This is a genomic window from Mesorhizobium sp. WSM4842 (assembly GCF_055901575.1).
Genome location: NZ_CM148372.1, coordinates 6,983,673 through 7,099,015, shown reverse-complemented (window position 1 = coordinate 7,099,015; position 115,343 = coordinate 6,983,673). Strand labels below are relative to the sequence as shown.

Below are 115,343 nucleotides of genomic sequence, written 5' to 3'. Positions count from 1 at the left end.
CGTCGAGCATATTGCCGGTCTGCCACGCGCCCGGCTTGAAGATGTCGTGATCGCCGAAAAGGTCGATCAGACAATTGCCTTCCTGCATCTTGAGGCCGTTGCCGATCGTCTGGTCGCCACGCTGCCCTACGGCCTGCAGAAGCGAGTCGAGCTGGCACGAGCGCTGGTTGCCGAGCCCAAGATCCTGCTGCTCGACGAGCCGATGGCCGGCATGACGGCGACCGAGAAAGCTGAGATGGCCGGGTTTGTGCGCGCCGCGCGCGACCGAGACGGCGTCACCATCATCCTGATCGAGCACGATATCGGCGTGGTCATGGGGCTCTCCGACCGGGTCGCGGTGCTCGACTACGGCCGCAAGATCGCAGACGGGACGCCGGCCGAGGTCAGGGCCGATCCGGCAGTGATCCGGGCCTATATCGGCACCGCCGAGGGCGAGAATGGCGAGGACATCCGATGAGCTACTATGATTTCCTCTTCGTCATCGAAGTGCTGGTCGGCGGCCTGCTCTCTGGTGTCATGTATTCGCTTGTCGCGATCGGTTTCGTGCTGATCTACAAGACGTCGGGCGTGCTGAACTTCGCGCAAGGGTCGATGGTGCTGTTCGCAGCGCTCACCTTTGTCAGCCTCGTCGAACGCGGCATCCCGTTCGCGCTTTCGCTGCTCATCACCTTCGCGGTCATGGTCGCGCTGGGCTTCACCATCGAGCGGACTGTGCTCAGGCCGCTGGTCAATCGCTCGCCGATGACCCTGTTCATGGCCACGCTCGGCCTGTCCTACATCATCGAGGGCGCTGCCCAGCTGATGTGGGGCACCCAGGTGCACGGGCTCGAGCTCGGCATAGACGACACGCCCTTTGAGGTCGGCGGCATCCTGATCTCGTCGTTCGACCTTCTCGCCGCGGGCATTGCCGCGGCGATGGTGGCGGGCTTGAGCGCATTTTTCTACTGGACCCGGATCGGGCTGGCGTTTCGCGCCGTCGCCGACGACCAGTTTGCAGCACTTGCCGTCGGGCTGCGGCTGCCCCGGATATGGGGAACGGTGTGGACGGCCGCGGGGTTCGTGGCGCTGGTCGCGGGGCTGCTGTGGGGCGCACGTCTCGGTGTCCAGTTCTCGCTGTCACTGATCGTTTTGAAGGCGCTGCCGGTGCTGGTGCTTGGCGGCTTCGATTCCATCCTCGGCGCAATCGTCGGCGGCCTCATCATCGGCGCCAGCGAGAAGCTCGCTGAGGTCTATCTCGGCCCCTTCGTTGGCGGCGGCATCGAAGGCTGGTTCGCCTATGCGCTGGCGCTGGTGGTTCTGCTGGTGCGCCCCTCCGGCCTGTTCGGCCATAAAACCATCGAAAGGGTCTGACCGATGGCCGTGCAAGCGCTCGATGCCGAAAGGCCTCCAATCGACTGGCGGAGATTAGCTCTGCCGGCCGTGCTGATCGTCGTCGGCTACGGCCTGATCCCCGCCTATGCGTCGAGCTATCTCGTTGAGGCAATCCTGCTGCCTTTTCTGGCGCTCAGCCTGGCAGCGGTCGGTCTTAACCTGCTCACCGGCTATTGCGGGCAGCTTTCGCTCGGCTCTTCCGCCTTCATGGCGGTCGGTGCTTTTGCCGCCTACAATTTCAACCTGCGGATCGAAGGACTGCCGCTGCCAGCGACCATGATCTTGGCCGGGATTTCGGCCGCCGGAATCGGCGTCGTGTTCGGCTTGCCCAGTCTCAGGCTCCGCGGCTTCTATCTCGCCGTCTCGACGCTCGCCGCCCAGTTCTTCGTGCAATGGGCGCTGACCAAGTTCGGCTGGTTCTCCAACGACAACCCATCGGGCGTGATTTCGGCGCCGCATCTCATCGTCGCTGGGTTCCCGCTCGACGGCGCCACCGGCCGCTACCTGCTTTCGGTCACTACGGTCATCGTGCTGACCGCCGTCGTCTGGCGTCTCGTCAACAGCGCCACCGGCCGCAACTTTATTGCCGTGCGTGACAACGAAACCGCGGCGCGCGTCATCGGTGTTCCCGTGCTGCGAACCAAGCTGCTGGCCTTCGCCATCTCGTCCTTCATTATCGGCGTCGCCGGTGTGCTGTGGGCCTTCACCTATTTGCGCACAGTTGAACCGGCCGGATTCAATCTCGACCGCTCGTTCCAGATCTTGTTCATCATCATAATCGGCGGGCTGGCCTCGATACGCGGCGCGTTTCTCGGCGCGGCCTTCATCGTCGTCTTCCCGCTCGTTCTGTCCCGGCTCGGCGCCTTCCTGTTCGGCGGCCTGTTCGATTCAGGCGTGCTCGACATGAGCCAGCGCATCGTACTCGGCGCCCTCATCATCATCTTCCTCATCGCGGAACCGAACGGCCTGTCGGCCCTCCTGGTCCGCCTCAAACGACGGATCGGCTCAAGGTCCAGCTGAGTGCCGCTCGACATTCTCCCTCACGGACCACAACCTCAGGAGACGCAACCCATGACCTTCTTCAGTCACCTACGGAAGGCGGCGATCGCCACCGCCTTCGTGCTCTGCGCGACGGCTGTCCACGCCGACGAACAGTATTTCCCCCTGCAGAGCTATCGCGTCGGCCCCTATGCCGCCGGCGGCACCGGCTTCTTCGGCGGCTTCATCGACTACCTCAACCTGATCAACATCCGCGACGGTGGCGTCAACGGCGTCAAGCTGACCTGGAGCGAAGGCGAGACCCAGTATGAGGTCGAGAAGGGCGTCGAGGTCTACGAACGGCTGAAGAGCAATCCGGATATTGCCGCCTGGAACCCGCTTTCGGTCGGCATCGCCTACGCCATGATCGACCGCATCACTGACGACAAGGTGCCGCTGATAACCATCAACCACGGCCGCACCGACACCACGGACGGGCGCGTGTTCCCTTACGTCTTCCCGCTGCTGCTCAATCCCTACAGCGAGACTTCCGGGATCGTGAACTACATCGCCTCCAAGGAAGGCGGCCTGGACAAGCTCAAGGGCAAGAAGATCGTGGTGCTCTATCACGGCTCGCCCTACGGCAAGGAGACGATCCCGATCTACGAGCTTTTGGCGCAGAAATACGGCTTCGAACTGTCGCAGATCGAGGTTCCGCATCCGGGCAACGAGCAGCAGGCACAATGGTTGACGATCCGTCGCGAGCATCCCGACTATGTGGTGCTGCGCGGCTGGGGCGTGATGAACCCTGTAGCGTTGAAGACTGCGCAGAAGACCGGTTTCCCAGCCGATCACATTGTCGGCAATGTCTGGTCGAATTCGGAAGAGGACGTCATCCCCGCTGGCGATGCCGCCAAGGGCTATACGGCCATCACCACCCAGGCCTCGGGCGAGCAGTATCCAGTGGTCCAGGAGATCGTGAAAACGGTCTACGGCGACGGCAAGGGCAATCTCGAGGACAAGAGCCGCATCGGCTCGGTCTACCACAATCTCGGCATCGTCAACGGCATCCTCAATGTCGAGGCGGTCCGCATCGCACAGGCCAGGTTCGGCAACCGCACGCTGACCGGCGACGAAGTGCGCTGGGGCTTCGAGCATCTCAAGCTCGATCCGGCGCGCGTCGAGGCGCTCGGCGCCAAGGACCAGTTCCACTCGATCAATGTCTCTTGGGACAATCACGAGGGTGACGGCTACGTGACCTTCCAGCAGTGGGACGGCAAGAAGTGGAACGTCGTGTCCGACTGGATCGCGCCCGACTGGAAGCTGCTGCGCCCGATCATCGAGAAGTCGTCCGAGGCTTATGCCACCGAGAAGGGCATCAAGATCCGCACGGCCGAGGACGCCGACGCATTGGTCAGCAACTGAGTTTGCCATGGCGTGGCCGACAAACTGGCCGGTCGCGCTATCCAGCTTCCCAGCGGAGTCATCGATGTCCAGCCCCCATTATCCAATACTGTCAGTCAGCAGCGTGGAAGCTGTCTACAACGGCGCCATTGCCGCCCTGCACGGCGTCGACCTGTCGGTCGGCAAAGGCGAGATCGTCGCCTTGCTCGGCTCCAACGGCGCCGGCAAGACCACACTGCTGCGCGCCGTATCCAATCTCCTCCCGGCCGAGCGCGGCGCCATTACCGCCGGTCGGATCACCTTCGATGGCGAGGATGTTTCAAGGACAAGCCCCTCGCAGCTCGTCCGCAGCGGCCTCGTCCAGGTCCTCGAGGGCAGGCATTGCTTCCGTTCGCTGACGGTCGAAGAGAACCTCTTCACCGGCGCGCTCGGGCGCTCGTCCTCTCGCACCGGCGTCAAGGCCGACCTCGACCGTGTCTATTCACTTTTCCCAAGGCTCGCCGAAAAGCGGCGAACCCGGTCCGGCCTCACTTCCGGGGGCGAGCAGCAGATGACGGCAATCGGCCGGGGCCTGATGTCGCGGCCGAAGCTCTTTGTTCTGGACGAGCCGTCGATGGGGCTCGCGCCGCTGATCGTCGACGAGATCTTCAGCGCCCTGAAACGGCTAAACCGCGACGAGGGCCTTTCGATCCTCGTTGCCGAACAGAATTCGGCGGTTGCGCTGAAATACGCCGACCGCGCCACCGTGCTCGAGAACGGCGTCAGCGTCCTCGAAGGATCGGCTGCCGACCTGCGCCAGCGCGCCGATATCAAGACCTACTATCTCGGCGGCTCGCCGCTTCCATCCGACCATTTCCCCAAGGAGACCGCAGCATGACCATCCAATCGAAGCAGCCGTCCGCTATCCGCGGCGCCGTGCCACCGGTCGAGCGTCCGTCAGCCAGGGCGCATGTCATCAGGACCGACGCCGAGGCGATCGCTGTCGCCGAAAAACTGGCCGCGGAATTCGCCAAGGATGCCTCCAAACGGGACCGTGAACGCCTCTGGCCGAAGCGAGAGCTCGATGCGTTTTCGCAGAGCGGCCTGTGGTCGATCAACGTGCCGAAAGCCTATGGCGGGCCGGAGCTCTCCTATGTGACGCTGTCGAAAGTGATCACCATCATCTCGGCCGCCGATCCGTCGCTGGGCCAGATTCCGCAGAACCATCTCGGCGTCGTCGCCGCAATTCGCACCGTCTCCGACGAGGCCCAGAAGAAGCTGCTTTTCGCCGAGGTGTTGTCCGGCACTCGCTTCGGCAACGCGTTCTCCGAGTTCGGCTCCAAGCGGGCGGCCGACTTCGAAACCAAGTTCGCCGACGCCGGTGACCATGTCGTCGTCAACGGCCAGAAATTCTATTCGAGCGGCGCGCTGCTCGCGCATCTGGTCCCGATCGTGGCGCTCGATGACGAGGGCCGCGCCTGGTATGCCATCGCCGGTCGCGGCGCGCCCGGGCTGACGGTCATCGACGACTGGTCGAGCTTCGGCCAGAAGACGACGTTGTCCGGCACGGTCTTGCTCGACAATGTGAAGGTGCCGAAGACGCATCTGGTTCCCGGCTATAAGGGCTACGACCGGCCGACGGCCGACGGAGCCATCTTCCAGATCATCCAGGCCGCGGTCGATCTTGGCATCGCCAAGGCGGCGATCGACGAGACGGTCGATTTCGTGCGCACCAAGTCGCGCGCCTGGATCGACAGCGACGTCGATCATGCCTGGCAGGATCCCTATACGATCCAGGCGATCGGCGACCTTCGTCTGCGCGCCAATGCGGCAGAGGCGGTTCTGGAAAAGGCCGGGCTTGCGGTCGATCGCGCCGTCGCCGACCCGAACGAGAAGACCGTCGCGGAAGCGCAGATCGCTGTGGCGGAATCCAAGATCCTCACCACCGAGATCGCCATCAATGCCACCAACAAGCTATTTGAGCTCGCCGGCACGCGCTCGACGCTGGCCGAGCACAATCTCGACCGGCATTGGCGCAACGCCCGCACCCACACGCTGCACGATCCGGTGCGCTGGAAATACGCGATCCTCGGCAACTACTACCTCAACGATGTCAATCCGCCGCTCCATGCCTGGAGCTGAGCGAGGTGCGTCAAGTCACAGAGGACCACTCATGAGCGTTGCCACACCCGACAGGATCAAGGTCCTGTGGTTTCTTCCGACCCATGGCGACAGCCGCTATCTCGGCACCTCCGAGGCGGGCAGGGCGGTCGATCTGCCCTACCTCACCCAGGTCGCCAAGGCTGCCGATGCGATCGGCTACTATGGCGCGCTGCTGCCGACCGGACGCAGTTGCGAGGACAGCTGGGTCGTGGCGTCGGCGCTGACGCCGCTGACGCAGCGGCTTCGCTTTCTTGTCGCCGTCCGGCCGGGCCTGCAATCGCCGACGCTCGCCGCGCGCATGACCTCGACGCTAGACCGCATTTCGGGCGGACGCCTGCTCATCAATGTTGTCACCGGCGGCGACCCGGTCGAGAACAAGGGCGACGGCATCTTCCTCAGCCATGACGAGCGCTATGAGGTGACGCGGGAATTCCTCGACATCTACAAGGCCGTGCTGCGTGGCGAGACCGTTGCCTTCGCAGGCAAGCACTTCCGTATCGAGGACGGCCGGCTGCTGTTTCCGCCCGTGCAGACGCCGCATCCGCCGCTCTATTTCGGCGGCTCGTCAGAGGCGGCCAACGCGGTCGCCGCCGAACAGATCGACAAATATCTGACCTGGGGCGAACCGCCCGCAGACGTTGCAGCCAAGGTCGATCATGTGCGCGGTCTTGCTGAAAAAGCCGGGCGCCAGGTAACCTTCGGCATCAGGCTGCATGTCATCGTCCGCGAAACCAATGACGAGGCATGGGCCGATGCCGACCGGCTGATCAGCCGCCTCGACGACAAGACCATCGCCGAGGCGCAGAAGGTTTTCGCGCGCATGGATTCTGTCGGCCAGTCGCGCATGAGCCGGCTGCACGGCGGCCATCGCGACAAGCTCGAAATCAGTCCGAACCTGTGGGCCGGCGTCGGCCTGGTTCGCGGCGGCGCCGGCACCGCCCTGGTCGGCGATGCGGCCACGGTGGCGGAACGGATCGACGAATACCGGCGTATCGGCATCGATACCTTCATCCTCTCCGGTTATCCGCATCTGGAGGAAGCGTATCGTTTTGGCGAACTGGTACTGCCGCTATTGCCGCTCGATCATGAAATCTCGACGCGACCGACGGCCGTGAACATGGGACCTTTTGGCGAAACGGTGGCCGGCGATCATCGGCCATCGGCGCTCCGCGCGAGTCAGTCTTGAGCACCAGAGAATCGGGCAGAGGGCCGGTCCTAGCCATCATCGGCGGCGGCTTTTCAGGTGCGGCGACCGCGTTTCATCTTGCACGGCTTCTGCCCGCCGGAGCTGCCGATATCGTGGTCGTCGAGCCCCGAGAGGGGCTCGGCTATGGTCTGGCCTATTCGACGCCCGATCCTTCACACCGCATCAATGTGCCGGCGTCGAGGATGACGCTGATCTCCGGCCAGGACAGCCACTTTGCCGACTGGCTGGAGCAGACCGGCGCCATTGCGGACGATCCCGAGGCCATTGCCGCCAATGGAGCGCTCTACCCGCAGCGTCGCGTTTTCGGGCGCTACGTGGAATCCCATCTCCAGCCTTGGCTGAACAGCAAAACGATCCGTCATGTCAGATCCGCGGTCGCATCAGTCGAGCTCAATGGCGAGGGTTGCCGCCTGATCCTCGCTGATGGAGGAACGCTCGCAGCGGACGCCCTGGTGATTGCGACAACGCATCCGCCACCGACTTTGCCATTGTCCCTGCAGTCCGTGGCTGGTGCAGCCGGGCTGGTAGCCAATCCCTATGATCTGGAAAGGCTGGAAGCGATCGGACGCTACGACCATGTGCTCGTCGTCGGCACTGGACTGACGTCGGCGGATGTCATCGCAACGCTCGACCGCAATGGCCATCGCGGTCGCATCACAGCACTTTCGCGCCATGGCTACCGGTCGCGAGGCCATGCGGCTATGCATGCCGATCCGATCGGCGACTTCACCGGCCTGCCGTCACGCAGCGCCACCGTGCTGCTCAGGCGTATCCGGTCGACCATCGCAACCGCCGCGCAGCAGGGCGAAGGCTGGCACCCCGTGCTCGACGCAGTCCGGCGACAAGGGCAAATCATCTGGCAGGCCCTGCCGCTCGCTGAGCAACGCCGCGTCGTGCGCCATTTGCGCGCGCTGTGGGATGTGCATCGCTTCCGCATAGCGCCACAGGTCGCGTCCGTGCTTGATCGCCGGGTTGCCGAGGGCATGCTCGACTACCACGCTGCATCGATTGTCGATGCCGAGCAGGTCGACGGCCGCATCCGCGTCACGCTCCGGCCAAGGCGCCAACGCACCCAGACCACCGAGACGTTCAATAAAGTGGTCGTCACGACAGGGCCGGCGCATGCCGATATTTTCCGGACCAACGCGGCGATTGCGGCGCTCGCACGGATGGGATTGGTGCGGCTCGACCCGATTGGCCTTGGCCTGAAAACTGACAGCCAAGGCCGTGCAATCGGGACATCCGGGCGGCCGACTGGCAGCATTTTCGTCAGCGGGCCATTGGCGCGCGGCAGCGTTGGCGAACTGATGGGAATTCCCGAAGTCACCGCGCATGCCGAGCGCATCGCCGCCGAAATTCACGATTGGCTTGGATACGAGACGGCGTTGCGTCGCAAGGCGTCGTGAGCTGCAAGCGGTGAGGCTATCCAGATGACACTGACGGAACGCATTACGAAGGTGGAAGCGCATTCGAGTTGACAAATAGGCCACTGGTCGCGTGCCGCTCCTGGCGCTTTCTGCATTGTCGCCTGGTACGACGAGCTTTACGTTTGTGACGGCTGCGGCGGGTCAGCTTAAAACTCCGTCCAGATCCTCTCGACCTTTGAGGTGCCGATATCCACCAGACTTCGCCCCGGCTGTCCGCCTTGACGCCAGCCGCAATGATGACAGCGACCCGAGACGATCAGCCCGCCACGGCGGAGCTTCAGGTAAGTGGGTCGAGAAAAAATTGGGCGGGAATACGCCTACAACGAGGCTGCTGGCCTTGTGCCGCAGGAGGTAAAGAATCTGCCGCCGCAGCCCGGTGCGGGTCGTCGGACGTCGGATAATCTGAGAGCACCCTTAGGCGGCGAGCTTGGCTGCGCGTGCCTTCACTACTGTCGGCGTTTATCAACTCCAATCTGATCTCAGGGTGAGTGACGCGCTTGAAAAAATTTGCCCAATAAGCCTGCGTCCGGAATTTTGGCGATGATCCTCACCAATGCGATGAGCTGAAATTTCTAGCTAGCAACGGCCGCCCTAGGGGCGGGCCTCCAGCACCAAGTTGAACGGCGTCTCCGCGGCGCGACGGAATCGCTTGAAGCCGCCGGCGGTCACCACCTTGCGCAACCTCGCCTCGCCGGCCTGGGCGCCAAGCCCAAGTCCGACTTCCTGCGACAGCGAAGCGGGCGTGCACACGAATGTGGAAGCGGCATAATAGACGCGTCCGACGGGATTGGGATTCGCCGCTAGATGGTCATGCGCCAACGGCTCGACGATCATCCAGGTGCCATCCGGCTTGAGCGACCCGCGGACATGGGCGGCGGCGCCCTCTGGATCGCCCATGTCGTGAAGGCAATCAAAGAAAAGCGACGAGGTCATACGTGCCGGGATAGGTCTTGGCGGCCGCGACCTCGAACCGCGTGTTGGCGCCAACGCCGGCTTCGTCGGCGGCCTTTCGGGCACGCTCGATCGAAGCGGAGTGATAATCGAAGCCGACGAAGCGCGAATTGGGGAAAGCACGCGCCATGAGCACGGTCGATGCGCCGTGACCGCATCCGACATCCCCGACCTCCGCGCCGCGTTCGAGCTTCTCGACTACGCCCTCCAGCGCCGGTAGCCAGGAGTCGATCAGATTGGCATTGTAGCCTGGACGGAAGAACCGCTCCGTGCCGCGAAACAGACACGCGCTATGATCGTGCCACGCGACGCCCTTGCCGGACTGGAATGCCTGCCTCACTTTTTCTTCATCGAGCCACAGCGCGGACAGGAACTCGAATGCGCCAGCCATGAAGGCCGGGCTATCTTCATCGGCGAACACCGACTCCTGCTCGGCGTTTAGATAAAACTCGTCGTTGGATTCATCGTAGTTGACGTAGCCCGCCGCCGCTTGCCCGGAAAGCCATTCCCTTACAAGGCGTTCCTGGGTGCCGGTGCGTGTCGAAAGTTCGGCCGCCGTCGTTTTGCCGCCTTCACGCAATGCCTTGAACAGGCCGAGTCTGTCGCCCAGCAAGACCCCCGCGCCCGTAGCGATCGCACCGAGATCGCCGACCATTTTCCTCAAGAATACGTCCAACTTTTCCTGACTGGCTTCAGATATCGGAATCTCCTTGTGGGCGCGATGTTGCCGACCTTGCACCCTACCCTATGGGCGACGATCGGCGCAGGTGATGGGGGATGACGACCACCTCCATGCCGTCGTCAGCAGGAAATCCGTTACTTTTCCTCGTCGGTAACGGGCGGAGCCGGAGCGGTCGTAGGGCAAGCGCGGTCGCAGCAGGTATCCTGGGCAGCCCGTAAGACATCGATGGCTCGGGTTGTGGTGACGGGCGATAAGCAAGTTCGCGGCGAAGTGATTTGTTCCGCGGCGGCTGTATGTTTTGGTGAGGTGATCATGCGATTTCTTGTTGGTCGGTCGTGCTTGCGGATGACGTGCATGTACTGTGCCGAATGAGAAAACGATTTAAACGCAATCCAGTAGATCTGACTTTGTATCCGACATTGTCGGAAATTGGACACCGCCGAACGCGAAGCGCTCGGGGCTTGTTACGATACTCGCGCGTGCTGATTCGGAGGAGGATATAATGCGCCTCGAACCGGCCGCGAGGCCTTCCTGCCATTTAAGGCGCCAGATCAATTGAACGCCCATACCAGTCAGCCGTCCCGTCGCTTAGTCCAACACGTTTTTAGCTTAGCGTCGCGGTCCACCTCACCGCGCTGACGCCATTCACCTTCTGCGCGCCCCAAGCTAAACACGCTCTGCGATGATTAGGATACCGAATACACCTGGTCCCGGCCGGTCTTGCTGCCCGCGAAACTTGAGGCGTTCGTCGATCGGATAGAGGCTTCGATTCAGGAGACCTGCTTCGTAATGCGGCCATGATAGGCCGGTCCCTCACCGACTGCCGCGCGCTCGGAAGAGATCGTCAGCATCGCCGGCTGGTTGGTGGCGTATGATCGGAGGGCGACCGGTGTCCCTACCTTTCGGCGCGGCTCCAGCTTGCGAGCAGTCGCTCGAGATTCGAGAAACTACCCGTGTAGCCGCGCTGTTTGATACCGTGGAACAGCTTGCTCTAGCACTGGCTGAGAAACCCCTCGAATGTAAGGTGACGTCGTGTTCAACGCCGTCCTGCGTCGGTCGGGTGGGTGTCGAAAATCAGCCATTTAGGATGCTTCGCCAACCATAGCCGGTATGACCGGCGTCGGCACAGGACAAGCCCATCCTTCCGCAGGGCATGAACATTTCGAATACCATCTACCGCGATTGTCGATAGCGAGGCGCACCTGGCGTCTGTGCCTTACCTCAATATGCGGACCATCCTGAAAACAGATTGACTTGCGACGAATGTTACCAAACGATTTGGCGGGGAAGAGCTGGCGTCATCCAGTCGCCAGGACCGACTTCTGCCGCCAGGCTATTACCGCCATCTGCACCGTCCGCAGGCTTTTGTTCGTGAACCGTGTCTGATCGACCGCGCATGAAAACGTGCGAACTTTCATGGTGGCGCACCACAAAACGCTATTGCAGAGCCAACAGAGCCCGGCCGGCGACGTCAGCAAGGGGCTCTCCTATAAGACAAGCCGGGGTCCGGATTTCTCCCAGATCATCTACGATTTAAATCAAATTGGTCTGTGGATATTGACGATTGCGCGACCCTCACCTCGTAGATGGCCAGCGCGGGCGGCAACTGAGAGGGTCATATGACAAGCGATTTTTCCGCCGCGCGAGTGCATCTAGATCGAGCGTATCATTACCTCCGAGGCGATGACCCGATGAGCCGGAGGGGGCGCGAAGCCTTGGATTTGCTGATCGAGGCGGTTGCTGTCGAAGAGTTCAAGCAGCCGCGCCAAAACGCGGAGGTGCTAACGTTTCCGATTGAGCGCCGCTTCTGAGGCGATCTCCATTGTGGCAACCATGAACATGGTGTGCAAACACCCTCAGAACACTGCCCGTCCGGCTGGAGCCGAGCCTGTCCTCACAACCATCCGAATTGAGCTGCCGTTAGTGTAGGTTCCATCATCGATGTCGGCGGCAGCTATTCCGGAATGGCCGCCGCCCTGCAGTTCCGCCGCGCCCGCGCCAGGTTCTAGTGATCGACGCCGGGCTGCGGCGGACGCTTTTTGACAGTCATTCGCCTGCTTTCCTGCCCCAGGACGACGTCGATCCGGCCAAAATTCGCGAAGGGTCGCCTGAGCAGCTTTCGCGCTGCGAGACGCTCGCCTGGTACGACGGAACGGCCGAACGGGTGAGCGGAGCCGCGACTCTTTCGGCTCCCGACTCGCCGAGGGGCCCTCGGCTGAGGGCCGTTGTAATGGACGCCCATGTTTGCAAGCTGCAAAGGCTGCAGAGAACTCTGCCCTGGAGCAGGCGGACCCTTCGCGGACTGTCCCGGCGCGGCGCTGCATTCCATAAGCTTTGTTCGTTGGTGGCGACACGCTGGTTGGCCTTGAGCCGCTCCAGTCGATATAAGCCGGATGCAGGTCGGCATGACTAACCGCCACTCGGCCATATTAATCACTTTGATCTCCGAGACGGCGCCGCCCGGCCGGGGCCGACCACGCGTTCGACCGTAGAAGAAGGCGCCGCCATATCTCGGCTATGCAGGACCTGGAGGGCCGTGCTGTTGCGGCGCCCACATGCGTTCGCTGCGGTTCCTGCGCAGTCGTCGCGGGAACAGGATGCCGTTGTCGAGTGTCACCTGCCGCTGACGAGCCTCTCGCCGCTCGGTGTCACCCAGCACTCCCAGCGATAGCGCATCACCCCGGCCGACAAAACCAGATCGCGCACCGGGATCGTCTTGTATCCCTTGAAGCGTGAGCCCGCAGGAGCGCTCTCCGCAACCGTCACCTCGCGGCTCACGCGACCGCCGTCGCGCTTGGCGCCGCGACGGCGTCACTTTCCCTCCGGCTGCGTTGCCCATTCCGACGGCTTGGTCGGCTTGTCCGGAGGGCGATCCTTGAGGGTCTGGATCTCGGCGCGCAGCGCCTGGTTCTCGATCTCAAGGCTCTCGACCCGGCCTTGAAGACCGCGCACTAAGCGCGCTCGCCGCAAACCCCCTCCGCCGGAAAATCGGATCCGGTTACGGCTCTCGACGTGACCCAGAGAGCTGGGAGAAGCCTCTGCGAGACTACAAGTGTAACACCATATTGGTTTAGCAGATCAAGCTTCGCTGGTAACCTACATGGGGTAGAGAAACGACTTTGGAAGCTGAGCAATGGATCGCGATAGCAAACAGACACGTGCAGCTGGAAGTTTACCCCGCGACGGGTGGGAGGGCTGGCCGAGGAACGCCGTAACCACCTTGACCTTCCAGACGGGCCATTGACCAATGTTACCGAACGGTTAGTAACCGCTAACCCGCGCGATACAGCACGCGATCTTGAGAGCTTCAAACCCGCGGAGAGGACTGCTTGGCGCGAGCCCCCGAAAAAGCCTTTGTCGAAGGAACCATAATGTCCGCTTGCATTGCCCCGCAACCATTTAATCAGCGGAAGAGACTTGTGGTCGTCCGGGCCTTGAGCATGGCGGCGATAGGCTCGCTGCTATTCTCTCGCCCCGGTTGGGATGAAGCATCTAGTCTTCACGAGGTCGTCGAGATGATCGGTTTTGTTCTGATCCTCGTCTGCATATTCGGGAGGTTGTGGAGCATCCTCTATATCGGGGGGCGGAAGAACAGCGAGTTGGCAGTCAGCGGGCCGTACTCGATCACTCGCAATCCCCTATATCTGTTTTCGACGATCGGAGCATTCGGCATCGGCCTCATGTTCGGATCGCTCATCGTTGCATCCGCTCTGGGGGTGAGCACTTATGCGGTTTTCGGGACGACTGCCCGAAAGGAAGAGACGTTTCTTCGTGACAAATTTGGTTCGGAGTTCGAAGCATATGTGGCAAGGACGCCACGGTTCTGGCCCAAGCCGTGGCTGCATCAGGACAAGCATCAGCACACGTTCTCCACGAGCGCATTAAGAAGCACATTCTTCGATGCCCTCTATTTTCTGGCGATCTTTCCAGCCACCGAAGGCATGGAATACCTCCAGGTAGCTGGCTACCTGCCCACCTTTTTTTGGCTGTTCTGATCCTAAAGACGGAGCAATAAGCCGCCGCGAATAGCCCTCCTGTTTGCCTTTGTAGCGTACCAGAACCGCGCCTGTTGCGATCAAGGCAACCCCTGCCCAGTTCGACGATGACAAGTGTTCCTTGAGGAATGTCACTCCGAACACCGCCACAAGCACCAGGCTCAGTTTGTCGACAGGGGCAACGCGTGCCGCGCCTCCCAAACTGGAGCGCGCGAAAGTAGCAGATCCACGATTCAGTCGTCCGTGAAGAACGCGGAACGCTTTGATTTAATTTAAGATTTTCGCCTGAATTTGGGTTTCGTTTTGCCGGAAATCGTGGCTTTGGGCGGCGATTTCCGGCAAAATGTTTGCATCTGCGTTGCGTGATTCGATGGCGTTTCGACCGGAGAGGGGAAGCAAGCGATGCGGCCGAAGGAACGGCGAGACAGTGGCCAGGCGGACCTGTTGCGGTCCCGGCTCGACCAGATCCTGAACATGGAACATGCACTGGTGAAGCTGGCGACGGCGATCGACTGGCGCTGCCTGGAAGAGAAGCTCGGCGAGGTCTACGACGATGGCCCCGGCCGGCCGCCGCTGCCGACGCGGCTGATGGCGGGGCTGGCGATCCTGAAGTCGATGCACAACCTGTCCGATGAAGGGCTGTGCGAGCGCTGGCTGGAAAACCCCTATTATCAGCTGTTCTGCGGCGAGGAGTTCTTCCAGCACCGCCTGGTCTTCGACCGCACCTCGCTGACGCGCTGGCGCCTGCGCATGGGCGAGGAGCGGCTGACGGCGCTGCTGCAGGAGAGCCTGGCGGCGGCGACCCGGCTGGGGGCGGCCAAGCCGGCCGACTTCCGCGCGGTGATCGTCGACACCACCGTGCAGGAGAAGGCGATCACCTTTCCGACCGACGCCAAGCTGATGCATCGCGCCCGCGAGCGGCTGGTCAAGCTGGCCGGGAAGCACGGCATCCGCCTGCGCCAGTCCTATGCGCGGGTCGGCAAGATCGCGCTGATCAAGCATCAGCGTTATGCCCACGCCAAGCAGTTCAGGCGGGCCAACCGGCAGCTCAAGCGGCTGCGCACCATGCTGGGCGCGGTGATCCGCGACATCACCCGCAAGATCGCCGGGCGGCCGGAGCTGATGGCGCCCTTCGGTCTGCCGCTGTCGCTGGCCCGCCGCGTCAGGGACCAGCGCCAGCGTGAACGCGGCAGGAAGGTCTACTCCCTGCACGCTCCCGAGGTCGAATGCATCGGCAAGGGCAAGGCCCACAAGCCCTATGAATTCGGCGTCAAGGTCTCGGTCGCCACGCCGCTCTATCGCAGCCGCGGCGGCCAGTTCGTCGCCCATATCAAGGCGATGCCCGGCAATCCCTATGACGGCCACACGCTGGCCACCGTCATCCCCGCGATCGAGACCTCGATCGGAGCCAACCTCACCAAGATCGTCGCCGATGCCGGCTACCGCGGCCACAACGCCCCGAAGGACAAGACGTTCAAGGTCCATGTCGCCGGCTACAAGCGCGGCCTCACCAAGGCCGTCAAACGGGCGCTGCGACGCCGGGCCGCCGTCGAACCCGTCATCGGCCATCTCAAGAACGACCACCGCATGGGGCGCAACTTCCTGGCCTTCTCCGAAGGCGACGCCAACAACGCCGTGCTCGCCGCCGTCGGCTACAACTTCAGCCTCCTGCTCAACTGGCTGAGGCTTTTGTGTGCCTTCTTCCTGACGCTGCTCGCAGCCACCGCAAAGCCGCCACTGCGGCCCCGATCAGCCTGAACTCCGCCCCTCAGTTGGGACAAAGCGCTCCAACGCAGATCACTTTCAAGGTTGACGCGAAAATCGCTTTCTTCACGGACGACGATTCACCCCGTCGCCTCCACGGATTGTCCTGCGTCACGTAATCGTCCAGGCACTCGGGAAGCAGTGCCGCTTGCCGGCGATCCTCGCCCTCGACAAACCGCTTCAGCCTGACCCACCTCGCTGATCGGGAATCACGTTATCACATCAATCACGTTCCAAGACAGGCTGGACCCGTTCCGGCCATTGCCGTTGCGAGCCACGAACTTGATTGTTAAGGTCCTCACACCTCTTGGCGATCACCGGAGCAGACCTGGCATTCCTAAGACGTTGTGGCACGGTGGCTTTATTAGCGCGCCGGTATGGTGGGTGTGGTCCTGGACGGAGGCGCGTCGCTCGGGTTTGGCAGGCGATGCACACCCAACCGGCCGAGTGCCAGCGTGCCGTTGTCAAGAACACTTGGAATGCGACCTGAAATATCGCGCCAGTGCGAGGCATATTGATAGACGGCTACGGTATTTCGACCGCGTTGTGGTCGACGGCGCTTTCAGGTTGCACCTCCTCACCCTTCATCTGGACGATTTGCTTCTTGGGCTCAAGGATCGTCGTGCGGCCATGCAGGATCATGGCCACCTTCTGGTAGTTGGAGATGTAGACCGGCCGCTCCGGTTCGTCCGCTTCGATCAGGTCGTCGCCGAAAAAGCGGCTGCGATAGCTAGCCTGCAGCAGGGCAAGCAGCGACGGCGCAATATCCACCTGGCTCGCCAGCCGGTTGATCCGGCGGGGCTCGACAAAGCCCTGCGACCAGATGATGCACGGTATGTGGTATTTGTTCATGTCGAGCTCGACCTTGCCTGCGACGCTCGCCGTATGATCGGCGACAAAGACAAAAACGGTGTCCCTGAACCACGGTTTCGCCGATGCCTTCTTGACCAGTTCCCCGATCGCGTAGTCGGAATATTTGACCGCCCCGTCGCGCCCGCCCGGCGATGGGATGTCTATGGCGCCAGCTGGATAGGTAAAGGGCCGGTGGTTTGACGTGTTCATGACGAAGCTGAAGAAGTTCTTGCCGGCTTTCGCCGAGGCGTCGGCTTGGCGGATCACCTCGTCATAGAGGTCCACATCGCTAACGCCCCACGCATTGGCGAAATGCACATCGCCTGCCGCCATCGTGGCGCGGTCGACGATACCGAAGCCGTTACCGGAAAAGAACGCGTTCATGTTGTCGAAATAGCCGTAGCCGCCATAGAGGAAGCGCGTATCGTAGCCCGAATCCTGGAACACCGAGCCAATGGTGAAGAGATTGTCGTTGCCGGGGCGACGCAGGATCGATTGCCCCGGGGTCGGCGGGACTGAAAGCGCGATCGCTTCAAGCCCGCGCACGGTGCGCGTGCCGGTCGCCCGCATTTCCGTGAAAAGCAGGCCTTCAGACGCCAGCCGGTCAAGGTTCGGTGTCAGTCTTTTCGGATTGCCGAATGTGCCCATGAACTCCGCACTCATGCTTTCCATACCGACCAGGATGACGTTCTTGCGCAGCATCGGCCCCTCGGCTCGAATGTCACGCGTGATGTCGTTTAAATCGGTGCTTTCGAACGGCTCGTGATCTTCCGCTAAAAGGTCGCGTGTCCGTTCGGCCGCCTGTTTCTCGGGTATGGTCCGATAGAAATTCGCGAAATCGATCTCATTCGAGAAGAAGGCGCTAACCAAACCATAGAGTCCGTTGCCCCCGAGTTCGCGGGCGATCGCGCTCGGCATCGGCCGTGTGATCGAATCGGGCGTCACCAACACGCCGGCGGCGGCCATTCCCGTTATTGTCGCAAAGACCGCCAGCCGCTTCATGAACGGCGGATGCGGCGCGAAGCCTGCCTTCACCTGGCGGCGGAGCAGATAGGTCCCGCCGACCGCCAACAGGCCGATGCCGGCAAGCAGCGGCACGACCGGATAGCTCTCCATGATGTTCTGGATCACTTCCTGCGTGTACACGAGGTAGTCGACCGCGATGAAATTGAAGCGCGTCGTGAATTCGTCCCAGAAGAAATACTCGCAGACCCCCTGCACGACCATCAGAAACAGGAAGATTGCGAAGCCCGAGAGCCCAACTGCGCGGTCAAACCGCTTTCCGGCCCACGAAACTGGCACGAGCAGCGGGAAGAGGAGAAAGACCACGAGGATTGGAAGCAGCGTGACGATATCGAACCAGAAGCCAGTGAAGAAAGGAACCAGCCAGTCGGCCGGATGGAAAGACAGGTCTTTGGCCGAAACCAGCGACAGCGCCAGCCTGACCAGGAACTGCGTCAACAGGAAAAGCAGGATGAATGGCTTCAGCCGACGAAAGAACGCACCGACCGATTGAGCAAAAGTCATAGCAAGCCTCCGAAGCAGCTGGATGTCTGGGCAATATGCCTCGTTATCAACTTTGGCAACCGTCGGGACGAGATCGATCGCATGGTCTGCGATGCCGATCCCCGATTCGGCCCGCGCGAGTCCGAAGCTTCATCGACGGTGGTGGTGGCGAGACAATGTGAAAGGTTCGCGGCGAAGGTGATTTGTTCCTCACTTTGAAGGCGCTGCATCCCAGTCTCCCCTGTGGGAGAAGGTGGATGGGCACGAAACGCCGAGCCTGATGAGCAACCGTCCTCATGTTGCCGGGCCTCACTCGAGCATCACCCGAGGATGCATCCGAGAGACCCGCGGCGGCGGCAGCTTTCGGCGAGATCATGGAACGATTTCTCAATAGTCTGTGACGTGTCTGCAGATCACCGCGCATGTACCATGACAAGTGAGAAGAACCGTTCAAACGCAAGGTGATGGATTCGCCTCTGCTACGTTGCCTTCCCGGCATTGTCGGACATTGGACAGGGCCGAACGCGAAGCGCTTGCGGCGCAAGCAAACACGATCTGTCCCATCTTCATTCCTTGGCAAATTCGTCAGCCGCCATCATAACCGCGCCCTTCAGGGTCGCGGGACACGCTTCGCGCCTCGTATCCTGGCGTATCGAGGGCGAGGTCGAGTGCATCGGGCTGCGTTGGAGCCGCATTCAGAATACGTTCGTGGCCGCTCATACTGAACAGTTCATCGCCGAAAAAGTCGCGCAGCCGGGCGACGGCCGCACTCATGGCCGGCTGACTGAGGTTGATGCGGCGTGCCGCCGCCGAGAGATTGCGCGCTCGGCCAGCAGCGCGTCCAGCACGAAGAGAAGGTTCAGATCAAGCCCTTTGAAACGCATGGTTTTAACATCCATAGCGTGGATGCTCGCGATCTAAACAATCAATTTTACCAATCTGGGGGGGGGTCGTTCATAGACCCCCCCACATGACATGCACCGCCGTTGCTCTACCGCGTGAGGTGCACAAAAGAACCCGAAAAAGAGGAAGTCTTCGCATGCGCTCTGCCGTGCAGTGGAGGTTATGCTGGGAAAATGACCTGCAATTGGCCGACCACGTCGAACTGTCCGAGTTCTTCCGAAGCACCTATGGACGCACTGGCGCCTTCAACGCAAAGCCATTCGAAGGCGGCCGCAGTTGGGCTGGCGCGAGGCCGGAACTCCGCTTCATCGCCAGCGACGCGCATGGTGTAGCGGCACACATCGGCATACTACGCCGCTTCATCAAGGTTGGCGAGGTCGATCTCTTAGTGGCGGAGCTAGGGTTGTACGGCGTTCGTCTGGATCTTGAGAAGCTCGGAATCAGCTTTTTAATGCGCACTGTGCATCCAGTGCTGCAGAAGCTGGCGGTTCCATTTGCTTTCGGCACGGTTCGGCACGCAATGCGTAACCATGTGGAGAGGCTCTTCTGCAGAGAGGGCGTGGCGACCGTAGTGTCGGGCGTTCGCGTACGGTCGAGCCGCCCAGATGCGCATCCCGACGTGCCGCCCACACGCTTGGAGGAGGTGCTCGTCTTGGTCTCGCCGATTGGACGCTCAATGGACGAGTGGCCCTCCGGCACCCTGATCGACCGTAACGGTCCGGAGCTATGAAACTCCGGGACTCCATGTCTGTCCCGAGTGGCTGCGTGGGCGGCACGGAAGAGCGCAGCGTCTCTGGCTTTGACAACGGTCCGATCCACTTTGCACGCCTCAGATCCTCGATTTATAGGCGCAACATCAGGTGCCGGCGACGTTCCTCATCATCGGGGCCTACGCCGCATTCATCCGGCTCTCATGAGCATTGGGCTTTGTCAGTTGCACAAGCTTAATCGCTATTTTCGCGACGCTGCGCGACTCAGGAGTTGAGCCGCGTCCAGGTCAAACAAGCTGAAATGGAAAGGAACAGAAATGTCTGATCAACTCACAACAGAAGTCATTGCCATAATCAAGAAACGCATCGAATCGGAGAGCGGCCAGGGAACGACTGCACCACCCGTCGGTGAATTAACGGCTGCGACAGAACTGTCTGGGCTCGGGATAGATTCACTGGGACTTGCAGATGTGCTCTGGGATCTTGAGCAGGCCTACGGCATCAAGATCGAAATGAACACGGCCGAGGCGTGGTCCGATCTCCAAAGTGTCGGCGACATGGCGGAAGCCATCCGCGGCTTGCTCAATAAGGCGGCTTGATGGATCGGCGCGTCGTCATCACCGGACTGGGCGGGCTGTGCGGACTGGGCAGCGATGCCGCCTCCATCTGGAGAGGGATGCGCGAAGGGCGCTCCGCCATCGGCCCGATTGTCAGATCAGAGCTTCATGGGCTGGAAGGCACGATCGGCGCCGAGATCAAGACGCTGCCTGAGCACGACGTCGACCGCCGGCAGCTCCTCTCCATGGACCGCTTCAGCCTGCTTGCCGTGCTTGCAGCGCGCGAAGTCATGCGACAGGCCGGACTCTCCTGCGCTGAAGGCAATGCCCATCGCTTCGGCGCGTCAGTGGGCGTCGGCTTCGGCGGCTACGATGCGACTGAAAAAGCCTACCGCGCCCTCCTTTTGGGCGGAGCGTCCCGCACTGATTTGTTCACCGGAGTAAAGGCGATGCCGAGCGCGGCTGCGTGCCAAGTCAGCATGAGCCTCGGCCTGCGCGGGCCGGTCTTCGGCGTCACCTCCGCCTGTGCATCGGGCAATCATGCGATCGCCTCGGCCGTAGACCAGATCAGGTACGGCCGGGCCGACGTGATGCTTGCGGGAGGCAGCGACGCGCCGTTCGTGTTTATCGTGGTGAAGGCATGGGAAGCAATGCGCGTGCTCGCTCCGGATACTTGCCGGCCCTTCTCCGCCGACCGGAAGGGCTTGGTGCTGGGCGAGGGTGCGGGCATGGCTGTACTGGAAAGCTATGAGCATGCTACCGCCCGCGGTGCAACGATTCTTGCCGAGGTCGCCGGCATCGGCCTGTCTGCCGATGCCTCCCACATCGCCGCGCCGGCAATTCACGGGCCGGAGGACGCGATGCGCGCCTGCCTTGCCGATGCGGCACTGAATCCCGAGGACGTGGAATACCTGAACGCGCATGGCACCGGCACCAAGGCCAACGACGAAATTGAAACGGCGGCGATCAGGCGCGTCTTCGGTGACCACGCTAATTCGCTGTCGGTTTCTTCCACCAAGTCCACCCACGGACATTGCCTAGGCGGAGCGAGCGCGGTTGAAATGATCGCCTGTGTGATGGCGATCCAAGAGGGTGTTGTGCCGCCGACGGCCAATTATCGCGAGCCGGATCCCCATTGCGATCTCGACGTCACGCCCAATGTTGCGCGCGAGCGTAAGGTGCGTGTGGCCATGAGCAACGCGTTTGCCATGGGCGGCATGAACGCAGTTCTAGCATTCAAACAGGTGTAATAACCCTCCGACATGTCTGCTGCAAAGCGCTTCCGGACGCGGCCGCTTTGTAGGCTGAAGGCGCAATGCATTACCAGTCAGCTCCAGGTGGTCAGGTCGCTCGAGCCGCGCCTGATGTTGCGGCCGAGGCCGCTGCGGCCAATTGGTGCGCGAACTCACCCAACGCCGTTTGGGCTGCATAGACGATTATACCTCGCAGCAGAGGTCCTGGCGCGGATCAGGAGCGGCGAGGAAGCCACCCATCGAAGCCGAGACTTCTGGCTCGGCGACACTCAAAGGTGACCGAATTCACCGGCCTGAAAAATGTGAGAAAAGGACAAAAGATGTTTGAATTGACCGGCCGTAAGGCGCTCGTCACCGGCGCATCGGGGGGCATTGGCGAGGCGATCGCCCGCGTGCTGCATGCGCAGGGCGCCATTGTCGGCCTGCACGGCACCCGCATCGAGAAGCTGGAGACCCTGGCGGGCGAACTCGGCGATCGGGTAAAACTGTTTCCAGCCAATCTGTCGAACCGCGACGAGGTCAAGGTGCTTGGCCAGAAGGCGGAGGCCGAGCTAGAAGGCGTGGACATCCTGGTCAACAACGCCGGCATCACCAAGGACGGCCTGTTCGTGCGCATGTCGGATGCCGACTGGGATACGGTCATGGAGGTCAACCTGACCGCCGTGTTCAGGCTGACCCGGGAACTGACCCATCCGATGATGCGGCGCCGCCATGGTCGCATCATCAATATCACTTCAGTTTCGGGTATCACCGGTAATGCGGGCCAGACCAACTACTCAGCATCGAAAGCCGGTATGATCGGCTTCTCCAAATCGCTGGCGCAGGAGATCGCCACCCGCAACATCACCGTCAACTGCGTCGCCCCGGGCTTCATCGAATCGGCCATGACCGAGAAGCTCAACGACAAGCAGAAGGAAGCGATCATGACGGCGATCCCGACGCGCCGCATGGGCACCAGCGCCGAAGTTGCGTCCGCGGTAGCCTATCTTGCCTCCAACGAAGCAGCCTACGTCACCGGCCAGACCATTCATGTAAATGGCGGCATGGCAATGATTTGAGCACGGGGTGACCAGAGCCTACCTTGTTGTAGGCATCACGCGACAGGTCTCACCGCCGCGGCTTGCGGGGGCAAGTGCTGCTGCAATGCGGATCAAACCTCCGCGGCGCTTGTCGTAAATGGTTCATCCCGCAGCCGGGCCACGACTGCACTCATGGCCGGCCGAATGAATTCAACCAATATACGTCATCCATCGCTCCAGCGTTGGCACAACTTAAGTACCTCCTTTCTGGAGGCGAGGCCAGTGACGTTCCCTCATTTTTGAGATTGCTGAGAGAAGAAGGTCCTGTACGCCTCATTCACTGCTACGGTCCGACCGAGACGACGACTTTCGCGACAGTCTGCGAGATCACCGTGATTGATGAGACATTCCGCCGTATCCCGATCGGGCGCCCGATTGCGAACACGCGGGTGTATCTGCTGGACGGGCATGGTGCTCCCGTGCCGTTCGGGGCGGTGGGTGAGCTCTATATCGGCGGGGCGGGGGTTGCGCGTGGCTACCTGAACCGCCCCGAGCTGACGGCGGAGCGGTTTTTGGCCGATCCGTTCAGCGACGAGGCAGGCGCCCGGATGTACCGGACCGGCGACCTGGGGCGTTATCTGCCGGATGGCAATCTGGAGTTCCTGGGCCGCAACGACGACCAGGTGAAGATCCGCGGCTTCCGCATCGAGCCGGGCGAGATCGCGGCGCGGCTTTGCGAGCATGCCTGGGTGCGTGAGGCGGTGGTGGTGGCGCGCCCGGACCGCGCCGGCGACAAGCATCTTGTCGCCTATTCGTGTGCGCGCCCGAGGCCGGAGCGGAGGAGGACGATGGCGGCGGGCTTGCCGGCGCCTTGCGCGCGCATCTGGGCGGGCGTTTGCCGGACTACATGGTGCCATCGGCATTCGTGCGGCTCAAGGCCTTGCCGCTGACGGTGAACGGCAAGCTCGACCGCAAGGCACTGCCGGCGCCGGACGACGACGCCTATGCGCGGGCGGCCTATGCGGCGCCGCAGGGCGCGATCGAGACGGCGCTGGCAGAGATCTGGGCGGAGCTTCTCGGGGTCGAGCGCATCGGGCGCCACGACAACTTCTTCGAACTCGGCGGCCACTCGCTCCTGGCGGTGCAGCTCTTGAGCCGGCTGTCGCGGGCTGTTGGGGTCGAACTGCCGCTGACGAGGCTGTTCGCCAGGCCGGTGCTTTCCGATCTGGCCGAAAGCATCGTCGAGGTGTTGAGCCGCTCCGGTCCGCAAGACCTGCCGGCGATTGCGACGGTGTCGCGCAATGAGCCGCTTGTGCTGTCGTTTGCGCAGCAGCGGCTATGGTTTTTGGCGCAGCTGGACGAGGGCAACACCAACTATCAGATTCCGCTGGCCTTGCGGCTGCGCGGCATGCTCGACCGCAGCGCCTGGCAGCGCAGCCTCGACCGTTTGTTTGCCCGCCATGAGGCGCTGCGCAGTGTCTTTGTCGCGTCGGAGGGCAAGCCGCGGGTTGAGGTTCTGCCGCCGGAGGCAGGGCTGCCGGTGCTGGAGCACGATCTGCGGGACAGGCGGGACGCGGAAGCGGCGCTTTTGGATCTGTGCCATGAAGAGGCGCGCACGCCGTTCGATCTTGCGCGCGGGCCGCTGATGCGCGGGCGTCTGATCCGGATGTCGGATGAGCAACACGTCTTCCTGCTGACCCAGCATCACATCGTCTCGGACGGCTGGTCGATGGGCGTGCTGGTGCGTGAACTCAGTCAGCTTTACCGGGCGTTCGCAGCTGGACAGGACGATCCTTTGCCGCCGCTGGCGATCCAGTACCCGGATTATGCGGCCTGGCAACGGCAGTGGCTGTCGGGGGAACGGCTACAGAGCCAGGCGCAGTATTGGCGCAACGCCATGTCAGGCGCCCCGGCCCGTCTTGCGCTGCCGCCGGACCGGCCGCGGTCGGCCCAGCAGTCGTTTGCCGGCGCCAGTGTGCCGATCGTCATCGATGCGGATCTGACGCGGGGTCTGAGGCGGCTGAGCCGACGGCATGGCACGACGTTGTTCATGACGGTGCTGGCGGCCTGGGCGGCGGTACTGTCGCGTCTGTCGGGGCAGGACGACCTTGTGATCGGTGTTCCGAGCGCCAATCGAGGCCGGCGCGAGATCGAAGAATTGATCGGCTTCTTCGTCAACACCCTGGCGCTTCGGCTGGACCTGTCCGGCGAGCCGAGCGTGTCGGAGCTTCTGGAGCGGACGCGGCGCACGGCGCTGGCAGCGCAGGAGCATCAGGACCTGCCGTTCGAGCAGGTCGTCGAGAAAAACCGATTGTTTCGATGAGCGCATCTACGGTATGAATGCGGGCCGTCGAAGCCGATTTAAAGAACCGAACCCAGACTCCATACAAATCGCGCAACGCGCCTGCACCCGACCCTCAACCTGCTTAAGAGTAACTGGACGGCCGGCGATGCGATCGCCCCATCGGAATTGCCCGACGAGGCAGGGGCGAGATGAGCCGATTGTCCGGAAGAGATCAGGTCGGGCTTGAGAGCTTGCTGGCCTGGGTGGCTGCTGCTCCAGATGGTTCCATTCGGCAGCGTGCTCGTTCTGATCTGGCGGCCCAGCTGCGCTTGTAAAGTTCGTCTGCTCGGCGGGCACGCAGCAATGCCGATCGACATCAAGGACGCGGTCAAAGCGGATCTTCCGCACATCGCCATAGGTTGCACAAGGGCGGCGGCAGGATGGTGAACAACGGCCACACCATCCAAGTCAACCTGCCGCAAGGCAGCACCCTCGCCCGCGGGGATCGTGTTTATGAGCTGCTACAGTTTCATTTCCATGCGCCAAGCGAGCACCACGTCGCGGGCAAGAGCTTCCCGATGAAAGCGCATTTTGTCCATAAGGACCGCAACAGCGATACTCTGGGTCTGCTGGGCCTGTTTCTGGCGCCAGGCGCGACAAATGCCAGCTTCGCCAGCCTTGCCGCAGCATTTTCCGTAATCCCAGGTGAGGAAACAGCGGTCGACGAGGCCGACCCCAACGCGCTTCTACCGGCTTCGCTTGGCTACTGGACATATGAGGGATCATTGACGACGCCGCCATGCACCGAAAACGTCGAGTGGATGGTCGCGACGGAACCGGTTGAGGTCGACCCAGCGGACATCGAGCGATTTACCTCACTCTATCCTTTGAACGCGGCCTATCCGCCGCACCACTGCGCCCAACCACGCAGCGGTGGCCGGTGACAAGATGCGGTTGCCCTCCAGCGAAACCACTGCCTGTCAGTTTGATCGAGCGTGATTCCGCGTTGCGCGATTTTGCATGGGGCTGGTTCGGTTCTTAATCGCATTTGATGGTCCGCATTCATACCGTAGATCCACTCATCGAAACGATCGATTTTACGAAGAGTAACGAACATGAAAAAGGCGTTGCTCAGGACGTTTTGAGGACGATCAGCGGCATGAAGTACAGAGCGGACATCAGCGGTCTACGGGCCGTCGCCGTTGTTCCTGTTGTCCTGTATCATGCTGGCTTTTCAGCGGTCAGCGGCGGGTTCGTTGGGGTCGACATCTTCTTTGTGATCTCCGGCTTCCTGATAACGTCCGACATCATCGAGCGGACAGAGAGAGGCGAATTCTCGCTGCTGGACTTCTATCACCGCCGCGTTCGACGGATTTTCCCCGCCCTCTCCGCGATGCTCGCCGCCTGTTTTGCGATGGCGTGGTTTGTGTTGCCGCCGGGAGAGTTCATTGGGTTCGGCAACAGCGCCATCGCCGCTGCGATTTCCTTCAGCAACTTCTTTTTTTACCGCAACACCAACTATTTCACTGAAGCCGCGAACTCGCTCCCGCTCCTGCACACATGGTCGCTGGCTGTCGAGGAGCAGTTTTACTTGCTGTGGCCTTTGGCAGTCATACTCATGATGCGATGGCTGAGACCGTGGGCGTCGTCAATCATCGTCGCAGCGCTATTCGTCATGTCCATCTACGCCGCTGAGCACTGGCTCCAGAGCGACCCGCCCTTTGTATTCTACATGCTTCCGACGCGCGCTTGGGAACTGCTCGCGGGCGGGCTGATCGCGCTGCCCGTGGCCAAGGCAATGAAGCCAAACCAAACGATTGCGGAACTCCTCGCTGCCTCGGGTCTGGCGCTCATCACCGCTTCACTTTTCCTGATCGATCAAGATACGCCATTTCGTGGCCTCCACGCGCTTGCTCCCTGCATTGGAGCGGCGCTCATCATCGCCGCCGGCTTTCACCGCGAAACAATGGTCTCAAAAGCGCTGTCGATCGGCCCTGCCGGCTTCATCGGCCTGACTTCCTACTCGCTCTACCTCTGGCACTGGCCGTTGCTGGTCTTTGCTGGCATCTATCAAAATCGCGAGTTGCTCGTCTCTGAACGTGTCGCTGTCGTAATGGCCGCGCTGCTCGTCTCAGCTCTCTCATGGCGCTTTGTCGAGCGCCCGTTCCGCCGGAGAGCTACAGGTTGGACGTGGCTGGTACCGACCGCCGGCGCAACAGCTGCGGTGTGCTGTCTATCCCTGGCTATCATCAACAGCTCCGGCTTCCCCAGTCGGGGCCCTGATGGCGGCCCGTCTGTTCAAGCACTCAGAGCGGAGAGGGCCAAGTTCGAAGCATCTTCCTGCCTCGAGCGTGGCGGGCTCATCCCCAAAACGGGCGAATGCCTCCTCGGCTCCGGCAATATCGCTCCGACGATCGTTTTGTGGGGCGATTCTCAGGCTGCCCATCTTGCCCCTTCTTTAAGCGAGGCCGCCCGGACCACAGGCGTGCGCGTCAGACAGATTACAAAAGCGGGGTGCGCTCCTTTCCCCAACATGACGATGCTTCCCGCCAGTCCATTGACAGCGGATTGCCCGGCCTTCAATTCGTCCGCGCTCCAATCGGTGCTTGCCGATCGCAACGTCACACTCGTGATCCTAGCAGGCCGCTGGAACACCTACTCGGGGCGTGGAGGCAGCTTCCTTTCGAAGGATGGAAGCTGGCCTTCGCGGGAGGCTTCCAAAGCGAACTTCACGTCCGCCATTAAAGAGACCGCGGCCGCACTGGCGACCCGTGGCATCAAGACCGCCGTGGTTGGACCAGCCCCAGAACCGCCCACCGATGTGCTGACTTGCCTTATCCGTGCGGACTTCATGAATGGCGATGCGCCGTGCTCCACCATGCCGGCCGAGAGGTCTTGGCAGAACAATCAAATCCTCGCGGATCTGCTGCCACGAACTGTACAATTCGTTCCGATAGTCCAAGCTTTGTGTGGGCAGGAAAAGTGCCCGTTGAAATCAGGTGAAGACGTCTTCTACCTCGACGCGATCCACCTTTCGCGGGCGAGCCGGCATATCCTCGCCCCCATTTTCGCTAAGGTCATCTCTTCGCCGGCCATGGATCTGGAGTAAGTCAGGCTTCTCCGGGGGAAAGGATCGCGCGCATGGCCGCGGTGCAGCGCGGGCTAACCCTCAGCAAGGACTCCCGTCAGTGCTCTGCTGCAGCCACGACCTTGAGCCTGATTGATTGGGGTCCAACGGCAGAGTTATGCGGCTCGACAGCACCGTCACCGCCGCACCCATCCATGCCCAATTACCAGCAGCATTCTGTGGACGCAGTGCGGGTATGGTTCGCTCCTCCCGTGCGAGCGCAGAAAGAGGGCGCGGACGACAATGCCGCCCCAAACTGGCCGAGTCCACCTTCAGCAGCTCGAACTCACCCGCATTGGGCTATGTGGAGCACGCAGCGGCGCTATTGCCCCTGACAACTGGGCCAGCCATGGAACAGTGGCAGGGCATGGTCCGCCACGGCGGGTGCTGGCCGGCGGCAACGGCTCCGAACTCGGGCTGCCGAGCTGACACGCCTCTCTTTCTCGACTTACGCCACCTACGAAGCCGTGCTTTGATTGCGTCGAGCAGCGTCCCTGCGGGCCCTTGATCTCCGTGCCGAATCATCTCCCGCGAGCAGAACCCCAGCACTGAAGAAGTGGGGCATATTCCCGGCCGCGCCGCGTGCAGATTGGCTCCGAGGAGCTTTGCGCCATCGCGATGTTTCTCCCGATGGCATCAGGTCACCCAGGGGAGTAAAGCTTTGAACGGCATTGCTCAGGTGCCTGGTCAATCGGTGCGGGCAATGCGATGGGCTTGCTTTCGTTTTGAGTAACAGTGGGCTGTGCAGTTACTGCAGCCTGGGGTTCATTTAGGATTTCGACGGTAATGCTTTGCTTGATTGACGGGGGCAGCGATTCCCTGGTCGGAAAAAATCCAACGGCTAAGATGGCGATCAGGTGCAGCGTCACCGAAATTGCAAGGCTCGGTGCTATTGCGTTAGGAACATGCCGGCCATTTCTTCCCTGCATCGGCAAAGCTATAGCTCTGATGGCCGTGGGCCTGGACCAAACCCAAATCGACTAAAATGCTCTTTGCCGCTTCCGAATAAAACCGAGAAGATGGGCCTCCGATGCATCACGCTCGCGTTCACCATCAGCCTATTCCACAACATGTAGCGACTGTTCTGTCGCCCGATATCGTTGCACGACGTCTGCGACGATGTTCTTGCTGATACCAAGGTCGCGGGCTATCCAGCGGTAGCTCCTTCCTTCATCAATAAGTGCCAGGACCTTGGGCGCGAGTCGGTCGGATTTAGGTCGGACTCCGACCTGTCTTCCCAATTTCCTCCCCCGCGCCTTTGCTGCGGCGAGACCCGATTTGACCCGTTCACTGATGAGATCACGCTCGAATTCGGCAATGCCGGAGAGCAATGTCGCCATCATTCGGCCATGTGGGGACGACAAATCGAAGGCCATACCGTCATGGCGATGACGGAAACTTTTCAGCTTTCCAGTTCGCGCAGCGTGTTGAGGAGGTCGATCGTCGAGCGACCCATCGAGAAAGCTCGGTCACGAGGATGGCATCGATTTGCCTCGACTGCGCCAGCGCCATGACCTTTTTGCGTTCGGCCCGATCGAGCTTCGCGCCGGAACCTGTCTCTTTGAATAACGCACATCCCGTTCGCAGTTAATGATCGTAGTCAAGATGGGCAGAGTTATTTCGAGGTCGAGCTCAACGCGGCAAAAGCGACCCCAAACAGCAAGGTCTTAAGCGAAGGAGAGCAGCGCGCGCTCGCCCTGGCCTGCTTCTTAGCCGAGGTCGGAGGAGACACATCGCGTCAAGGCATGATCATCGACGACCCCGTGTCATCTCTTGACCATGTTCGGATCAGGCGGGTCTGATCGCGTGCTAACACCCGAGGAGGCCAGTGCAGAGGTCATCAAGACTCTGGTGTGGCCCGTCGTGATCTTCCGGAAATGGAAATCGAGGGTGCGGTTATCACCATTCCAGCGGCATTCAACCAGATGCAATCAGAGGCCACGATGAGGGCCGCAAGGATGGCAGGGCTCAATCGGATATCGCTGCAGCAGGAGCCGATCGCGGCGGCGATGGCCGCCAAGCCCGCCTCGAAAGGCGGCTTGTACCTTCGTGCCTGAGATCGTGGAAATGCAGTTCTTCGATTTTCAAGTCGCGGCAGGCTCGTCGGAAGGCGGTTCCGGCTGATCTCCCGTTGTAAGGCGTTGTAAGGGAACACGGCGCTTGCACCACTCACGGACGCCGCTCCTCCGGAATCGAGCGTGCGTCGTAGCCGCTGACGTTGAGCAGCGGGATACGCATGTGATTCCTCTTTTTTGTGGCGGGCCTTTGCGGCCTCGGAGGAACCCGCCTGGCCGTAGCGACTTGTAGAGCGAGATTATTCATGGGACACTGTCTAGCCGCGGGCCGACGCCCATAATGGCGGGCTCGGCCGAAAGCAGCTTCTTCGCCGCTGCCCTGACCTGGTCGAGCGTCACCTGCTCGATGAGGGCCGGGCGGCGCTGGATGTAGTCTATTCCGCGCTTGTCGAGCTGCAACCCGACAAGCGTCGCTGAAATCGACCTGGAGGAACCCAGATTGTCGATAGCATAGGCGCCGATCAGATACTTCTTGCTCGCTTCGAGTTCGGCCGCTGTTGGCCCTGTGTCCACCAGCTCCTTGATTACTCGTCTTATCAGGTTGAGCGTCTCGGCCGCCCTGTCGGCGCGCGTCGACGTGGCCACGACAAGCGTGTTGGAATGCTGATAGCCTTCCAAGCTAGAGGAGACACCGTAGGCAAGGCCGCGCTTTTCGCGCACTTCCTGGAACAGACGGGAGGTAAATGGCGAGCCTCCGAGTATATCGTTTATCAGCTGCGCGGCATAGAATTCCGGGTCGCTTCGTCCGATGCCAGGAAAAGCCAGCTGGAGCGAAGTCTGGGGCAGGGCATATGCGACCGACGTCCACCAGCCGAGCTTCGGGGTGACATCAGGTACTGGGGCGAGCGCCTGCTTCTGAGGCAAATCGCCGAACAACTGGTCGAGCCTTGCACTCAGGGCTTTGGCATCTATGTCGCCGACGACCGCCACGTGCAGCCCGTCGCGGGCGAAAGCGGCCTTGTGGAAGGCGCTTAGATCGGCGGGCGTTATGCGGGCCAGGCTTTCCTTGGTGCCCTCGGGCGGCCTCGAATACGGATGCGTGCCGTAGATCCTGCGCCGCCATGCAAGCTCGGCTATCGCGTGAGGTTCGCGCTCGTTGGCGATGATGCCGGAGAGAAGCTGGGCGCGGATGCGGTCGACCGGCTCCTGATCGAAGCGAGGCCTGTTCACTGCTAGCCCGACCAGATCGAAAGCGGCGTCCTGGCGCTTGGAAAGCAGGCGTATCGAGCCATGGATGCCGTCGCGCCACGCGTCCAAGCTCATTTCGGCGCCGGCGTCGTCCAGCTTTATCTGGAAGGGCTCGCTGTCGAGATTGCCGGCGCCCTCGTCGAACAAGCCGGTCATCAAATTGGCAAGCCCCTCTTTACCGGCCGGGTCCTGGCTGGTGCCGCCGTCGAAGACAAAGTGGAGCGTGACGATCGGCAGCGTGTGGTCTTCCACCAGCCAGGCGGTAATGCCCTTTGACGAGGTCACCTCCTGGACGCTCATGGCCGCACGAGCGGAAAGCGCCGGCAGAACGAGGAAGAAAATAGCAAGGGAAAGGACGGCCAGCAAGGTGACGAGGCGCACGGCCCTCCCTTCTCTAACGGGAGAGGGCAATGCTTGTGCAATGGCGCTGCGGAGTTGGTTTGTCATCGGGTCAATTGTCCTTGGGCAAGAGATAACCAGTGGTCGAATGGTCGGACACGAGATAGCGGGCGGCAACGGCCTTAACCTGATCGGCGGTGACCTTGCGGATGCGATCGGGCCATTCCTCGACGTCTTTCACACTGCCGCCGGTGGCAAGCGTGGAGCCATACATGTCGGCGATGGAACTCTGCTCGTCGTGGGCGAAAATTACCGAGCGGACGAAACGATCCTTGGCCTTCTCCAGCTCGCCTGATGTGACGCCGTCCTTGGCGATTCGGGCGACCTCGGCCTCGATCGCCGCCTGGACATCGGCCAGCTTGGCGTCGCCGCGCGGCGCGCCATAGACGGTGAAGTTGGTGGCATCGAGCATAGTGCCCTGGAAGAAGGCGCCAGCCTCGGCGGCAATACCCTGCTTGACGACAAGCTGCTGGTGGAGCCGGCTGCGGCTACCGCCGCCGAGGATCTCCGCCAGGAGGTCCAGCGCTTCGGCTTCCCCCGGCTTTGCAGTGTGATAGGAGGGAACCACCCATTGCGTCGAAAAGTTCGGCACGCTGACACGCGCGTCAGTGAGCGTCACCGTGCGCCTGGTGTTCTGCTCGGGTTCGACCGGACGGATGCGCGGCGGCAGGTCCGGACCACGCGCAATCTTGCCATAGGTCTTTTCGGCCAGCGCCTTGACAACCTGCGGCTCGACATCGCCGGCCACCACCAGCACGGCGTTGTTGGGCGTGTAATACTTGTCGTAGAAAGCCGTGGCGTCGGCGCGGTTCAGCTTCTCCATCTCCTGCATCCAGCCGATCACCGGAATGCGATAGGGCTGGTTCTGCCAGAGCGTGGCGTCGACCTCCTCGCCGAGTACTGCCTGCGGATTGTTGTCGATGCGCGAGCGGCGTTCCTCGAGGATGACGTCGCGCTCGGTGGCGATGACGTCGTCGTTGAGGATGAGGTTGCGCATGCGATCGGCCTCGAAATCCATCATCTGCTCGAGCGCCTGCGGCACCACCGTCTCGTAAAAAGCAGTGTAGTCATAAGAGGTGAAAGCGTTGTTCGAACCGCCGATGGCGGAGACGGCGCGGTCGAACGCGCCGGCCGCGTGGTTGGTCGTCGCCTTGAACATCAGATGTTCGAAGAAATGGGCGATGCCGGACTTGCCCGGCGGCTCATCCGCGCTGCCGATCTTGTACCACACCATATGAGTGACGATCGGCGCGCGGTGATCGGGGATGACGACGACCTCCATGCCGTTGTCGAGCAGGAAATTTGTCGCCTTGATGTCATCGGTGGCCGCCAGAACCGGAGCGGCGGGGATCACAAACGACAGCGCGGTCGCAAAAAGTGTCCCGCGCAGCCAGTTTATCGATGGCTTCGGATGTGATGACCGGGCGATGGGCAAGGTTCCAGGTGAAGTGAGTTGTCCCTCATTTTGAAGGTGCTGCTTCCTCGTCGCCCTCACTGGGAGAAAGTGGATCGGTGGGCAGCGCCGGGCCAGATGAGCCCTCAGCATGCTGCCAAGCCCGACTCGAGCGTTATCTTTGAGTGCGTCGTGGAAAGGTGGGGCGGCATTTTTTGGTGGGGGATCATGGGACGACTCTCCTGGCCTCGTATGTGTTTGCGATGACCACGCACGCACCGTGCCAAATGAGAAAACCGTTTCGGCAATGTGATTAATCGGACTCTGTGTGTTGCGTATCCGACATTGTCGGACAAGCCCCTGTCCCAGAAGCGCTTCGCCTGCTCGTCACGGATCTGGCCGGCAAGATCGATCGACTGGAGTCAAGAGGTCGAGCGGCTGCGCCTCAACAACAGCGGTACTGTCAAGTTTGGCCGAGGCGGCGATCTGTGGCACCGTCTTGCTCATGAGCACGACGTCGCGCGGAACGCCACATGAGGCGGTTCAAATCAGCCGGACATGCGCGGCAGTTCCTCGCCACTCACACTCCGATCCACAACCACTTCCAGCTCTGCCGTCATCGTCTCTCAGCCAGTGAGTACCGAGCTGCTCGTGATCGCGCCTTCCTCACCTGGCGGGATGCGACAGGTGTTGCCCTCGTGGGCTGATGTGTACTCGCTTGACGGCTGCGCATCTTGCGATCTGTGAACTAGTTTAATGAGGACTTGCCTTTGTAAAACCAGCTCGCCGGGTAAACTACGCTGGCGTTGTCGACGGAGTTCGCGCCAAAATCGTCCCTGTAGTACCCCACCGTATGAAAGATGAAGGCATCGCGTTCGGTATCGACGAGAGCGACGATGTGCGGCTTCCACCCTAACCTCGGGTCGAAGCCGCACGTCGGATCCTGGAAACGTGAGTCAACGCCCGCGGTCAGGTAATCCTTGCTGCCTCCATAGAGGACTTTTTCGCCGAATCCGCAGAGCTTGTCATGGTCCTCCCCAAAAACATGCGGTTTGTCGCGTTTTCTGTCACCGGAGAGTTCGTCCCATGCCTTACCGCCGTAGGATTGGTGATCGCCCTCGCGGGCCAAAGATCGATAGTCGCCTCGACAAGCGTCGATTCTGTCACTGCCATTAGGACCCAAGCTCGCATCGTGCCGCTCGTCGTCGATTGCTTCGGGAGTTGGTTGACCTCTAAAAAACTGTTTTAGCTGCAGGATAAGCTTTCTCATCGCAATCTCGACGAAGCCCCTTCGTATACCGCTCGTCGAGTCATTGCGGTAATCGTTTGCCGTTATGAATGCATGTACGGGATGGATGTCTTCACGTGCTCTTCGCCTTGCTGCCTTAGCAGTGGCGGCGGGACTGCGGCGGCCCGCAGTCCTAGCGACATTCGACACGCGAAACCGCTGGACGAGGATGTTGGCGATAACAGTTCTTATGGAGAACGAATCAAGCAGCTGAGCTGCCGCGCAGGACTGCCAGCTTGTAGCCAAAGGGCCGTTGGGCCGATGCGGTGACCAACTGGCCAGCACGGCTCTCTACGAGGCGGCTTATTCGCTGCTCGTGCTCAGCAAGAAATGGTCGGGCCTCAGAGCGTGGGGCATGAACATCGCCAAACGGCGCGGTATGGCTCCAGCCCGAGTTGCTGTTGGCCGCAAGCTCGCCGTCATTCTGCGTCGCATGAGAGGCCGGTGTCGTCGATGAACACGAGCTTCGCCGGATCGAGATCGAGCTGGCCGTCGAACCACTCCCGGCGCGCTAACAGGACGTCGGGGCGATAGCTGTGGCCGCGAAGCCAGACGCTCAAGGCGCCCACCACGAGAACGGTGCCTCTGTCGCCCTCGCGTTGACTAAGCTACTAACCGAGTGGGCAGACCTGAGCGCGGTGGCACACTCAACTTTCCGCAATACCTGCCAGGGCGCCGCATCCCGTTCCTAAACCGTCAACTCCTTTTCCATGCAGCTAACATCCAATTTTTCCCATCGACGTGAAAACATCGGAACATAATTCCTTATGTCTATAAAGTTAGGAGAATATCGTCCGACCTGATTTGGTGCCGGCCTGAGGCGCATGCAAGGTGTGGGAGATTGATGACTTGGCACAGCTATCGGTCCTTGGAATATCCGGCGGTGTAGGCACGCCGTCGCGCACCACCGCCGTAGTGAACGCGCTGGTCAATGCAGTCGCGCTGCGCGTCCCTGCAGACACAGGCCTGATTGAGATCACGGAGGCAGCACCCTCGCTTTTCGCCGGATTATCCCGCGGCGCACTTGGCGCATCTGGCGAAGCGATCATCCAGCGTGTCGAGAAGGCCGATTTGCTCGTGGTCGGAACGCCTGTCTATAGGGCTTCCTACACTGGCGCTCTCAAGCACCTGTTCGACCTGGTCGACTATCGCGCCTTGACGGGCAAGACCGTGCTTCTCGCGGCGACCGGCGGGAGCCCATACCATGGCTTGGTGCTCGAACATCAGCTCCGGCCATTGTTCGGCTTTTTCGGTGCCGTCACCGTCCCGACCGGCGTCTACGGCGCCCCCGACGATTTCATCGAAGGCGAGATCGCCGGTGCAGCCATCATCGAGCGCATTTCAAGGGCCGCCACCGAAGCGGTCTCTTTGCTTAACTCCAGTCATGCAAACGATGCCGTCGCCACGCGCGTCGGCTGAATCAATCAAAAAAGGGAACGACGACATGGCCTCGCATTCCGACAGCCTCAAATTCGCCTACTGGGTCCCGAATGTCTCCGGCGGACTGGTCATTTCCAACATCGAGCAGCGGACGGGTTGGGACATCGAGTACAACCGGAAGCTCGCCCAGATCGCCGAGGCCAATGGCTTCGACTATGCGCTGAGCCAGATCCGTTTCACAGCCGGCTATGGGGCCGACAACCAGCACGAATCCGTCTCGTTCAGCCATGCCCTGCTTGCCGCGACCACAACGCTGAAGGTCATCGCAGCGATCCTGCCCGGCCCCTGGAACCCTGCTCTGGCGGCCAAGCAGATCGCTACCATCAACCACCTGACCAATGGCCGCATCGCCGTCAATGTCGTCAGCGGCTGGTTCCGCGGCGAGTTCGCCGCCATTGGCGAACTCTGGCTCGACCATGACGAGCGCTATCGCCGGTCGGAGGAATTTATCCGTGCGCTGCGGGGCATCTGGACGGAGGACAGTTTCACGCTGAAGGGCGACTTCTACCGCTTCACCAACTATTCGATGAAGCCCAAGCCGATCGAGCCCTTGCCCGAGATCTTCCAGGGCGGCTCGTCGCGCGCCGCGCGCGACATGGCGTCGCGGGTCTCCGACTGGTATTTTACCAACGGCAACACGCCGGAAGAGATCCGGAAGCAGGTCGACGACATCCGCGCCAAGGCGAAAGCCAATGGCCACAAGGTGAAGATCGGCGTCAATGCCTTCGCCATCGCCCGAGACAGCGAGCAGGAAGCACGCGCAGTGCTCGACGAGATCATCGCCAAGGCCAATCCCGAGGCAGTCCAGGGTTTTGCCGATCAGGTCAAGAATGCCGGCAAGGCCTCGCCGGAAGGCGAAGGCAATTGGGCGAAATCCTCATTCGAGGATCTCGTGCAATACAATGACGGCTTCCGCAGCAATCTCATCGGCACGCCGGAAAAGATCGCTGAACGCATCGTCACGTTGAAGGACGCCGGCGCCGACCTGATCCTGCTCGGCTTCCTGCATTTCCAGGAAGAGGTCGAGTTTTTCGGCAAGCGCGTCATCCCACTGGTGCGCAAACTGGAAGCGGCTCGCGACAGGGAGCTTGTCGCCGCGGAATAGACAGGCGCGGCCTCGGACCGCGCCCGGACTCCTTCAAAAAATCAGGGACGTTTCATGATTGGTGCTTCGCTGGGAGCCGCCGCATACGAGCGCGCGCCCGAAATTTCCGCCATCCTCGCGGTGACTAACCCCGTCGGCGACAGGCGTCCGGCATGCCTCTCGTCACGGCCGGATGCGGTTCTCGCGTTGAGCGGGATCGGCATTTCCTTTGGCGGCGTCAAGGCGCTGAGCGACATTGATCTCGAGGTCAAAGGCGGTGAGATCCGCGCGGTGATCGGCCCCAACGGCGCCGGCAAATCCTCGCTGATCAACATCATCAGCGGTCTCTATCATGCCGACCACGGCACAATTGCGATCGACAGCCAGTCCTTCTCCCGGGTGCCGGCGAGCCGCCTGGCTCACCTCGGTGTCGCCCGCACCTTCCAGAACCTGGCGCTGTTTTCCGGTCTTTCGGTTCGCGACAACATCGCTTCGGGCCGCGTCCACACCAGACGCGCCAGTTTCGTCGAGCATATTGCCGGTCTGCCACGCGCCCGGCTTGAAGATGTCGTGATCGCCGAAAAGGTCGACCAGGTAATCGCGTTCCTGCATCTTGAGGCCGTTGCCGATCGTCTGGTCGCCACGCTGCCCTACGGCCTGCAGAAGCGAGTCGAACTGGCAAGAGCGCTGGTTGCAGAGCCCAAGATCCTGCTGCTCGACGAACCGATGGCCGGCATGACGGCGACCGAGAAAGCCGAGATGGCCGGGTTTGTGCGCGCCGCGCGCGACCGACACGGCGTCACCATCATTCTGATCGAGCACGATATCGGCGTGGTCATGGGACTCTCCGACCGGGTCGCCGTGCTCGACTACGGCCGCAAGATCGCAGACGGGACGCCGGCCGAGGTCAGGGCCGATCCGGCAGTGATCCGGGCCTATATCGGCACCGCCGATGGCGGGAATGGCGAGGACAACTGATGAGCTACTATGATTTCCTCTTCGTCATCGAGGTGCTGGTCGGCGGCCTGCTCTCAGGCGTCATGTATTCGCTTGTCGCCATCGGTTTCGTGCTGATCTACAAGACGTCGGGCGTGCTGAACTTCGCGCAAGGGTCGATGGTGCTGTTCGCAGCGCTCACCTTTGTCAGCCTCGTCGAACGCGGCATCCCCTTCGCGCTTTCGCTGCTCATCACCTTCGCGGTCATGGTCGCGCTGGGCTTCACCATCGAGCGGACTGTGCTCAGGCCGCTGGTCAATCGCTCGCCGATGACGGACCGCGGAAAGCTTTTTGCGAAGAGTGATAAATTGAACAAATAGATTGTTTGGATCGATGCATCCAAATGATGGATACAACTGCTCCCTGCCTGATAACCATTGACCAGACATTCGCACGCAAAAAGGACGGGCCCCGGATCAAGCTCATTCGATTGCGACCCCAGCGACCGTCATCTCGTTTCGAGATTGACAGCGGCACCTCGCCGGGCATCAGTTCGGGAGCGATTTGAGAGTTTCGACGTAGCGTTCGGAGATGGCGGCGTTCATCGGCGCGTTGATGATCAACGGTGCGACAAGACCGTGGCATCGCAGCCCAGCGATGAAGGTCTGCGTCTGCCATTAGCCGAATGGCGGCGCATGCGTCCTGAAGCGCTCGCCCTTCGCTACCCAGCCGGTGTCTTTGGTCAGCTTGGTATTGGTCGACGTCTCATCGAGGAAGATCAGGCGTGCTAAAACCTTGTTGGCGAAGGCAGCGTCTCCTTGCTGACCGCCAGCTGATGCCGTTCGATCAGCTTCTCGCGGGCAAGCGTCGGACCGAAGTCGATGTGGTGTTCGCGGATCAGCTCTAGCACGAAGTCGCGAACACCATCGACAATGCGATTGTTGGAACGCCGGCCACGCGCCTTGTGCCGGAGAGCCCCAGCGCCATCCGCCTGGAACGTCTTCAACAGCCGCTGGATCTGACGAACTGAAACGCCGAGCAAACTTGCCGCCGCAACGCTCGTCATTCGCCGCTCAACAATCTTCGACAAAACCTCGATACGCCGCAGCTCGCGTTCGCTCATCAGAACCAGTCCCAATCTGCAATCTCCCGCGCTCTCGAATGCGGGCAGATTGGCAAGGCAGGAGCGACATTCCTACTTTGCCAGATCCGGACATTTTAACTTAGCTGCTACAGGTCAAAGTCGCATAATTGGCACAGCGGAACGGGAGCTGAGCAGTTCCTGAACCGCCCGGCGCCTCAAGCGGCGATAATAATTCAGATGTTCGCAGATGGGTCGCTCCACTTCCCGACCGGCGAACACCAGCAAGGATATGCCCAGGATACCGCATGGTCTTCGGCGTATACGGCTAGGTGAAGAAACGCACTCTCACAATTAATGGCCAGCGACGGCCGTTCGGCAGCGGGCTTCGTCGCTGGCGAGGACGAGGGTGTCGGGTCTACGACGAAATGTCGGAGGTCGGACATGGAAGGCAGCTTACCATTTGGGTCGTTGAAAGCTTTATTCATTTGGCACGATTAGTGCAACGGATAATCCGCAAACGTTGCACGGAACCGATACGATGTGAGGGAAGCGTCATTCAGATGTTTGCGTTGACCGTCCCCTTAGTCTTCACCCAGTGGCAGCCGCGCAGGCGCTGGCGTCGCCGGCCAGCCCGATAGCTCATCGATCCAGTCGGCGGAGACAGTAGATAGAGTGGGAGAGACACCAGTATGAACTGCGAATGTGATAGGGTTGCTTGGGTAAGTGCCATCGCCTTGCTGTGGACGGCCACTGCTGCATCGGCGAACGAAGGCATGTGGATGCCGGCCCAGAGTGCAGAAGTCGGCGCGGCCATGCGCGCGGATGGGCTCCAGATCGATCCCGCGCAGCTGAGCCGTCTGGACGCTGCTCCGCTTAACGCGATCGTTTCACTGGGCGGATGCTCCGCCTCATTCGTCAGTCCGCAAGGACTGGTCGCCACCAACCATCACTGCGTGCTGGAATCCATCCAGTACAACAGCAAGGAGAGCCAAGACTATCTCACCAACGGGTTTCTGGCGAAGAGCCTGGGTGAAGAATTGCCTGCGGCGCCCGGCAGCCGCATCTATGTGATCGAGGATATGCGGGATGTGACCGCTGACATGCTCAAGGGCGTCTCGGACAAGCTGAACGGCTTTGCCCGCTATGAGCGGCTCGAAGCGAACCGCAAGGCGCTGATCGCCGCGTGTGAAGAACAGCCCAATCGCCGCTGCGACGTGATGCCCTATTATGGCGGCGCCTCCTACCATCTCCAGCAGAAGCTCGAAATTGAGGACGTGCGCCTCGTCTACGCGCCCGCGCCCGGCATCAGTAACTTCGGCGGCGAAACGGACAATTGGATGTGGCCGCGCCACACAGGCGATTTCGGCTTCTATCGCGCCTATGTCGCTCCTGATGGTTCCTCCCGGCCCTATGCGCGTGACAATGTGCCTTACCGGCCAAAGAGTTGGCTGCCCATAGCCCGTGAAGGCGTCCAAGAAGGCGATTTCGTGATGGTCGCCGGCTTTCCCGGCGCAACCCAGCGGTTCCTCACCGCCGATGAAGTCCGGTTCAACTTCGCCGACTACGAACCACTGTCCCAGCGTTTGCTCTCGGATTATGCCGCTCAGATCAACCAAGCCACGGCAGGCAATCGCGAAGCGCAGATCCGCTACGCCTCCATCCTACAAGGCGTGGAAAACTACAAGAAGAAGCTGGCGGGCGATCTAGCCGGCGCCGACGCGATCGGCCTCGACGCGCGCAAGGCTACCGAGGAGGAAGCTTTTCGCGCCTGGGTCGCTGAGTATCCCGTGCGGCAGACGCGCTTTGACGCAGCAATCCGCGAACTGGACGCGATGGTGGGCGAGAATAGCCGGGCTTCGCTGGCGAGGCTGCGCCAGGCGTTGCTCAATCGCGCGCAACTACTGTCATCGGCACGCACTCTCTATCGCTGGACAAAGGAGCACGAGAAGCCCGATGAAGACCGTGAAAGCGGCTTTCAGGATCGTGACCGTAAAGAAATCTCGGATCAGCTGACGCAGATCGAACGCCGCTATTTGCCAGACATCGATCGAAAGCTTTTCGAGGCCGCACTCGACGAATATCGCCGGCTGGACGCAAAGGATCGCGATACTGCTTTCGAAAGCGCTTTGGGCCAAATTGGCCTTGACCGACTCTATGCAGACACCAAACTCGCAGACACGGCAATGCGGCTCGGCTGGCTTGACAAGCCCGCTGCTGCCTTCGAGGCGTCGGAGGACCCTTTCATTAAGCTGGCGCTCGCTCTTTACCCCGGCGACTTAGCTGCGGAGCACGCTGCGAAGGACCGCGCTGGACGCAGCCAGGCGGCTCGCGCCATCTACATGCACGGCCAGCGTGCCTATCGGCAGGCAATCGGCCGGCCGATGTATCCCGACGCGAATGGCTCGCTGCGCACCACTTGGGGCAAGGTGGCGGGGCGAACACGCGACGGGCAGATCTGGATGCCCTTTACCACGGCGGAGGGACTTCTGGCCAAAGAAACGGGCAAGGGTGAGTTCGATGCTCCAGATGCGGCTATCGCAGCGATCCGAGCCAAGGATTATGGCCCCTATGTCGCGCCGGCGCTGGGCACGCTTCCAGTCGACTTCCTGTCCACCGCCGACATCACCAACGGCAATAGCGGCTCGGCCACGCTGAATGGGCGCGGCGAGTTCGTCGGCCTCGCCTTCGATGGCACGCTTGATGGAGTGATCTCCGATTGGGCATATGCCGCAGACCGCAATCGCAGCATCCATGTCGACAGTCGCTTCATGCTCTGGATCATGGACAAGATTGACGGCGCTGGCCGGTTGCTCAAGGAGATGGGAGTGCTGCCGGCGTCGCGCTCCTGAGCGGGGTAGTCTGGTGGTAGGGAAATGCAATTCGGGGACATTGACGTGAGCTTGCCACAGCGATCGTTGATCGTGCTCGAATCGGCCGGCGCTCCAATGCATGCGCAACATTCAAGGTTCGCCAGCGCCTGAGCCGTTGCCCAATACCGTTTCCCCCTTGGCATAACTTCAAATGACTTAATCTGTGCAGTCGCACCGATGCGCTGAACATCGCACTTTCATCTTTTTTGCGTGTTTCGCAAACTCTGGACAGGGCTGAATTGCGGACGGCTGTTTCGCTAAGTCCACGCACAGCTTGCCGGCGTCTGTCCTCGGGAGAGCTGGCTTGATTTGTCTGAACAGTTTGGCGAGGACCGCGAAATGAAGGCAGCATAGGGAATGGAAGCGCCACGGGCGACGACTCGATAGAAGCGGTTCACTCGTTCGACCAGCGAAGTGACGTTCGTTAATCGCACTACTCAGGGTCCGAGCTGAAGCCCTCCATCGAGGAGCGGTTTTTCTTGAGCATGGCCTCAAGAGACGTGTCGAGGTTATCGTGCAGGCGTTTAGCACGATCCGCCGATGGTCTCAGGCACAGATCGTATAGCGACCATGCCCTTCCGGCTGGTTGAGCATTTCAAGACAACCTTCCCGCTGCGGATCATCGAACTTCCGCTGCCGCTTCCCGCATTCACCGAGGCCCTCCAATGGCCCGCCCTTCACAACAGTGATGCGGCAAGCGTCTGGATGCGAGAGATATTGTTACAGGAGGCGTCTCGAATGACTCCTCCGCGGGACGCCAAAAGCCGTCTCAGACACCCCTAATTTACTCCCGCGTCTCACGCCGCCATTCGCGTCAATAGCCCTTGTTGGACTAGATCGATGCTCGCGGCAAGTGCGCCTGCGAGATCGTCCAGCGGGTGGGCTGCGTCGACAAACGGTGCGAATGAGAAGGGGCCCGTATAACCGCCTTCAAGCAGCGCCCGGATCTGGCTGCCATTGTCGGAACCGAATAGGACGCGATCCGGGTAAATCCAGTGGATTGGATCGTTCACTCTTGAAATGTGCACCAGACCGGTCAGTTCGCAGGAGAAGAACGGCTCCCCGGCGAGCGTGTGATGAAACGTGTCGTGCACGAGCCGGAAGACGGACTGGCCATCAATGGCGGCAATGGCCTTAGCCGCTTCGTTCTTCGATCGAAGCGAGCAGGTCTGGAAGCCCAGCGGCTCGATGAGACCGATCAGGCCGCGCGACTGGAGGACCGGCTTGAGCGCCTTCAAGGCGACGCGGAGATCGCCCCGGCGCTCGCCATTGGCAGGCCAGGAGCCATCGTTGACCGGCACCAGCATGAGCGTCTTGGCTCCGCAGGCCGCCGCATAATCGGCGAGCCTGCTCGCCTCGGCCCTGCGGGCAGGAGTCCACTCATTGAAGCGCTGCAAGGCATTGATGGAAATAATCCCAACGCCTGCTTCGGCGGCGGCAGACCGGACGTCCGCCGCCGGCATGCCGCGTGCAATAGCATTGCTGCGCTGTTGGCTGCGGATCTGGACATCGGTCAGGCCCTGGTCACGGGCAAAAGCGAAAAGTGCCCTGACGTCGAGTCCGGACGTCGCCATGTGGTCGAGTGCAAAGCGGGGCGCTGCTTGGCGCATGGCTTGGCTTTCCTTCAATGTTCCGGGAAATCTTTCTTTGACGCTATTGCGACGCTTGACTTAAGACAAACGATTAGATCAGATGTTTTTCATCTGAAAAGGAGATGGCTGATGAACAGCGCCGACCTCCGGTTTTTCCAGGCGGTTGTGAGAGCAAACAGCACGGATTGGAGCACAATGGCTGGCCAGGGTGCTCCGCTTGCGCGTGCCATGCGGCCAAACTCATTTCGAGGTCAGCACTGCTGCTCTTAAGACTGAGGTTCAACAATCAAATCGAGATCAGTAAGTGTGACTGTCGTCGAAGGTGACCCGCAGCAGCCGAGTGCCCCATCTGTGGGATGCCTCTCGTTTTGCCAAAACTTGGAGAGTCACACGATCTTCGCATGATGGGGTCGGAACAAGAACTGCTCAAAATCGTACGAGGCATTTATCAACCAAAGGCAGCTACGGTTGATTTGATGATGATTCCTCCACCCAGGCTTCGGCGCATCTGACGCCCCGTGGCGACGCGAAAAACGCTCAGTAGCTGCAGCGCCGGCGGCACGCGCGACCAGATGGTCCTCAAGACTTCTAGACCATGCCGGGTTTTCCGAACGGCGCTCCCGGATACCACGCGCTGTGACCATCGGAAGCCAACCTCGTGGAAAGGTCGGCATGCTGCTGGCTGATATGATGAAAGACGCCGGCGATGGTACGGCGGACGCGGGAGTTGAAGCCCTCTACCGAATTGACGTGGACGGCATCGCGAACATACTCACCACTGGAATGCTTCACGGTCTCCTGCTTGGCAAAGCTTCTCACCAATGGCCATGAATGCTTTCCACTCGTCGCTTATCAAATGAGCTCTCGACTCGATCTGCGCTTTAATGACGCGTCGTTTGCTCGCGCTGAGAGACCGGTCACGACCGCGGCACGCGCGTCACCGGCCGGAGCGCCGGTCGTGACGTCGGTCGGTCGCTGCACCATGGCCATAACCGGCGCCTATCGATACTGATGCCGCGCTCGGCCATCATTTCCTTCAAATCGCGAAGGCTCAAGCCGTAGGCCAGATACCAGCGAACGCAAAGCAGAATGACGGACTGGTCGAAATGGCGGCCCTTGAACATCTGAACTCTCCGGCGAAACTACCAGAGGCCGTGCCATGCGCCTGGTTACCGAAGACTTTGCAACACAGCCTCGCGCACATCTTCTGCTGAAAACCCGCACGCAGACCCTCGATGGCTCCCTGCGGTCGACCTTCCGGCAAATGGTATCCCGGCATGGCGAACGACAATCACGAGAACGGCGAAATGGTCCGCGCGGCTTGACCGCCCCACAAATCCTGATGCTCCTCTCGTACGGGCGTGAAGCATCTCGAGCATCGCAGGCCCGGCGCGCTCGACGATGGCGACGCCGGCCAGCAATCCTGCGCGCAGTTACGGGGCAGGAGCGGGTTAGCCGCGGAAGGAAGCGGCTTCCATTGCGCATGGGGATATGGAACCAGTCGAGGACATGCTCGCTCGCCTGCGATCATTTCCGCGTGCGACGGGACTTCTTCCCAACTGCCGGTACGAAAGGTAATATCCTGATTGGGTGCTTCTTGGTCGAGAGTACGCCGTTGCAGTTCGCGATCATAGCCGCGCCGTCTTCAGCCAGCGAGCGGCCTACGATCAGCTCGAATTTTTCTTCCGGTCGTCACGGGGCGGATGTACTCGGGAACCACTGCATGAAAATCCAGGCGGCGTCCGGGCTCTTCGAGTATTTCGATACCGCGAGCGAAGAGCCGCGGGCAGGTTCACGCGGGCAGGCATCCTGCATGAAGGATAACTGACAGGCGAGCGTTACCGCTTTCGCTAAGACGCCGCCAATTCCGGCGGCATTGGCGGCCGAGCGAGCGCCGTTCGACGCGCAAATTATTCGCCATTGGACTTTAGAAAGGCGACCGTCGCTAAGATCAGCTTGTCCACGGTCTTGGCACTCTGTTCAACGCCGAAACCATGATCAACGGGTTCAGCCCACAGTTCTTCCGGACCGTCGTGATAAGCCAGCAACGACTTGGCGAGAACGGGTTGGGGAAAGACGATGCTGTCGCGCGTGCCGACCGCGAGGAACAGCGGCCCCTTGTAGCGCGAGATTTCGCCGGCAGGCTGCACCGCGTATAGGCTCTCGAAGAAGCGGCCTTTCAAGGGAATTTCCTTCCCATCTCCGACGCGCTTGGCCGGATAGACTTTATCGCCCGCTGTCACAGCTTCCGCCATCTGCTTCTCGCCAAAAATGGAGATGAACGCTGCCGGAAGATTGATGCCGGGGTTCCAGAGCACGACAGACTTTAAAGGCGTTTTCGTCCGGCCGGCAACTGCTGTCGTGACCGCACCGCCCAGGCTCATTCCCATCAACGAAATACGTTTGCCGTCGACGCTGTCATTCGTCGATAGGAAGTCGAGCGCCGCTTGTGCGTCCGTTATCTCGGTTTCGACGGTCATGTCTTCGAATTTGCCGTCGCTCGCGCCGCTGCCGCGAAAATCGATCCGAAGCGAAGCGATGCCATTCTTTGCGAACACCGGCGCGGCACGCCCGAACAGGCCTTCCTTCACCGCCTCCGAACTCCATTCGTTGCGGCTGCCGGTGAAACCGTGAAGCATCAGGATGACGGGAGGATTCGCGACATCATCCGGCGTGACCATCGTGCCTACGATTGTCTGGCCTTCGACTTGGAACTTGATGGTGGCCTCCTTGGCTTGCGCCGAAACTAAAAAAGTTGTCATCAGCATTCCCAGTGACGCTGCAACGGTTCGGTGTAGCTGTTTCATAGCTGCTCTCTCCTTGTTGTTTGAATTTGCGCGGCCGGTCAAAGCTGATGGCGCGGCCGTATCGGACTGGCATTAGACATTGACGTGTCTCACCGCCGCGATGCCTAATTTCCGCGAAGTTCGCCGGTTATGAATTGAGCTCGACCAAGGCCGAAGGACCAATCCGCGTCACCATTTTCTACGATACTGACCACAACATCTGCAGGGTCGATCGCACACACATCCAAAAGCCCTGTTGCAACGAAACGATAGAAGGCCTGTTTGTCGTCAGTTGACCGCGCTCGCGAGACCACCTCGATAATGATCAGCCTGTCGCTGCGAAAAAGACCAAGACCGGTATCCTCCGCGCGCACATGCGATGTCTCGTGTTGGATCAGGATCTGATAGCGATCGGCTGGCGGTACATGGAAAGCCCTGACCACCGCCTCATGGATGCAGTCGAGGATCTTGTCCTGCTCCCCAGGCGATCGGCCCTTCAGAAGGTTAATTTTTATCAGCGGCATGGGTCGTCCTCGGAAATAGGAAGAGGGCGGGGACGCGCACTCGGCGTCCCGGTGAAGATTCAGATTGTCCTCGCAGGTAGGCCGGTTGGGGCAGCCTCGGGCTCCCCAGCCAGCGCGCAGGGGAACCAGAGAACATTTACGACTGCGCTCATGATCGCGATCGCAATGGGATAGGCCAGGCCCGCATAGATGTTGCCCGTGTAGGCAACCAGCGACAGGTTGATGAGGGGAACAAAGCCGCCAAACACGCCTGTTCCGATGTGATAGGGCAGCGAGAGCGAGGTGTAGCGCAATTTCGCCGGGAAGAGCTCGACGAGGAAAGCTGCCATAGGGCCATAGACCAATCCGACGAAAACGAGTTGGGCGACGATCAGCGCTGTTACCAAAACGAAGTTCTGGGCAGCGACGGCGGCGGCGATGCCCTGATAGATTGGAACATAGAACACGGCTGCCAGAATGAAACCGGTGACAATCAACTTGCGACGGCCGATCCGGTCGGACAAGGCGCCGAAGAAAACGATGAGGGGCGTTCCGATCACCAAAGCAGCAGCAAGGCAAATGTTCGCTGTCAGGAAGTCAAGCTTCAGCACGCTTTGCAAGAAATACAGTGCGTAGAACTGGCCTGTATACCAAACGCACCCCAGGCCGGCGGTCGCCCCGAACAGTGCAAAGGCTGCATAACGCACGCCATCACCGGTGGCGAAACTCTCACGGATTGGGCTCTTTGCGGTCTTCCCGCCTTTGCGAAGCTCCTCGAAGACCGGGGATTCGCTCAGCTTGAGGCGCAGATAAAGGGACAACACGATCAAAACCGATGATAGCAGGAACGGAATTCTCCAACCCCATTGCTTGAAGAGTTCTTCGCCGAGCGACAGCCGACACGTAAGCACGACGACAATCGCCAGAAAAAAGCCGACGGTTGCCGTTGTCTGGATAAAGCTCGTGAAGAACCCGCGCCGGTTCGCCGGTGCGTGTTCTGCAACGTAAACGGCGGCGCCGCCGTATTCGCCGCCTATCGCCAATCCCTGGATCAGCCGAAGGACCACAAGAGCGATCGGTGCGAAATATCCCGCGGTCTCAAAGGTTGGCAAGACGCCGACGAGCGCGGTCGCAATGCCCATCAGAAGGAGCGTCATCAAGAACGTGCTCTTGCGTCCGACGCGGTCGCCGATGCTGCCGAACAGCAGGGCTCCCAATGGGCGCACGAGGAAGCCTGTGGCAAAGGTTGCGACGCTGATCAGAACAGCTGCCGTCGGTTCATTGGCAGGGTAGAAGAGCGTTGAGAAGAAAATCGCCAGACTTCCGTAAAGATAGAAGTCGTACCATTCGATGACCGTGCCGGCGCTTGATGCAAGGACGACGGTCCAGATACCTGGTTTGCGGACGGAGTCGCCCCTTTCCTGTAGCTGTTGCATGCTGCAGTTCCCCTTTTATGTTTTGAAAGCAGTCGGCCCTCTCTTCAGGGCCGTGGTAAGTCAGCTCGCGATGCGCTGATCGAATGCGTAGACCCCAAGTCTTTCGCCTGCCTCGCGCACCGTTCGGCGAACGATGTCCTTCGCCGACGGCAGATCGTTGATGAGGCCCACCGCCTCACCGACAGTCACGTTGGCCGTGTCATAGTCGCCGGAGGCCCATGCCGCCTCGACCTTCGACAATTCTTCGGAATGCAGCGTGCGCAGCTCTTCTTCCCGCCCGTGCCACTTGTCGATGAAGCCGTTTTTGAGCAGTCGGCCGGTATAGCCAGCGGGCCAGGCCTTCTGACGGACGATATCGTAGACGGAAGTCCGGATTGTCTCGTCGCCAGAGGCCGCGACTACCTTGTCCTTGGCTGCCGGATGGATGAGCGACTCGCGCGTAGCCCAGAACCTGGTTCCCATCAGGACCCCGTCTGCTCCGAGCATCAGCGAAGCGGCCAGGCCCCTACCGTCGGCAATGCCGCCTGCCGCCACGACAATGACAGAAGGCGAAATCTTTGCCACCAGATCCACGACTGCGGGAACGAAGGGCATGGTTGACCGCGCGACCAGGCCATGGCCGCCGGCCTCGGTCCCCTGAACAATAAGAACGTCGGCGCCAACGTCGATTGCGCGCCGGGCATTTTCGAGTGTGTGGATCATGCAAATCAGCGGAACACCCGCCTGCTTGACCCGTGCCGCGAGCTTCGCCGGATCCGAAAACGAAAGCATCATCGCGGACGGACGCTCCGCAAGTGCGCGGTCAAACAGATCAAGGTCGGCTTCGACTGCCCAGGCGATGAACCCGCAGCCAACGCGTTCATTGGTGATCAGCGACGACTCTGTTTCGTACCATTGACGATCAGCATATCCCCCACCCAACAGGCCCAGACCGCCGGCGTCGGCGACGGCGGACGCAAGCGCGCCACCCGCGGCCGGTGTCATCGGGGCAAGGATGATGGGATGCTTGATTTCGAAAAATTCTGTCAGACGCGTTCGTATCGTCATCAATACTTCTCCCAGTTTGAGGAATGTTCCCGGAAATTTTTCTTTGACGCTATTGCGACACTTGACTTAAGACAAACGATTAGATCAGATGTTTTTCATCTGAAAAGGAGATGGCCGATGAACAGCGCCGACCTCAGGTTTTTCCAGGCGGTGGTGAGAGCAAACAGTATCGGAGGGGCTGCCGGTGTGCTCAACACGGTGCAATCCAACGTCACCGCGAGAATAAAATCGCTTGAGGAGGAAATCGGTGCTCCGCTTTTTCATCGCTCCAGGCGAGGGGTTACACTGACAGCCACTGGCATTCAGCTCGTTCCCTATGCCGAGCGCGTCGGAGAGCTTCTGGACGAAGCCAAGCGCGTCGTCACAGACCGCGGTACGCCGTGCGGTTTACTCAGGATCGGCTCCATGGAGACCACTGCAGCGCTTCGCCTTCCGCCGATCCTGATCCGCTATGCTGCAGAATATCCAGAGGTCGACGTACTGGTGGAGGCTGCCCCGACGGAACAGCTCGTCAGCGAGGTCGTCGGACGCAAACTGGATGGCGCGTTCGTCTCCGGCCCCATCGCTCATCCCGAACTGAAGAGCCTATCGATCGTCGAAGAGGAGCTCGTTGTGATCTCCTCGCCGCGGTTTCGCGAGCTTTCGGATCTGAAGGCCTTGGCCGCATCGCCGGCTCTGAAAGTCCTCGCTTTTCGATCGGGCTGTTCCTATCGCCGGCGCATGGACATGTTCCTGGCGGTGTGTGGGGTAACGCATGTCCGCTGGATGGAACTCGGAACAATGGACGGGATCATCGGCTGCGTCGCCGCCGGGGTAGGGATGGCCATGCTACCTCGGGGGGTCGTTCAGGATGCGGCAGCCGACGGACAGGTCATCATACACCAGCTACCTGACAATCTGCGGTCGGCGCCGACTGTTTTTGTGACGCGGAGAGACGAGTATCTCTCCGCGGCACTTCAGGCTTTCATGGCAGTGGCGTCTGAGGTGCATTCACGGCCTCAGCCGGCAGGACCAGAGCCGGTCCGACAACTGCAGCGGGCTTAAGAAAGGTGGAGCAAAAACAAGGGGTCAGTCAGATCTATCTGACGCATCACCAGCATCTTTGCGATATCGCCCGGCGGGTTTGCCCCGATGCGCGCATACACGAGCTCGCCGTGCCGCTCGAGCCGGAACGCCGAGCTGCGTGACACGTCGAAGCCCAGAGCTGCCCTATCAAGGCCGGCCGGGCCGGCGACTAGCACCCGGCAGCCGGGCAGCGCGCCAAAAGGACCCCGCCCGTCATATGAACTGCATCCCTCATAGTGCGTCGCAACATTTTGATGCTGCACTGCGGAACTTTGCGGTAAAGCGGGAGTTCTCTGTGCTTCTAGCAAGCGAGGGCTCGATGAGGCGCTACAAGATTCTGCCGTCGGAACCAGGGCTGTGGTCTGTGATCGATAGCCTGACAGGGCTTCCCGCCGAGAGATACGGTCGGCCGCTCACCGGGCTGACCCGGTACGAAGCCGAAGAAGCTGCCTTTAACCTCAGCGAGAGCACTCCGCCATGGATGGCCTTGGTCAGACGTCGCAGACCTTAATCAAGGCTGCCGATTCCACGGATGGTCGAACGCGATGCGCCTCCCACTCCATCACACCCGTTCGCGTAACCTCTCACCTCTTCCTTCTGGATGCGTGCGTCATGGCAGGGGGCGCATGTGCTCCCCAGTTCGCCCCTGGCATAAGAGCCGGACCGTCGCGGTGCGCCACCAGATGGTTGGCGACCGTGGCCGGAACCGTCGCCCGTTCTCTTGCCGATGAAGTGCGGGGTGCCCGACACCGAGATGGCGCGCGAGCCTTCTGCCGATCTTGACACGGGCGATCGACTGGAACCTCATCGAGCAGCAGTATGACGAGTTGATCAAATATGCGGCGGCCCTGCAGCACCGCACGGCCGATGCGGAATCGATCCTGCGCCGCTTTGCGCGGGCGAGCGTGCAGCGCCCAAGCTACAGGGCGCTGGCCCAACTCGGCAAGGCAATCAAGACCATTTTTCTCACCGCTATCTCGGCTCGGAAGCCTTCCGGCGCGAAATCCACGAAGTGTCGCTTGGCAGTTAATAGTGAGAACGCAGTCGTTCAGTCAGGTTTGGCAGTTTATTGCGAGAATGGCGTAGCTCGGATTCTTCATTTTAACTGCAATCGCATCAGTGCAGTGGTGCTGAACTCCCTGGCGAGGCGACCGGCATCTTCGTGCTGGAGGAGAATATCGGACCGGTGCGTTGCGCGGTGAGCAAGCACGACGGCCCGACCTTCGACGAGTTCGATCTGGCGAAACTGCCGCTCTTTCGCAACGTGGTCGATCTTCAGCGACAGCCTAGCGACCCCGGCTTCTAAACGCCGTCATGGAGTAGCTCCTGCAATCGTTCGACCGAAATGTCCGATGCAAAGATCAGGTCGTGAGGGAATGTCCCTTCCCCGCAGATGATCGGCAGTCGCTCGATCGCGCGACGCGCGGGATCGGCTTCTTCCGTGAACCCGCAGGTCGATATCAGAAAAAGGTTGCGGCGGTTACCGCGAACCCATGGCTGGCGCGGCAAGCGCTCTTTTCAGCAAGCGCCCTGGTAGGGAGCCGGTGAGGATGAAATTCGGCTCGGGTGCGACGATTACATGCTCGAGGTTCCATTCGGTCTTCCCGAGCGTGTCCGAAACTGAACAAGAGTATCGGAGCCCCACCCGCTGGCCGTTACAGCCAGGCACCGGCTGGCGAGCAAGCGGTGGAACGAAACGGAGCGCAAATCCGGCACGGAAATTGCGCTGATCTCGTAAGTGAGACGTCGGCAGGGCGTCGTGAAGGACCGAGAAATCAACCAGGAGCGTGCTCGATGCCCGCAATTAGACGGCCAGAACAGGACGATGAAACCCAGCCACAACTGGGAGCTGGACCGCTCTAGCCAGCCGCGGCGCCTCCTCGTAGATCGCGCCTCCTTCAGCCAAGCCGTCCACCAGCACTACCAGGGCCACCCTATGCAGCTCTCGAACGTGGCCACAGCGCGCATGTACATTCAAATGCGCCCCTTAGCCTTGCGTGGTCCGCTCGAAGCGCGCCAGGAACGCATTGTGTGTGGACGAGGAACGCGCGCTTGGCAGTTCAGGGGGCGAGCGCTCTCGCACTCCTCCGATGCGCCGCACCCATTCTTCCGATCAGCCGGTTTGACCCGTCATGTCGCCTTTGCATTGCATCTATCGCCCCTTTGAGACGCTTATCCGCCCGCTGGATATCCCCTACGCGCCTTTGCCGGCAACAGGTCCGTTTGCGCTGCTTTTGCATTTCGCACGCATGTTCCGTGGCGTGCTGGCGGCCATCGCCGTCTTCATGATGGCGGTCGAGGGAATCAACCTCGCGGTGATCTGGGGCATGTATATCATTGTGGACGGGGTGAGCACGAACGGTGCGGCGGTTTTCCTTGAGGAAGCTTGGCCTATGCTCACGTTCCTCGGCCTGCTGATGTTCCCCGTGCAACCGCTGCTGATGTTCATCGCCAAGACATTGGGTTCCCAGGCAGTGTCCGTATGCATGCCCGCGGCTATGCAATGGCATGGCTACAAGGCGGTCGAACGTCAGGACCTTGCATTCTTCCACGATCTCTTCGCCGGCCAGGTGGCGTCGCGCATTTCGCAACTCGCCGCCGCCGTGCAGCAGCAGATCGTCGTAGCGTCTTCCAGCATACCGTATTTTCTCGTGCAGTTTCTCGGTTCGCTTTCGCTGCTTGCCACGTTGTCCTGGCCGCTGGCGCTTCCGGTCTTTTTTTGGATCGTGGCGAACGTCACAGTCGCGGTTGTGGCAGTGCCATATTTTGCCGTGCGGTCCCGCCACTCTGCCCGCGCGCGCAGCCTCGTCGTCGGCGCCATGACCGACCTCTACAGCAACATCCACGTGGTCAAGCTGTTTGCGGCCGAAGACAGCGAGGCGGACGCAATGCGCACCATCATGGGAGATGCCATTGAGACGCAGCACCTTGAACGGCGCATTCACCTAACAACCGACACCAGCGTCTTCTTGCTGAACGTTGTTCTTTCGCTCACCAACATCGCCGTGGGTCTGTGGGGACTCGTGGGCGGTTTTGTCACCACCGGCCAGTTTGTTGCTTCAATAGCAATCATTCAGCGGCTCAGCGCCAACTCCCTGGCCTTTCTCCAGCTAGGGCAGCAGATATTCCAGGCTGTGGGCACGATACGCGACGCGATGCCGGTCATCACCACGCCTCCAACGGTAATCGACGCCCCCGGAGCCAGGCCGCTGGCCGTGGTCGGCGGCACGGTCGAGTTCAGGGATGTCAGGTTCGAATACCGTCAAGGAAAAGGGGTAATCGAGAATCTATCGCTCAGGGTCCGCGCCGGCGAGAAGGTCGGGCTCGTCGGCATGTCGGGGGCTGGCAAGTCGACTCTAATCAGCCTGCTTTTGCGGTTCTTCGATGTAAACGATGGCGCAATCGTCGTCGACGGCCAGGATATCCGTTCCGTAACGCAGGCAAGCCTGCGTCAGAATATCGGGGTCGTGACCCAGGATGTCTCGTTGCTCCATCGCTCTGTCGGGGACAATATCCGTTACGGCCGGCCGGATGCCTCGCCGGAGGAGGTCGAACGCGCCGCAATGCTGGCCGATGCGGACGGTTTCGTGGCCGATCTCAAGGACAGCGAAAACCGCACCGGCTACGATGCTTTCGTCGGTGACCGCGGGGTGAAGCTTTCTGGCGGCCAGCGTCAGCGGGTCGCCATCGCTCGGGTGCTGCTTAAGGACGCGCCAATCCTCCTTCTAGACGAGGCGACTTCTGCGCTGGACAGTGAAGCCGAGGCGGCGGTCCAAGAAAAACTCGAGCTTATAATGGAGGGCAAGACGGTGATCGCCATTGCCCACCGCCTGTCGACGATTGCCAGCATGGACAGGATTATCGTGCTCGACAAAGGGCGCATCGTTGAGGAGGGCTCCCCCTCGGAGCTACTCAAACGCGACGGCCTGTATGCCCGCCTGTGGCGGCGGCAGACCGGCGGCCACATTGCCGACAGTTCCGAGGAGAGATAAGCCGACTGGAAGGTCGTTCGTCACGGCTCCGCGCTGCTCGCAATGCTTGGCTGTTGTCGTAGAGAGCGGGCATGTTCGCGTTAGACAAATCTCGCCTTTCGCCGCCTCCGTCGCAAATGTGTGGGAACGGGCGACGAGATTGCCACAAGAGCTCTTCGGTTCTATCGCGAGAAGCTGACCGCCCGCGGCCGTGCCGATGCTGGTACCGCCGAGTCTTAAGCAGTGGTGATCGCTCGACTTCGTCTCCGACCGTTCCACATCCTCACTGTCGTCGACGATTGGACGCGGGACACAAAGCGCGCTGCTGAGGCGATGCCCGAACGTGCAAGGACACAGAAGCTTACGATACGAGGGTGAGCCGAGTTGAAGAACGCATTGGAAACTCCGTCTGGTGCAATCCGGACCGGGTCACAAGGCGTGGTACAAGAGTTGGGTGACGCAACACCGCTGGTTAATTGCGCCGGTGCTATCGCGGCCTCTGGCCCGCAACGGCGCAGGCAACACCCCGAGGAGCAGGGGCGCATGGCAGATTGCCCCAACCGGCTCGACGTCGCCATGCTCGACGAGCTTCGGGAATTGGGGTCGGCGAACGCATGACCGGCAGGGCCGGGGGGTGGCTCGTTTGCCGACGCCACTGCAATTGGCCCCGCAACGGGGTCGCGAGCCGGAATTCAACCAGGCCGTTCGCCCTAAAACTGATCCAGCTCAAGGCAGCCCACCGCTACCCATGTAGAACGGGCAACGAGCGCGGTGCGCACCAGACAAAGGGCAACGACCAAAGCCGTCCTCGACATCGCATCGGAGTTCAACGTCTTTGCACCAATGCCCAGGACTGGTCGACGCGACAAACAACTCCCCGGGTACAGGCGCTGAGAGCCGCCGACGTTTAACGGAAAATCACAAACGGGCTATCCGATCCCTGGGGGGCAAGGAGGCCGCCCCATGAATCGCTGCACATCATCAGTTGCAATTCTTGCTTTCGCCACCGTCTGCACATTGTCTGCCGTCGCTACGGCGGCGGATCGGACCATCTATGCAGCGCCCGACAAGAGCCTCGTGTTTCTTAGTGGCGTCGGCTACACGTGGCTCAAGGCCAACGAGCTTGTCTACGACAGGGGCAGATCACAATGGGCACGAACAATCCGCCGCTTTCGCCCGAGGACGTCGAACGCTTCGGGCCTGATCCCCTTACCAGCTTCCGCACCAATCTGGCGTCGGTTGAAGAGCGCATCACGCTTGCTTGCGCACGGGCCGGGCGCGACCGTGCCTCCGTGCGGTTGCTGCCGATCACCAAGACGGTGCCGGCCCATATCCTGCGATATGCCTTCGACGTCGGCATCAGCACCTTCGGCGAGAACAAGATCCAGGAGGCAATGACAAAGTGCGAGGCGCTTCACGATCTCGCCATCGACTGGAGCATCGTCGGACATCTGCAGACCAACAAGGCCAAATATCTGACCCGCTTCGCGCGTGAGTTTCATGCGCTCGACAGCCTGCGGCTCGCCGACCTTCTGAACACGAGGCTGGAGCGCGAAGATCGCTTCCTCGACGTCTATGTGCAGGTCAACACGTCTGGCGAGGGCAGCAAGTTCGGCCTCCATCCGAACGCACTGCTGCCCTTCGTGGAGGCCCTCGATCAGGTTCCCCGTCTCCGGCCCTGCGGGTTGATGACACTTGCGCTGTTTTCCTCCGACATGGCCAAGGTGCGGCCTTGCTTCATTCTGCTGCGCCGGCTGCGGGACAAAGCCGTGAAGCACAACGCCGCGCTCACCGGGCTCTCCATGGGTATGACCGGAGACTTCGAGGAAGCCATCGAGGAAGGCGCCACTGTCGTGCGCGTCGGTCAGGCCATCTTCGGCAAGCGGCCGACGCCTGACGGCCACTACTGGCCGGGTTTCGTCCCCACCGATCGAGGAATTGAACCAGGATTTTCGCGAACGGCCTGTCTGCTTTTCCGATCACCCCCGCCGATCGTTCCGGCCGGGTCGACGTTGACGCGCTGCGGAAACTGGTCAGCCGGCTGATCGCGGCTGAGGTCGATTCCATCAGCCTGCTCGGCAGCACCGGCCTTTATATGTCACTAATGCTTTCGCCAATCATCAATGTTGCAGAGATGGGCGCAGCGGCGAAGCTGCCAATCTCCCTCCTTGCGGGGGAGATGGCCGGCAGGCCAGGGCGAAACATTCCAGATACGCTGTTGAATCATATCTCGCCGCTGAGTTGGGAACATATCAACCTGACAGGCATCTACACCTGGGACACCGAGCATCAGTTGCCCGAAGGCTTTCGAACCCTTAGGCTACCGACCCCAACCCGCCGAGCCGCATGAGTTTCACGATCCGTTCGGGCTTAGCGCAAGATTTTGTACAGCTCTTGTCCTCACCCCAGATTGTGAGCTAAGGATACCTTTCGTCCTGACAATCATGGTATCCTGCAAAGAAGATGCGGAGTGGCAAGCGGCCAGTCACTCAGACACTGGCTGCCTGTGGGAATGTCCACGAGGCGACACTTGGGTGAATCATATATGGGCACGTCGAGTAAGATGACGAGACGATATTTCGGAACGGACGGGATCCGGGGAGGGGCCAACAAATTTCCGATGACCGCCGAGGTTGCGATGAAGGTCGGCATGGCTGCCGGCCTGTCGTTCCAGCGCGGCCACCATCGCCATCGCGTCGTGCTCGGCAAGGATACGCGGCTGTCGGGCTATATGATCGAGAACGCGCTGGTCGCGGGCTTCTGTGCCGCCGGCATGGATGTGTTCCTGCTGGGGCCGATTCCGACGCCGGCGGTCGCCATGCTGGCGCGGTCGCTGCGCGCCGATATCGGCGTGATGATCTCGGCCTCGCACAACCCCTATTACGATAACGGCATCAAGCTGTTCGGCCCCGACGGCTACAAGCTGTCGGACGAGATCGAGATGCGCATCGAGGCGCTGCTCGACCAGGATGTCGACATTTCGCTGGCCGACGCGGATGGGCTCGGGCGCGCCAAGCGCGTGGACGGCGTGCACGACCGCTATATCGAATTCGCCAAGCGCACTCTGCCGCGGTCCATGTCGCTGGCGGGCCTGCGCATCGTGGTCGATTGCGCCAACGGCGCCGCCTACAAGGTGGCGCCGGCAGCGCTTTGGGAACTCGGCGCCGAGGTCATCACCATCAACAACGACCCGAACGGCTTCAACATCAACGAGGAATGCGGTTCGACGCACCCGGTGGGCCTTTCCAAGAAGGTTCATGAAGTGCGCGCCGACATCGGCATAGCGCTCGATGGCGACGCCGACCGCATGGTCATCGTCGATGAGAACGGCGCTGTCGTCGACGGCGACCAGATCATGGCGCTGATCGCCGAATCCTGGCATCAGAGCGGCCGCCTGGCAGGCGGCGGCGTCGTCGCCACCGTCATGTCCAATCTTGGCCTCGAACGCTTCCTCGGTGAAGCCGGCCTGCAACTTCACCGAACCCAGGTCGGCGACCGTTACGTGGTCGAGCACATGCGCGCGCATGGGCTGAATGTCGGCGGCGAGCAGTCCGGCCATATCGTGCTGTCTGATTTCTCCACCACCGGCGACGGGCTGGTCTCGGCGCTGCAGGTGCTGGCCTGCATCAAGCGCCAGAACAAGCCGGTCAGCGAGATCTGCAAAAAGTTCGAGCCGGTGCCGCAGCTCCTGAAGAATGTGCGCTTTTCCAGCGGCGAGCCCCTGGAGACGGCACCCGTCAAGGCCGCGATCGAGGATGCCCGCAACCGGCTCGGCAAGTCCGGCCGCCTAGTGATCCGGCCTTCCGGCACCGAGCCACTGATTCGGGTTATGGCCGAGGGCGACGACCAGAAGCTGGTCGAGACGGTGGTGAACGACATCGTCGGCGTCATGGCCGAGATCAAGACCGCTGCCTAGACGTGCGGCGATTGATGCGCCGATGGTCCTGCTCGATCCAATTATTGAGGTACTTGCTCTTGCGGATGCGGATCGGCTTCAGCGCTCGTCGCGATCGATTCCGCAGACAGTGTTCGGCGTCGCAGGAAATGATCGCCTCATGATTGGTCGGGCTGCCGTCGATGACGATGCGATCCGGTCTGCCGTGGCGCTCCAGGGCCTTCCGGAAGAAGCGCTTGGCTGCCGGCAGGTCGCGGTGTTCGCTGAAGAAGAACTCGACCGTGTCGCCGACGCCGTCGATGGCACGATAGATACATCCATTGGCCGCGTATCTTGATGCATGTCTCGTCCAGGTGCCACTTGTCGGTGACGGCGCGCTTGTTTGATGCAGACGACGCCGCGGATGGGCCGGCGCATCTAAGGGATTCCGGCCGCTTGGCGATATCGGGATAACTTTGACCGATCGGGGGTGCTAAACCGCATTGGGCATGTGAGCACCATACCGCGCGAAATAGCGCGTATGTGGCACCGTCTGGCGCTCGCGGCCAGCCGCAACATGTCCACCGACGCACTCGTCAGAAAATCATGCAAACGGAGCGGTCTGAGGAGCGCATTCGGTCCCACCATAGTTGGCGATCGAGCCCCCGAGTGTTTTCTGGTCCATCAGACGACGTCACGCAGCGTTTCGCACGCGCTCTCACCTTGGCACTTCGTGACCGTGCGGATGGCTACGCTTTTCTGGCGGCGCCAAGCGCGTGATCCGTATCCAAAACCCGACAGCGGCAGAAAACATGTCAGGTTCATTACAACCGGCCATCTTGGGACTGCGGAGGTTTTTCCGCATATTCACGTGCTTACTGGGCGCTGACCGCGCTGGCACGGCCTTTGCTGATTGAGCTGCGGCAACACTGAGTGACTGCACGCAGACGCGCAAGACAGCGATGCCCTCTTCCGTTGAACCCGTGTGCCCCCTCTCTAACGGAAAACAAGCTCGCTCATGAAGTCGCGCAACCTTTGGCAATAGCTTTGGGGATCAGCATGGTATTGCAGATGGAGTCCCCGTCCCCTTCGATTCAAGTGGAAACCTAGCTGCGTGGCGAGGCCCTTACGAACTTTCAGCCCGGCAAAGTCTACATCAATAGAGCTCGTAGATGTCGCTCGCACATGCACGCAGCGCTCGGGCGCGCCAACGAGCGATGGACTGGCGCAGGTTCTCCAGCCAGCGGTAACTCTCCTTCCTCTCGATCGGCACGCGCGTGGGATTGATGTGCCGCTTGAGGACGAGCGTCCCTTGAATTCGTTCGTGTCCAGAACTTCACCGCCGTCAGACCGAGGGGTGTGCCGGTGAGGGTGACGGCCAGGCTCGAATGCATCAGCACCCCGCACAAAGTCAGCACGTTGGGCTGCCCGGCCTTGTAGCGCCCGCCGACGATGTGGGTAATCAGAAGCTGCACCGGATGCATACCAACCGTCGCCATGGGCGTCGGAACGCCAGCTCTTGGCCCTTCGCACAAGGGCGGAAGCAGCCAGGCTGGTGATGAGAGGCACAGCAATCTGACCGACGGCAATGCATAAGACGGGATAGACCAGTCATCGGCGAAGAGACTCATTCAGATGAGGTAGTCGGTTATATCCTCCTCTTCCTTATTATGATTTATCACATAAATTCGATTGCCGCGCCGAAAAAGATAGGGTTTTTGAGCGGGGATCTTTCCAAGTTTTGTAGTAACCACATAGCTCGGAACGGAAAAACCAGTTTCAAAGCCGACAAGGCCATCGATAATCTCTTGGCCTTGCTCGAAACTAGTCACGAAATGGGAAACGCCGGTGACACGATCACAATGGTAGAGATAGTACGGCCTCACCCGTATTTCGATAAGCCTGCGAAAGAGCGCCTTCAATGTCTCAAGATTGTCATTAATACCCTTCAATAGGACCGTCTGATTTTGCACGGGAATTCCGTGCCGAAGCAGGCGGTCGCAGGCTTCAGCAGCCGCTGCAGACACTTCGATCGGGTGATTAAAGTGCGTGCTAAGCCATATGGGCCGATACTCATCCAGCATGCTGCATAGCTCATCGGTTATTCGCTGCGGCAAAACGACAGGATAACGGGAGCCTATCCTTATTATCTTGACGTGCGGTATAGATCGCAACCTGCTTATTATTTGTTCCAGCTTTCTGTCATTCAATATTAGAGGATCACCTCCCGTAAGGAGGACATCGCATATTTCTTCGTGCTGGGCTATATACTCGAAATCAGGATCGTAATCGGCAGCGTAATTGATGTTGTAGTACGTGCCCTTCTCGTTAGTTGTGTGGTATTTTCTTGTACAGAATCGGCAATAAACAGGGCATGTATCTGAAACCAAAAAAACGACCCTATTCGGGTATTTGTGTATGACACGTCGCGTCTTAATAAATATCGTGTCGCCGACGGGATCAATATCAGAGCCCATATCAGCATTCATTTCGTCCGGATGAGGTATGGCTTGCAGGCGAATCGGACATTTTTCATTCGTCTTCGACATCAATGACGCATAGTAGGGAGTCACCATCCACCGGTAGGTGCCTTTGACCGCATCAATGGCTGTGACCTCCTGGTCGCTTAGAGCAACCCATTGCGCGAGCTTGTCCTTCGTCCTGATTAGATTGCGCGTATGGAATTTCCAGTCGTTCCAGACGGCGTCCGCGAAGTGTTCTTTCATCAACAACATTGTAGGGACTCCACAATTTCAGAAATTCGACGCTCCAATGGGCGAACTTGTTCCAAGCGTACGGCTATCTCATAGTGATTCTGTTGCAATTCGCTGTATATAGACATCAGGTTGTCTTAAGTCTGATACTTTCCATTTGTCGAGATCATGCGAGATTGTGCCTTTCCAAAGGAGATGGCCATTTCTCAGTTTGTTCTTTTGGATCACACTCCACTGGCGACGTTGACGCCGGGCAATTTCTTCCCATGTAACGTCCACGCCTATCTGTATATACACCATAACTAAAGACGAAACCAAATTAATCGTGTAATCGGAAACAGGTCAATCAGAAAGTCAGCAGGATATGGCTTTGGCGTGTTATAGTATGTTTACTTTTATTTGCCATTAACAGAGATGACACAGAAGTTTATTTTATTTTATTCATTGCCTAGTGCTATTTGGCCGGTTTTCAGCGGCGTGCGAGTTTTGCGGAATTCCCAAGAGAGAGTTTTCGTGATTCATGGGAGGTCGGCGTATGGAGGGCCGATCAATTTACCGATCATCTGGCGCTCCATTGCCCGGACTGCGGCGAGGTTTTGCAAAGTGGCGAACAGGACTTGATCGGCGAATACGAGGCGATCGAGCTTCCGGCTTCGAAGCCCTTTGTCGAGCGGCATCGGCGCTTTGGCTGTCGCTGCCTGGGTTGCGGCCTTTATGTGGAGACGGCATTGCCGGCGGCGGCATGCGGTACGCCATTTGCGCGCGCATTCATGCGCTTGCGATCTATCTCAAGACGTTTCAGGCGCTGTCCTATCAGCGCTTGCAGGGACTGTTGCGCGATGTCTTCGGTCTCTCGATCAGCTAGGGTGGGCTGATGAACATGTTTGCCCGCCGTCATGGCCTCTTTCGGTCCGAGACCGACAAGGCGGTGGCCCAGTTGCGCAAAGCCGATGTTGTCGCCTCCGACGAGACCGGCGTGCGCATTGAGGGGACGAATGCCTATCACTGGGTGTTCCACAGTTCAGACGTTGTGGTTCACACGCCCGATTTCACCCGTTCGGCCGAAGTCGTGCGCACCATGATGGACGGCCATCTCCACAAGTCTGGGTATCGGATCGCTGCAGCGCCCAGCAAAAGCATGGCAATCAGCATCAGACATGCCTGGCGCATCTGGCCCGCGATACAGCCTTTGCCAATGAGCATGGCGATGACAATGTGCCATTGCGGCTGAAGTTGTGGTTTGGCCGGGTCTTCGCACTGGCAGCCGGCATCGCCACCTTCGCCGCTTCAACGATCGCGGCAAAGCGCAAAGCCTGGGAGCGGGAACTGGAAGCCATTCTGGCAACGCCAACAACGTGCTATCTGGCCAAAGCCCTGCAAGCCAAGATCAGGCGCGCCCGCCACCAATTGCTGACCTTTTGCTCAACCCCAGGCAAGGTCAAGCGACCAAAAATGGCTGTGAGCGCAGCCTGCGTCCCGCCGTCATCCAGCGCAAAGTCACCAATGGCTGTCGCGCCATGTGGGCACTCAAGCCGAAGCCCCCGTGCGCACAACCGTCGATACCGCAAGGCTGACCGGCGCAAATCCCTTCCAAACCATCCTCAAGGCACTCACCTGACCATAGCGGGCCACCAAAACACCGCCTGGGTAATTACCCCTGCTCGTTTCGGCCGAAGCACGGCTGGCGGCCTATGCTAGATCACTCCGACCGACGTCATCCTCGTTGCCTTCAACAAGATACTCGAATCGGTCGCTTCGTATGGCGCTGAGAGAACATTTGATTGGTAACCCATCGGGGGTTACATCGACGTTGGTTTCAAAAAGTATCGGGCTGGACGAAGATATTCGCAGCCGCTGTGCTTCTTGTGGGGTGGGTCTCCGGGCGGTTATCCGGGTCCATTTTCGCTTGTATTCGGCGATCCCGCAGCGCTTTAAGGCTGCCGTGAAGGAGGCTACCCCTTCGAACGCAATGGCAAGACCCGGAACTCGGTCGATTGGGAAGTAGCTCGTTCCGGTCGTTAAAGGCGAGTCGTTGATGAACGAGACTGATCTGAGCTCAGTGACCAATGCCGTTGGAGCGATGTTCAAATGCTTTGCGATATGGGCTTCGACAGAAGCCTCGTTGATTGAAAGTATTTCTGCCTTCAGTGATTTGTTCTGGCCAAGTAGTTTATAAGTGAACCTGCGATCGCTGCTCAAACTGTCTGAAACGAAATCATCGGCAACAAATGTTCCTACACCATGTTGAACGCGCAAAGCACCCTCGGATTCCAGCACCTTGATCGCATTGCGCACCGTGTGGCGATTGACGCCAAATCGTTCTGCCCAGACGAGATCGCCAGGCAAGCGCCCGTCCTCGAACGCACCCGCATCGATATCACTGAGGATCGCCGAGCGAACCACTTCCCAACGCTTCATTGCTGAGCACTTTCTTCGGCTCGCGTCCATACCTTCTTACAGAAAGGCGCAGGAACAAGCGCGATGACCTGACCTGCAGTAAACGTCCACTGCTTTGCGCGACCGGTCCTCATATTGGAGTAAAGCAAGAGCACCGCCTGACGGATGTTCCGATGGACCGTTGTGCGCAGTTTTTGTCGTGTGCTCCGTGGACACCTGAACGAGCATTCTTTCTAAATTGTGGATTGACCACTATGATGCAAATGGCGCCAGAAAACCGATTGCCCGCGCGTTCTCGACGAACTCAGGTCACGGCTCCCGCCGCCTTGCAACGGAGCACTTCAACAATCGTGCCAATTTGGCTGGTCGAGCCGAACATAAACTCTTGTGACTGCTTTTCAGCCACTTAGTCCGAGGCATCCAATAGATTGGCTTATCGAGCCTGTGTCGTGGACCCGACAAACCCGACAGTATGTATGGGGAGCCGCGATGCTGTTGACCTTGCTGGAGAGCCACAGCCGATGGCGACCCCTATCTCCAGATGCCGCCGATGCCGAGGCGATTAGCGAGGCGGTGACGCGCAAGACGATCCGCTTCGTGCCAGTGAAGTCGGCTGAACAGCAGGCGGCGGCGATGGTATTGAAGACCCAGGCCCTTCTCGTTCGTCAGAAGACACAGGTGGTCAACGGGCTGCGTTCGCATCTGTCGGAATAGGGCATCATCGCCGGCATTGCACGGCAAGAATTGCGGGCTTGATCTCGATCGTCCGTGATGAGACTGATGCCCGGCTGCCTGCTGCCGTCCGCTTCGCCTTGACCACAATTGCGGACCAGGTCGAGGCCCTGGCCCTGCAGATCAACCAGCTAGACCACGAGCGGGTCTCCGAAGCCAACCATGACGAAGACATGCGGCGTCTAGTCACAATCCCTGGCGTCGGCGCGGTAACGGCAGCTTCCATCAAAGCCCTGATACCAGATCCTAACGGATTTAGATCCGGCCGACATCTCGCCGCCTGGTTGGGATTAACGCCAAAATCCCATTCAAAGGGCGGAAAGGAGCGTCTAGTCGGGATATCGAAGATGGGCAATCAGATGCTCATCCAGCCATTGCGACATCGCTTTCAGCTCGTGGCCGATCTCGTGTCGCGAAGAGATCGAATATGCTGGTTTGGACGGTGCGTTCTTGGCGCATTGTCGTAACCATCCGGTCTGGGCCGCGGCAGACGCGTGATCTGTGCTAGACTGGGCAGATGGAGATCGACACGGACAAGATCGATGATGCGGTCTTGGCGTTGCTTTGGCTGACGCTGCACAATGAACGGTGCGCCTGGAAGAGCTTCGATTGGGATGTGACGGATCGGCTGTATCAGAAGGGGCTGATTGCAGCCCCTGTGAACAAGGCGAAGTCCTTGGTCCTGACCAAGGTCTTCAGCGGGCGGAGGAACTGTTCCGCGCACTGGCCACGCGGCCGAGGCCATAAGGATCTGACGGGACTGCCAATGCCATGGAAGCAGTTCATGAGGCCGGTTCTGCGGCGCATGGGCGATGCGGGCGGTGCGGGCGAGGACGTCGGCCAGCCAGGCCTGCGGATCGACGTCGTTGAGTTTCGCCGTTTTCCAGCGTCTCCGTCACGTCCTCGCCCAGCTTCGACAGTTTCGCCGATCCGCAGCAGGGACAGCTTTCGGGCGCGGCGATGACGACGCGCTCGCGCGGCAGGTGCTCTGGGAAAGGCTTGCGCGACGGCCGCTTGCGCTCGAACGACTTGACCGACTGCGTCTGCGCCGCCGCTTTCTCGGCGGCCAGCTTATCCTCGGTGGCTGACGCCTCCAGATCCTCCAGCTGCAGCTCCATCTGCGCCAAGAGCCGCTCCTTGTGCCCGAGCGGCTGCCGTAGAGTTCGCGCCGGAGCTTCTCGATCTCCAGCTTGAGGTATGCGATCAACGCTTCTGTCGAGGAGCTCACCGCTTGAGCACGCGCCGCAACGGCCCCTCCGCCTCCATGCGCGCGGCCCGCTCGGCGAGGATCATCGCATGGGCACTAGTGTTCCGTCTCTGACGAAAGGATTCCCTTTAGCTCTCTGATGTGCGAGTCAGAGGGCATGTCAACTGAATCGGGCATCCGGTTGTCTCCTGAGGATCGGGCGACGCTGGAAGGTTGGGTGGCGGACCGCAACTCGCCACAGAAATGGGTTTGGCGGGCGCGGATCGTGCTGTTGTGGGCGGGCGGCGACGGCGTCACCGCGATTGTACGGGCGACCGGCAAAACCAAGCGAACCGCCTATCGCTGGCGTGATCGTTACGTTGCGTGCGGCATTGAGGGGCTGAAGCGGGATGCCAGCCGGCCGAGCCGCAAGCCGCCGCTTTCGGCCGAGGTGATCAAGCGTGTGGTGGATATGACGCTGCATCAGAAGCCGCCGGCGGGCACCCATTGGTCGGTGCGCAAGCTCGCCAAGGTGGTTGGGCTCAGCCCGTCGAGCGTGCAGCGCATCTGGGCAGCGCACGGGCTGAAGCCGCATCTGATCAAAAAATTCAAGCTGTCCAATGACAAGGCGTTCGTCGAGAAGGTCCAGGACGTCGTCGGCCTTTATCTCAACCCGCCGGACAAAGCCCTGGTGCTTTGCGTCGACGAGAAGAGCCAAATCCAGGCGCTCGACCGCACGCAGCCGGGGCTGCCCATCAAGAAGGGGCGGGCCGGCACGATGACCCATGACTACAAGCGCAACGGCACCACGACACTGTTTGCCGCCCTCAACGTGGCCACCGGCAAGGTCATCGGCGAATGCATGCCGCGACACCGCCACCAGGAGTTCCTGCGCTTCCTGCGTACGATCGATCGCAACACGCCCAAGCACTTCGCCCTGGATTTGGTGGTCGACAACTACGCCACCCACAAGCATCCCAAGGTCAAAGCCTGGCTTGCCCGGCATAAGCGCTTCCGCCTCCACTTCACCCCGACCTCTGCCTCCTGGCTGAACCAGGTCGAGCGCTTCTTCGGGCTCATCACCGACGACGCCATCCGCCGCGGCGTCTTTCGCAGCGTGACCGATCTGACGATCGCGATCGAGGCCTACCTGGAGCATCACAATGCCGACCCCAAACCCTTCATCTGGACCGCCAAGGCTGCTGACATCCTTGAAAAGGTCGCACGAGGGCGTCGAGTGTTAGAGTCACAACACTAGCAAGGTCGGACGGAAGCGAATCAGAGGCGGATTTCACAGGCGCGAGCGCATCACATCCTCCCCCGATCGCAAAGACAAAACCGTTATCCCATCGACGTCGGGCGCCATTCCTGCGGATTTCGCCAGTCGATCCCGGAGAGCAGATAAGCGAGTTGGGCAGTCGAGATCGTCACCGCGCCGTCGGCCGGTGATGGCCACAAAAAGCGTCCCCGCTCCAGTCGTTTGGTGAACAGGCACGCCCCCTGGCCGTCATGCCAGACAATCTTCAAAAGATCACCCCTGCGGCCGCGGAAGCAGAACACATGGCCGCTCAAGGGATCGCGCTTGAGCACCTCCTGGACCTGCAGCGCCAGCGACGGAAAGCCCTTCCTCATGTCGGTGTGACCAGTGGCCAGCCACACCCGAACGCCAGTCGGGACCGGAATCATCCCTGGCGCGCCAGAACCCGCAGAACACGGGCAAGAGCGTTGTCATCGACCTGATTGTCGACCCGTACGAGATAACCATCAGAGAACTCGATCTCGATCCGCCCCGCACCCGGCGCAGGAGCACTGGTCATCCTTGGCGGCGAAGATTCTGTCGCTGCCGCGGCGTTGTCGAAGACTTCAACCGGCAGAAAGGCGCCGGCCGCACGAGCGCGTCTCACCCAAAGGCGCGACGCCAGCGACAAATCAGCGACGATCGAGATCATGGCGGCGCGCCACCTCGGTCATCGTGACCCCGGGCTCCAGCGTCTCTGAGACAAGCTGCTCTTTCAGCGCCGTCGACCAACTCCGACGCCGACCTGTCCCACTCACAATCTCCATCCGTTGAATGGACACGTGGCTATCCTCGCTGCTTGCATCGTGGTCATTGAATTCAACCATGACAACAGCGCTTCACCTCCTCACAAACAAGGCGGTCCTCACCGGGTGCTAACGCATTGTCGGCTCCGGCGGTGGCAGGTTTTGGAATCAGTGGCATGATCCAAGGTACCTGAAGCCGCCGGGCCTTGCCCGCGCAAATCACGATTTGCGCAATAATACCAATAGTTTGGTGTTTGTTGACGGGCACTAGACTAGGCTAGGAGATGGAGGAAATGAAACAGGATCTGGCTTGACAATCATCGCCCCATACAGGTGTAGCTCGGCGGTAGCGCAGCCGCTCGCGAGCGCACCCTCAATACCGCCGTAGCGAGCGGGTGGTCATCGATGTTTCTCCGGTAATGGGCTAGATGACCGGCTGCTCCCCCCCCCAGGGGGGTTAGTCTGCACAGGCTAAGACACGCGACCACAGGAGAAGCGGCCATGGAGACCAAAACCGAAGTCCTTTTTTCCAGCCTTGACGATGATCAACATCGGCAAGGACGTCGTTCACATCGGTGGCTTCGATACTGACGGGAAGATCGCCTTGCGCCACAAGATCAAGCGGTTGGCCCTTACCGACACGTTCAGGAAGTTGCGGCTAATCGTGCGCATGGAAGCCAGCCTGAGCGCTCATTTCGTCAGTCGCACCCTGCGCCAGCTCGCTCACGAGCCGAGGTTCATTCCGGCGATCTACTCACCTTTTTCGGAACACCGACATGTAGCGCCAGGATGCATTGTCAAACGGACGCCTCTGCCAATCTCCATGGCGTTCGAGGAGTTCGAGTCCGCTAATTCTTGCGAGTAGATCGAGCTCAGTTGGATAAAAATATCGCATCTTGACTGGCATCGTCCGGCTTCCGGCCGGTGTAATCCAAAGGTCTTGAGAGATAAAAAGCTGCTGGTTGCGGTCATGTCTGGCAAATCGGACCATGGCGCGCCGCTCATCGATATGCATGACTGTGGTTCGCTGGTCACCATAGATACCAGCACCAGAGAAATCAGCAGTATACGGGTAGTTTAAATGTATGACGAACCGTCCGTTTGGCCGCAGAGAGTGTACGATAGACGCCAGGCAGCCGAATTGTTGTTCCGCAGTCACCATATGTGAAAAGGTGTTATTGATGCAGTACACGAGGTCAAATTGCGTGCCTAGATCGAACTGTGCCATGTCGCCAAGGTGTGATGTGATTGCATCTCCACCGCCTTTCGCGCGGAGTGCCGCAAGCATCCTTTCCGAATTATCGAGACCGTGAACAGAAGCTCCTGTCTCGGAAAGCGGCAAAGCAATGTGGCCATTTCCGACGCCAAGTTCTAACGCGGTTCCGTCCTTTGTGAACGGAGCAAGAAAACTCACCGCGCGTTCGATCTCGACGGACTTATTGAGCGCCTCCGCATATTCATCATAAATATCGCTCCATATTTCGCCATACGCACTGTAAGCGTCTTTTACCTGTCCATGATCATTCATGACGTTTCCTCATTTTCAGTATCGTAAAGGGGGCATCTCGGTTTGTCGAACTGAATGGCACTTATCGCCTGCGTGCTGCCTCAAATCATGCTACTCGGCGCGCGAGCAAACTAACCTCAATAAAAGATCCGTGCACCAACGCCGGGTACGGTCGCTTCCCGTTCAGCAGACCGAAGTCGCCATCGGCTGCGCCGTCCTCAACCGCATGCTCGCCTGCGCACGCCCGAAATCCGCCCGCCGCAAGGCAGCCACGGCATAGTCGGCCGCTTCAGAGATCGCCATCCGCTCAAGTCCGGATCCATGCACCAACGCCGGTCTGCGGCTGTTTCGACGCGTGTTCCTAGGGGATGGCGAGTCCGAAACACCGGGTGTGGGCGACATTGAGGATACGATTGATCAAGCTTGAGAAGCTGTATCCGGCGGTCGTTGCGGCCGCGACAATTCGCGCTTTTCGCCTTGAATTCCCTCCGCCAAGTTGAAGACCATTCCCGAGGGGCTGGCTTGCGGACCAGGTGGCATGAATCGCTCGAGCGTGGCGAGCAGTCGTTTATCGCCTTCACACAATAGCGTCTCGTGGCCGCCCTGTTGAAGTGCTGCCACCACGTTTTCTTGCGTGCGGCGCACCGGCGGATACGGACAAGGCTGACCGAACCGGTTAATTACACCGTTAAAATCACCGTTCGTCACGATGGCTACTCGCATGAGCTACTCCTTTGATGTTTGCCTGCTGTCACTTTCATTCGCTCTGATTTTGATTGCTTATGGGGATCAGCTCTCTGGACCCCGCGCACGCACCGGTACGGCCAGCCAACCGGCGAGCATGCAATCGGCGGGCCAACGAACAGGTTGTGCGAGTAAGAGGGCAAAACCATATGTTTCGAGCCGGACGCGGAATACTTGCGCGTCAGTGTGTCAGGTTCCGAACACAGAATCCTTCAATCGGACACAGCTGAATCACAACAGAGGTCGGCGTTGTCACGTTGTTTGAAATGTGGCCGCGTGAGGCCGACACCGCGCTCGGCGCATGAATGTAGTGTACGAACGAGATGCTCCCCGGCGAGACTTGGCGGACCGGAGTTGTCGACGGATACGATATTTAATCCCTCGACATTAGTTCACCCCCACGCCGCAATCGCTGCCATGTCTCCTCACTGTCTTCGCGGCCGCGCGCCCTGAGGCGGTCGGCAATCAGCTCGGGTCGCGCCACGACGTTTACGATCTGGAGATAGGGGTATTTTTGCGCTTCGGGCAAGATGAACCTCGATCCGCTGGCCACCACCACCAGTCCGTCTGCCAGCCATTCATCAATGATGATCGGCAGCCCGTAGGAGAGGCCATGTGCTTGCCAATGCAAGGCAAGTTTACCTTGCTCCACCAGATTTCGGAACGTTTTCTCTGTTACAAACTCACTGTTTTCAGCGCTGCCCGCTGGCCGGGTGATGATCCGTCGCACGAACCGGAAGCGTTCGTCATCGGCGAGTGTGTTTTTCCCGAGATTCAACAGTGTGTCTTTGCCAGCACCGCTGGGCCGACCACAAAAACCAACGTTCCGTCCAGATGGGCCCTACCGTTCATCTAAATGGGCCTCCAGTTGTTTCTTGCGAAACTTGAACCGGGAGGTGACTACGAAATCGGCGTCGGAACTTTCCTGTTGGAACAAGGTGATTGCATCGATCTGGAAGTCTTCATCGAGCAGCGGCTTGAAGTAGTCAAAGTTAGATGGAATCGAAAGCGGTCTAGGACGTAAGGGTACCCCCACCGAACCAGATTAGTCATCTCCGCTTCGTCGAGCGTTGACTTAACCGCCGCTGTAGATTTTGCTCTGTCAGCTGCGCCCGGAACCGATCGAATTCCGACACTACCTGCCCGGCAAAACTTTGGAGATACGGCGTTGTCGTATAAGGTGCGAGGGCGAAGAACCGACCCAGCATCGTGACCTGCAATGGCCCGACTGGACAGGGCGGCCGGCTTTGGACAAACTGCCGGATGGCAGCTTCCAACTCCGGGCGGGTTGTTCCTGGAGCGAGGCGGAACGGTGCTTTTAATGTCGCATGAAATCCATATCGCCGAGGTTCAACCGTCAGCAGACCATCCGCGTGTGCTCGATGCGTGAGAGACGGTCCATTTGGATCGAAGGCATCTCGGCCCGACCAAGATGCCGCTGCCCGGTTCAACGGATGGGTCGGGACCGGGGTATAGTAGAGCGCGTAGCGTGGCTCGCCGACTTGGTTGGTCATGCCACCAACGCTCCGATTCGCGCACGGTTTTCGGAACTGAGCGACGACCTGGCAGCGAGTTCCGCGGATCTCCCAACGTCAAACAGGCGATCGGCGAGGGCGTCGCGCACCTCCTCGTCATGGAAGATGCCAACGATGGCCGAGCCGCGTGCCTTGGCCTCGCAGATCAATTCAACCACCGTTTGCCGGTTGGCGGCATCGAGAGACGCAGTCGGCTCATCGAGAAGCAGGATCGGATAGTCGACGATGAAGCCACGGGCGATGTTGACGCGCTGCTGTTCGCCGCCGGAAAAAGTGGCGGGCGCCAGTGACCAGAGGCGTTCGGTGATGCGCAGCCGGGTGAGCAGGTTTTTGGCGCGTGCCTTGGCCTCGTCGACCGGTATGCCGCTGGCGATCGCCGGTTCAGCGACGACGTCGAGAGCCGTGACGCGCGGAATGACGCGCAGGAACTGGCTGACATAACCGATGGTGCTACGGCGGATCTCGACGACCTCCCAAGGCTCGGCCGCCAGAAGATCAACGGTCTGGCCAAGATGCTTGACCAGGATCTGCCCGGCATCCGACTTGTAGTTGGCATAGAGCGAACGCAACAGCGTCGACTTGCCGGCGCCGGACGGGCCATGCAGGCAGACGCATTCGCCGCCCTTCACCGTCAGGTCGATGTCGTCGAAGACCGGCAGCACGATGCCGCCCTGGGTATGCAGGGTGAAGGTCTTGCAAAGACCGATGGCACGAAGAGCCGGGTGCTGAGGTGCGGGTTCCATTTATGTATCCTCTTGAGCGAGAAGGAGACGCAAGCTTCTGTTCAAGTCAAAAGACTTGCCGGCCGTTGTTCCAGACTCTGCGAACGATGGCGGTATCGGTGATCTCGATCACGTGGCAGAGATCGGCCCGCGCCCCGATCTTGATGGCGCCCCGATCGGCAAGTCGTATCGCTGTGGCTGGCGCCAAACTCACGGTCGAGATCGCCTTCGACAGGCTCATGCCAACCGGATCCCGGGTCAGTTGAAAGGCTGCGTGCATCATGCTCATAGGGACATAGTCGGAGGCAAGAATGTCGAGGTGACCAGTTGAAGCCAGCTCGCGAGCGCTCACATTTCCCGAATGCGAGCTTCCTCGCACGATATTCGGCGCTCCCATCAGAACCCGAACGCCAAGCGAATGGGCAGCCGCAGCGGCAGCCCGCGTCGTCGGGAATTCAGAGATCGACATACCAGCGGCGTTTGCTTCGCGTACATGATCGGTTGTCTCATCGTCGTGGCTGGCGATGGGAAGTTGCCGAGCGCGGGCAAGAGCGATGATCTTTTCTTGATTTTTGGGGCCGATCGTCCGGGACGCATCGATCCATTCAGCCATTCGCCGATCAGCATCTTCATCCGACCAGCCGTACTGTTTGATTTGCGTCTCGCGGAATCGGCTGAGTTGAGGCGACTGGCGATGACCTGGTGCATGGTCCATCACTGAGACAAGTTTGAGCAGAGGATCATCGACCAGAGGTTCGAAGATCGAGACCACCTCTTCGTCCGTTACCTCACAACGCAGATGCACAAAGTGATCCGCGCGCAACAGGCGCAGATCCTGGGCTTGCCTGATGCCGTCGATGAGAAGCGGCAGAATGCGACCCCGATCATCCTTCCTTGAGGGATTGCGGGTTGTCGATCCTATGCAAAGCGAGTCAAAAACCGTCGTAATGCCCGCTGCGGTCACCAGTGCGTCATGGGCCGCCACTGCCGCAAGCCGGTTCCAGATCACACCGGGGCGAGGCAGGGCATGGTTTTCCAGATTATCGGTGTGAAGATCAATAAGCCCTGGCGTCAAGTAGCCGCCTTCAAGATCGATCGCTCCGGGCACTGCGCTCCTCCCGGGGCTAATGTCCTCGATGCTGCCGTCCACGATGTGGATCGTGCCGTCGTAGCTCTCGTTGGGCAAGACTAACCTTGCGCCGGTCAACGTCAGTTCATTCATTCTGTGTTTCTCCGCTTCACTGTGAGAAGCGATATTGCTGTCGACGAACATCAGAGCACCGAAGAGACGAGAAGTTGCGTGTAAGGATGATGGGGGTCATCGAGAACCTGGTCTGTGAGCCCAGTCTCAACAATGTTACCCTGCCGCATTACGATGATGCGGTGTGCTAACAGGCGGGCGACGGAAAGATCATGCGTGACCAGCACGACTGCAACGCCGATGTTCATGACCAGGCCTCGCAAGAGGTCAAGAAGCCGCGCTTGAACGGACACATCGAGGCCGCCCGTCGGTTCGTCCATGAACACCAGGCGCGGCTTGGTGACCAGGATCCTGGCGATCTGCAGACGTTGCTGCATGCCGCCGGAAAACGTCGTTGGACGGTGATCGGTGCGTGCGAGATCAATCTCGACCCTGCCCAGCCACTCTTGAGCCTCCTTTCGTATGTGACCATAGTGCCTCGCACCGATACCCATCGGACGCTCGACAATGTTGCCACCGGCGCTGACGTTCATTCTCAGTCCGTCCCGGGGGTTTTGATGGACCAGCCCCCAGTCCGTTCGCATCAGCTTGCGCCGCTCCGGCTCTGTGAGGCACAGAACATCCGTTGGTCCCTTGTCGTGCATGTCATACAACACAGAGCCTTTGTCCGGCGCTATTCCTCCGGAAAGGCAATTGAGCAAAGTCGATTTGCCGGACCCTGACTCTCCGACGATGGCGATGATCTCACCTGGGAACAATTGGAAGGAGATGTTGTCGCAACCTAATATCTTACCGTAGGCTTTCGAAAGATCGCGAACGGAAAGAAGCGGCTGGCGACGAACGGGCGTCATCGTGGTTGTTGCTCCCATCATAACTAGGATCCCTTCGGATTGTTCGGGGAGGAGAGCGATCCGCTTGTGTCGCCGAGGGCGGGGCCCTCATGCCCGTGTTCCTGCCGCGCCGAGCAGTAGTCGGTGTCCGAGCAGACGAACATCCGATGCCCCTTGTCATTTATCACGATCTCGTCGAGGTAGCTTTCAGTTGCCCCGCAAAGCGAGCAGGATTGCGTCCATCGCTGCACGCGGAACGGGTGGTCCTCGAAATCGAGGCTCCGAACCTCTGTATAGGGCGGGACGGCGTAAATCCGCTTTTCGCGACCGGCGCCGTAAAGCTGAATAGCTGGATTGTTAGATATCTTTGGATTGTCAAACTTGGGAATGGGTGATGGCGACATCAGGTATCGCTTGTTGGTCATCACGGGATAGCTGTTCGTTGTGGCAATATGGCCAAAACGGGCGATGTCCTCGTAAAGCTGAACGCTCATAAGACCGTATTCCGCATAAGCGTGCATTTTACGCGTTTCGGTTTCCCTCGGTTCCAAACCGCGCAATGGCTCGGACGACGGCACCTGATAGACAACTATTTGTCCTTCTTTGAGAGATGTTTCGGGTACACGATGGCGAGTCTGGATAATCGTGGCCGCACGGGTCTGTTCCGTTGTTGCGATGCCAGCAACTCGCTTGAAAAATCGACGGATCGACACAGCGTTCGTCGCATCGTCTGCACCCTGGTCGATCACCTTTAGTGTGTCGTTCGGCCCTATGACACTGGCCGTTAGTTGGATGCCACCTGTCCCCCATCCATAGGCGAGAGGCATTTCGCGGCCGCCGAATGGAATCTGAAGGCCGGGAACGGCCATCGCTTTGAGAATGCATCGCCGGATCATCCGCTTGGACTGCTCGTCGAGATAGGCGAAATTGTACCCGCTCGGGCGAGGTGCCTCGGTGGCTTTGTCTTGATTGGCAGTCATTCCGCGGCTTCCTTCTGTGGCGAGCTGCCGCTTTGTTCTTCACGCAACTGCCGTATGAACTGAAGGTCGGCTTGGAAATCGACGTAGTGCGGCAGTGTGAGGTGTGAGACGAAGCCGGCAGCCTCGAGATTGTCGGTATGGGAAAGAACGAATTCTTCATCCTGGACGGGGAACTGCACCTCTTCCCCGTATTCCCGGCAACGCAATGCGCGATCGACGATCGCCATTCCCATCGCCTTGCGCTCGCTGTTTCCGAACGAAAGTCCATATCCGCGCGTGAAGCGCGCGGGCTGATCTCCCGAGCCGCCAAACAAATCGAGCATCTGGCACTCCGTGACCATGATGTCGCCGATGGATACCGAAAAACCGAGTTCCTCCGGCGTCATCACAACATCGACTTCGCCGACGCGGGTTTCACCTACGTAAGGATGGGCCGAGCCGTAGCCCCGCAATGCGGAGTAAGCCAGGCCCACCACAAAGCCCTCGTCCCCTCGCGCAAGATTCTGCAGTCGCTGATCACGCCCGGCAGGAAGGGTCAGGGGCTCACGCGTCAGGTCAAACGCGATTCGGCTTTCAGAGTCTGGCGCTTCCGAATCAATCAAACCCTCCTGAGAGATGCTGTCGAACGCACGAGGAACGTTGGCATCGAGAGGTTCGTCTGAGATGTATGCCTTGAGCTGCGCATCCTCAGCAGCGTCGAGAAGATCGAAATCAAGAAGTCGATGGGTGTATTCGTAGGTTGAACCGAGGACCTGCCCGCCGGGAATGTCCTTGAATGTCGCCGAGACGCGGCGCTGGACCGCCATGCGGGCGGTGTCGAGTGCGTCCGAAACCGCAAAGCGCGGCATGGTCGTGCGAAACGCCCTGAGGAGAAAAATGGCCTCGATGGCATCGCCCTGCGCCTGTTTCAGGGCAAGAGCGGCGAGTTCTTTGTCGTAGACAGTGCCTTCGCACATAACCCGGGCCACTGCCAGACCCAGCTGCTCCGAAATCTGGCGAACGCTCAAATCAGGAAGCGTTGTATCCCCGCGTCGGTCTTCTGCGATCAAACGGTGCGAGTTCAGGATTGCCTGCTCGCCGCCCTTTACGGCAACATATGCCATCTAAATCTCCACCGAGATGCTGCGAGGAAGAGCGATGATGGATCTCTCACATGTAAAGAGGACATCGACGCCGATGGGATACAGCTCATGGTTGGCCGCCCAATCGTCCCAAAACCATGTCGGCAGCCCCTCAATCGCCAGGGAGACTTCATCCGGTATACCTGGGCCTGACCAACGAACCGATGGCCCTTTGGAGAAGGACGGCACCTGGATGACGACAGTGGTCGATCCCTGGGGCTCCATCTCCGTTCCAAGAGCGAACGTCGGCAATGGCGGCATCGCTGCAGGATCGGCCACGACGGCGAATGTCGCGGCCTCTGCCGTGCCAGTGAAGGGCACACCGCAATGGAAGCCGAGATAATCGCGAACAGGCTTCAGATTGGACGCAGGATCGAGCCAAATCGGGGTCTCAAAATCTGCCAGCGTGAGGCAAACAGAAGCCGAAGCCGGACCAAGAGGGCCGATCGCAGTCGTTGCGCAGGATAATGTCTGCGGACGACCGACATACGCGTACGCATCCAAGATCCGTCGAAAGGTGTCCTGGCTGTCGAAAACTGGGTTTGCGAACCCAGGTTCGATGCCAGCAGTGTCCATTACGTCGATCATTCGGATACCGTGCCTCGCGCCATTGCAAAGAAATTGACCTTCGTCGAAGCCGCTTTGCGGCTTTTAAGATCGCGGCTCGCCGCCTGCGCTTGCTCAAACTGGACGACGAATTGAAAAGCGCGGGCGGCGGCGGCATCGCTCTTTTGCAAAATCGCATCGAAAACAGCCGCCAGCTCCGCGTGACGCTGGTCTCGACCCATGACAAATGCGAAACCGGTCGTACCATCTGCGAGCTTGAGCGCGCATCGTGTCATCGTGACCTCACCAAAATTGAAAGGGGAGCCCGTTCCGCCTGTGCGACCACGCACAAGCACCAGGCCACTTTCCGGCCTGCGAAGCCATTTAAAATTCGGGTGTGCGGCGAGATTGGTGTAAGCCCTTTCAAGCTCCTCGCGGGTTGCGCGTGCGAGAATGGCCATCCACTGCTGCCGTTGTTCAACATCATGTCGCACTGCTCTTCACCGCCTCGTTCCGTACCAGTTCGGTCATCGTTGTAATTAGCGCAGTTACCTAGATATCTAGGTAACGTCGTGGTTCTTAAACCCCTGTTGCAACAGTTTCATGACGATCGATCGCTTTTCGGATGGTGGAGGATCGTCAGGGCCAATAAATTGCCACTCAAGGTGAAGAGCCGGCAACGGGACCGCAAACGTCCGGGTGCCTGGAACTTCGCAGCTAGCCTTCGGCTTCGATAAGATATTCGTATCTGTCGCTTCGGATGACGCTGAACCCGTATTTTATCGGCTGGCCATCCGGCGTCACGTCGACATTGGTTTCAAGAAGCACTGGGCTGGACGAAGATATCCGCAACAGTTGAGCCTCCTGCTGCGTAGGTCTCCGTGCCGTTATTCGGGTCCACTTTCTCTTGTATTCGGCGATGCCGCAGCGCTTCAAGGCCGCGGTGACGGAGTTCATTCCTTCGAACGCGATTGCAAGACCAGGAGCCCGATCGACCGGGTAGTAGGCCGCCCCGGTGGCCAAGGGCCAGTCATTGATAAACGAGGTCGACCTGACCTCGGTGACCAACGCTGACGGAGCCACGCTCAAATGCTTTGCGATATCAGGCTCCACGGAGCTCTGATTGATTGACAGGATTTCTCGCTTTACCGACTTGTTTTGGCCGAGGAGCTTGTAAGTGAACCTTGGATCGCTATCCAACCTGTGAGAAATGAAATCTTCGGCAACGAAAGTTCCGACACCGTGCTGAACCCGAAGAGCACCTTCTGATTCAAGTGCCTTGATGGCATTGCGCACCGTGTGTCGGTTGACTCCAAAACGCTCTGCCAAGACAACATCGCCAGGCAGCCGCCCATCCTCGAAGGCATCAGCATCGATATCACTGAGGATCCTGGAGCGAACTATTTCCCAACGTTTCATTACTCACCACGTATCTTGTCGACTCAACTTACAAACCCTGTCCCGAGTTGTGACAGATAAATCACGTCAATGGATATCGGAAAAGCGGTTTATCGGGAAACGGATCGAGCGCAAGTCCGAGAATCGATGAAAGCGTCGGAGCCAGACGGCCCGCTTCGGCCAGTGTCGCCATTTCCCTTGGAACATCGGCACCTGAGATAATGCACAAACGATCGTCTGCGGGTGCGCCCGGTCGAAATCCGTGCGTGGATTTGTATTTCGGACGACCAATCGGTTGTTCTGACGTATGGTTGACCGGGGTTTCCTCAAAGTCATACCCGACGGGGGCCACGTAAGTTGCAATTTTCCTCTTCAAACTGCCCGGGAGATGGTCACCGCTCCAGGGCTCCGCACCAAATTGAGCCAGCTTCTTCGTAACCTCTTGGCGGTCCGTCTCAGTCTCGACAATCACGTGGAGTGTTGCACCTTCCGACTGCCATGTTCTGTCGGGGATGATCAGATCGGGCAAGATAGACGCCTCAATGTTTCCGTGGCCATGATCACTGACAATGGCAATCGCATACTCGTCGCTTCTGTTTGCTCGCCGAAGACTGTCAAGGCAGACACCTACGAGTGAATCCGCGAAAGCAATCGCGAAATGCGCTTCCTCGCTCTCGTAGCCGAAGTCATGTTGGAACGCGTCAGTGACATTAATCTCTGTAATGAGGAAATCTGGCGCCTCCTCTGACTGAAGCAGGCTGGCGACAGCACCGATCGTGAGTTGATCGCCGATGAGGGTCTTGGTGACGCGGGAGACCGCATCCGGTCGGCTGAACTCGGGCGCGTAAGAGGGTAGCGGAACACCTGTAAGGCGGCCGCGTGGATCCTTCACCTTCAGCAATGTCGAAATGCCGCCATCGGCAGGGATCTTTGTGAAACCCGGGCCGCGCAGCCAGCAGGGCGGCACATAGATGGAGGTGTCTTCCGGTTTAATGAGCGCGTGGCCAATGCAAGCCACGTCCAACCCGGCGCGAGAAGCAAAAGTTGCGACGGTAGGAACAAGAACGTGTTCCGCTTCAGCGGCGACGAAGGCCCCACCATCAAGGATACTATTGCCAAAAATCCCGTGTGCATCAGCTCCGAGGCCAGTGAGAATGGAGGCTCGACCGGGCATGGAGGTTCCAGGGACTGCGGACTCCATTCTCTGAACGAAGTAACCGTTCTGTGCCAGTGACGATAGGTTTGGCAAACGATCCCGATGTTTCTCGAAATAGTCGGCGGTCACGCCATCGATCATAATGAGAAGAAGCTTCCTATGTACCATGGATACTACCTTGAGTGAGAGTTTAACGGTTTAGGCATGCGGCCCAATGCCCTGGACCGATTTGCCGAAGGTTTGGCGTGACTTGTGAACATTCCAAGCTGGCGATCGGGCATCGCGTTCTGAAGACGCAGCCGGAAGGCGGTGTAACAGCGCTTGGAACTTCGCCTTGGAGGACTGCCCGTTTTTTGCGAAGCCGTGGATGGTCGACCGGTAGAGCCGAGACCAGCGCTTCGGTGTAAGGATGAGCGGGCGCGTCCCGAAATATCGCGGTGGGAGCAATCTCCACGATCTTCCCGAGATACATGACGATCACACGATCCGCGATATGGCTAATCACCCGCAGATCATGCGAGATGAACAGGATTGTGAGCGCAAGCCTATCCTTCAGATCAAGAAGCAGATTAACGATCTGAGCTTGAACGGAAACATCGAGGGCCGACACGGGCTCATCGGCGACGATGAAGTCCGGCTCGGTGGCTAATACCCTGGCGATGGCAATCCGCTGGCGTTGCCCGCCGCTGAACGCGTGGGGGTGACGAGAGGCGTGTGCCGGAGCTAGTCCAACTTGCGACAAGAGTTCGCCGATCCGTTCGGTCCGCACCCGCTTTGTCAAATGACCGTGGTGGATGGACAGCGGTTCGCCAATGGCTTCCGCAACCGTCATTCGCGGGTTGAGGCTGCTATAGGGATCCTGGAACACCATCTGCATGTGCCGGCGGAAGGAACGCATTTCGGGCGGCGACAATGTAGTGAGGTCGACCCCGTTGAACCGGATCTCGCCAGAACTCGGGTCGATAAGCCGCAGCAAGCTTCGACCGAACGTCGTCTTGCCTGAACCAGATTCGCCGACCAGACCGACGATTTCACCGGCGGCGATCGAAAGTGAGACTCCATCAACGGCCTTTATCGTACGCCTTAGGCTAAACGGTGAAAACGCCGCCCGCAGTGGAATATGCACGCGAAGGTCGTTCACTTCGAGGAAAGAGCTCCCGAGAACCGGGCTCGATATGGAGCCTTTCTCTGGTTTATCAAGATGGCCAAGGTGAGCATTCATACGACCAACTCCGGCTCCGCAGTGGCCGCTATGATCTGGCGCCAATGCAAACAACGAACGCTGTGGCCGCGAAGTTCTTCAAGTCCCGGCATCCTGTTAGCGCAATCACCGTCGGCATAACTGCAGCGCGGGTGAAAAGAGCAGCCACTGGCGAGGTTTGCGAGATCCGGGGGACTGCCGGGTACGGCAGAAAGCCGGCGAGACAATCCGCCTCCATAATTCAGGTCGGGGCGCGCGCTCAACAAGGCACGAGTATAGGGCATCCGGGGATTGTCGAAGATCTCGGTGACATCCCCTTCTTCCACGATCCGACCGGCATACATCACCAGAACCCGGTCAGCGATTTCCGCGACAACGCTCAGGTCGTGCGTAATGAAGAGCAGCGCCATGCCGGTCTCCCGCTGCATGTCGTGAAGAAGGGCGAGAATTTGTGATTGAATGGTCACATCGAGCGCCGTCGTCGGCTCATCGGCGATGAGCATCTTGGGATCGCATGAAAGCGCGATCGCGATCATCGCTCTTTGCCGCATACCCCCGGAAAGCTGGTGCGGGTAATCGTCCAGGCGCCGTCCAGCATCGGAGATGCCCACGCGATCAAGCATTGTCTTGGCCTGACGTCGCGCCTCAGTAGGACTGCATTGTCGATGCGTTCGAACAACCTCCGTGATCTGCTCGCCGATCGTGTAGACTGGATTGAGCGCCGTCGCCGGTTCCTGGAATATCATGGCAATCTCGTTGCCCAAGATGCCGCGCTGACGTCGAGGGGAGAATTGGAGAAGGTCCTCACCTTGAAAAAGGACCTTCCCCGCAACAATGCGTCCCAGCGATTTTGGAATGAGATTCAGGATGGAAAAAGCAGTCGCCGATTTGCCCGATCCAGATTCACCGACCAGGCAGACCGTACTTCCCTTTTGAATCGAGAACGAAACATCTTCGACTGCTTTGACAGTGCGACCTTGAGTGTGGAAATGGGTGCGCAATTTTTCGACGCGCAAGAGTTCGTTCTCGTTCATCCTGGACTCATCTGATTGCTGGAACTCTGGCACATCACTTGTCGAAGTGGATGTTGCCTGGACGAAAATCCATCGTATGGTCAGTGTTTGGGAGCCACTGAATATTGGATTTGACCCCATAGAACTCCGGCGCGCGATACAGGTACGTGCCGGGCGCTTCTTCCTCGAAGATGTCGATCATCTTCTGGTAGATGTCGCGTCGACGCTTTACATCGAGTGTCGTCTCGCCCTGTTCGGCCAGTTCGTCGAAGCGCGCCTCATCTTTCCATAGACGCTTCGACCAGGTCATGAACAGGGTAACCGCAGGATCCGTGGGCACGACCCAATCCGATCCGTTTCGTACTGCCAGTACGGGATTATCCTTCGCGAGTTTGCTCCATCCTTCGTCAACACGAACACTGGCGTTCACCCCAATGGCTTTCCACATCTCCACGACGGCTTCCGCAACGGCAACTCCGTTGGTGTAGTAGACCGGGTGAGTTACGAAGTAGATCGGTTCACCCTTGTAAGATGACTCCGAAAGCAACTGACGAGCCCGATCCGGGTCGAAAGCCGGGGTCGGCCGATCAGGATTATAAAGTTCAGGCCCCCATGCCTCGTACTGCGCCGAATGCGGAACCGTGGCCTTTTCATCCCATAGGGCCTTGACGAGCAACTGGCGGTCGATCGCAAGGTTGAGTGCCTGGCGCAGCTTCTTGTCAGCCATGACTGGATTGTATGTATTGTAGAGAAGGAAGTGATGGTTCATCAACACGCTGCGAATCTCGCAGCAACCCTGGCTTTCAACCGCTTTCAGTTGATCCGGCGGAAGACTGTTGATGATGTCGACTTCACCATTTGCAAGCGCAGTGATCCTTGCCGAAACCTCGGGAATGGCCTTGAAGGTCAATGTGGAGATTGTCGGCCGTCCGCGGAAATAGGAGTCATTAGCCTTGAGTTGCATGCTCTCGTCAGGCTGAAGTTTGACAAAAGTGAACGGACCTGTTCCGACCGGCTTCTGTCCGAATCCCGCCTCTCCAACTGCCTCAAAATAAGCCTTCGGCACGATGTCGCTGGCGTGATACGCCAATAAGTGAAGCAGTATGGGACTGGGTGCTTTTGTCGTGATCCTCACGGTCAGATCATCGACAACGTCAATGCGCTCAATGACCTTCAGCAGGTTCCTGGCACCGACGTAGTCGGACGCCGGATCGAGGATACGATCGAAGGTAAACTTTACGTCGGCGCTGGTGAGCGCCTGGCCGTTATGGAAATGGACCTCTGGCCGAAGAGAAAACTCCATGGTGCGATCATCCATCCGCTTCCAGCTTTGTGCGAGGCCCGGAATGAGCTCATAGGCCGTCCGGTCCTTGCTTTTGGAGAAGTCCCTCGCAACCAGCGTGTCGAAGACATTATGGGTGATAGGAAAGTCCACGTTTCCGAGGGCCAGGCCGGGATCGAAATTGGCCTTGACCGTATTGACGCCGACGGTAAGTGGCGGTCTCGTGTCGTTCTGCGCCACCGCGAAGGTCGGCAGCAGCATTGCAACTGCTAGAAGTAGATATCGCATTCGGGATTCTCCAAAAAAGGTGGATGATGTTAGGCATTCCTGCAGGAATAGGGTAAGGGCTGCACCATTACGTGCGGCTCCGAGGATCAAGAACATCGCGCAGCCAATCACCGATGATGGATGCTGCGACCGTGATCATGACGATCACGATACATGGTATGATGGCGAGCCAAGGGGAGGAGATCAGGTAGTTTCTTGCCTCGCCAAGCAACGAGCCGAGAGAAACATTTGGCGGCTGGACGCCGACGCCAAGGAACGAAAGGGAGGACTCCAGAACGACTATTTCGGCAAAGCTCAAGCTCGCCAAGACGATGATGGGTGAGAATGTGTTGGGAAGAACGTGGCGTATCGCAATTCGCCAAGGCGACGCACCGGAGCAGCGAGCGGCTTCGATGAAGCTGCGTCCTTGCAAGGCGTGCACCTCTCCACGGACCACCCGGGAGTACTTGTAGTAATCGGAAAAGCCAACGATCAGCACCAAGACCAGTGGATGCGTGCCAACAAGGGCGACTGCTGTAAGGGCGATCAACGTCGTCGGCACTGCGGCCTGTGCGTCGACAACAGCGGCGATGCACTGGTCGGTCCACCCTCCTGCAGTCCCCGCGACCAGTCCACTGAATGTCCCTGCAATGACCCCGATGAGAACGCCGGCACCCGCTATAAGCAATGTAGTGCGCGTTGCGGAAAGCAGGCGCGAAAGCACATCGCGCCCAAGATGATCGGTTCCAAGGAGATAATCACTTGCACCGCCGGCGAATATCGGCGGTCGCAGCCGGCTCAAAAGGCTCTGCGCGGCAATGTCATGTGGAGCGATTGCGGGCGCTGCAGCAGCCAACAGCACGATGACGAAAAGGAACAAGAGTGATATGATTGTCACCCTCGGCAAGCGGTCACGTCGTCTCGGAACGGACACGCGTTCAGCTCCGAAACCGCCAGCATCCAGTTCTGAAGCGTCAGTGATTCTGTTGGTCATGATCACCTCCCACGCACCCGCGGATCCAGCAAACCATAGGCAAAATCAACGAGAAGATTAGCCAAGATGACTGTTGCAGAAAAAACGAGGATTCCGAATTGCAGCATGCCGAAATCACGCTTCATGACGGCCTCGATTACAAGCCGCCCCACTCCCGGCCACGCAAAAACCGATTCCGTCACTACCGCGCCCGCAATCAGACCCCCGAGTTGCAGCCCAAGGATCGTCAGTACGGGCAGAATGGCGTTCCTTAATCCGTGCTTCAGCACGACAACGGCAGGGCTTAGTCCCTTGCTGCGGGCATAGCGCATGTAATCCTGTGATAAGACTTCGAGCATGCTGCTGCGGACGAGCCGCGATATGTTCGCGGATGCCGCGACTGCAAGTGTGATGACGGGAAGAATCATGTGCTTCCAGGTCCCCATGCCGCCACTTGGCAGGAGCTTTAAGGACAGGCTGAAAATCAAGATTGCTGCAATGCCGACTACAAAATTGGGAATGGCCTGCATCACGACCGTTGCAGTCGTGACTGAACGATCGAAAACGGCGTTGTGATGGAGTGCAGCCCAGAGGCCACCGCCTAAGCCAATGGCGATCGACAAGAAGAAAGCGGGAATGGTCAGAAGGAGGGTGTTCGGAACCCGCTCTGTAAACAGATCGACGACCGGCCTGTTTGAGAAGAAGCTCTGTCCGAAATCACCCCGAAGGAGTGCTTCACCATACCGCAGATATTGCGTTGGAATGTCATCATCAAGTCCAAGCTTTGTTCTAAGCTCGACACGTTGTTCTTCCGGCATTTCCGGTGGAATGAGGAAGGATGTCGGATCGCCCGTCAGGCGCGTCGCGACAAAAACGACGGTCAGAATGGCCCACAAGGTGAAAGCGCTGCGCAAGGCTCTTGATAGGAAGAACATGGAAATTCCTTCTCGCAGCAGCATCTGGGACGGGGCCATCCACCTGCTAGATGACCAGATGTCTAGGTATCTTCCATAAAGCTCCTTTGTAACTCCTTCATGACAGGTTCTTACACCCGCACATCGGTGACGGTGCAGCCCGATTATCTGGGATGGTACGAGTTCTTGACCCAAACCCATTTCGCGACCTTGCTCGTCGGGACAACCGACCTCAGAGCGCATTACCACCGTCGCTCTTGAAAGCTTTCCAGCCTATATCTGTGCCCCTCAGAGACTATTCTCTGATGTCTTCCTTAGATAAGCTTTGACTGAGACGGTGCATTCGTAAAGGCATCCGTCCAAATCTCAAATATCAGCAGGTTCCAAAGGGTCTGGAATCGCGCCTTCGTGAAGTTGTCTTTGCTTTCGGATATACACGCCTGCACATCGCCAGGTGATACGATCGCATGTCGTTCAATGCGGTCCTTCGTCAGGTACCGTCGCGAGAGTTCCAATAGGGCGTCGCGCGTGTCGGCATCATATCGCAGTTGTTGAATCCCCTTCGGGCGCTGAAGAATTTCAGGAGGAAGCAGACTGCTGATGCTCTCCCGGAAGAAAGCCTTGACATGACATTCCGTCACTTTTTGTCGAGCGGGGAGGCGTAGGGACAAGTCGAGCAAGGATCGTCTCGATAGCGGCATAACCAACTCAAGTTCCGCGCTTGAAGCGAGCAAGGTCTGCGCACCGATACGTTCGTCCCAGTCGGTGAGCGATTGGCGAAGATTGTCAAAAAGGAGATCTTTGGGACCTTCCTGATCAGCTGGCTTGATATCTAGCGATCCCGATTGGTCCTTGCGCGAAAGGTCATCGCGCGCGTTGTTCATCCTAAGCCAAAGATCCCTATGGTAGGCCATGCCGCCAAAAAGCGTGTCGCTGAGATTGCCCGAAAAAAGCGTTTGCACGGACCTTGACGCGTCTCGCCACAGAGCGAAAAGGCAGGGAAACTCATCATAGCCGCCCGGATTACCCAGAACTCGTACGGCTTGCTGCATGAGGGAAGCCAAGTCTTGCGGGCCGACGATAGTTTCGTGATGCTCCAAGCCAAGATGGGAGGCGGTCACGCGACCTCCTTGGATCTCCGGGTCCTCCTCGCCGTAACCAACGGTGAAGCTCCGTATGACACGGCGCGGATCGGCTTCTTGCAGCAGCGCTGCGATCGCGGCGGAGTCGATACCGCCGCTGAGTGAAACGCCGATATCGCCCTGCGAACGTAGAAGTGATTCCGCCACGGTCCGACGAAGAAGCGACAACAATTCGTCGGACGACAGTGGGTCTCTGGGCTGAATATACTCATTTGCCTGAGGCTGCAGGCGACGAAGACAGTGCAACTCATGGCCGAATATCTCGACGAAGCCAGCTCGCGCTGGCCGTATATCGCGATGGAAGGTCAATCCAGCCGGCGCCCAACCACGTTCAATGAATGCACGAACGGCAGCGACATCGAAGGCGGGATGAAGTTCCGGAACCTTGCATAGTGGTGAGTAGGTCGTGGAAAATGCAATGCCAGACGGAAGATGAGCGATGAACAGCGGACGGGTACCGAAGGTATCCCGTGCAATGTGCAATCTGCCACTCGCGGCGTCGTGCAGCGCAATGGCGAATTGACCATCAAGGTCGTCGAACGCGTCTTGTCCGCGTGATCGATATTCCTCCACGAAACGATCAGGATCGAATGTGATGCGCTGACGCTTTTCCGTCGCAATATAAGCCACTTCATCGAACAACAGACTCACACCACCACGCCGGAATTGCGAAAGTTCATTTGGCAGATGGTTATCGTCGTAATGAGCTTTACCTTTTTCGCTGAGCTCGCGGCTGGCGAACTCGCTGGTCACGGAGAACTCGCCGTGCTCGTACCTGCCTACGATCGCTGTCATTGCATTCAGCCCCCAAACTATGATTCCACGGCGCGTGCCAAGGGCCAGAAGGACGCCAACAAGCTGACATAAGGGAGTGCCCGTTCGCGAATGAGGCCCGGACGCCGTCCATGTCGGAAACGTTCAAAACCGGCAAGGTATCGACCCTCTTAAATACTTTTGCGTAGTGCTCGACGATGGCAAAGCCGAGCTCACACTCTTCCGTGAGTTCGCAGGGGTCTGGTAACCTACAAAAGAAACCTCGAGAGGAAGCTACAATGACGCCCTCCGTGGCGAGGCGGATAAGTGATTTTCGAACCGGTGGTACAGTCACGGTGAGAGAATATGCGAGATCTGCGACGTCAATATGCTCGCCTGCCAGGTAGCCGGCTCCTAACACGACAGTCTTTACTCGCAGGCCATGCCGTACCCGCCGCGCGGTCGCTGTCCCTCCCGGTAAAGCGTGGAAGCGAATGGCTTTCGCAATGTCCAACGTAGCTAGTTCTTCGAGCGTTTTATTCAGATAAGTCGCGACCAAAGGCCTCGGAGGAGGAAAATTTCTTACGAAATCGACCGAAGGCTGTGCTGTGATAATGGGAACTTCGGTCCCGATCAGCGCGATCTCGTTCATTCCATTTCGCCACTTGCTCATCTCGAGAAACTCAGTTTGCCGGAACTGCAGTTCCGATTTCTTGCAGGGCAACCAAGGCCATCGACGCAGCGATAGCGCAGGCGGTGGCTAGCGGGACCGCCCTTCCTCGGATCGCCGGGACACGAATAGTTGTCGTGACGTGGAGCACTGCCAACGCGATGAACAGCATCGCCACAGTTGCTGCGAAAGAGGTCGGCGAGAGAAAAGGTCTAAGGAGCAGCAGTAGGGCAAGGAGCGGAGTGTCGTAAGAGACTGGGATGCCTGTGAAGCGCGCGTCTGCCGCCAATCCAACGTTCTCGAAATAGCTGAGCCTGATGGCACCCGCCAACACTAGAATCAAGCTCGCGATCAACGATATGGCGCTGCCCTGGCCGATGAGAATGATAACCGCCGCGGGGAACACCACGCCATGAATGAAGTCGGCGAACCCGTCGAAGCTCTTTCCGAAGTCCGCCACGCCCGGGCGGCGAAGGTGGCTCGTCTTGCGCGCAACGTGCCCGTCCCAATGGTCCAGAAACCAGGTCCAGAGCATGGCTGCGACACCGAGCTCGATCCTTCCGTTGAGGGCGAGGTACAGCCCCACGACCGCGAACAGGTATGCGAGCGCCGTGATGGCATTCGCGTAATCACGCAGGTAGCCGATCATCTCCTTGGTCCTGCCGCGAGTGTGGCTGAAGATGCACCGGCTAATGCAAGTGCGGGCGGCAACCCGAAAATCTCCTCCGCTAACCGGAGATCGGCCTCACTATCGATCTCGAACCAGCGGGTATCGCTGCAGTCAGCCGCCGAAAGCTGCAGCTCGCGGCTTTCCACCAGAAGCGACAGAATTTGTTCAACATAGGCGATGTGGTACCCGCTCTCGACGGCGCGATGGAGAGCCGGCACTAGCCGATCGTGCAGTGCCGCCGCAGAGAAACGGGTCAGGTTGATCGTCTTGAAGAGACTCCTTGCCTGCGCCTGTGCCGGCGTCTGGTTCATCACGAACGTGGAGACAGAGTGATCTTCGGCCAATTCGACCGCCGACCCGCTCATTGCTTCGGTGAAGGCGGCGACGGCCGCCACATTCTTTTTCGTCGCCGAGACAGTCCGAAGCGTCCGTTCCAGCACCTCGCGCTCAAAGAACACGTCGCCTTCGAGGAAGATAGTGTCGCCGGCAAGCATTGTGTTCCGCGCCAGCCAGAGCGAATAGGCGCTGCTGGTCCGGTCAAATATCGGATTGTGGACATACTCGATTTCCACCTCCTCGAACCGCCGGCCGCACGACTGCTCGATCGATTCCTTGCGGTAGCCTACGACAATGGTCGCTTCGCAAATCCCGAGCTCGGAGAGCTGATGCAGCGCGTTGTGCAGTATAGGGGTGCCGTTTACCTCCACCAGAGGCTTCGGAACGGAATCCGTATACGGGCGCAGTCTCGATCCCGTGCCTGCGGCGAGGATGACGGCAGTCCGAGTACGGTTGCTCATATCGAATGTCCTTCTGATGAGGCTCAGGCAGCCACTTGTCTGGTCTTGAGGCTGTTCAACGTTTCGACGACCTTTTGCAGTCCCTGCTCCAGCTGGCCTGGGGGCGCCCCGAATGACAGTCGCAGACCATTCGGATCACCGAATGTGCCACCGGCGACGGAGCCCACGCCGGTTTCATCGAGAAGCAACCGGGCCACGTCGTCTGTGGTCCGCACGGGCCCCCCCTGCGGCAGCGAAGCGATCAACGTGCTCAAGTCGAGATAGAAGAAAAACGAACCCTCGGCGCGCGGTGCATCGACATCGCGCAGGCCGGACAGAATGTGCAGCCCCACGGTACGAGCATCAGTCAATCGCCGGTGCATCTCCCGTTCGAAACGGCCATCACCAACCTGTAGGTGATGCAGAATGGCGTGTTGCGCAATCACGTTGGGGTTCGAGGTCGTGTGACTCTGCAGTTTCTTGGCCGCGGAAACGATCTCCGGCGGCGCCGCAAAATAGCCCAGGCGCCATCCAGTGATCGCCAGCTCCTTGGAGAAGGCATTTACCAGGATTGTCCGCGACCGAACCCCGGGATGGGCCATGACGACGGATTCATGGCGTCCACCCGTGAAGACAAAGCTGGAATAGCATTCGTCGGAAACGATCCAGAGCTGATAATTGATAGCGATATCGCCAATGGCCTGAAGCGTTGTTCGATCGTAGACAGCGCCTGTGGGATTGTTAGGCGAGTTGATGATGATGGCTTTCGTGCGCGGTGTGACGGCGGCACGGATTGCGCCAATGTCAGGAACATAGGTTGGCGGCCGGACTTCGACGAATACGGGCTTTGCGCCGGCAAGAAGAACTTGGGACGGGAATGTCGGCCAGCACGGGCGAAAGATGATGACCTCGTCGCCTGGGTCGAGCACAGCCAGAGCAGCATCGAGCAATCCTTGTTTTGCGCCCGCGGTGATGACGATATCGTCGATGTTCCAGCCAACGCCTGTTTCGATCGTCAGTTTTTTCGCGACGGCTTCCCGGAGCGGTGCCAGACCGATTGAATCCGTATAGCGGTTCGTGCCGGCATTGATTGCGGCGATCGCTCCATTGCGAACTGACGTGGGCGGCTCGATGATCACCTCGCCGGCCGCCAGATCAATGATCTGACGGCCGGCCGCGGCAGCAACCTTGGCTGCCTCGCGGGCGGCGGCAGTGCCCGGACCTGAAAGCAAGGACATCCGCTGCGCAAGCATGTGCGCCCCTCCTGAGCTAATTGTCGAATTTTTGAACTTGGTCCGAGTCGCTCGGACGTCGCTCTGCTGTCCGCTTCGGCAGATACTGTTCTTCCGCCTGAGCCAGTTCGTGATAGCCGATCAGGCTGAACAGCTCGTCGAGGCCGGCAACCTGGTCCTCTATCCCGGCGATGCTTTCTTCCGACGAGATGCGGCCGCAGATGTCACGCATGCCAGCGATCGCCGCCCGCATCGAATGGTTGGCCCAGATGACCGTCGAAATGCCGGCATCACGAAAAACCGAAGCCGGCGTTTTGTAGTATTTGGTGGGAACGATGACGATCGGCAGCTTGTTGTTCCATTCCTGGGCGAAGGTCAGGATCTCGTCTGCGACTGCCTTGCCGGAGTGTATGAGGATCGCGTCGGGGCCGGCTTCTGCATAAGCCTCGGCCCGGACCAGCGCCTCATCGAGACCGTGACCGGCGATCAGCGCCTCGATCCGCGCGACGACGACGAAATCCGGTCCCGTCGTGTCTTTCACGGCTTTGAGCCGGCCGCAGAATTCGTCGATGTCAGCAAGCGGATGCCGATCCCCGACAAAGGAGTTCAACTTCGGAAAGCCCTTGTCTTCAAGGCACATGCCGCTGGCCCCGCGTTGCTCAAGCTTCCGCGCGACCAAGCGAGCATTGTTGAAATTTCCGAAGCCGCTGTCACCATCGACAAGAACAGGGATGTCCGTCGCATCGACTATGCGCTCGACGACGTCGACGACTTGGGTCCAACTCGCTTCGTTGGCGTCGCGATAGCCGAGCGCCGAGGCGATGGAAAGACCAGAGGCCCAGAGCCCGCGAAAGCCGACACGCTCGGCAATCGCTGCCGAAAGCCCATCATGCGCTTCCATCAAAAATGTGAGGTCGTTGGAAAAAATGAGCTCGCGAAGGGTCGTCGATGACGCCGTCACCGGCAAGACTTCCGCCCCGAACGAAATCGCCTTGCTCATTGTATGACCTCCTCCATAACTCAGGTCCAATGAACTCGGTGAACGGGACGTTACTCATCGTCACCTGACCTCGCTATCGAAAAGTCCTTTGGCCTACATATGCGCAATGGTCGTGAGATCCGCTGGAAGCGGCTCTGTGCCGGAGCGCACGTTACAGATCAAGCAGCAAGAGCCATGCCACCTAAAAAGCCGTTGTTATTGCAATAGGTTGGCTTTGCGCGGCTGGTTCCGTTTGTTAGCGACGAAACCATTCTGTCGGGATTGCGACAGTGGACAAGCTATATCACGGTGCGAGGTTGGCAGGTCGCCCCGTAATTATGAGTCCTTGGCCACGCTAGAGCACGTCCTGATTTAATCCGGCTCATATCTTGCGGCTTTGCTATGTCCTTTGCACCCTTGATTGCCCCAGAGATCTACGCGCCGCGCTCGGATTTTCTGCTGGGAATGCATGAGGCCGGCGTAGAAAGAGAGACCCGGAAGACCGTGCCTGCCGCGTTTGCGATGCCGCGATGCGTGGGTGGCCCGGAGCAAATCCTCGTGCGTTGCTCGGGAGCAACACCACGAAGGAACGTGACAGGCTCTGCGATCGTTGAAGACTGTTGCTCGAGCTGCATCATGCCATCCACCTCGATACGCAAACGATCCGAAGCGCAAAGTCCTTTCGGTGTGGTTCGTCGCCAGCGGCAAACGGTACGAGTTTGAGGACGTGCCGCCGGAGACCTTCGCCGCGTTCAAAGCCGCCTTCGCCAAAGGCCGCTTTTTCAATGACCATATCCGCAATCAATTCCGGCACCGCCTGGTTGGTACTCAATAACGAGCTTCAATGGCCTGAACCTGTCGGAGTCCTACGGAGAGTTTCTGTCATTCCTCGCGTCTGGTCTAGCCGCACCAGCGCTTCATTGACCATCAGCCGGATTGGGCACAGTAGATGATCGGCTGGAAAGAAATCCTCCAACCGCTTTCATCGTGAACAGCTGCTCCATGAACACATCGCTCCGCGCATCGAACCGCTTCGCCAAGGTGGATCAGTAGTCTATGTTTGGCGTAGGTATTTCAGCAGTGTGCTAGGCGCCCGCCGCCACGTGCGGGCGACGCCGGCATCAACCGGCGGGCAGATGCGCCGAGGGCAACAAGCGCGCCTGACGCAGCGCCGCCAGATCAGCCGAGCCGGTGCAGAAGCAGGCGACGGCCAACTGGCGGATGACGATCTCGAAATGCGCGACAACCGCCTCGGTGGACACCGTCGCCGCGTGCAGCACGCCGGCCGCCTGCCCGGCGATGTCCGCGCCCAGGCGGATGGCCTTGGCCACGTCGACGCCGTCGCGGATCCCGCCCGACGCGATCAGCTTCACCCTTGGCAGCGCCCGACGTACCGCCTGCACGCTGGCCGGGGTCGGAATCCCCCAATCGGCGAACGCCATCGCCACTGCACGGTCGGCGGCATCGTGGGCGCGCTCGCCCTCCACCGCGGCCCAACTGGTGCCGCCGGCGCCGGCGATATCGATCACCGCCACGCCCGCCTCGACGAGCGCACAGGCCGCCGAGGTGGACAGGCCCGACCCCACTTCCTTGGCCACGATCGGCACGTCCACGCTGCGCGCGGCGCGAGCGATCTGCGCCAGGACGCCGCGCCAGTCGCGGTCGCCCTCCGGCTGTACCGCTTCCTGCAGCGGATTGAGATGGACGATGAGTCCATCGGCCTCCAGCGTATCCACCGCCCGGCGCGCCAGGTCCAGGCCGTCGGCCTCGCGCAGTTGCGCGGCGCCGATATTGGCCAGCAAGGGAATGTCTGGAGCCAGGCGGCGCAGCGCGCGCGTCAGCCCCTGGGAGTTGCGGGATTGCAGGCTCACGCGCTGCGAACCGACGCACATGGCGATCCCCAAGGCTTGCGCTGCCTCGCTCAGATGCCGGTTGATGGCCTCGGCGCGTGGCATGCCGCCGGTCATGGAGCTGATCAGCAGCGGCGCGCGCATGGTCTTGCCCAGCAGCGAGGCGCGCAGGTCGATCTGTGTCAGGTCCAACTCGGGCAATGCGCAGTGTTCGAAACGGATGTACTCCCAGCTGGCGGCGGCCGTGGCCGGCGCCGTTCGCCGATCCAGCACGATGTCAAGATGATCGTCCTTGCGCCGGCTCAGGGCGGTGTCGCTCATGCTCGCTCCATCCGTCGCATCGGGCGATGTCGTTGCGTCGGATCGGACCGACGGCAGCGCGCGCACGCCGCCGCCTCCCGCGCGTTCAGGCCGGCGCACGCTGGCCTCCCCCCCGCAGCGTCGCTGCGTAGCGGCTGGTCGAAGTCTGGTAGTACTGCGCGCGGATGGCCGCCATGGCCTCGATCAACGGTCTCCACGGCGCGGGAAAGCGTTCTTCCGCCATCACCCGGTGCAGCATGCGCGTATGGCCGGCCAGCTCGTCGTTGAGGAACTCCACCACAGGCATAGCCGGATAGCGGTGCAGCAGCAGGATCGCCGCGTTGTCGGCCTCGCCGGCCAACCTGTCCTTGTCGCGTCCATGCAGATCGTTCTGCAGGCGCCCTATCGCGGAGATGAGCCGCAGGACCTGGCGAAACGCCGGACGCGCGCGCAAGGTCGCCATGTCCAGCCCCCACAGCAACGACAGGCAACAGAACACGTTCGCGTAGGCGATCGAATCGATGCCGTTGTGGAGGTACTCGGCGTAGGACCAGCGTTCCACCCCTGCCGCCTGCGCGGCGCGCAGCGCCGCGCAGTAGCACCGGGTATCGTCGAGAAGCTGAGCATAGTCGCGACGATCGTAGGCGAGCGCGGCCAGCGAAGCGCGCAGCAAAGCGCAGCCCTCGAATCCAGGGAGCGCGCACGGTACGCCCTGCCACAGCGCCTGCTCCACCGCGGCGAGCTGCTCCGGCGCGATCAGGCCAAGGTCGTTGCAATCGTCGAGCCAGAACAGCAGCGCCAGTTCGCTATAGAACGCCACGATCAGCGTTTCGTCCTGCGGATCGCGGCCGGTGCGGGCGCTGGTGTCGCGCAGGCTCGGGTGGATGCGCTGCAGGATGTACTGGCCGCCCCTGACCGCTTCTACGGCATGCTCGTCGGCGAACCCGGTTAGGGAACGCCCCCACTCCAGCACCTGCTGCAGCGCGCGCTCGGTCTGGATCATGGCGCCGCTCCTGCTCCCTCGGCCAGGACGCGCCGCCCCCAACGAAGCGCCAGCCACAACCCGGCGAGTTCGGCCACGCGCACGACCCGGGTGGGGCAATACAGTTCCTTGCCGATCCACAGCGGCGCCTGCGGCAATGCATGCGCCGCATGGCGGGCGAGCATCCACTCCATCGCACGCGCCACCGCCTGCGCGATGCGCCGACGCCCTGTCGGCTCTTCGCTCCCGTCCAACACGTGCAACGCGAACAGCGCATAGGCGGTTTCCTCGAATGAGGACGCGCGACCGGCGCCCCAGCCGCCGTCGTCGCGCTGCGCCTGCAGCAGCGCCGCCAGCGCGCGCTCGTCGCGCCACTGGGGCTTGCCTTGCGCCAGAGCAGCGACCGCATGGGCGGTGGGATACAGCCACGAAACGTGCCATTTTTCGTTGTCCCATAGACCGTGCGGGTTGCGATTGGCCTCGACGTAGGCGCTGGTGCCGGCGGCGGGCTTTCCCAACAGTCGCGACGCATGCAGGGCATGGATGTTGGTCGACACCGAGGCATTGCGCTCGCCGGGGAAGGTGACGAACAGCTCGCCGATTTCGAAATGGCGCAACGCATCGACCGCCGGGTCGCGGCCTGCAAGGCGCAGGACGCACAACGCAACGGCGGTGTCGTCCGCATCGGCCGCGAAGTGCAAGGCCGGGCCCAGACCGCGCACGCCCAGGCGGGCGTCGAGCTGCGCGACGATCACGCGCACCGCCTCGGCGAGCGCGGGATGCGCGAACAGCCCGGCCAGATGCAGGGTGTACAGCGACCAGCATGGCTCGAACACATTGATCGGCCAGACGTTGGGCACGACACCTTCGATGCCGCTGTGCGTCGCCCGCGATGCCGCCTGCAGATACGCGTCGGCGCGCCCAACCTGCGGCGTGTTCCCCTGTGTCACGGCGTGCGCACGCCACGCGGCGGTGGCCGCCGGGCTGATGCCGATGCTGCCGTCGTCATCCGGGCATGCGGTGGTCGGCGACGTCCCCCAGGCTTCCCAGGAGTGCAGCAAGGGATGGCCGCTCGGCAACGTCGCCACCGCCCCCAGCTTGAGCAGGCACGCTTGCCGCAACGGCAACAGCGCCTGGTGGCGCGGAAACGCCACGCCGCCCAGCAAGGATGCGGCCTCGCCGCACAACTGCGGCAGGATCAGCTCCGCGCCGATCGGCGCGTCTTCCGGCACCGCATGCGCGTAGGGATCGGGCTGGCGCTCGAGGAACTGGGTTGCAGCCTGGACTGCGTCGGCAGCGCCGGGAAGAGGATCGGCACGCTGCAATGCCAGCAACGCCGCCCACGTGGGCGCATGGCGAAACAGCGGGAAGTCCGCGCTTCCCCATCCGCCATCGGCCTGTTGCTGCGCGATGAGCCACGCGTATGCGTCCTGGCGACCGGTGACGTTGCCGCGGAACTGCAGAGCTCGCGCGGTGTCGTAGACGGACGGACCGACGCTGCCGCCGTCGCTCATCTCGCTCAGCAGGTGGCGCAACTCGGAAAGGATCTGTTCGGACAGCGCGTTCAAGCGGGATGTTCCTTCTGCAGACGGTTGACGAGAACCAGGATCGAGCAGTCGCCGCAGGCCCGTCGCGGCCCGGCGCACGGGCAGCGCCGGACGGCCGCCCTGCTCCGGCGCGGGGCGACGCGCCCGGATGCCGGCGCCGGTCCGCCGCATAGGCTTGCGAGCAGCGGGCCGCGGGCCGCTGCGCAACCGCTGCGATCGGCGCCGCGGACTCGGACACAGTGCAGCATGCGCCGCTGCCGCCAGCCGATCGCAGCGGCACAGGGGCGGCTCCATGCGGACGCGCGCGCTCATGCGCAGGGCGCGTGCTTGAACAGATACGCGTTGCCCCGCTGCAGCATCTGCGCCAATCGTTCCGCACGCGGCCCCAGCGGGGCGATGGCCTCCCCGGCGTCGCGCAACAGATCCAGCGCGAACTGGCGCGCTGCCTGCAGCCCCATGATCGACGCGCAGGTCGGCTTCTGCGCCGCCGCGTCCTTGCCGGGGGTCTTGCCCAGCGTCGCGGTATCCGCTGTCGCGTCGAGAATGTCGTCGACTACCTGCAACGCCAAGCCGAAACAGGCGCTGTAGCGATCGAGCGCACAGTACAGCGCAGCGTGCGCGGCATCCTCCGAGATGGCGCCTAGCGCGCCCATGCGAACGGACGCGCGCACTAGCGCTCCGCTCTTCATCCGGTGCATCGCCACGATCCTGTCCAGCTCGACGTGCTTTCCGACCAGCGATAGATCCATAGCCTGCCCGCCTGCGGCACCCTCGGCGGACACCGCCTGCGCCAGTTCGCGCACGAGCGCGATACGGTCGTGGCCGGGCGCATCCAGGCTCGCCAGGGTCAGGAAGGCGTGCGCCTGCAACGCATCGCCGACCAGGATCGCAGTGGCTTCGCCGAACTTGACGTGCACGGTCGGAAGGCCGCGGCGAAGCACGTCGTCGTCCATCGCGGGCAGGTCGTCGTGGACCAGGGTACAGGCGTGCATCATCTCGATGGCGGCGCCGACGTCGTCGAGCATGTGCGCCGGCGTGTCGGCCAGTGCGCCGGCAGCCAGACAGAGCAAGGCGCGGGTGCGCTTTCCGCCATGCAAGGTGGCGTAGCGCATCGCCGCCATCAGATCGGTCTCACCGTCGTCTTCGGCGCAGAGAAGACGCGCCAGCGCCTGTTCGACCCGCTTTGCGCCGTCCTGCATCCAGATTTCCGGCAGCAGCCTGCCGGACGCGCCGCGCGCCTGCGCGCCCAATCCGCCGAGCGCGGAAACGCCAGTTCGGTCGTCGTGTAGCGTGGAACCGGTCTGCATGTTGTTCATGTCCTTGTATCTGACACGGCCACGGCGAGCGCCGAGCCGCCGCGGTGTTGCCGGTGTCGCACCGAGCGCGCGCGCCGAGGCAGCAATGGCGGGCGTCGCCGGCGCCGCTGCCTCGCCACACGGGGCGTGCGATGCCAGCTCATGAGAATCCGATGCGGATTGTCATGGACGGATGTGCGGTCGGGTAATAGCGCCGGCCCTTTTCGACGTCGCTCAGCAACCGCGGCCGCACCCCGGCCTTGTGCATGGTCAGCGCCAAGGCGACGGAGAACTGCACCAGTTCCAGCCATACCAGGTGGTAGCCGATGCAGACGTGTGGGCCGGTACCGAACTGCAGCATGTCCACCGGCCGGATCGGCTCCGTGCGTTGCAGCCACCGCGCCAGGCGGAACTGATCAGGCGCCTCGTGCAGCAGCGCCGAGGTCGAGAAATGCAGCAGCGGGATGCACAGATGGGTGCCCGCGGGAATGCGCTGTTGGCCGAGCTGCAATTCCTGCAGCGCGCGACGCGGCAGGACCGTGGTCGCCGGATGCACGCGTAGCGTTTCGCGGAACAGCGCCTCGGCGACCGGACACTGCGCCAGGTCCGCGTGCCGGGTCGGCACCGCGCCCACGCGTTGCGCCTCCTCGACCAGGGCGTCCCACAGCACAGGCTGCCGCGCCAGCTCGATCACCATCCAGGCCATCGTCGAGGCGGTGGTGTCGTGACCGCCAAGCAGCAGCAAGCGGATATTGGCGACCAGGACGTCATCGGAGAGCGCATCATCGCTGCGATCGAAGGCACTCACCATGTCGTTGATCAACCCGGTTCGCGCGGCATGCGCGCGCGCGTCCCGGACGAACTGGCGCAACTGCGCGTCGATCCAGTCGCGGGCGGCGCGGCCGCGCCGCAAGGGCAGTCCGGGCAGGTCGATCGGGGGCGCGACGATCAACTGCAGCAGTTGCCGGTACTTGCGATGCCATCCCGGCAGGTCGTTCGCGGGGATTCCCATGAGGCTGAAGATGAGCTTGAGCGTCAGATCGCCGGTTTCGCGCAGGATGGTTACGTCGCCGCGGTCGCGCCACGCCTGCACCCGCTCCAGGATGATGGGCGCGAACAGGTCGCCGATGCCGGCCTGGGTCAGCCCCTTGGGCAGGAACGCCGCCTTGATCGCATCGCGCGCCTGCCGGTGCGCGCCGCCGTCCTGGGCGACCAACGTTCCGCGAAGCAATTCGGGCGCGATCTCTTCCATCAGCGCCGAGGACACGTCCTTGTGCCGGAGCAGTGCGAACGCATCCAGATCCGTGCAGGTCATCAGGTGGCCGGCAGGGCCGAAATCCAGCCAGAAGTGGCTGCCCAGCGTCCGTTCCGCGCGCCGCAGCAGGCGCGGCAGGTCGCAGACGATGGCGGGAAGATGCCCGACGAGGGGGAAAGCGCCGGGCACGACCGGGATGTCGTACCGCAGCCGGTGCCGACGGTCCAGCGGGTTGAGCAGCATGTCCATCAGCAGCGCGGCGCCGCGGCCGCTTCGGCGATGTCGCCGGCAGGCCGCGCGGCGCGGCTGTTGCCACCGTCGGCGTATGTCGGCACATGCGCCAGCATGCCGCCGTCGATGCACACGACCTGGCCGGTGATGAACGCAGCATCGGCGGAGAGCAGGAAAGCCACCAGCGCGGCCACGTCCTCGGGGCGGCCGACGCGCGGCAGGAGCTGGTGCCGGCGCAGATGCCGTTGCATGCACTCGTCCAGCTTGGCGAGGAGACGCTCGGTCATGATGAGACCCGGCGCAACCGCGTTGCAGCGGATCTGCGCGTGACCGTACTGGGTGGCGAGCGAGGCCGACAGCATGTTCATCGCCGCCTTCGACGCGGCGTAGGACGTCTGCGCGGTGTCACCGCTGAGCCCCTGGCACGACGACATGTTGACGATGGCGCCACCGCCGCGGGCGATCATCCGTGGGATGGCCTGCCGGCAGCAGAGCAGCGTGCCGCGCAGATTGGTCGCCATGATCTGATCCCAGACCGCCAGGTCCAGGTCGAGGATCGCGTGGTCGCGCGGGGTCAGATGCATGGCGCTCGCGTTGTTCACCAGCAGGTCGACCCCACCGAAGTGCCGCTCCGCCGTCTCGAACAGCGCTGCCACCGCCTGCGCATCGGCAATGTCCATGGCCAGGGCCAGCGCGTGGCCGGCTTCGGCCGCGATCTGCGCGGTGCAGGCGATGGCCGCCGAGCCATCAATGTCGGCCACCACGACTCTGCCGCCCTCGCGCGCGAGGGCGAGGGCGCATGCCTTTCCGATGCCGGCGCCGGCGCCGGTCACCACGGCCACCTTGCCTTCAAACCGTCCCATCGTGTCCTCCTGGATTGCGTTGGTCTTTCGCGGCATGCCGATAGGCCTCCGCCGGAGAAGGCGCAGGGTTGGCGCTGGCGCGCTCGCCATCGCCAGAGTCGCTTTCGATGACCCGAATGGCGGCGACCGGGCACTGGCTGGCCGCGAGCCGCACGGCGGCGTGCAGCGCCTGCGGGATCGTCACCACGCACACTTCAGCCACGCCGTCCGGTTCGCGCTGGCGAAAGGTCCCCGGCAGCGTCAGCACGCACTGCCCGGTGGTTCCGCACAGATCCTGGTCGACCACGACGCGCATCTCAGCCCCCCTGCGCATGCAGCCGCACCGGCAGCGCGCGGAACGTCCTAAGGAACGCGGAGGGCTCCCGGGTCGGCTGCTCGGCCAATGCCAGCGTGGGGAAGCGCGCCTGGATCCGCGGCAGGCTCTCGGCCAACTGCACGCGGGCCAGTTGCGCACCGAGGCAGAAGTGGATGCCGTGACCGAAGCTCAGCATGATCTTCCCGTCGCTCGACATGCCAGGACTGGTGCCGTAGAACCGCACGGGATCGAAGCGGTCGGGATCGGCGAAGGCGTCCGGGTCGCGATTGCCTGCCGCGATCAGCACGCGCACGTCCGCATTCTTCGGAATCACCACGCCGCCCAGTTCGATGTCGCGCTGGGCGATCCGCGGAATGGAGCTGAACATGGCGGGCGCGTCGCAGCGCAGGACTTCTTCCACGAATGCCTTCACCCCCACGGCGTCTCCCTGCAGCCAGTGCCGCTGTTCGGGATACGCCAGCATCGCCAGGACCGCATGGTCGATGGTCGCAGCAGTGGTGGCGAAGCCGCCCAGCAGCATGCCCCACAACATGCTGATCAACTCCGCATCCGACAGCGTGTCGGCATCGTCGTCGTGTGCGCCGACCAGCATCGACACGATGTCGTGGTGGGGGTCGGTGCGCTTGCGCTGTATGAGGTCGCCGAAGTAGGCCTGCACCTTGGCGCTGGCCGCGTCCGCCGCGGCGAGCTGGGGATCGCTGGCGTGCGGGCTCAGGCCTTCCAGAATGGGGCCGATGCCGGCGGCGAGCCCGAACATGTCATCCTGGGGCATGCCGAACAGTTCGGCGAAGACCAGCATGGGCAAGGCCAGCGCGAATTCCCGATGCAGGTCCACCGCCTCCCCGCGCTCCAGCGCGGGCGCCATGCCGTCCAGGCGCGCTGCGGCGATGCGCGCGATGCTCGGCCGCAGGTCGTCGATCTGGCGCATGGTGAAATCGCGCGAGATCAGCCGGCGCAGACGCGTATGCGTCGGGGGGTCCTTCATCGCTAGCGTGGACGCCAGCAGATTGAGCGACAGACTGGTCGCCGCACGCGGGAAATAGCGCGCCAGTTCGCCCGGCGCCGGTCCCCGAAACGCATCGCCCGTCGCCTTCAGCGCCCAGTAAATGTCGACGTGGCGGCTCAACAGAAAGAGGCCCGACGCAGCGCGATGCACCGGATCGTGCTCGCGCAACCACCGCATGAACGGATACGGGTCGTGGATGCACGCTGGCGACGCCAGTTCGGCGAAGGCGTCCCGGCATGCTGCTGTGGTTTCTTGCACGTCCATCCTGGTTACCTGTTGGCTGGCTGATCTGACCGGTGCGCACCCAGGCGCGCCGGGAAATTGCGGAGAAGATCCCGATCCCGGCGGCGTCCGCGCGTCACCAGAGCACCGGGAGCTCCTCGAACCCGCCAGTGATGATCTCCTTGCGCAACTTCAGTTCTTCGGGCGACACGGCTAGGCGTAGCGCGGGAAAGCGCTGGAAGATCGAACCGAACACCACCTTGAGTTCCAGCCTGGCCAGCGCCGCGCCGATACAGTTGTGCGGCCCGTAGGAGAACGCCAGGTGCGGGTTTTCGTCGCGTCCGATGTCGAAGATTTCCGGGTCGTTGAAATGGCGCGGATCGAACGACGTAGCCGGCAGGCCGACCAGCACCTTGCTCTCCGCGGGAATATGCACGCCCGCGATGGTCACGTCGGTCCTCGGATAGCGCATGATGCCGTCCCAGCCCGCGCCCGGCGGGTACATGCGCAGGATTTCCTCCACCGCCTTGTCCACCAGGGACGGTTCGCCGACCAGGCGTTCGCGCTGTTGCGGATGGCGGAACATGGCCAGCAGGCCGAATTCGATCTGCGCGACAGTGCTCTCGTGCCCCGCCACCAGTATGCCCGCCGCCAGGCCGATCGCCTCTTCCTCGGTTGCCTTGCCTTGGTCGACCGCTGCGAGCAGATCCGTCAGCAGGTTGTCGCCCGGATCCTGGCGCTTGTCCCGCATCTTGCCGCGAATGTAGGCGCGCAGTTCTTCCCAGGCCAGGCGCGACGCGGTGCGCGGGCCGCTTTCATGCTGGTGCGTCATCACCTCGTCGGACAGCCCGGCGAAAAAGGCGTGATCCTCGTAGAGCACGCCCATCAGCGCGCTGATGACCATGGCTGGAAGCGGAAAGGAAAGGTGGCGCCGCAGGTCGGCGGGCTGGGGCTGGGCCGCCAGCGTCTCGAACAACTGCGCGGCGATCGCCTCGACCTGCTGCGCGAGCAGCTTCACCCTGCGGTTGCTGAAGGCCGGCGCCACGATCGTGCGTAACCGGGCATGCTCGCCCCCCTCGTGCGAGACCAGCCACCCCGGCGAACCGAGAATCACCGAATCCGGGGTGAATGCCGCCGGCGGCATTCCCGCGGGCCGGAATGCCGCGTCGGACAGCACCGCCTTGGCCTCGTCGTAGCCTGTCACCCACCAGCCTTCGTGCCCGGACGGGAACCGCACGCGGTGGATCGGACCATTGGCGCATAGCGCCAACATCTCGGGCGAGGGCTCGATGTGATCGACGCGCCACATCGGCAGCGTCGGCAAGGGTTGTTCGGACATGGTGGCACTTCACTCTCTAAGCGATGGACGGGCGGAAGGTGACCGGCAGGCGCTGCGGGCAGCGAATGACGTAAGACGGCATGTAGACGACGTCCTCCGCGGCGATGCTCAGCGCCAGATCCTCCAGCCGCCCGAACAGCGCGGGGAAGGCGCAGCGCAATTCCAGACGCGCCAGCTCAGCGCCCAGGCAGGAATGCGGCCCCTCGCCGAACGACAGGTGCGGGTTGTGCCGCCGGGTGACATCGAACCTGTCGGCGCCGGGACCGAAGGCCTTTTCGTCCCGGTTCGCCGCATGGAACGCCATCAGGACGGCGTCGCCGCGGCGGACCATGCATCCGTCGATCTCCACGTCCTGGGTGGCATAGCGGAACGGCAGATTGGCCACTGCGCTGCCCCAGCGCAGGATCTCCTCGATCGCCTGTGACCACGGAACTTGGCCGCTGCGCACCAGTTGCAGTTGCTGCGGATGCGTCAGCAATGCCAGCACGCCATTGCCGATGACGCCGGTGGTGGTCACGAAGCCCGCAGAGAGCACCATGAACAGCATGTCGATGAGCTCGCTGTCGGAAACGAGCTCGCCGTTGTCGCGCGCGACGATCAGGGCCGAAGCCAGATCGTCGCCGAGCTGGCCTCGCTTAAGCGCGATCAGGCGACGGAAGAACTCCGGGATGCGCTGCCGCGTCTGTCGCACCTCTGCGGCTGTGGCGGAGGTGTTGGCCCGGCTGTAGGTGAGCGCGACGATCTCCTCGCGCTGTTCGTCCGGCAAACCGAACAGTTCGGCGATCACGTTGGTGGGCAGCGGAACGGCGAACTCGCACATCAGATCGGCACTGCCGCCGCGCTGCGCCATCTCGGCCAGGAGTCGATCGACGCATTGTTCGATCCGTGGCGCCAGCAAGGCGATACGACTGGGCGCGAAGCTCCTGGACAGCAGGCCGCGCAAGCGCCGGTGATCGGCGCCATGCGCCGTGACCATGTTGTCCACTTTGCACATCCCGATCAGCGGATGATCCTCGGGAATCTCGCCGTCCTGCAGCGCCCGCCACTGTCGCCAGTCCCTGTTGAAACGCTGGTCGGAAAACATCCGCCTGAGCGTCTGGTGACGGCCTGCCGCCCAGGTCACCACATTGCCTGGCAGCGACACTCGCGCCATCCCCCCTGCTGCAGAATCGCAGCAGACAGACTATTAAGTTGCGTGGGAGCGACCGACACGCCGATCACATCGCAATGATCGTTTTCTACGCGCATGCAAACAACTCCATAAAGAACCATTATGTAATAAAGCTACAAAATCAGTTGCAGCTTCGCGCAAATGCGTAGCGTCTCATCCCTCAACAAGCACCAGCAAAATTGGATTTCGACTAACCCGCTTGATCTTGCTGGGTTCGGGCGCCCTATTTAATTGAATAACAAGCCCCAAAATTCAAGTGAAAAGAATGTTAACTTTATTTGTTGCTGAGATTTCTAAAATTACATAATGCCGCAATATATTTCACAATTCTGGCCCATTATCCAATTCCTCTCACGGCGTATCAGAACCGCGCTCGGCAGGGCTTCGGGCCCGAGAGCCGCAATACGCGAGGGCCGCGTCTTGTCGCAACAGCCCTTGAAGCCTTCGGCGGCGAAGCGCTCTGCCAACGCCATATCCAGCTCTTGGACTTGCCGGTCTGCCGGATCATGTCGACGGTGCCGACGTCCATCGTCGATCCAGCCGGTTCGGAGCCACCTCAAGAACATGGAGACTTCTGTCATCAGACATTGGCGCAGAGAGAGAAATTGACACCGTAAGCTCCCCCGGCTCCTTCAGTGTCATCATCTCTCGCCTATCGTGTCATGTCACGCAGATGAGATCGCGCCTGCTTCTGTTGTCGCATTCCATTGTCAGGATCAGAATCAGAAAGGGTTACTTGCTTTTCATGCGTTTGAAATAATCCGTCCATAAATAATTGACAGTTTATATCTTTGTTTCAAATTATTGACACGATATGGAGTTGTCTCTCACTCAATCAGAAAAAAGATGCCGTCCGCAGCGGTTCCCTTCCTTCCAGCATTGGGCAAGGAACGTTTCAAAGTACCATGGTGATGTGGGGTTCAATGCTGCTCGCCGCCTATCTGGCGGAGCCTTGAACTTGAGCCACTTCGCTACGCTGCGACGCTCATAGCCGGTCCGTCGGGCGATCGCGCTGTAGGATAGACCCTCCTGGCGTAAGGCGTGGAGCATCTCGAATATCTCCTGGCGAGACTGCCTATGCGCGAGACGGGCGCGCCGGCGATGTGTCGCAGCGTCGACAATAGCGTCCTCGGACAGGATGGATCTTCCTGAAGCACGTCCACTAAGGCTGATCTGTTCCTCGATTGCCGTACGAAGATTCTGGACCAGATGAAACCGGTCGGCCACCTGGTGAGCCTGCGGTGCGCCTTCACGGACGGCCTGCGTATACAGGCCGCAGCGGTCTCGGCTGACGACCTCGACGGAGGGATGATCCGCAGCCACCTGGCTGCGCTATCGACACTCCGATCATCGAGAATGTCGACGACCGACTGGCGCTCGAGATCAACCATGATAGTGCCGTATCGCGTCGCTCGCCGCCAGCTCCAGTCATCGATGCCAACCACCCGAATCTCGGAGGCGCGGTGAGTAACCGCGGCATCCCGCTTCAGTTGCCGCAGGATGGTGTCGTCACTGACCGGCATGCCGAGCCGTTACATGAGGCGTTCGCCAGGACGTCCACCCGTGCTATGGCCGAGCAAGCCGACAATCTCCACGACCCTCGTCGTCCTGCGCGCATAAGGGGAAGCAACCGTCGGGAGTCGATCAGTGAACGTTTGTCGCTCACATTTCTGATGTGCACATCGCCAGCGGCTCAGCAGGAGCTTCACCGTCACGGGCTTGCCCTGGACCGGCAGATCCTGAAGGCTGCGGTTGGACCAGCCATGCCGACTTCGGCTTCGCCGGCCGCAATCGGGCAAATGCCGATCGCTGGTCCGGCAGCGAAAACAACCCAACTGTGATCATCAGTGAGCGCGACACCAGGAGCGATTGCGAAGAACGATCGCCATACGCGGTGCTGCCGGTGGAGACCTAGATGTTTCCGCTGGGTGGCGGCCCGGAACAAGGCGGTAGACATGCATCGACTAATGGCCATTACCATGATGGCCTTTCTTGCTGGCTGTTTCGCGCCGGGCCGTAATGCCTGCCAATCGAAGGCCGCGATGAAGGCGGCCTATCGCAGGATTGTCGGTATGGTCGGTCTTGGAGCGTGCCTGATCGTGTCAGGCTGCACGACCGTCGCCAGCGTTCAGGAACCTGATTTGAAGATCGCGAATGCCTGGCACGCGACCTTTCCGCATGGCGGCCGGACCGGCGATCTCGTGTCCTGGTGGTCCACGTTTTCCGATCCATCGCTGACGGCCCTCATTGCATCTGCGCAGGCGGAAAGCCCCAGTCTCGAGTCCGCCGTTGCAGAGATCGAGAGGGGGCGCGCCACGCTGGCATCTACGCAGGCGAGCCTTTTTCCGGGGCTTGGCGGCTCGGGATCGCTCGCCCGCTCCGGCACGGGCGGCAACAAAGCCAACCAAGTTGCTGCCGCTACGACGGTGAGCGGCAGCCTCGACGCTTCTTGGGAAATCGATCTGTTCGGCAAGACGCGGCAGAGGAGCGAGGCTGCGCGGCTGCGGGTCCACGAGCGCACCGCCGATTGGCACGATGCGCGCGTCTCACTCGCGGCGGAGGTGGCGGACTACTATATGCAGTACCGTGCCTGCCGGCAGCTGGAGCAAGTTTATACCACCGAACTCGCCTCGCAGCGCCAGACGATCCGGGCAATGGAAACCGCCGCAACCTCTGGCCTTACGTCGAGCGCCGACCTTGCGCTAGGGCGGGCGAGTGCTGCTAACTCCGCCTCGACACGTACCGCGCAGCGTGCCGAGTGCGAGGTTCTCGTCAAGTCGCTCGCCCGACTTACTGGCGGTGACGAGCCTCACGTCCGCGATATTCTGGCGATGGGCAAGCGGGGGGTTACCCGCGCCGAGGATCCTCAAGCTATCCGCTGTGCCTGCCGACGCCTTACGGCAGCGCCCCGACATCGACGCCCTTGAGCTCGAGGTCGCTGCATCGCTCGCCGAGATCGGCGCGGCAAAAGGCGATCTCTATCCGAGCCTCAGCCTCGGCGGCTCGGTCAAGATCGACAGTTCATCGCTGATGGGAACCTCTCTGCCCTGGTCCTTCGGCCCGGCCGTCTCGATCCCGCTTTTTGACGGTGGCTCGCGCCGGGCGGCAGTGGGCAGCGCGGCAGCCGCATATAAGGTGGCGGTGGCCGCCTACAAATCAGCTGTGCTGGACGCGGTCGCCGAAGTCGAGACCGCACTTGTGCGGATCGACAGAACGCGACGGCAGATCGGCGACGCCAGTGTCGCGGCGCGCAACTACCGCGCCTACTTCAAAGCCGTGGATTCGAACTAGAAGCCAGATGCAGCGTGATGAAGCCTTATGGCGAACGCGCGTGGCGGGCGCCTTTTGCTCGACACTTTGAGGGAGGGCAAAAACTTACGGTGACGGCAAGCAGTAGGCAACCTCGCCGAATGCCATCAGAGGGTGTGCAAGCGATCCATAGCCTGGATGTATGGAATTCAACTAATCGATTTTACGAATTAGCGGGCATGCTCCATTAGAAGAACAGCAATTGACCGAAGCAAGTACGCCGACACCTGCTGCCGGCAACTTTCTTAGTTATATTATGGGCGAGTGCGGCAGATCGGCCGGATTCGATCCAGCGGATGATTCTAGAAGGGCACCATTTTCACATCGTTGGTGCGAGGCCTCAGTTCATCCAATTAAACCGGGAATTTCATCAGGTCTTCTATGCCGCGAGACTTTCGAGCCGATGTCCAGGCCTTGCGGGGTCTATCTGTCCTGCTGGTTGTCCTTTATCATACCCAAATCGCGCCGTTTGGTTATCTCGGCGTTGATATTTTCTTCGTAATTTCGGGCTTTCTGATCACCGGCCTCATCGCGACCCAGCTTGAGCAGTCACGGTTCAGCTATTGGGAATTCTATTATCGTCGTGCGAAGCGCCTGTTGCCCGCGGCCTATGTGGTCATTGCGCTCACGACGGTCGCTGCACCCTTTTTCCTGTCGGATGTGGGCCTGCGGGACTTCCGAAGTCAGGTCCTCGGGGCGCTCACATTCACCGGCAACATCGTTCTCTGGTCTCAGGCGGACTATTTCGGCGAATCCGCCGAAACGAAGCCTCTCCTGCATTTCTGGTCGCTCGCTGTCGAAGAACAGTGTTATCTGCTGCTTCCTGCTTTCTTGGCCTTGGCTCCCAAGAGATGGCGGCTCACAGCGGTTAGTTTGCTCCTGATTGCCAGCCTGGCACTGTGTCTATACGTGGCCATTCGTCACCCATACGCTGCATTTTATCTTTTGCCGACCCGCTTTTGGGAAATAGCGATTGGTTCGCTCGGGGCATTGCTTCCCGCAAGCGCTCGCGTGGCGGCCAAGTTTGCGGCGCTGCGCCTCCCGGCGCTCGTGCTTATCCTCCTTATTCCCATTGGACTTAGTTCGCAGAACCCGATCGTGGATGCCGCTTTGGTTTGCTTGGCAACCCTGATCCTCCTGCTGTCGCCCAGCAGGGATAATGTGGCGGTACGAAGCATGGCAAGGATCGGGGATATCTCGTACTCGCTCTATCTGGTCCATTGGCCGGTGCTTGTATATGTGCGGGCTGCTTGGCTGGCAGAGCCTCCCGCGCTTGCGATCTATGCGGCAGTTGCCTTCTCAGTTGTAGCCAGCTTAGTTCTTCACCGGCTCGTGGAAAAGCCGTTCCGGCAGGGATTCGTCGCATCTCGTGGACGGATGGCCTCAGGACTCGTTGCCGCAACGGTTCTTCTCGGCTTCGCACGGTCAGTCGACATTGGCGCAGCCGAAAGTAGGGTTGGCTTTTCCGAGAGCCGACCGATCAATTACGGCCTGGGAAGGGCATGTGATCTCACATCTGGATCGCCTCCCCAGGGCATTCCCGAGGCCTGTCAGACGACGGGCAGGCCCGAATTGCTGGTTTGGGGCGATTCATTTGCCATGGCACTGGTTCCCGGCTTGGCCAAAACGATCGGAGAGGCCGGCCTGGCTCAGCTCACAATGAGCGGGTGCTTCCCCGCCATCGGCGTTGCTGCCTTCTCCAAGCGCGCAGCGTCTCCCTCCTTCGCCGAGGACTGTATTCGCTTCAATGACAGTGTTTTGGGTATCCTGAAAAATCGGCCGGGGATAAGGACCGTTGTCATTTCGAGCCCATTTGACGCCCCTGATTCAAAAGACTTCATGCTGCTTAAGAGGCGTGACGGGACATTCACGGAAGTTGAAACTTCGGTAGATGGAGCCGTTGAGGGTATCAAGTCCCTCGTCGACGCCGTTCGCGCTTTGGGCAGGCGAGTGGTCGTAGTTGCTCCCCCGCCAGTCGCAGGCTTCGATATCGGCGATTGCCTTGAGCGAAAGGTGAGGGGAAATCTTATGCTCGGGCGGCACAGTGATTGTGAAATTTATGTCACCGATTACCGCCGGATGCGATCCCGCACTATTGAGCTCTTGAACCAGGTGGCTGTGAAAGCTGACGTAGAGGTTGTCTCTTACCACGACTTTCTCTGCGACGACACAAAATGCAGAACCGAGATCGATGGCAAATTCCTCTACCGGGACAGCGGCCATCTTTCCTATGAAGGATCAGAAATCATCGCTCGAAAGACGAGACTTGCTGAGAGGCTGATCAGGGCTGCTCGTTAGAGCGAATTTTTTAGGCGGAGTGAACCGCGAGCACTTTCGCGTGGCTCGCAATGAAAAGCGCATGAGGATTTCGGACGCCCGCCGCGCCGACCTGAAAGCGCACGAGGCGACGGCCCGCAAGGCTGCCAAGCGGAACGCGTTCCCGCACGGCGCTGATGATGAGCCGATCCGTTCCGGAGATCCGGCCGCAATGCAGCGGATTGTTACCCGCATTGAGGAATTGGGGCGCTCTGCCAACGCCATATGCAGCTCTTGGACTTGCCGGTCTGCCGGATCATGTCGACGGTGCCGACGTCATCGTCGGTCCAGCCGGTTCGGAGCCGCCTCAAGAACATGGAAACCTCTGTCATCAGACATAGGCGCAGACATAGAAATTGACACCGTAAGCTCCCCCGGCTCCTTCAGTGTCATCATCTCTCGCCCATCGTCTCATGCCACGCAGATGAGATCGCGCCTGCTTCTGTTGTCCCATTCCATTGTCAGGATAAGAATCAGAAAGTGGTTACTTTATTTTCATACGTTTGAACAATCAGTTCGTAAATAATTGTGACGATTTATATCTTTGCTACATACTATTAATACAATGATATAATATGTACTCACTCAATCAGAAAATGTCTTTGATCAATTATATATCTCTTGACAGTCAACTGGAGAATGCAGTCGTTTAGACCAGGATTGGCATTTAATTTGAAAATATCGAAGTTCGGATTCAAATTAGATGCAATCGAATGGAGGGTGATATGCTAGCGCTCGGATATGTCGCCGACGTGTTGGGGCTGCCCGTCAAAGAGGTGGCGCCACACGCCAGACACGCTTCAGGTTGGAAGCGTAGAAATAGCGGCAAGCCCGTAAATCGTGTCGTTGGCATGATGCACGGCAAGCGGTCAATAGCGCCGTTCAGGTGGCGCATTAACGGTTAGCGCGATATGAGGCTATCGATGACGACGTCCTGGTCGCGGCCGAGGCCATCGCCCGGCAGCAGGATCGCAGCCTTGGCGAGGTCATCACCAATCTCGCCCGGCGCTCGCCGCGCCGGCCTCAAGCCGGCGGCGCAACGGGATTCCTCTCCTGTCGCCTCGGCCGGATGCACCTCCTGTCACGCTTGACGCGGTAAATGCCTTGCGAGACGAACTGCCTTGACGTTCCTGCTCGATGTCAATGTCCTGATCGCACAAAGTTGCGGGCATTGCACGGGCACAGCTTCTGGCCCGACGATGTGAGCCTGGTCGGCTCCGGCGACATCGATGCAGCGAAAATCCTGACGTCGACACAGGTCACGGATACGTATCTTCTCACGCTCGCCAAGGCGCGCTGCGGCCAACTTTCAAGCTGGCCGCAAGCTGTCGGCGGCGGCCGTGAAGGGCGGGAAGTCTGCATTGCACCTGATCCCCACTGCGTACCACGGCTGGACCCTATCTATCGGGGCACCATCCCGGTACGGGATCAGGCGTTGAGCGCGTCCTTGATGGCTTTAGCCGGCGTGAAGGACAGCTTCTTCGAGGCGGAGATCTTGATCGTCGCGCCCGTGGACGGGTTGCGGCCCTCGCGTTCTGGTGTTTCCTTCACCTTGAACTTGCCGAAACCGGGCAGGCTCGTCTCGGCACCGCTCGCCGCCGCATCGGAGATCGCTTTGAACACGTTGTCGACGATGCTCTTGGCCTGCATCTTCGTCAGGCCGTTGTCGGCTGCAATCTTTTCTGCGATCTCATTTGCCGTCGTCATGGAATATGCTCCTTTATTTTGTTACCTGCCACTGTTTGCACACAACACACCGAGGTGGTAGTCCGCGCGGCGCAACGCGTTAAAATAAAAATCCCCGGAAGCTGGGCTGTCGGACTGAGTTCCTACGTCGAAAAGGTTTTTGGAAGCTTGGCAGACTGGGTCGGGCTAAAGACCAGTCGGGCCGGACTGGCTCCCGACCCGATCACCGCAGAGACCGCCACGGCCAAGATTCCCTCCAACGTGCCTGCTTCGGGTCTTACTGTGTCACTCGTCTGACGATCTCGTCAGCAAGCCGGCATTTGCCCATCACGTCAATCAACCCAGTTGAAGTGAGCAGCATTGAATGGCATGCCGCGCTCAGCCGAACCATTTTCGGTGATCGTAATCCGCAAGCTTTCACCCATCGCCGCCAGCGCTCTCGATCCGTGGTGTAATAGCCGGATAGATTTCGCGTAGGCCGCCACGGAGTTGAAGATGAAGGTCCGTTGGGATCCTTGTGATCGGCCCATACAGCAGAGCGACAGGTGTGGATCAGGTTCTCCTAAGTTGTGTGCGTCAAGTTCTTGTGTGGATGCCAGCCATTTTGCAAGGAGGAACCTGAAGCATTGGACATGTGATCGAGTGCGGTCATGTGTCAGGCCTTGATTTGCGGCCGTTCCATGTGCCGCGGGCCGGTATGGTGATGCGCGGATCAGGTCCAAATCAGCAAAGCGAGCTTGCGTGGGCTCTCAACTTGACTCTGGTTTTCCTGACCCCGATCTGATCGATCATTTGCCCATGCAGTTCATGCCTTCCTCACATCTCCGACGTCCCGGTCTCAGGTGCGTTGTTGCAAATCACGCAAGCACCGTCGCCGGATCTCGGTAGTCCTCCTGTTTCGTCAGCATGGCCCAGATGCCACGCGCCATCTTGTTGGCCAGCGCGATTGCCACCAGCATGCGCGGTTTCTTCAACATCAAGCGGGCAAGCCAGGAACCGTCGGGCGCGGGCCTCCGAGATGCCCATCGAACCACGGCCATGGCGCCGATGATGAGCAACCGCCGAATATCGCGCTGGCCATCTTCGATACCTTCCCTAGTCGTTGCTTGCCGCCGCTCGACTTCTGCCGAGGGACCAGCCCGAGCCAGGCGGCGAAATCGCGACCGGACTTGAAGGCTTCCATCGGTGGCGCAAAGGTTTCAATGGCAAGGCAGCGATAGGGCCGACACCGGGCATGGTTTGCAAGCGCCGAGATGTTTCAGCTTGCTTCGACAGCGTGTCGATCGTCTTCTTCAATGCCGCGAGCCGGCTGCTCAACTGGTCGATCTGGTCAAGGAGAGCGCTGCAGATGTCACGGACCAGATCCGGCAGGTCTGCGCTCTCGTCCTCGACGATCTCTGCCAGACGTGGCAGGTGGCCGATGCCTTGCGGAGCAACATAACCGAACTCATAGAGGTGCGCGCGCAGCGCATTCACCAATTCGGTTCGCTGATTCACGAACTGCTCTCTGGTGCGAAACACGATAGCCCGGGACTGCTGCTCCTTCGTCTTCGGTTCGACAAAGCGCATTGTCGGTCGTTGCGCTGCTTCGACGATCGCCTCCGCATCTGCGACGTCATTCTTCTCTGGTTGCCGCCCTTGATGCAAGAAGCCTTCCAACCTGATGTGCCGGTGATCGAGTGCGTTCTTCTCTCAGGCCTGTCGTTGCGGCCTTTCAAGAAGCCGCGGGCCGGTATGGTGATCTGCGGATCGGGTCCAAATCTTCTGCAAGAGCTTTCAAGCTCGGGAACGACGGCTGGTTTTCCCAATCCAGATCTTTTCGATCATTGTGCCCATTCAGGTCATCGACTTCCTACACCTTTTTCACCGGCGCCAGTTTGTGTGGTGATGCATATGCGTCATGCAGCCACAACTCGCGCCGGATTTCGATAATCCTCTTTCTTTGTCATCATCGCCCAGATCGCCCGCGCCATCTTGTTCGCAAGCGCGATCGCGACCAGCATGAGCGGCTTGCGACGCAGCATCCGTGCCAGCCATGAACCCTCGACGATGGATTTGCGGGCCAGCACTGTCAGGCGTGACATGGCGCCGATGATCAACAAAGACCGGATATCGGTCTGGCCAGCCTTCGACACGCGTCCAAGTCGCTCCTTGCCGCCGGAGGTGTATTGACGTGGCACGAGCCCAAGCCAGGCCGCAAAGTCCCGCCCGCGTTTGAAGCTCTCCATCGGCGGAGCAAAGCCGCTGATCGCCAACGCGGTCTGGGGCCCGACACCAGGCATTGTCTGCAGGCGCCGCGCTGTATCGGTCGCCAGGGAAAGGGCTTTGGCCTTTGCCGTTTTGACGTCGATCCGGGCCGTCTTTTCAGCAATCTGTTCGAGCAGATCAAAGCATTCCTCGCGCACCAGAGCAGGCAGGTCACTGTTCGGCTCCTCCAGAATAGTCTCAATCCGCTTGATATGGGCGATCCCTTTCGGAATGATGTGACCATATTCGTACAGCACCGAACGCAGAGCGTTCACAAGCTCGGTGCGCTGATGGAGGAGGCGCTCCCGACCTCGGAACAACACAGCGCATGCCTGCTGATCTTCCGACTTCGGCTGTACAAAACGCATCTCCGGGCGCTGTGCTGCAACGACGATTGCTTCAGCATCGGCAGCATCGTTTTTCTGCCGTTTGACAAAGGGCCGCACATATTGAGGTGCGATCAGCTTCACCTCGTGGCCAAGCTTGACCATTTCTCGAGCCCAGTAGCTCGCGCTGCCGCATGCTTCCATCACAACCACAGCAGGCGGCTGGCATGCCATGAACTGCCGGAACCGTGACCGCGTCAGCTTCTTACGGAATCTCAGATGCCCCGTCATTGTCGCGCCGTGAAGCTGGAAAACGTTCTTTGCCAGGTCCACCCCGATCATAGTATCTTTCATTTGCCGTCCTCTCCTTCATGTGGCGTTGAACACCACGACCTTGGCACATTGCGATGCCGTCTGGGGAGGGCGGCAACCATCCCATCTTCTGCCGCTTGACGAACGGTTTGACATAGGCCGGGGCAATCAGTCTTGGCTCATGGCCAAGCCGAGCCATCTGACGGGCCCAGTAGTGGGAGCTGCCGCACGCTTCCATCGCCACGACACATGCCGGTTGACTCGCCATGAACTTGCAAAACTGCAGGCGCGACAGCTTCTTGCGGAACACAACCGATCCATCAGCTGCCGCCCCGTGCAGCTGAAAGACGTTCTTTGCCAGATCGACCCCAATGATGGTAACCTTTTCCATGGATGCCTGCCTCTCCTTTGCGTGGCGCTAACACCACAAACTTTGGCACATTGCGATGCCGTCGGAGAAGGCTGGCATCCACCCCATCAGCAAAGATGGCGTGGCATTCAGCGGTGACGTTGGCGTGTCCGCCGCGCAGCCCCCGTGTTTAGCGGAGCGGCGGACATGGCGGGCCGCGTCTCAGGCGGCCAGTGCTCTCAAGTTCTCCTTCTTGTGCTCGCGCAGATGATCCATGTTGAGGTAGCGGGTCGCCTCGAGCCAGTTCTCGTGGATCTCCACCGCCAGTGCCCGAACCAGCCGCAGACAGCTCTGCGGGTTGGGTACATAGCAGTGCGCCTATACCGTAGCGGCCTCTATCAACTGCCACACTCACCGGCATGTTCGAGCCGCGCGCAAGAACATCTCTTAGGAAACTGACGCGGTCACGCGGCCGGTGTAGCACAATGAGGAAGATCGCGGGGAGCCCGGTCGGCACGAGGGGAAGCAATTCACGAACATTGTCCAAACCTTGGCTCCCCGACACCGATGGCTACCCACGCACGGCTTTAAGACATGTTCAGGGTAGATTTTTCATTACCAGCGCCCTGCTTGCGATGGCGGCCTGCAAATTTTCTCTGCTTGATCAGCGCAGCAGCCGGGGTCGTTCCTGACGTGTTGTCTCGCTTTCCGCAAATGTGTCGGCGGTGGCGGGCCTCGGTTCCAACTTCACGCGAGCCCCAAACCTTTTCCGACCGGCTCCGTTCCAAAAAAGGGGGCGGCATTGCTGCCGCCCTTTGAGATTGGTGAGAGGCGCAGACCTTAGAAACCCATACCGCCCATACCGCCCATGCCGCCGCCGCGATGCAGCCCTGAAAGAGTCGAGCGAATCGATGGTGTTCGGAAGCTCGAGCCACAGGATGAATCCACCCTGCGGATTGGTAACCTTTGTGCCTTCCGCGACCGCCAGCGCGCTTCGTCGCACCGTAGAGAGCGAGTGTGAGGCGCTGAGCATCTAGCAGCGCTCGAGACGTGCCGAGCTTTTGCGTGGAGTGGCCATGCGGGATACCTCCTGTAGCATTATCTGCCGAACCAGAGGCTTACCGGATCATTGAAATGTATCTCTATCCACAGCGTGGATGCGTCTCATCGAAACAAACGATTTTATCAATCCTCCGGAATCTCGCATTGACGACAGCACCTCACACGCCCTGATCACCCGCTACCCTTATCGTGTGACGACTGCGAAAAAGAGCCCGAAATGAGAAAATCTTTCCATGAGCTCAGACGTGCGATGGAAGTTGCCCCGGGAAAATGAGTTGCAGTTGGATGCCAACGCCTCAGACCAACCGGAACTCATCCGGTTTCTATAATCCGACTGTTGTTGGTGAGTGGCACAAGCCTGGTCAGGGACGATTTTCGCGACGTGACTGGCAGAGGTATGGCGCCGCACCCACGTCAAAAGGCATTGCTATGGAAAGGAACAGAATGGCTGATCAACTTGCAACGGAAATCATTGCCACGATCAAGAAGCGCGTCGAATTGGAAAGCGGCGA

88 protein-coding genes and 29 pseudogenes (2 of these 117 cut by a window edge) are annotated in these 115,343 nt (G+C 60.3%); 48 read left to right on the top strand and 69 right to left on the bottom strand.

Annotated features, from left to right (window positions below):
• The 8 genes from AC0NIE_RS34300 to AC0NIE_RS34265 form a co-directional block, all read left to right on the top strand.
• A protein-coding gene (locus tag AC0NIE_RS34300; protein WP_474045426.1) for an ABC transporter ATP-binding protein crosses the window boundary here: on the top strand, positions 1–457 show its 3' portion. 449 nt of this gene lie to the left of the window's left edge; the window shows 457 of its 906 coding nt (coding positions 450–906); its start codon lies off the left edge, out of view; the stop codon is at positions 455–457.
• Positions 454–1,350: a branched-chain amino acid ABC transporter permease gene (locus tag AC0NIE_RS34295; protein ID WP_474045423.1), complete on the top strand. Its 897-nt coding sequence runs from the start codon at positions 454–456 to the stop codon at positions 1,348–1,350. Before AC0NIE_RS34300 ends, AC0NIE_RS34295 begins: the two co-directional genes overlap by 4 nt.
• Positions 1,351–1,353: 3 nt before the next feature.
• The gene (locus AC0NIE_RS34290; RefSeq protein WP_473489908.1) at positions 1,354–2,391 is read left to right on the top strand and encodes a branched-chain amino acid ABC transporter permease; all 1,038 of its coding nucleotides are present in this window, start codon (positions 1,354–1,356) and stop codon (positions 2,389–2,391) included.
• 51 nt (positions 2,392–2,442) lie between these two features.
• Positions 2,443–3,774: an ABC transporter substrate-binding protein gene (locus AC0NIE_RS34285; protein ID WP_473489907.1), complete on the top strand. Its 1,332-nt coding sequence runs from the start codon at positions 2,443–2,445 to the stop codon at positions 3,772–3,774.
• Between the two features lie 64 nt (positions 3,775–3,838).
• On the top strand, positions 3,839–4,630 hold the full coding sequence (locus AC0NIE_RS34280; protein ID WP_473489906.1) for an ABC transporter ATP-binding protein: 792 nt from the start codon (positions 3,839–3,841) through the stop codon (positions 4,628–4,630).
• The gene (locus AC0NIE_RS34275; protein ID WP_473489905.1) at positions 4,627–5,874 is read left to right on the top strand and encodes an SfnB family sulfur acquisition oxidoreductase; all 1,248 of its coding nucleotides are present in this window, start codon (positions 4,627–4,629) and stop codon (positions 5,872–5,874) included. Before AC0NIE_RS34280 ends, AC0NIE_RS34275 begins: the two co-directional genes overlap by 4 nt.
• Before the next feature lie 31 nt (positions 5,875–5,905).
• Positions 5,906–7,081 carry an FMNH2-dependent alkanesulfonate monooxygenase gene (ssuD, locus tag AC0NIE_RS34270; protein ID WP_473489904.1) on the top strand — a complete coding sequence of 392 codons (1,176 nt, stop codon included), beginning with the start codon at positions 5,906–5,908 and terminating at the stop codon, positions 7,079–7,081.
• Positions 7,078–8,508 (top strand): FAD/NAD(P)-binding protein, encoded by a 1,431-nt coding sequence (locus AC0NIE_RS34265; protein WP_473489903.1) that lies wholly within the window; start codon positions 7,078–7,080, stop codon positions 8,506–8,508. The genes ssuD and AC0NIE_RS34265 overlap by 4 nt, the downstream gene beginning before the upstream one ends.
• Before the next feature lie 612 nt (positions 8,509–9,120).
• Here AC0NIE_RS34265 and AC0NIE_RS34260 read toward each other — a convergent pair.
• Together AC0NIE_RS34260 and AC0NIE_RS34255 are read right to left on the bottom strand one after the other, a co-directional pair.
• Positions 9,121–10,180: pseudogene (locus AC0NIE_RS34260) on the bottom strand (class I SAM-dependent methyltransferase).
• Positions 10,181–11,060: 880 nt separating this feature from the next.
• Positions 11,061–11,376: pseudogene (locus tag AC0NIE_RS34255) on the bottom strand (ISL3 family transposase); the annotation flags it as partial.
• A gap of 405 nt (positions 11,377–11,781) precedes the next feature.
• Here AC0NIE_RS34255 and AC0NIE_RS34250 point away from each other — a divergent pair.
• Positions 11,782–11,973, top strand: a complete 192-nt coding sequence (locus tag AC0NIE_RS34250; protein WP_473489902.1) for a hypothetical protein — start codon at positions 11,782–11,784, stop codon at positions 11,971–11,973.
• Positions 11,974–12,775: 802 nt separating this feature from the next.
• Here the strand turns inward: AC0NIE_RS34250 and AC0NIE_RS34245 are convergent.
• Together AC0NIE_RS34245 and AC0NIE_RS34240 are read right to left on the bottom strand one after the other, a co-directional pair.
• On the bottom strand, positions 12,776–12,928 hold the full coding sequence (locus tag AC0NIE_RS34245) for a hypothetical protein (protein WP_473489901.1): 153 nt from the start codon (positions 12,926–12,928) through the stop codon (positions 12,776–12,778).
• Between the two features lie 45 nt (positions 12,929–12,973).
• Entirely contained in the window at positions 12,974–13,114 is a 141-nt protein-coding gene (locus AC0NIE_RS34240; RefSeq protein ID WP_473489900.1) for a hypothetical protein, read from the bottom strand.
• A 377-nt stretch (positions 13,115–13,491) separates the two neighbouring features.
• Between AC0NIE_RS34240 and AC0NIE_RS34235 the strand changes: the two genes are divergently transcribed.
• Positions 13,492–14,157 carry a methyltransferase family protein gene (locus AC0NIE_RS34235; protein ID WP_473489899.1) on the top strand — a complete coding sequence of 222 codons (666 nt, stop codon included), beginning with the start codon at positions 13,492–13,494 and terminating at the stop codon, positions 14,155–14,157.
• A gap of 45 nt (positions 14,158–14,202) precedes the next feature.
• Here the strand turns inward: AC0NIE_RS34235 and AC0NIE_RS34230 are convergent.
• Positions 14,203–14,398, bottom strand: a pseudogene (locus AC0NIE_RS34230) (EamA family transporter); the annotation flags it as partial.
• A gap of 161 nt (positions 14,399–14,559) precedes the next feature.
• Here AC0NIE_RS34230 and AC0NIE_RS34225 point away from each other — a divergent pair.
• On the top strand, positions 14,560–15,915 hold the full coding sequence (locus AC0NIE_RS34225) for an IS5 family transposase (RefSeq protein WP_473642175.1): 1,356 nt from the start codon (positions 14,560–14,562) through the stop codon (positions 15,913–15,915).
• 531 nt (positions 15,916–16,446) lie between these two features.
• On the opposite strand, the gene AC0NIE_RS34220 is transcribed toward AC0NIE_RS34225, so the two are convergent.
• Positions 16,447–18,300, bottom strand: a complete 1,854-nt coding sequence (locus AC0NIE_RS34220) for an LTA synthase family protein (protein WP_473489853.1) — start codon at positions 18,298–18,300, stop codon at positions 16,447–16,449.
• A 675-nt stretch (positions 18,301–18,975) separates the two neighbouring features.
• A pseudogene (locus AC0NIE_RS34215) lies at positions 18,976–19,163 on the bottom strand (LysR family transcriptional regulator); the annotation flags it as partial.
• Between the two features lie 155 nt (positions 19,164–19,318).
• Between AC0NIE_RS34215 and AC0NIE_RS34210 the strand changes: the two are divergent.
• The 8 genes and pseudogenes from AC0NIE_RS34210 to AC0NIE_RS34175 all read left to right on the top strand — a co-directional run bounded on the left by AC0NIE_RS34210 (position 19,319) and on the right by AC0NIE_RS34175 (position 28,114).
• Entirely contained in the window at positions 19,319–19,912 is a 594-nt protein-coding gene (locus AC0NIE_RS34210; protein ID WP_473489854.1) for a NodA family N-acyltransferase, read from the top strand.
• A 297-nt stretch (positions 19,913–20,209) separates the two neighbouring features.
• The gene (locus AC0NIE_RS34205) at positions 20,210–20,491 is read left to right on the top strand and encodes an acyl carrier protein (protein WP_473489855.1); all 282 of its coding nucleotides are present in this window, start codon (positions 20,210–20,212) and stop codon (positions 20,489–20,491) included.
• The gene (locus AC0NIE_RS34200; protein ID WP_473489856.1) at positions 20,491–21,699 is read left to right on the top strand and encodes a beta-ketoacyl-[acyl-carrier-protein] synthase family protein; all 1,209 of its coding nucleotides are present in this window, start codon (positions 20,491–20,493) and stop codon (positions 21,697–21,699) included. The genes AC0NIE_RS34205 and AC0NIE_RS34200 overlap by 1 nt, the downstream gene beginning before the upstream one ends.
• Before the next feature lie 323 nt (positions 21,700–22,022).
• Positions 22,023–22,760: a 3-oxoacyl-[acyl-carrier-protein] reductase gene (fabG, locus tag AC0NIE_RS34195; RefSeq protein WP_473489857.1), complete on the top strand. Its 738-nt coding sequence runs from the start codon at positions 22,023–22,025 to the stop codon at positions 22,758–22,760.
• 74 nt (positions 22,761–22,834) lie between these two features.
• Positions 22,835–23,203: pseudogene (locus AC0NIE_RS34190) on the top strand (AMP-binding protein); the annotation flags it as partial.
• 332 nt (positions 23,204–23,535) lie between these two features.
• Positions 23,536–25,044: a condensation domain-containing protein gene (locus tag AC0NIE_RS34185; protein ID WP_474045404.1), complete on the top strand. Its 1,509-nt coding sequence runs from the start codon at positions 23,536–23,538 to the stop codon at positions 25,042–25,044.
• A 301-nt stretch (positions 25,045–25,345) separates the two neighbouring features.
• Positions 25,346–25,949 (top strand): annotated as a pseudogene (locus AC0NIE_RS34180) (carbonic anhydrase); the annotation flags it as partial.
• A 107-nt stretch (positions 25,950–26,056) separates the two neighbouring features.
• Positions 26,057–28,114, top strand: a complete 2,058-nt coding sequence (locus tag AC0NIE_RS34175; protein ID WP_473489859.1) for an acyltransferase family protein — start codon at positions 26,057–26,059, stop codon at positions 28,112–28,114.
• A gap of 1,076 nt (positions 28,115–29,190) precedes the next feature.
• Here AC0NIE_RS34175 and AC0NIE_RS34170 read toward each other — a convergent pair.
• Positions 29,191–29,472 (bottom strand): recombinase family protein, encoded by a 282-nt coding sequence (locus AC0NIE_RS34170; protein ID WP_473613775.1) that lies wholly within the window; start codon positions 29,470–29,472, stop codon positions 29,191–29,193.
• A 40-nt stretch (positions 29,473–29,512) separates the two neighbouring features.
• Complete coding sequence (locus tag AC0NIE_RS34165; RefSeq protein WP_473489861.1) at positions 29,513–29,644, bottom strand: hypothetical protein; 132 nt, start codon at positions 29,642–29,644, stop codon at positions 29,513–29,515.
• 365 nt (positions 29,645–30,009) lie between these two features.
• Between AC0NIE_RS34165 and AC0NIE_RS34160 the strand changes: the two genes are divergently transcribed.
• On the top strand, positions 30,010–30,189 hold the full coding sequence (locus AC0NIE_RS34160) for an Hsp70 family protein (protein ID WP_474047341.1): 180 nt from the start codon (positions 30,010–30,012) through the stop codon (positions 30,187–30,189).
• Between the two features lie 261 nt (positions 30,190–30,450).
• Here the strand turns inward: AC0NIE_RS34160 and AC0NIE_RS34155 are convergent, their stop codons facing one another.
• The 3 genes from AC0NIE_RS34155 to AC0NIE_RS34145 form a co-directional block, all read right to left on the bottom strand.
• Positions 30,451–31,842 (bottom strand): M16 family metallopeptidase, encoded by a 1,392-nt coding sequence (locus AC0NIE_RS34155; protein WP_473489862.1) that lies wholly within the window; start codon positions 31,840–31,842, stop codon positions 30,451–30,453.
• Positions 31,843–31,846: 4 nt separating this feature from the next.
• The gene (locus tag AC0NIE_RS34150) at positions 31,847–33,340 is read right to left on the bottom strand and encodes a M16 family metallopeptidase (RefSeq protein WP_474045392.1); all 1,494 of its coding nucleotides are present in this window, start codon (positions 33,338–33,340) and stop codon (positions 31,847–31,849) included.
• A 595-nt stretch (positions 33,341–33,935) separates the two neighbouring features.
• Positions 33,936–34,457, bottom strand: a complete 522-nt coding sequence (locus AC0NIE_RS34145; protein ID WP_473490027.1) for a hypothetical protein — start codon at positions 34,455–34,457, stop codon at positions 33,936–33,938.
• 262 nt (positions 34,458–34,719) lie between these two features.
• Here AC0NIE_RS34145 and AC0NIE_RS34140 point away from each other — a divergent pair.
• Positions 34,720–34,932 (top strand): annotated as a pseudogene (locus AC0NIE_RS34140) (IS110 family transposase); the annotation flags it as partial.
• Here the strand turns inward: AC0NIE_RS34140 and AC0NIE_RS34135 are convergent.
• Positions 34,910–35,038, bottom strand: a pseudogene (locus AC0NIE_RS34135) (IS630 family transposase); the annotation flags it as partial. The pseudogenes AC0NIE_RS34140 and AC0NIE_RS34135 overlap by 23 nt on opposite strands.
• A 286-nt stretch (positions 35,039–35,324) precedes the next feature.
• On the opposite strand from AC0NIE_RS34135, the gene msuE reads away from it, so the two are divergent.
• The 4 genes and pseudogenes from msuE to AC0NIE_RS34115 all read left to right on the top strand — a co-directional run.
• Positions 35,325–35,894, top strand: coding sequence for an FMN reductase (gene msuE / locus AC0NIE_RS34130; RefSeq protein ID WP_473490026.1), 570 nt, complete (start codon positions 35,325–35,327; stop codon positions 35,892–35,894).
• A gap of 25 nt (positions 35,895–35,919) precedes the next feature.
• Entirely contained in the window at positions 35,920–37,020 is a 1,101-nt protein-coding gene (gene sfnG / locus AC0NIE_RS34125) for a dimethylsulfone monooxygenase SfnG (protein WP_474045388.1), read from the top strand.
• Between the two features lie 54 nt (positions 37,021–37,074).
• The gene (locus AC0NIE_RS34120; protein WP_474045385.1) at positions 37,075–37,977 is read left to right on the top strand and encodes an ABC transporter ATP-binding protein; all 903 of its coding nucleotides are present in this window, start codon (positions 37,075–37,077) and stop codon (positions 37,975–37,977) included.
• A pseudogene (locus tag AC0NIE_RS34115) lies at positions 37,977–38,270 on the top strand (ABC transporter permease subunit); the annotation flags it as partial. The gene AC0NIE_RS34120 and the pseudogene AC0NIE_RS34115, both read left to right, overlap by 1 nt.
• A gap of 467 nt (positions 38,271–38,737) precedes the next feature.
• Here AC0NIE_RS34115 and AC0NIE_RS34110 read toward each other — a convergent pair.
• A pseudogene (locus AC0NIE_RS34110) lies at positions 38,738–39,073 on the bottom strand (helix-turn-helix domain-containing protein); the annotation flags it as partial.
• A gap of 635 nt (positions 39,074–39,708) precedes the next feature.
• Here AC0NIE_RS34110 and AC0NIE_RS34105 point away from each other — a divergent pair.
• Both AC0NIE_RS34105 and AC0NIE_RS34100 read left to right on the top strand, forming a co-directional pair.
• Positions 39,709–41,868 (top strand): S46 family peptidase, encoded by a 2,160-nt coding sequence (locus AC0NIE_RS34105; protein WP_473489851.1) that lies wholly within the window; start codon positions 39,709–39,711, stop codon positions 41,866–41,868.
• Between the two features lie 461 nt (positions 41,869–42,329).
• Positions 42,330–42,672 (top strand): annotated as a pseudogene (locus AC0NIE_RS34100) (type 2 periplasmic-binding domain-containing protein); the annotation flags it as partial.
• Between the two features lie 14 nt (positions 42,673–42,686).
• Here AC0NIE_RS34100 and AC0NIE_RS34095 read toward each other — a convergent pair.
• From AC0NIE_RS34095 to AC0NIE_RS34065, 7 genes and pseudogenes are all read right to left on the bottom strand, one after another.
• The gene (locus AC0NIE_RS34095) at positions 42,687–43,463 is read right to left on the bottom strand and encodes a TIM barrel protein (RefSeq protein WP_473489852.1); all 777 of its coding nucleotides are present in this window, start codon (positions 43,461–43,463) and stop codon (positions 42,687–42,689) included.
• Between the two features lie 466 nt (positions 43,464–43,929).
• Positions 43,930–44,477 (bottom strand): annotated as a pseudogene (locus tag AC0NIE_RS34090) (transposase); the annotation flags it as partial.
• Positions 44,462–44,605, bottom strand: a pseudogene (locus tag AC0NIE_RS34085) (IS6 family transposase); the annotation flags it as partial. The pseudogenes AC0NIE_RS34090 and AC0NIE_RS34085, both read right to left, overlap by 16 nt.
• A gap of 786 nt (positions 44,606–45,391) precedes the next feature.
• The gene (locus tag AC0NIE_RS34080; protein WP_473489850.1) at positions 45,392–46,288 is read right to left on the bottom strand and encodes an alpha/beta hydrolase family protein; all 897 of its coding nucleotides are present in this window, start codon (positions 46,286–46,288) and stop codon (positions 45,392–45,394) included.
• A 104-nt stretch (positions 46,289–46,392) separates the two neighbouring features.
• Entirely contained in the window at positions 46,393–46,791 is a 399-nt protein-coding gene (locus AC0NIE_RS34075) for a tautomerase family protein (protein ID WP_473489849.1), read from the bottom strand.
• A gap of 59 nt (positions 46,792–46,850) precedes the next feature.
• Positions 46,851–48,206, bottom strand: a complete 1,356-nt coding sequence (locus tag AC0NIE_RS34070) for an MFS transporter (RefSeq protein ID WP_473482632.1) — start codon at positions 48,204–48,206, stop codon at positions 46,851–46,853.
• 60 nt (positions 48,207–48,266) lie between these two features.
• Complete coding sequence (locus tag AC0NIE_RS34065) at positions 48,267–49,253, bottom strand: NAD(P)H-dependent flavin oxidoreductase (protein ID WP_473489847.1); 987 nt, start codon at positions 49,251–49,253, stop codon at positions 48,267–48,269.
• On the opposite strand from AC0NIE_RS34065, the gene AC0NIE_RS34060 reads away from it, so the two are divergent.
• From AC0NIE_RS34060 to glmM, 7 genes and pseudogenes are all read left to right on the top strand, one after another.
• Positions 49,209–50,297, top strand: a complete 1,089-nt coding sequence (locus tag AC0NIE_RS34060) for a LysR family transcriptional regulator (RefSeq protein WP_473489846.1) — start codon at positions 49,209–49,211, stop codon at positions 50,295–50,297. The two genes, AC0NIE_RS34065 and AC0NIE_RS34060, sit on opposite strands and share 45 nt — an antisense overlap.
• Before the next feature lie 788 nt (positions 50,298–51,085).
• Positions 51,086–51,327 (top strand): annotated as a pseudogene (locus AC0NIE_RS34055) (Tn3 family transposase); the annotation flags it as partial.
• Between the two features lie 132 nt (positions 51,328–51,459).
• Positions 51,460–51,570 (top strand): annotated as a pseudogene (locus tag AC0NIE_RS34050) (phenazine biosynthesis protein PhzF); the annotation flags it as partial.
• Between the two features lie 880 nt (positions 51,571–52,450).
• Complete coding sequence (locus tag AC0NIE_RS34045; RefSeq protein ID WP_473489844.1) at positions 52,451–54,310, top strand: ABC transporter ATP-binding protein; 1,860 nt, start codon at positions 52,451–52,453, stop codon at positions 54,308–54,310.
• A gap of 1,127 nt (positions 54,311–55,437) precedes the next feature.
• Positions 55,438–56,334 (top strand): YggS family pyridoxal phosphate-dependent enzyme, encoded by an 897-nt coding sequence (locus tag AC0NIE_RS34040; protein WP_474045367.1) that lies wholly within the window; start codon positions 55,438–55,440, stop codon positions 56,332–56,334.
• A pseudogene (locus tag AC0NIE_RS34035) lies at positions 56,307–56,369 on the top strand (hypothetical protein); the annotation flags it as partial. The gene AC0NIE_RS34040 and the pseudogene AC0NIE_RS34035, both read left to right, overlap by 28 nt.
• A 483-nt stretch (positions 56,370–56,852) precedes the next feature.
• Positions 56,853–58,205: a phosphoglucosamine mutase gene (gene glmM, locus AC0NIE_RS34030; RefSeq protein ID WP_473489960.1), complete on the top strand. Its 1,353-nt coding sequence runs from the start codon at positions 56,853–56,855 to the stop codon at positions 58,203–58,205.
• A 4-nt stretch (positions 58,206–58,209) separates the two neighbouring features.
• Here the strand turns inward: glmM and AC0NIE_RS34025 are convergent.
• The 3 genes and pseudogenes from AC0NIE_RS34025 to AC0NIE_RS34015 all read right to left on the bottom strand — a co-directional run.
• Positions 58,210–58,564: pseudogene (locus tag AC0NIE_RS34025) on the bottom strand (DDE-type integrase/transposase/recombinase); the annotation flags it as partial.
• 1,230 nt (positions 58,565–59,794) lie between these two features.
• On the bottom strand, positions 59,795–60,898 hold the full coding sequence (gene blsG, locus AC0NIE_RS34020; RefSeq protein ID WP_473489959.1) for an arginine 2,3-aminomutase: 1,104 nt from the start codon (positions 60,896–60,898) through the stop codon (positions 59,795–59,797).
• Between the two features lie 497 nt (positions 60,899–61,395).
• Positions 61,396–61,554 (bottom strand): hypothetical protein, encoded by a 159-nt coding sequence (locus AC0NIE_RS34015; protein WP_474045360.1) that lies wholly within the window; start codon positions 61,552–61,554, stop codon positions 61,396–61,398.
• 65 nt (positions 61,555–61,619) lie between these two features.
• Between AC0NIE_RS34015 and AC0NIE_RS34010 the strand changes: the two genes are divergently transcribed.
• Positions 61,620–61,742, top strand: a complete 123-nt coding sequence (locus AC0NIE_RS34010; protein ID WP_473489958.1) for a hypothetical protein — start codon at positions 61,620–61,622, stop codon at positions 61,740–61,742.
• A gap of 9 nt (positions 61,743–61,751) precedes the next feature.
• Positions 61,752–62,108, top strand: coding sequence for an IS66 family transposase (locus AC0NIE_RS34005; protein WP_473489957.1), 357 nt, complete (start codon positions 61,752–61,754; stop codon positions 62,106–62,108).
• A gap of 458 nt (positions 62,109–62,566) precedes the next feature.
• On the opposite strand, the gene phnF (AC0NIE_RS34000) is transcribed toward AC0NIE_RS34005, so the two are convergent.
• Entirely contained in the window at positions 62,567–63,295 is a 729-nt protein-coding gene (gene phnF, locus AC0NIE_RS34000; RefSeq protein ID WP_473489956.1) for a phosphonate metabolism transcriptional regulator PhnF, read from the bottom strand.
• A 468-nt stretch (positions 63,296–63,763) separates the two neighbouring features.
• On the opposite strand from phnF (AC0NIE_RS34000), the gene AC0NIE_RS33995 reads away from it, so the two are divergent.
• From AC0NIE_RS33995 to AC0NIE_RS33985, 3 genes and pseudogenes are all read left to right on the top strand, one after another.
• Entirely contained in the window at positions 63,764–63,988 is a 225-nt protein-coding gene (locus AC0NIE_RS33995) for a hypothetical protein (protein WP_473489955.1), read from the top strand.
• Between the two features lie 191 nt (positions 63,989–64,179).
• Positions 64,180–64,311, top strand: a pseudogene (locus AC0NIE_RS33990) (transposase); the annotation flags it as partial.
• 212 nt (positions 64,312–64,523) lie between these two features.
• Positions 64,524–64,753, top strand: a pseudogene (locus tag AC0NIE_RS33985) (DUF6429 family protein).
• 134 nt (positions 64,754–64,887) lie between these two features.
• On the opposite strand, the pseudogene AC0NIE_RS33980 reads toward AC0NIE_RS33985, so the two are convergent.
• Positions 64,888–65,299: pseudogene (locus AC0NIE_RS33980) on the bottom strand (IS66 family transposase); the annotation flags it as partial.
• A gap of 71 nt (positions 65,300–65,370) precedes the next feature.
• Here AC0NIE_RS33980 and AC0NIE_RS33975 point away from each other — a divergent pair.
• Complete coding sequence (locus AC0NIE_RS33975) at positions 65,371–66,450, top strand: IS630 family transposase (RefSeq protein WP_473490046.1); 1,080 nt, start codon at positions 65,371–65,373, stop codon at positions 66,448–66,450.
• A gap of 83 nt (positions 66,451–66,533) precedes the next feature.
• Here the strand turns inward: AC0NIE_RS33975 and tnpB are convergent, their stop codons facing one another.
• The 4 genes from tnpB to AC0NIE_RS33955 all read right to left on the bottom strand — a co-directional run bounded on the left by tnpB (position 66,534) and on the right by AC0NIE_RS33955 (position 68,763).
• Entirely contained in the window at positions 66,534–66,878 is a 345-nt protein-coding gene (gene tnpB / locus AC0NIE_RS33970; protein WP_473489466.1) for an IS66 family insertion sequence element accessory protein TnpB, read from the bottom strand.
• Positions 66,875–67,141, bottom strand: a complete 267-nt coding sequence (locus AC0NIE_RS33965) for a hypothetical protein (protein ID WP_473489465.1) — start codon at positions 67,139–67,141, stop codon at positions 66,875–66,877. The genes tnpB and AC0NIE_RS33965 overlap by 4 nt, the downstream gene beginning before the upstream one ends.
• Entirely contained in the window at positions 67,122–67,316 is a 195-nt protein-coding gene (locus tag AC0NIE_RS33960; RefSeq protein WP_473613749.1) for a transposase, read from the bottom strand. Before AC0NIE_RS33960 ends, AC0NIE_RS33965 begins: the two co-directional genes overlap by 20 nt.
• A 673-nt stretch (positions 67,317–67,989) precedes the next feature.
• Complete coding sequence (locus AC0NIE_RS33955) at positions 67,990–68,763, bottom strand: class I SAM-dependent methyltransferase (RefSeq protein ID WP_473489464.1); 774 nt, start codon at positions 68,761–68,763, stop codon at positions 67,990–67,992.
• A 142-nt stretch (positions 68,764–68,905) separates the two neighbouring features.
• Between AC0NIE_RS33955 and AC0NIE_RS33950 the strand changes: the two are divergent.
• A pseudogene (locus AC0NIE_RS33950) lies at positions 68,906–69,022 on the top strand (IS5/IS1182 family transposase); the annotation flags it as partial.
• Between the two features lie 137 nt (positions 69,023–69,159).
• On the opposite strand, the gene AC0NIE_RS33945 reads toward AC0NIE_RS33950, so the two are convergent.
• The 22 genes and pseudogenes from AC0NIE_RS33945 to aepX all read right to left on the bottom strand — a co-directional run bounded on the left by AC0NIE_RS33945 (position 69,160) and on the right by aepX (position 90,868).
• Positions 69,160–69,465: a hypothetical protein gene (locus tag AC0NIE_RS33945; RefSeq protein ID WP_473489463.1), complete on the bottom strand. Its 306-nt coding sequence runs from the start codon at positions 69,463–69,465 to the stop codon at positions 69,160–69,162.
• A gap of 394 nt (positions 69,466–69,859) precedes the next feature.
• Positions 69,860–70,264: a phosphonate metabolism protein/1,5-bisphosphokinase (PRPP-forming) PhnN gene (locus AC0NIE_RS33940; protein WP_473489462.1), complete on the bottom strand. Its 405-nt coding sequence runs from the start codon at positions 70,262–70,264 to the stop codon at positions 69,860–69,862.
• 122 nt (positions 70,265–70,386) lie between these two features.
• Positions 70,387–71,000: pseudogene (locus AC0NIE_RS33935) on the bottom strand (DUF1045 domain-containing protein).
• On the bottom strand, positions 70,997–71,764 hold the full coding sequence (phnL, locus tag AC0NIE_RS33930; RefSeq protein ID WP_473489461.1) for a phosphonate C-P lyase system protein PhnL: 768 nt from the start codon (positions 71,762–71,764) through the stop codon (positions 70,997–70,999). The pseudogene AC0NIE_RS33935 and the gene phnL overlap by 4 nt, the downstream one beginning before the upstream one ends.
• Positions 71,765–71,810: 46 nt before the next feature.
• Positions 71,811–72,965, bottom strand: a complete 1,155-nt coding sequence (phnM, locus tag AC0NIE_RS33925) for a phosphonate metabolism protein PhnM (RefSeq protein WP_473489459.1) — start codon at positions 72,963–72,965, stop codon at positions 71,811–71,813.
• Positions 72,966–73,015: 50 nt separating this feature from the next.
• Positions 73,016–73,795: a phosphonate C-P lyase system protein PhnK gene (gene phnK, locus AC0NIE_RS33920; protein WP_473489458.1), complete on the bottom strand. Its 780-nt coding sequence runs from the start codon at positions 73,793–73,795 to the stop codon at positions 73,016–73,018.
• A gap of 23 nt (positions 73,796–73,818) precedes the next feature.
• Complete coding sequence (locus AC0NIE_RS33915) at positions 73,819–74,754, bottom strand: alpha-D-ribose 1-methylphosphonate 5-phosphate C-P-lyase PhnJ (RefSeq protein WP_473489457.1); 936 nt, start codon at positions 74,752–74,754, stop codon at positions 73,819–73,821.
• The gene (locus AC0NIE_RS33910; protein ID WP_473489456.1) at positions 74,751–75,857 is read right to left on the bottom strand and encodes a carbon-phosphorus lyase complex subunit; all 1,107 of its coding nucleotides are present in this window, start codon (positions 75,855–75,857) and stop codon (positions 74,751–74,753) included. The genes AC0NIE_RS33915 and AC0NIE_RS33910 overlap by 4 nt, the downstream gene beginning before the upstream one ends.
• Positions 75,858–76,463, bottom strand: coding sequence for a phosphonate C-P lyase system protein PhnH (gene phnH, locus AC0NIE_RS33905; RefSeq protein WP_473489455.1), 606 nt, complete (start codon positions 76,461–76,463; stop codon positions 75,858–75,860). It abuts the gene before it with no gap.
• Complete coding sequence (gene phnG / locus AC0NIE_RS33900; protein ID WP_473489454.1) at positions 76,460–76,915, bottom strand: phosphonate C-P lyase system protein PhnG; 456 nt, start codon at positions 76,913–76,915, stop codon at positions 76,460–76,462. The genes phnH and phnG overlap by 4 nt, the downstream gene beginning before the upstream one ends.
• Before the next feature lie 223 nt (positions 76,916–77,138).
• On the bottom strand, positions 77,139–77,840 hold the full coding sequence (gene phnF / locus AC0NIE_RS33895; RefSeq protein WP_473489453.1) for a phosphonate metabolism transcriptional regulator PhnF: 702 nt from the start codon (positions 77,838–77,840) through the stop codon (positions 77,139–77,141).
• A 61-nt stretch (positions 77,841–77,901) separates the two neighbouring features.
• Entirely contained in the window at positions 77,902–79,116 is a 1,215-nt protein-coding gene (locus tag AC0NIE_RS33890; protein WP_473489452.1) for an alkaline phosphatase family protein, read from the bottom strand.
• Between the two features lie 49 nt (positions 79,117–79,165).
• Complete coding sequence (locus tag AC0NIE_RS33885) at positions 79,166–80,197, bottom strand: ABC transporter ATP-binding protein (RefSeq protein ID WP_473489451.1); 1,032 nt, start codon at positions 80,195–80,197, stop codon at positions 79,166–79,168.
• Positions 80,194–81,210 carry an ABC transporter ATP-binding protein gene (locus AC0NIE_RS33880; protein ID WP_473489450.1) on the bottom strand — a complete coding sequence of 339 codons (1,017 nt, stop codon included), beginning with the start codon at positions 81,208–81,210 and terminating at the stop codon, positions 80,194–80,196. The genes AC0NIE_RS33885 and AC0NIE_RS33880 overlap by 4 nt, the downstream gene beginning before the upstream one ends.
• Before the next feature lie 34 nt (positions 81,211–81,244).
• A complete protein-coding gene (locus AC0NIE_RS33875) occupies positions 81,245–82,732 on the bottom strand; it encodes an ABC transporter substrate-binding protein (RefSeq protein WP_473489449.1) in 1,488 nt (495 codons plus the stop codon).
• Positions 82,733–82,826: 94 nt separating this feature from the next.
• Positions 82,827–83,732 (bottom strand): ABC transporter permease, encoded by a 906-nt coding sequence (locus AC0NIE_RS33870; RefSeq protein ID WP_473489448.1) that lies wholly within the window; start codon positions 83,730–83,732, stop codon positions 82,827–82,829.
• A gap of 2 nt (positions 83,733–83,734) precedes the next feature.
• On the bottom strand, positions 83,735–84,670 hold the full coding sequence (locus AC0NIE_RS33865; RefSeq protein ID WP_473489447.1) for an ABC transporter permease: 936 nt from the start codon (positions 84,668–84,670) through the stop codon (positions 83,735–83,737).
• Between the two features lie 269 nt (positions 84,671–84,939).
• Positions 84,940–86,562, bottom strand: coding sequence for an asparagine synthase-related protein (locus AC0NIE_RS33860; RefSeq protein WP_473489446.1), 1,623 nt, complete (start codon positions 86,560–86,562; stop codon positions 84,940–84,942).
• A 641-nt stretch (positions 86,563–87,203) separates the two neighbouring features.
• Positions 87,204–87,839 (bottom strand): CDP-alcohol phosphatidyltransferase family protein, encoded by a 636-nt coding sequence (locus AC0NIE_RS33855; protein WP_473489445.1) that lies wholly within the window; start codon positions 87,837–87,839, stop codon positions 87,204–87,206.
• Positions 87,836–88,657 (bottom strand): phosphocholine cytidylyltransferase family protein, encoded by an 822-nt coding sequence (locus tag AC0NIE_RS33850; protein ID WP_473489444.1) that lies wholly within the window; start codon positions 88,655–88,657, stop codon positions 87,836–87,838. Before AC0NIE_RS33850 ends, AC0NIE_RS33855 begins: the two co-directional genes overlap by 4 nt.
• 23 nt (positions 88,658–88,680) lie before the next feature.
• Complete coding sequence (locus tag AC0NIE_RS33845) at positions 88,681–89,889, bottom strand: pyridoxal phosphate-dependent aminotransferase (protein WP_473489443.1); 1,209 nt, start codon at positions 89,887–89,889, stop codon at positions 88,681–88,683.
• Between the two features lie 16 nt (positions 89,890–89,905).
• Positions 89,906–90,868, bottom strand: coding sequence for a phosphoenolpyruvate mutase (gene aepX / locus AC0NIE_RS33840; RefSeq protein WP_473489442.1), 963 nt, complete (start codon positions 90,866–90,868; stop codon positions 89,906–89,908).
• Between the two features lie 664 nt (positions 90,869–91,532).
• On the opposite strand from aepX, the gene AC0NIE_RS33835 reads away from it, so the two are divergent.
• Positions 91,533–91,682 (top strand): KTSC domain-containing protein, encoded by a 150-nt coding sequence (locus AC0NIE_RS33835; RefSeq protein WP_473489441.1) that lies wholly within the window; start codon positions 91,533–91,535, stop codon positions 91,680–91,682.
• Positions 91,683–91,968: 286 nt separating this feature from the next.
• On the opposite strand, the gene fni is transcribed toward AC0NIE_RS33835, so the two are convergent.
• The 11 genes and pseudogenes from fni to AC0NIE_RS33780 form a co-directional block, all read right to left on the bottom strand.
• Positions 91,969–93,018 carry a type 2 isopentenyl-diphosphate Delta-isomerase gene (fni, locus tag AC0NIE_RS33830; RefSeq protein WP_473489440.1) on the bottom strand — a complete coding sequence of 350 codons (1,050 nt, stop codon included), beginning with the start codon at positions 93,016–93,018 and terminating at the stop codon, positions 91,969–91,971.
• 85 nt (positions 93,019–93,103) lie between these two features.
• On the bottom strand, positions 93,104–94,000 hold the full coding sequence (locus tag AC0NIE_RS33825) for a terpene synthase family protein (protein WP_473489439.1): 897 nt from the start codon (positions 93,998–94,000) through the stop codon (positions 93,104–93,106).
• Entirely contained in the window at positions 93,997–95,547 is a 1,551-nt protein-coding gene (locus AC0NIE_RS33820) for a hypothetical protein (RefSeq protein ID WP_473489438.1), read from the bottom strand. The genes AC0NIE_RS33825 and AC0NIE_RS33820 overlap by 4 nt, the downstream gene beginning before the upstream one ends.
• A 287-nt stretch (positions 95,548–95,834) precedes the next feature.
• Complete coding sequence (locus AC0NIE_RS33815; protein WP_473489467.1) at positions 95,835–96,833, bottom strand: polyprenyl synthetase family protein; 999 nt, start codon at positions 96,831–96,833, stop codon at positions 95,835–95,837.
• A gap of 148 nt (positions 96,834–96,981) precedes the next feature.
• Positions 96,982–98,325, bottom strand: coding sequence for a cytochrome P450 (locus tag AC0NIE_RS33810; RefSeq protein ID WP_473489437.1), 1,344 nt, complete (start codon positions 98,323–98,325; stop codon positions 96,982–96,984).
• Positions 98,325–99,170: an SDR family oxidoreductase gene (locus AC0NIE_RS33805; protein ID WP_473489436.1), complete on the bottom strand. Its 846-nt coding sequence runs from the start codon at positions 99,168–99,170 to the stop codon at positions 98,325–98,327. The genes AC0NIE_RS33810 and AC0NIE_RS33805 overlap by 1 nt, the downstream gene beginning before the upstream one ends.
• A complete protein-coding gene (locus AC0NIE_RS33800) occupies positions 99,157–99,465 on the bottom strand; it encodes a ferredoxin (protein WP_473489435.1) in 309 nt (102 codons plus the stop codon). The genes AC0NIE_RS33805 and AC0NIE_RS33800 overlap by 14 nt, the downstream gene beginning before the upstream one ends.
• A 1-nt stretch (position 99,466) precedes the next feature.
• Complete coding sequence (locus AC0NIE_RS33795) at positions 99,467–100,756, bottom strand: cytochrome P450 (protein WP_473489434.1); 1,290 nt, start codon at positions 100,754–100,756, stop codon at positions 99,467–99,469.
• 94 nt (positions 100,757–100,850) lie between these two features.
• The gene (locus tag AC0NIE_RS33790) at positions 100,851–102,053 is read right to left on the bottom strand and encodes a cytochrome P450 (protein WP_473489433.1); all 1,203 of its coding nucleotides are present in this window, start codon (positions 102,051–102,053) and stop codon (positions 100,851–100,853) included.
• Positions 102,054–102,069: 16 nt separating this feature from the next.
• A complete protein-coding gene (locus AC0NIE_RS33785; RefSeq protein ID WP_473489432.1) occupies positions 102,070–103,206 on the bottom strand; it encodes a cytochrome P450 family protein in 1,137 nt (378 codons plus the stop codon).
• An 852-nt stretch (positions 103,207–104,058) separates the two neighbouring features.
• Positions 104,059–105,094: pseudogene (locus AC0NIE_RS33780) on the bottom strand (ISL3 family transposase); the annotation flags it as partial.
• Positions 105,095–105,179: 85 nt separating this feature from the next.
• Between AC0NIE_RS33780 and AC0NIE_RS33775 the strand changes: the two are divergent.
• The 5 genes and pseudogenes from AC0NIE_RS33775 to AC0NIE_RS33755 form a co-directional block, all read left to right on the top strand.
• Positions 105,180–106,151, top strand: coding sequence for a TolC family protein (locus AC0NIE_RS33775; RefSeq protein WP_474045281.1), 972 nt, complete (start codon positions 105,180–105,182; stop codon positions 106,149–106,151).
• Entirely contained in the window at positions 106,105–106,515 is a 411-nt protein-coding gene (locus AC0NIE_RS33770) for a TolC family protein (RefSeq protein WP_473490009.1), read from the top strand. The genes AC0NIE_RS33775 and AC0NIE_RS33770 overlap by 47 nt, the downstream gene beginning before the upstream one ends.
• A gap of 399 nt (positions 106,516–106,914) precedes the next feature.
• Positions 106,915–108,831, top strand: coding sequence for an acyltransferase family protein (locus tag AC0NIE_RS33765; RefSeq protein ID WP_473490010.1), 1,917 nt, complete (start codon positions 106,915–106,917; stop codon positions 108,829–108,831).
• A gap of 937 nt (positions 108,832–109,768) precedes the next feature.
• A pseudogene (locus AC0NIE_RS33760) lies at positions 109,769–109,974 on the top strand (CopG family transcriptional regulator).
• Between the two features lie 34 nt (positions 109,975–110,008).
• Positions 110,009–110,288, top strand: a pseudogene (locus AC0NIE_RS33755) (hypothetical protein); the annotation flags it as partial.
• Here the strand turns inward: AC0NIE_RS33755 and AC0NIE_RS33750 are convergent.
• From AC0NIE_RS33750 to AC0NIE_RS33725, 6 genes and pseudogenes are all read right to left on the bottom strand, one after another.
• Positions 110,278–110,556 (bottom strand): HU family DNA-binding protein, encoded by a 279-nt coding sequence (locus tag AC0NIE_RS33750; protein ID WP_473482496.1) that lies wholly within the window; start codon positions 110,554–110,556, stop codon positions 110,278–110,280. The pseudogene AC0NIE_RS33755 and the gene AC0NIE_RS33750 sit on opposite strands and share 11 nt — an antisense overlap.
• 836 nt (positions 110,557–111,392) lie before the next feature.
• A pseudogene (locus AC0NIE_RS33745) lies at positions 111,393–112,161 on the bottom strand (IS110 family RNA-guided transposase); the annotation flags it as partial.
• Positions 112,162–112,433: 272 nt separating this feature from the next.
• A complete protein-coding gene (locus tag AC0NIE_RS33740) occupies positions 112,434–113,462 on the bottom strand; it encodes an IS110 family RNA-guided transposase (RefSeq protein ID WP_065012380.1) in 1,029 nt (342 codons plus the stop codon).
• Between the two features lie 85 nt (positions 113,463–113,547).
• Positions 113,548–113,811: pseudogene (locus tag AC0NIE_RS33735) on the bottom strand (IS110 family transposase); the annotation flags it as partial.
• A 180-nt stretch (positions 113,812–113,991) separates the two neighbouring features.
• A pseudogene (locus tag AC0NIE_RS33730) lies at positions 113,992–114,132 on the bottom strand (IS256 family transposase); the annotation flags it as partial.
• A 31-nt stretch (positions 114,133–114,163) separates the two neighbouring features.
• Positions 114,164–114,334: pseudogene (locus tag AC0NIE_RS33725) on the bottom strand (chemotaxis protein CheB); the annotation flags it as partial.
• Between the two features lie 941 nt (positions 114,335–115,275).
• Here AC0NIE_RS33725 and AC0NIE_RS33720 point away from each other — a divergent pair.
• Positions 115,276–115,343: the 5' portion of an acyl carrier protein gene (locus AC0NIE_RS33720; RefSeq protein WP_473489882.1), read on the top strand. Its footprint extends 211 nt past the window's final position; 68 of the gene's 279 nt are visible here — the first part of the coding sequence; its start codon is at positions 115,276–115,278; the stop codon falls past the right edge of the window.

Bases quoted from the DNA above. Each gene is read 5' to 3' on its own strand.
- AC0NIE_RS34295 (WP_474045423.1), top strand. From the start codon at position 454: ATGAGCTACTATGATTTCCTCTTCGTCATCGAAGTGCTGGTCGGCGGC.
- AC0NIE_RS34290 (WP_473489908.1), top strand. From the start codon at position 1,354: ATGGCCGTGCAAGCGCTCGATGCCGAAAGGCCTCCAATCGACTGGCGG.
- AC0NIE_RS34285 (WP_473489907.1), top strand. From the start codon at position 2,443: ATGACCTTCTTCAGTCACCTACGGAAGGCGGCGATCGCCACCGCCTTC.
- AC0NIE_RS34280 (WP_473489906.1), top strand. From the start codon at position 3,839: ATGTCCAGCCCCCATTATCCAATACTGTCAGTCAGCAGCGTGGAAGCT.
- AC0NIE_RS34275 (WP_473489905.1), top strand. From the start codon at position 4,627: ATGACCATCCAATCGAAGCAGCCGTCCGCTATCCGCGGCGCCGTGCCA.
- ssuD (WP_473489904.1), top strand. From the start codon at position 5,906: ATGAGCGTTGCCACACCCGACAGGATCAAGGTCCTGTGGTTTCTTCCG.
- AC0NIE_RS34250 (WP_473489902.1), top strand. From the start codon at position 11,782: ATGACAAGCGATTTTTCCGCCGCGCGAGTGCATCTAGATCGAGCGTAT.
- AC0NIE_RS34225 (WP_473642175.1), top strand. From the start codon at position 14,560: ATGCGGCCGAAGGAACGGCGAGACAGTGGCCAGGCGGACCTGTTGCGG.
- AC0NIE_RS34220 (WP_473489853.1), bottom strand. From the start codon at position 18,300: ATGACTTTTGCTCAATCGGTCGGTGCGTTCTTTCGTCGGCTGAAGCCA.
- AC0NIE_RS34210 (WP_473489854.1), top strand. From the start codon at position 19,319: ATGCGCTCTGCCGTGCAGTGGAGGTTATGCTGGGAAAATGACCTGCAA.
- AC0NIE_RS34205 (WP_473489855.1), top strand. From the start codon at position 20,210: ATGTCTGATCAACTCACAACAGAAGTCATTGCCATAATCAAGAAACGC.
- AC0NIE_RS34200 (WP_473489856.1), top strand. From the start codon at position 20,491: ATGGATCGGCGCGTCGTCATCACCGGACTGGGCGGGCTGTGCGGACTG.
- fabG (WP_473489857.1), top strand. From the start codon at position 22,023: ATGTTTGAATTGACCGGCCGTAAGGCGCTCGTCACCGGCGCATCGGGG.
- AC0NIE_RS34175 (WP_473489859.1), top strand. From the start codon at position 26,057: ATGGTCCGCATTCATACCGTAGATCCACTCATCGAAACGATCGATTTT.
- AC0NIE_RS34170 (WP_473613775.1), bottom strand. From the start codon at position 29,472: ATGGCGACATTGCTCTCCGGCATTGCCGAATTCGAGCGTGATCTCATC.
- AC0NIE_RS34165 (WP_473489861.1), bottom strand. From the start codon at position 29,644: ATGGCGCTGGCGCAGTCGAGGCAAATCGATGCCATCCTCGTGACCGAG.
- AC0NIE_RS34160 (WP_474047341.1), top strand. From the start codon at position 30,010: ATGGAAATCGAGGGTGCGGTTATCACCATTCCAGCGGCATTCAACCAG.
- AC0NIE_RS34155 (WP_473489862.1), bottom strand. From the start codon at position 31,842: ATGACAAACCAACTCCGCAGCGCCATTGCACAAGCATTGCCCTCTCCC.
- AC0NIE_RS34150 (WP_474045392.1), bottom strand. From the start codon at position 33,340: ATGCTGAGGGCTCATCTGGCCCGGCGCTGCCCACCGATCCACTTTCTC.
- AC0NIE_RS34145 (WP_473490027.1), bottom strand. From the start codon at position 34,457: ATGAGAAAGCTTATCCTGCAGCTAAAACAGTTTTTTAGAGGTCAACCA.
- sfnG (WP_474045388.1), top strand. From the start codon at position 35,920: ATGGCCTCGCATTCCGACAGCCTCAAATTCGCCTACTGGGTCCCGAAT.
- AC0NIE_RS34120 (WP_474045385.1), top strand. From the start codon at position 37,075: ATGATTGGTGCTTCGCTGGGAGCCGCCGCATACGAGCGCGCGCCCGAA.
- AC0NIE_RS34105 (WP_473489851.1), top strand. From the start codon at position 39,709: ATGAACTGCGAATGTGATAGGGTTGCTTGGGTAAGTGCCATCGCCTTG.
- AC0NIE_RS34095 (WP_473489852.1), bottom strand. From the start codon at position 43,463: ATGGCGACGTCCGGACTCGACGTCAGGGCACTTTTCGCTTTTGCCCGT.
- AC0NIE_RS34080 (WP_473489850.1), bottom strand. From the start codon at position 46,288: ATGAAACAGCTACACCGAACCGTTGCAGCGTCACTGGGAATGCTGATG.
- AC0NIE_RS34075 (WP_473489849.1), bottom strand. From the start codon at position 46,791: ATGCCGCTGATAAAAATTAACCTTCTGAAGGGCCGATCGCCTGGGGAG.
- AC0NIE_RS34070 (WP_473482632.1), bottom strand. From the start codon at position 48,206: ATGCAACAGCTACAGGAAAGGGGCGACTCCGTCCGCAAACCAGGTATC.
- AC0NIE_RS34060 (WP_473489846.1), top strand. From the start codon at position 49,209: ATGCTTGATTTCGAAAAATTCTGTCAGACGCGTTCGTATCGTCATCAA.
- AC0NIE_RS34065 (WP_473489847.1), bottom strand. From the start codon at position 49,253: ATGACGATACGAACGCGTCTGACAGAATTTTTCGAAATCAAGCATCCC.
- AC0NIE_RS34045 (WP_473489844.1), top strand. From the start codon at position 52,451: ATGTCGCCTTTGCATTGCATCTATCGCCCCTTTGAGACGCTTATCCGC.
- AC0NIE_RS34040 (WP_474045367.1), top strand. From the start codon at position 55,438: ATGGGCACGAACAATCCGCCGCTTTCGCCCGAGGACGTCGAACGCTTC.
- glmM (WP_473489960.1), top strand. From the start codon at position 56,853: ATGACGAGACGATATTTCGGAACGGACGGGATCCGGGGAGGGGCCAAC.
- blsG (WP_473489959.1), bottom strand. From the start codon at position 60,898: ATGTTGTTGATGAAAGAACACTTCGCGGACGCCGTCTGGAACGACTGG.
- AC0NIE_RS34015 (WP_474045360.1), bottom strand. From the start codon at position 61,554: ATGCCGCTCGACAAAGGGCTTCGAAGCCGGAAGCTCGATCGCCTCGTA.
- AC0NIE_RS34010 (WP_473489958.1), top strand. From the start codon at position 61,620: ATGCGGTACGCCATTTGCGCGCGCATTCATGCGCTTGCGATCTATCTC.
- AC0NIE_RS34005 (WP_473489957.1), top strand. From the start codon at position 61,752: ATGAACATGTTTGCCCGCCGTCATGGCCTCTTTCGGTCCGAGACCGAC.
- phnF (WP_473489956.1), bottom strand. From the start codon at position 63,295: ATGAAGCGTTGGGAAGTGGTTCGCTCGGCGATCCTCAGTGATATCGAT.
- AC0NIE_RS33995 (WP_473489955.1), top strand. From the start codon at position 63,764: ATGCTGTTGACCTTGCTGGAGAGCCACAGCCGATGGCGACCCCTATCT.
- AC0NIE_RS33975 (WP_473490046.1), top strand. From the start codon at position 65,371: ATGTCAACTGAATCGGGCATCCGGTTGTCTCCTGAGGATCGGGCGACG.
- tnpB (WP_473489466.1), bottom strand. From the start codon at position 66,878: ATGATTCCGGTCCCGACTGGCGTTCGGGTGTGGCTGGCCACTGGTCAC.
- AC0NIE_RS33965 (WP_473489465.1), bottom strand. From the start codon at position 67,141: ATGATCTCGATCGTCGCTGATTTGTCGCTGGCGTCGCGCCTTTGGGTG.
- AC0NIE_RS33960 (WP_473613749.1), bottom strand. From the start codon at position 67,316: ATGGTTGAATTCAATGACCACGATGCAAGCAGCGAGGATAGCCACGTG.
- AC0NIE_RS33955 (WP_473489464.1), bottom strand. From the start codon at position 68,763: ATGAATGATCATGGACAGGTAAAAGACGCTTACAGTGCGTATGGCGAA.
- AC0NIE_RS33945 (WP_473489463.1), bottom strand. From the start codon at position 69,465: ATGCGAGTAGCCATCGTGACGAACGGTGATTTTAACGGTGTAATTAAC.
- phnL (WP_473489461.1), bottom strand. From the start codon at position 71,764: ATGGAACCCGCACCTCAGCACCCGGCTCTTCGTGCCATCGGTCTTTGC.
- phnM (WP_473489459.1), bottom strand. From the start codon at position 72,965: ATGAATGAACTGACGTTGACCGGCGCAAGGTTAGTCTTGCCCAACGAG.
- phnK (WP_473489458.1), bottom strand. From the start codon at position 73,795: ATGACGCCCGTTCGTCGCCAGCCGCTTCTTTCCGTTCGCGATCTTTCG.
- AC0NIE_RS33915 (WP_473489457.1), bottom strand. From the start codon at position 74,754: ATGACTGCCAATCAAGACAAAGCCACCGAGGCACCTCGCCCGAGCGGG.
- AC0NIE_RS33910 (WP_473489456.1), bottom strand. From the start codon at position 75,857: ATGGCATATGTTGCCGTAAAGGGCGGCGAGCAGGCAATCCTGAACTCG.
- phnH (WP_473489455.1), bottom strand. From the start codon at position 76,463: ATGATCGACGTAATGGACACTGCTGGCATCGAACCTGGGTTCGCAAAC.
- phnF (WP_473489453.1), bottom strand. From the start codon at position 77,840: ATGAAACGTTGGGAAATAGTTCGCTCCAGGATCCTCAGTGATATCGAT.
- AC0NIE_RS33890 (WP_473489452.1), bottom strand. From the start codon at position 79,116: ATGATCGATGGCGTGACCGCCGACTATTTCGAGAAACATCGGGATCGT.
- AC0NIE_RS33885 (WP_473489451.1), bottom strand. From the start codon at position 80,197: ATGAATGCTCACCTTGGCCATCTTGATAAACCAGAGAAAGGCTCCATA.
- AC0NIE_RS33880 (WP_473489450.1), bottom strand. From the start codon at position 81,210: ATGAACGAGAACGAACTCTTGCGCGTCGAAAAATTGCGCACCCATTTC.
- AC0NIE_RS33875 (WP_473489449.1), bottom strand. From the start codon at position 82,732: ATGCTGCTGCCGACCTTCGCGGTGGCGCAGAACGACACGAGACCGCCA.
- AC0NIE_RS33870 (WP_473489448.1), bottom strand. From the start codon at position 83,732: ATGACCAACAGAATCACTGACGCTTCAGAACTGGATGCTGGCGGTTTC.
- AC0NIE_RS33865 (WP_473489447.1), bottom strand. From the start codon at position 84,670: ATGCTGCTGCGAGAAGGAATTTCCATGTTCTTCCTATCAAGAGCCTTG.
- AC0NIE_RS33860 (WP_473489446.1), bottom strand. From the start codon at position 86,562: ATGACAGCGATCGTAGGCAGGTACGAGCACGGCGAGTTCTCCGTGACC.
- AC0NIE_RS33855 (WP_473489445.1), bottom strand. From the start codon at position 87,839: ATGATCGGCTACCTGCGTGATTACGCGAATGCCATCACGGCGCTCGCA.
- AC0NIE_RS33850 (WP_473489444.1), bottom strand. From the start codon at position 88,657: ATGAGCAACCGTACTCGGACTGCCGTCATCCTCGCCGCAGGCACGGGA.
- AC0NIE_RS33845 (WP_473489443.1), bottom strand. From the start codon at position 89,889: ATGCTTGCGCAGCGGATGTCCTTGCTTTCAGGTCCGGGCACTGCCGCC.
- aepX (WP_473489442.1), bottom strand. From the start codon at position 90,868: ATGAGCAAGGCGATTTCGTTCGGGGCGGAAGTCTTGCCGGTGACGGCG.
- fni (WP_473489440.1), bottom strand. From the start codon at position 93,018: ATGAGCGACACCGCCCTGAGCCGGCGCAAGGACGATCATCTTGACATC.
- AC0NIE_RS33825 (WP_473489439.1), bottom strand. From the start codon at position 94,000: ATGATCCAGACCGAGCGCGCGCTGCAGCAGGTGCTGGAGTGGGGGCGT.
- AC0NIE_RS33815 (WP_473489467.1), bottom strand. From the start codon at position 96,833: ATGCAGACCGGTTCCACGCTACACGACGACCGAACTGGCGTTTCCGCG.
- AC0NIE_RS33810 (WP_473489437.1), bottom strand. From the start codon at position 98,325: ATGGACATGCTGCTCAACCCGCTGGACCGTCGGCACCGGCTGCGGTAC.
- AC0NIE_RS33805 (WP_473489436.1), bottom strand. From the start codon at position 99,170: ATGGGACGGTTTGAAGGCAAGGTGGCCGTGGTGACCGGCGCCGGCGCC.
- AC0NIE_RS33800 (WP_473489435.1), bottom strand. From the start codon at position 99,465: ATGCGCGTCGTGGTCGACCAGGATCTGTGCGGAACCACCGGGCAGTGC.
- AC0NIE_RS33795 (WP_473489434.1), bottom strand. From the start codon at position 100,756: ATGGACGTGCAAGAAACCACAGCAGCATGCCGGGACGCCTTCGCCGAA.
- AC0NIE_RS33790 (WP_473489433.1), bottom strand. From the start codon at position 102,053: ATGTCCGAACAACCCTTGCCGACGCTGCCGATGTGGCGCGTCGATCAC.
- AC0NIE_RS33785 (WP_473489432.1), bottom strand. From the start codon at position 103,206: ATGGCGCGAGTGTCGCTGCCAGGCAATGTGGTGACCTGGGCGGCAGGC.
- AC0NIE_RS33775 (WP_474045281.1), top strand. From the start codon at position 105,180: ATGCATCGACTAATGGCCATTACCATGATGGCCTTTCTTGCTGGCTGT.
- AC0NIE_RS33765 (WP_473490010.1), top strand. From the start codon at position 106,915: ATGCCGCGAGACTTTCGAGCCGATGTCCAGGCCTTGCGGGGTCTATCT.
- AC0NIE_RS33750 (WP_473482496.1), bottom strand. From the start codon at position 110,556: ATGACGACGGCAAATGAGATCGCAGAAAAGATTGCAGCCGACAACGGC.
- AC0NIE_RS33740 (WP_065012380.1), bottom strand. From the start codon at position 113,462: ATGAAAGATACTATGATCGGGGTGGACCTGGCAAAGAACGTTTTCCAG.